Annotated in this window: 90 protein-coding genes and 1 tRNA gene (2 of these 91 cut by a window edge); 53 read left to right on the top strand and 38 right to left on the bottom strand. The window is 66.6% G+C overall.

The window, feature by feature from the left end:
- From CFB24_RS02845 to rfaE1, 3 genes are all read right to left on the bottom strand, one after another.
- Positions 1–366 carry the start of an AGE family epimerase/isomerase gene (locus CFB24_RS02845; protein WP_088519036.1) on the bottom strand. 771 nt of this gene lie to the left of the window's left edge, so only the first 366 of its 1,137 coding nucleotides appear in the window; it begins with the start codon at positions 364–366; its stop codon lies off the left edge, out of view.
- Positions 367–393: 27 nt separating this feature from the next.
- Entirely contained in the window at positions 394–1,380 is a 987-nt protein-coding gene (gene rfaD, locus CFB24_RS02840; RefSeq protein ID WP_088519035.1) for an ADP-glyceromanno-heptose 6-epimerase, read from the bottom strand.
- Positions 1,381–1,480: 100 nt separating this feature from the next.
- Positions 1,481–2,935, bottom strand: a complete 1,455-nt coding sequence (gene rfaE1 / locus CFB24_RS02835; RefSeq protein WP_088519034.1) for a D-glycero-beta-D-manno-heptose-7-phosphate kinase — start codon at positions 2,933–2,935, stop codon at positions 1,481–1,483.
- Between the two features lie 354 nt (positions 2,936–3,289).
- Between rfaE1 and CFB24_RS02830 the strand changes: the two genes are divergently transcribed.
- The 6 genes from CFB24_RS02830 (at position 3,290) to CFB24_RS02805 (ending at position 18,613) form a co-directional block, all read left to right on the top strand.
- Complete coding sequence (locus CFB24_RS02830) at positions 3,290–6,790, top strand: glycosyltransferase (RefSeq protein ID WP_141098325.1); 3,501 nt, start codon at positions 3,290–3,292, stop codon at positions 6,788–6,790.
- A gap of 191 nt (positions 6,791–6,981) precedes the next feature.
- Positions 6,982–9,471 carry a tetratricopeptide repeat protein gene (locus tag CFB24_RS02825; RefSeq protein WP_088519032.1) on the top strand — a complete coding sequence of 830 codons (2,490 nt, stop codon included), beginning with the start codon at positions 6,982–6,984 and terminating at the stop codon, positions 9,469–9,471.
- A 259-nt stretch (positions 9,472–9,730) separates the two neighbouring features.
- Positions 9,731–14,518, top strand: a complete 4,788-nt coding sequence (locus CFB24_RS02820) for a tetratricopeptide repeat protein (protein WP_141098324.1) — start codon at positions 9,731–9,733, stop codon at positions 14,516–14,518.
- A 16-nt stretch (positions 14,519–14,534) separates the two neighbouring features.
- On the top strand, positions 14,535–16,808 hold the full coding sequence (locus tag CFB24_RS02815; RefSeq protein ID WP_158255147.1) for a tetratricopeptide repeat protein: 2,274 nt from the start codon (positions 14,535–14,537) through the stop codon (positions 16,806–16,808).
- Between the two features lie 19 nt (positions 16,809–16,827).
- Positions 16,828–17,505, top strand: coding sequence for a GDSL-type esterase/lipase family protein (locus CFB24_RS02810; RefSeq protein ID WP_088519029.1), 678 nt, complete (start codon positions 16,828–16,830; stop codon positions 17,503–17,505).
- The gene (locus CFB24_RS02805) at positions 17,489–18,613 is read left to right on the top strand and encodes a hypothetical protein (protein WP_141098323.1); all 1,125 of its coding nucleotides are present in this window, start codon (positions 17,489–17,491) and stop codon (positions 18,611–18,613) included. Before CFB24_RS02810 ends, CFB24_RS02805 begins: the two co-directional genes overlap by 17 nt.
- Before the next feature lie 20 nt (positions 18,614–18,633).
- Here CFB24_RS02805 and CFB24_RS02800 read toward each other — a convergent pair whose 3' ends face one another.
- Positions 18,634–20,454, bottom strand: coding sequence for a hypothetical protein (locus CFB24_RS02800; RefSeq protein WP_141098322.1), 1,821 nt, complete (start codon positions 20,452–20,454; stop codon positions 18,634–18,636).
- 420 nt (positions 20,455–20,874) lie between these two features.
- On the opposite strand from CFB24_RS02800, the gene CFB24_RS02795 reads away from it, so the two are divergent.
- The 21 genes from CFB24_RS02795 (at position 20,875) to CFB24_RS02690 (ending at position 40,885) form a co-directional block, all read left to right on the top strand.
- On the top strand, positions 20,875–21,237 hold the full coding sequence (locus CFB24_RS02795) for an NADH-quinone oxidoreductase subunit A (RefSeq protein WP_088519026.1): 363 nt from the start codon (positions 20,875–20,877) through the stop codon (positions 21,235–21,237).
- Positions 21,228–21,836 carry a NuoB/complex I 20 kDa subunit family protein gene (locus CFB24_RS02790; RefSeq protein WP_170068143.1) on the top strand — a complete coding sequence of 203 codons (609 nt, stop codon included), beginning with the start codon at positions 21,228–21,230 and terminating at the stop codon, positions 21,834–21,836. The genes CFB24_RS02795 and CFB24_RS02790 overlap by 10 nt, the downstream gene beginning before the upstream one ends.
- A gap of 43 nt (positions 21,837–21,879) precedes the next feature.
- Positions 21,880–22,515: an NADH-quinone oxidoreductase subunit C gene (locus CFB24_RS02785; protein ID WP_088519024.1), complete on the top strand. Its 636-nt coding sequence runs from the start codon at positions 21,880–21,882 to the stop codon at positions 22,513–22,515.
- Positions 22,516–22,706: 191 nt separating this feature from the next.
- Positions 22,707–23,897, top strand: coding sequence for an NADH-quinone oxidoreductase subunit D (locus CFB24_RS02775; RefSeq protein WP_088519022.1), 1,191 nt, complete (start codon positions 22,707–22,709; stop codon positions 23,895–23,897).
- Entirely contained in the window at positions 23,894–24,103 is a 210-nt protein-coding gene (locus tag CFB24_RS02770; protein WP_088519021.1) for a hypothetical protein, read from the top strand. The genes CFB24_RS02775 and CFB24_RS02770 overlap by 4 nt, the downstream gene beginning before the upstream one ends.
- Complete coding sequence (gene nuoE, locus CFB24_RS02765; RefSeq protein ID WP_088519020.1) at positions 24,100–24,756, top strand: NADH-quinone oxidoreductase subunit NuoE; 657 nt, start codon at positions 24,100–24,102, stop codon at positions 24,754–24,756. The genes CFB24_RS02770 and nuoE overlap by 4 nt, the downstream gene beginning before the upstream one ends.
- A gap of 9 nt (positions 24,757–24,765) precedes the next feature.
- Positions 24,766–26,067: an NADH-quinone oxidoreductase subunit NuoF gene (nuoF, locus tag CFB24_RS02760; RefSeq protein ID WP_088519019.1), complete on the top strand. Its 1,302-nt coding sequence runs from the start codon at positions 24,766–24,768 to the stop codon at positions 26,065–26,067.
- Positions 26,068–26,182: 115 nt separating this feature from the next.
- The gene (gene nuoG, locus CFB24_RS02755) at positions 26,183–28,240 is read left to right on the top strand and encodes an NADH-quinone oxidoreductase subunit NuoG (RefSeq protein WP_088519501.1); all 2,058 of its coding nucleotides are present in this window, start codon (positions 26,183–26,185) and stop codon (positions 28,238–28,240) included.
- A 10-nt stretch (positions 28,241–28,250) separates the two neighbouring features.
- Positions 28,251–29,261: an NADH-quinone oxidoreductase subunit NuoH gene (nuoH, locus tag CFB24_RS02750; protein WP_088519018.1), complete on the top strand. Its 1,011-nt coding sequence runs from the start codon at positions 28,251–28,253 to the stop codon at positions 29,259–29,261.
- Between the two features lie 8 nt (positions 29,262–29,269).
- Entirely contained in the window at positions 29,270–29,758 is a 489-nt protein-coding gene (nuoI, locus tag CFB24_RS02745) for an NADH-quinone oxidoreductase subunit NuoI (RefSeq protein ID WP_088519017.1), read from the top strand.
- 94 nt (positions 29,759–29,852) lie between these two features.
- A complete protein-coding gene (locus tag CFB24_RS02740) occupies positions 29,853–30,464 on the top strand; it encodes an NADH-quinone oxidoreductase subunit J (RefSeq protein ID WP_088519016.1) in 612 nt (203 codons plus the stop codon).
- 10 nt (positions 30,465–30,474) lie between these two features.
- Complete coding sequence (nuoK, locus tag CFB24_RS02735; protein WP_088519015.1) at positions 30,475–30,783, top strand: NADH-quinone oxidoreductase subunit NuoK; 309 nt, start codon at positions 30,475–30,477, stop codon at positions 30,781–30,783.
- Positions 30,784–30,789: 6 nt separating this feature from the next.
- Complete coding sequence (nuoL, locus tag CFB24_RS02730) at positions 30,790–32,826, top strand: NADH-quinone oxidoreductase subunit L (RefSeq protein ID WP_088519014.1); 2,037 nt, start codon at positions 30,790–30,792, stop codon at positions 32,824–32,826.
- Complete coding sequence (locus tag CFB24_RS02725) at positions 32,827–34,335, top strand: NADH-quinone oxidoreductase subunit M (RefSeq protein WP_088519013.1); 1,509 nt, start codon at positions 32,827–32,829, stop codon at positions 34,333–34,335.
- Between the two features lie 8 nt (positions 34,336–34,343).
- Positions 34,344–35,777 carry an NADH-quinone oxidoreductase subunit NuoN gene (gene nuoN / locus CFB24_RS02720; protein WP_088519012.1) on the top strand — a complete coding sequence of 478 codons (1,434 nt, stop codon included), beginning with the start codon at positions 34,344–34,346 and terminating at the stop codon, positions 35,775–35,777.
- Between the two features lie 2 nt (positions 35,778–35,779).
- Positions 35,780–36,547 (top strand): biotin--[acetyl-CoA-carboxylase] ligase, encoded by a 768-nt coding sequence (locus CFB24_RS02715; RefSeq protein WP_088519011.1) that lies wholly within the window; start codon positions 35,780–35,782, stop codon positions 36,545–36,547.
- Positions 36,548–36,558: 11 nt separating this feature from the next.
- Positions 36,559–38,226, top strand: a complete 1,668-nt coding sequence (locus CFB24_RS02710) for a ribonuclease J (RefSeq protein WP_088519010.1) — start codon at positions 36,559–36,561, stop codon at positions 38,224–38,226.
- Between the two features lie 12 nt (positions 38,227–38,238).
- The gene (gene mce / locus CFB24_RS02705) at positions 38,239–38,643 is read left to right on the top strand and encodes a methylmalonyl-CoA epimerase (RefSeq protein WP_088519009.1); all 405 of its coding nucleotides are present in this window, start codon (positions 38,239–38,241) and stop codon (positions 38,641–38,643) included.
- A 17-nt stretch (positions 38,644–38,660) separates the two neighbouring features.
- The gene (locus tag CFB24_RS02700) at positions 38,661–39,092 is read left to right on the top strand and encodes an acyl-CoA thioesterase (protein ID WP_088519008.1); all 432 of its coding nucleotides are present in this window, start codon (positions 38,661–38,663) and stop codon (positions 39,090–39,092) included.
- A 15-nt stretch (positions 39,093–39,107) separates the two neighbouring features.
- The gene (locus CFB24_RS02695) at positions 39,108–39,758 is read left to right on the top strand and encodes a class I SAM-dependent methyltransferase (protein WP_088519007.1); all 651 of its coding nucleotides are present in this window, start codon (positions 39,108–39,110) and stop codon (positions 39,756–39,758) included.
- Between the two features lie 74 nt (positions 39,759–39,832).
- Complete coding sequence (locus tag CFB24_RS02690; RefSeq protein ID WP_088519006.1) at positions 39,833–40,885, top strand: potassium channel family protein; 1,053 nt, start codon at positions 39,833–39,835, stop codon at positions 40,883–40,885.
- A gap of 4 nt (positions 40,886–40,889) precedes the next feature.
- Here the strand turns inward: CFB24_RS02690 and CFB24_RS02685 are convergent, their stop codons facing one another.
- Together CFB24_RS02685 and CFB24_RS02680 are read right to left on the bottom strand one after the other, a co-directional pair.
- Positions 40,890–41,927, bottom strand: a complete 1,038-nt coding sequence (locus CFB24_RS02685) for a COX15/CtaA family protein (protein ID WP_088519005.1) — start codon at positions 41,925–41,927, stop codon at positions 40,890–40,892.
- A 158-nt stretch (positions 41,928–42,085) separates the two neighbouring features.
- On the bottom strand, positions 42,086–42,610 hold the full coding sequence (locus tag CFB24_RS02680) for a Spy/CpxP family protein refolding chaperone (protein WP_158255148.1): 525 nt from the start codon (positions 42,608–42,610) through the stop codon (positions 42,086–42,088).
- Positions 42,611–42,747: 137 nt separating this feature from the next.
- Between CFB24_RS02680 and CFB24_RS02675 the strand changes: the two genes are divergently transcribed.
- Positions 42,748–42,954, top strand: a complete 207-nt coding sequence (locus tag CFB24_RS02675; RefSeq protein ID WP_088519003.1) for a DUF2842 domain-containing protein — start codon at positions 42,748–42,750, stop codon at positions 42,952–42,954.
- On the opposite strand, the gene CFB24_RS02670 is transcribed toward CFB24_RS02675, so the two are convergent.
- The gene (locus tag CFB24_RS02670; RefSeq protein WP_158255149.1) at positions 42,951–43,988 is read right to left on the bottom strand and encodes a polysaccharide deacetylase family protein; all 1,038 of its coding nucleotides are present in this window, start codon (positions 43,986–43,988) and stop codon (positions 42,951–42,953) included. The two genes, CFB24_RS02675 and CFB24_RS02670, sit on opposite strands and share 4 nt — an antisense overlap.
- A gap of 51 nt (positions 43,989–44,039) precedes the next feature.
- Here CFB24_RS02670 and CFB24_RS02665 point away from each other — a divergent pair, with 51 nt between their 5' ends.
- The 3 genes from CFB24_RS02665 (at position 44,040) to CFB24_RS02655 (ending at position 48,152) form a co-directional block, all read left to right on the top strand.
- Positions 44,040–45,164 carry a GNAT family N-acetyltransferase gene (locus CFB24_RS02665; protein WP_158255150.1) on the top strand — a complete coding sequence of 375 codons (1,125 nt, stop codon included), beginning with the start codon at positions 44,040–44,042 and terminating at the stop codon, positions 45,162–45,164.
- 45 nt (positions 45,165–45,209) lie between these two features.
- A tRNA-Lys gene (locus CFB24_RS02660) sits at positions 45,210–45,285 on the top strand.
- A gap of 1,169 nt (positions 45,286–46,454) precedes the next feature.
- Positions 46,455–48,152 carry a methyl-accepting chemotaxis protein gene (locus tag CFB24_RS02655; protein ID WP_088519001.1) on the top strand — a complete coding sequence of 566 codons (1,698 nt, stop codon included), beginning with the start codon at positions 46,455–46,457 and terminating at the stop codon, positions 48,150–48,152.
- A gap of 87 nt (positions 48,153–48,239) precedes the next feature.
- Here CFB24_RS02655 and CFB24_RS02650 read toward each other — a convergent pair whose 3' ends face one another.
- The 8 genes from CFB24_RS02650 to CFB24_RS02615 all read right to left on the bottom strand — a co-directional run bounded on the left by CFB24_RS02650 (position 48,240) and on the right by CFB24_RS02615 (position 59,891).
- Positions 48,240–48,728 carry a BLUF domain-containing protein gene (locus CFB24_RS02650; protein ID WP_244593118.1) on the bottom strand — a complete coding sequence of 163 codons (489 nt, stop codon included), beginning with the start codon at positions 48,726–48,728 and terminating at the stop codon, positions 48,240–48,242.
- Between the two features lie 234 nt (positions 48,729–48,962).
- On the bottom strand, positions 48,963–49,445 hold the full coding sequence (locus CFB24_RS02645; protein WP_088519000.1) for a NifB/NifX family molybdenum-iron cluster-binding protein: 483 nt from the start codon (positions 49,443–49,445) through the stop codon (positions 48,963–48,965).
- Between the two features lie 4 nt (positions 49,446–49,449).
- The gene (gene nifN, locus CFB24_RS02640) at positions 49,450–50,799 is read right to left on the bottom strand and encodes a nitrogenase iron-molybdenum cofactor biosynthesis protein NifN (RefSeq protein ID WP_088518999.1); all 1,350 of its coding nucleotides are present in this window, start codon (positions 50,797–50,799) and stop codon (positions 49,450–49,452) included.
- A gap of 11 nt (positions 50,800–50,810) precedes the next feature.
- The gene (nifE, locus tag CFB24_RS02635; protein WP_244593119.1) at positions 50,811–52,349 is read right to left on the bottom strand and encodes a nitrogenase iron-molybdenum cofactor biosynthesis protein NifE; all 1,539 of its coding nucleotides are present in this window, start codon (positions 52,347–52,349) and stop codon (positions 50,811–50,813) included.
- Between the two features lie 39 nt (positions 52,350–52,388).
- On the bottom strand, positions 52,389–54,101 hold the full coding sequence (locus CFB24_RS02630; RefSeq protein WP_088518998.1) for a hypothetical protein: 1,713 nt from the start codon (positions 54,099–54,101) through the stop codon (positions 52,389–52,391).
- Positions 54,102–54,162: 61 nt separating this feature from the next.
- Entirely contained in the window at positions 54,163–57,864 is a 3,702-nt protein-coding gene (gene metH, locus CFB24_RS02625; protein ID WP_088518997.1) for a methionine synthase, read from the bottom strand.
- 172 nt (positions 57,865–58,036) lie between these two features.
- Positions 58,037–58,918: a methylenetetrahydrofolate reductase [NAD(P)H] gene (metF, locus tag CFB24_RS02620; protein ID WP_088518996.1), complete on the bottom strand. Its 882-nt coding sequence runs from the start codon at positions 58,916–58,918 to the stop codon at positions 58,037–58,039.
- A gap of 10 nt (positions 58,919–58,928) precedes the next feature.
- Entirely contained in the window at positions 58,929–59,891 is a 963-nt protein-coding gene (locus CFB24_RS02615; RefSeq protein ID WP_088518995.1) for an ArsR/SmtB family transcription factor, read from the bottom strand.
- Between the two features lie 89 nt (positions 59,892–59,980).
- On the opposite strand from CFB24_RS02615, the gene mobA reads away from it, so the two are divergent.
- From mobA to CFB24_RS02600, 3 genes are read left to right on the top strand one after another with little or no spacing between them, the layout of a single operon-like run.
- Entirely contained in the window at positions 59,981–60,598 is a 618-nt protein-coding gene (gene mobA, locus CFB24_RS02610) for a molybdenum cofactor guanylyltransferase MobA (protein WP_088518994.1), read from the top strand.
- Positions 60,595–60,819: a sulfurtransferase TusA family protein gene (locus CFB24_RS02605; protein WP_088518993.1), complete on the top strand. Its 225-nt coding sequence runs from the start codon at positions 60,595–60,597 to the stop codon at positions 60,817–60,819. Before mobA ends, CFB24_RS02605 begins: the two co-directional genes overlap by 4 nt.
- Positions 60,816–61,334: a DUF2478 domain-containing protein gene (locus CFB24_RS02600; protein ID WP_088518992.1), complete on the top strand. Its 519-nt coding sequence runs from the start codon at positions 60,816–60,818 to the stop codon at positions 61,332–61,334. Before CFB24_RS02605 ends, CFB24_RS02600 begins: the two co-directional genes overlap by 4 nt.
- Before the next feature lie 13 nt (positions 61,335–61,347).
- Here CFB24_RS02600 and CFB24_RS02595 read toward each other — a convergent pair whose 3' ends face one another.
- The 6 genes from CFB24_RS02595 to ettA form a co-directional block, all read right to left on the bottom strand.
- Positions 61,348–62,154 carry an SGNH/GDSL hydrolase family protein gene (locus tag CFB24_RS02595; protein WP_088518991.1) on the bottom strand — a complete coding sequence of 269 codons (807 nt, stop codon included), beginning with the start codon at positions 62,152–62,154 and terminating at the stop codon, positions 61,348–61,350.
- 198 nt (positions 62,155–62,352) lie between these two features.
- Complete coding sequence (gene trhA, locus CFB24_RS02590) at positions 62,353–63,024, bottom strand: PAQR family membrane homeostasis protein TrhA (RefSeq protein ID WP_088518990.1); 672 nt, start codon at positions 63,022–63,024, stop codon at positions 62,353–62,355.
- 109 nt (positions 63,025–63,133) lie between these two features.
- Positions 63,134–64,078 (bottom strand): cytochrome-c peroxidase, encoded by a 945-nt coding sequence (locus CFB24_RS02585; protein ID WP_206605443.1) that lies wholly within the window; start codon positions 64,076–64,078, stop codon positions 63,134–63,136.
- A complete protein-coding gene (locus CFB24_RS02580; protein ID WP_088518989.1) occupies positions 64,075–64,455 on the bottom strand; it encodes a homogentisate 1,2-dioxygenase in 381 nt (126 codons plus the stop codon). The genes CFB24_RS02585 and CFB24_RS02580 overlap by 4 nt, the downstream gene beginning before the upstream one ends.
- Positions 64,456–64,698: 243 nt before the next feature.
- On the bottom strand, positions 64,699–65,370 hold the full coding sequence (trhA, locus tag CFB24_RS02575) for a PAQR family membrane homeostasis protein TrhA (RefSeq protein ID WP_088518988.1): 672 nt from the start codon (positions 65,368–65,370) through the stop codon (positions 64,699–64,701).
- Positions 65,371–65,455: 85 nt separating this feature from the next.
- The gene (gene ettA / locus CFB24_RS02570) at positions 65,456–67,108 is read right to left on the bottom strand and encodes an energy-dependent translational throttle protein EttA (RefSeq protein WP_088518987.1); all 1,653 of its coding nucleotides are present in this window, start codon (positions 67,106–67,108) and stop codon (positions 65,456–65,458) included.
- Positions 67,109–67,288: 180 nt separating this feature from the next.
- On the opposite strand from ettA, the gene CFB24_RS02565 reads away from it, so the two are divergent.
- Positions 67,289–69,082, top strand: coding sequence for a hypothetical protein (locus CFB24_RS02565; RefSeq protein WP_088518986.1), 1,794 nt, complete (start codon positions 67,289–67,291; stop codon positions 69,080–69,082).
- 51 nt (positions 69,083–69,133) lie between these two features.
- Here CFB24_RS02565 and CFB24_RS02560 read toward each other — a convergent pair whose 3' ends face one another.
- Entirely contained in the window at positions 69,134–69,844 is a 711-nt protein-coding gene (locus tag CFB24_RS02560; protein ID WP_088518985.1) for a CBS domain-containing protein, read from the bottom strand.
- A 138-nt stretch (positions 69,845–69,982) separates the two neighbouring features.
- Between CFB24_RS02560 and CFB24_RS02555 the strand changes: the two genes are divergently transcribed.
- From CFB24_RS02555 to CFB24_RS02540, 4 genes are all read left to right on the top strand, one after another.
- Positions 69,983–70,606, top strand: a complete 624-nt coding sequence (locus tag CFB24_RS02555; RefSeq protein WP_088518984.1) for a TetR/AcrR family transcriptional regulator — start codon at positions 69,983–69,985, stop codon at positions 70,604–70,606.
- A gap of 166 nt (positions 70,607–70,772) precedes the next feature.
- Complete coding sequence (locus tag CFB24_RS02550; RefSeq protein WP_088518983.1) at positions 70,773–71,087, top strand: hypothetical protein; 315 nt, start codon at positions 70,773–70,775, stop codon at positions 71,085–71,087.
- A 39-nt stretch (positions 71,088–71,126) separates the two neighbouring features.
- Positions 71,127–72,581, top strand: coding sequence for a methyl-accepting chemotaxis protein (locus tag CFB24_RS02545; RefSeq protein WP_088518982.1), 1,455 nt, complete (start codon positions 71,127–71,129; stop codon positions 72,579–72,581).
- 35 nt (positions 72,582–72,616) lie between these two features.
- Positions 72,617–76,333 (top strand): EAL domain-containing protein, encoded by a 3,717-nt coding sequence (locus CFB24_RS02540; RefSeq protein ID WP_088518981.1) that lies wholly within the window; start codon positions 72,617–72,619, stop codon positions 76,331–76,333.
- A gap of 185 nt (positions 76,334–76,518) precedes the next feature.
- On the opposite strand, the gene CFB24_RS02535 is transcribed toward CFB24_RS02540, so the two are convergent.
- Positions 76,519–77,085 carry a sugar O-acetyltransferase gene (locus CFB24_RS02535; protein WP_276328281.1) on the bottom strand — a complete coding sequence of 189 codons (567 nt, stop codon included), beginning with the start codon at positions 77,083–77,085 and terminating at the stop codon, positions 76,519–76,521.
- 574 nt (positions 77,086–77,659) lie between these two features.
- Here CFB24_RS02535 and CFB24_RS02530 point away from each other — a divergent pair.
- Positions 77,660–79,597 (top strand): PAS domain-containing hybrid sensor histidine kinase/response regulator, encoded by a 1,938-nt coding sequence (locus CFB24_RS02530; RefSeq protein WP_088518979.1) that lies wholly within the window; start codon positions 77,660–77,662, stop codon positions 79,595–79,597.
- Positions 79,598–79,816: 219 nt separating this feature from the next.
- Here the strand turns inward: CFB24_RS02530 and CFB24_RS02525 are convergent, their stop codons facing one another.
- Entirely contained in the window at positions 79,817–81,478 is a 1,662-nt protein-coding gene (locus CFB24_RS02525; protein WP_158255151.1) for a methyl-accepting chemotaxis protein, read from the bottom strand.
- A gap of 383 nt (positions 81,479–81,861) precedes the next feature.
- On the opposite strand from CFB24_RS02525, the gene CFB24_RS02520 reads away from it, so the two are divergent.
- From CFB24_RS02520 to CFB24_RS02505, 4 genes are all read left to right on the top strand, one after another.
- Entirely contained in the window at positions 81,862–82,569 is a 708-nt protein-coding gene (locus CFB24_RS02520) for a response regulator (protein WP_088518977.1), read from the top strand.
- Entirely contained in the window at positions 82,569–83,993 is a 1,425-nt protein-coding gene (locus CFB24_RS02515; RefSeq protein ID WP_104469634.1) for an ATP-binding protein, read from the top strand. The genes CFB24_RS02520 and CFB24_RS02515 overlap by 1 nt, the downstream gene beginning before the upstream one ends.
- Before the next feature lie 338 nt (positions 83,994–84,331).
- Positions 84,332–85,552 carry a hypothetical protein gene (locus CFB24_RS02510; RefSeq protein ID WP_088518975.1) on the top strand — a complete coding sequence of 407 codons (1,221 nt, stop codon included), beginning with the start codon at positions 84,332–84,334 and terminating at the stop codon, positions 85,550–85,552.
- Between the two features lie 67 nt (positions 85,553–85,619).
- Complete coding sequence (locus CFB24_RS02505) at positions 85,620–86,399, top strand: hypothetical protein (RefSeq protein ID WP_088518974.1); 780 nt, start codon at positions 85,620–85,622, stop codon at positions 86,397–86,399.
- A 154-nt stretch (positions 86,400–86,553) separates the two neighbouring features.
- Here the strand turns inward: CFB24_RS02505 and ntrC are convergent, their stop codons facing one another.
- The 3 genes from ntrC to dusB all read right to left on the bottom strand — a co-directional run bounded on the left by ntrC (position 86,554) and on the right by dusB (position 90,233).
- Positions 86,554–88,032, bottom strand: coding sequence for a nitrogen regulation protein NR(I) (gene ntrC / locus CFB24_RS02500; RefSeq protein ID WP_088518973.1), 1,479 nt, complete (start codon positions 88,030–88,032; stop codon positions 86,554–86,556).
- A gap of 21 nt (positions 88,033–88,053) precedes the next feature.
- Positions 88,054–89,127, bottom strand: coding sequence for a two-component system sensor histidine kinase NtrB (locus tag CFB24_RS02495; protein ID WP_244593121.1), 1,074 nt, complete (start codon positions 89,125–89,127; stop codon positions 88,054–88,056).
- An 80-nt stretch (positions 89,128–89,207) separates the two neighbouring features.
- Complete coding sequence (dusB, locus tag CFB24_RS02490; protein ID WP_088518971.1) at positions 89,208–90,233, bottom strand: tRNA dihydrouridine synthase DusB; 1,026 nt, start codon at positions 90,231–90,233, stop codon at positions 89,208–89,210.
- A 108-nt stretch (positions 90,234–90,341) separates the two neighbouring features.
- Here dusB and CFB24_RS02485 point away from each other — a divergent pair, with 108 nt between their 5' ends.
- Positions 90,342–91,529 (top strand): bifunctional 2-C-methyl-D-erythritol 4-phosphate cytidylyltransferase/2-C-methyl-D-erythritol 2,4-cyclodiphosphate synthase, encoded by a 1,188-nt coding sequence (locus CFB24_RS02485; protein WP_088518970.1) that lies wholly within the window; start codon positions 90,342–90,344, stop codon positions 91,527–91,529.
- A gap of 15 nt (positions 91,530–91,544) precedes the next feature.
- The gene (locus CFB24_RS02480) at positions 91,545–92,051 is read left to right on the top strand and encodes a CinA family protein (RefSeq protein WP_088518969.1); all 507 of its coding nucleotides are present in this window, start codon (positions 91,545–91,547) and stop codon (positions 92,049–92,051) included.
- Between the two features lie 10 nt (positions 92,052–92,061).
- On the opposite strand, the gene CFB24_RS02475 is transcribed toward CFB24_RS02480, so the two are convergent.
- Positions 92,062–92,778 carry an NUDIX hydrolase gene (locus CFB24_RS02475; RefSeq protein ID WP_141098321.1) on the bottom strand — a complete coding sequence of 239 codons (717 nt, stop codon included), beginning with the start codon at positions 92,776–92,778 and terminating at the stop codon, positions 92,062–92,064.
- A 127-nt stretch (positions 92,779–92,905) separates the two neighbouring features.
- On the opposite strand from CFB24_RS02475, the gene CFB24_RS02470 reads away from it, so the two are divergent.
- Entirely contained in the window at positions 92,906–94,675 is a 1,770-nt protein-coding gene (locus tag CFB24_RS02470) for a cation:proton antiporter domain-containing protein (RefSeq protein ID WP_088518967.1), read from the top strand.
- Here CFB24_RS02470 and CFB24_RS02465 read toward each other — a convergent pair.
- From CFB24_RS02465 to CFB24_RS02450, 4 genes are all read right to left on the bottom strand, one after another.
- Positions 94,672–95,343 carry a DUF3142 domain-containing protein gene (locus CFB24_RS02465; RefSeq protein WP_088519496.1) on the bottom strand — a complete coding sequence of 224 codons (672 nt, stop codon included), beginning with the start codon at positions 95,341–95,343 and terminating at the stop codon, positions 94,672–94,674. The genes CFB24_RS02470 and CFB24_RS02465 overlap by 4 nt on opposite strands.
- Positions 95,344–95,381: 38 nt before the next feature.
- A complete protein-coding gene (locus CFB24_RS02460) occupies positions 95,382–97,436 on the bottom strand; it encodes a PA5441 family protein (RefSeq protein WP_088518966.1) in 2,055 nt (684 codons plus the stop codon).
- 83 nt (positions 97,437–97,519) lie between these two features.
- Positions 97,520–101,041 carry a transcription-repair coupling factor gene (gene mfd / locus CFB24_RS02455; protein WP_425332111.1) on the bottom strand — a complete coding sequence of 1,174 codons (3,522 nt, stop codon included), beginning with the start codon at positions 101,039–101,041 and terminating at the stop codon, positions 97,520–97,522.
- Positions 101,042–101,145: 104 nt separating this feature from the next.
- On the bottom strand, positions 101,146–101,442 hold the full coding sequence (locus CFB24_RS02450; protein WP_088519495.1) for an FAD assembly factor SdhE: 297 nt from the start codon (positions 101,440–101,442) through the stop codon (positions 101,146–101,148).
- Between the two features lie 254 nt (positions 101,443–101,696).
- Between CFB24_RS02450 and CFB24_RS02445 the strand changes: the two genes are divergently transcribed.
- Positions 101,697–102,209 carry an Hsp20/alpha crystallin family protein gene (locus CFB24_RS02445; RefSeq protein WP_088518964.1) on the top strand — a complete coding sequence of 171 codons (513 nt, stop codon included), beginning with the start codon at positions 101,697–101,699 and terminating at the stop codon, positions 102,207–102,209.
- A gap of 54 nt (positions 102,210–102,263) precedes the next feature.
- On the opposite strand, the gene recG is transcribed toward CFB24_RS02445, so the two are convergent.
- Positions 102,264–104,357: an ATP-dependent DNA helicase RecG gene (gene recG / locus CFB24_RS02440; RefSeq protein WP_088518963.1), complete on the bottom strand. Its 2,094-nt coding sequence runs from the start codon at positions 104,355–104,357 to the stop codon at positions 102,264–102,266.
- Between the two features lie 172 nt (positions 104,358–104,529).
- On the opposite strand from recG, the gene CFB24_RS02435 reads away from it, so the two are divergent.
- The 5 genes from CFB24_RS02435 to CFB24_RS02415 all read left to right on the top strand — a co-directional run bounded on the left by CFB24_RS02435 (position 104,530) and on the right by CFB24_RS02415 (position 109,839).
- Positions 104,530–105,435, top strand: coding sequence for a hypothetical protein (locus CFB24_RS02435; RefSeq protein ID WP_088518962.1), 906 nt, complete (start codon positions 104,530–104,532; stop codon positions 105,433–105,435).
- Positions 105,436–105,500: 65 nt separating this feature from the next.
- The gene (locus tag CFB24_RS02430; protein WP_244593122.1) at positions 105,501–106,499 is read left to right on the top strand and encodes an ABC transporter substrate-binding protein; all 999 of its coding nucleotides are present in this window, start codon (positions 105,501–105,503) and stop codon (positions 106,497–106,499) included.
- A 14-nt stretch (positions 106,500–106,513) separates the two neighbouring features.
- The gene (locus tag CFB24_RS02425) at positions 106,514–107,260 is read left to right on the top strand and encodes an ABC transporter ATP-binding protein (RefSeq protein WP_088518960.1); all 747 of its coding nucleotides are present in this window, start codon (positions 106,514–106,516) and stop codon (positions 107,258–107,260) included.
- A complete protein-coding gene (locus CFB24_RS02420) occupies positions 107,257–108,018 on the top strand; it encodes an ABC transporter permease (protein WP_088518959.1) in 762 nt (253 codons plus the stop codon). Before CFB24_RS02425 ends, CFB24_RS02420 begins: the two co-directional genes overlap by 4 nt.
- A gap of 513 nt (positions 108,019–108,531) precedes the next feature.
- Complete coding sequence (locus CFB24_RS02415; RefSeq protein WP_244593123.1) at positions 108,532–109,839, top strand: tlde1 domain-containing protein; 1,308 nt, start codon at positions 108,532–108,534, stop codon at positions 109,837–109,839.
- Between the two features lie 11 nt (positions 109,840–109,850).
- On the opposite strand, the gene CFB24_RS02410 is transcribed toward CFB24_RS02415, so the two are convergent.
- From CFB24_RS02410 to CFB24_RS02390, 5 genes are all read right to left on the bottom strand, one after another.
- On the bottom strand, positions 109,851–110,282 hold the full coding sequence (locus CFB24_RS02410) for an iron-sulfur cluster assembly scaffold protein (protein WP_088518958.1): 432 nt from the start codon (positions 110,280–110,282) through the stop codon (positions 109,851–109,853).
- Positions 110,283–110,323: 41 nt separating this feature from the next.
- On the bottom strand, positions 110,324–112,408 hold the full coding sequence (ligA, locus tag CFB24_RS02405; RefSeq protein WP_088518957.1) for an NAD-dependent DNA ligase LigA: 2,085 nt from the start codon (positions 112,406–112,408) through the stop codon (positions 110,324–110,326).
- 49 nt (positions 112,409–112,457) lie between these two features.
- Complete coding sequence (locus CFB24_RS02400) at positions 112,458–113,522, bottom strand: AbrB family transcriptional regulator (protein ID WP_088518956.1); 1,065 nt, start codon at positions 113,520–113,522, stop codon at positions 112,458–112,460.
- Between the two features lie 94 nt (positions 113,523–113,616).
- Entirely contained in the window at positions 113,617–114,894 is a 1,278-nt protein-coding gene (locus CFB24_RS02395; RefSeq protein ID WP_088518955.1) for a glycerate kinase type-2 family protein, read from the bottom strand.
- 75 nt (positions 114,895–114,969) lie between these two features.
- On the bottom strand, positions 114,970–115,343 hold the 3' portion of the coding sequence (locus CFB24_RS02390; RefSeq protein ID WP_088518954.1) for a DsbA family protein. The gene runs 244 nt beyond the window's last position; the window shows 374 of its 618 coding nt (coding positions 245–618); its start codon lies off the right edge, out of view; the stop codon is at positions 114,970–114,972.

The raw sequence follows: 115,343 nt of genomic DNA, 5'->3' as shown, positions 1-115,343 counted from the left end.
CAGCACGAAGGCGTGGTCGTAAAGATCGCGGCGCGGCTCGATCACCGCGCCGCGCAGATCGAATTTCTGGGCGTAGCCGCCGTCCGGCTGCAGGGCGCGCCGGCGCAGAAACTCGACGCCAAGCTCCACCGCCTCGTCGGCGCGGGCGACGCCGGCGCGGTGGGCCTGCGCAAACACATAGACCTGGCGCGCGACCACCCGCAGCCGGCGAAAGTCGGCGGGCGAGGTCAGCGTGTCCAGGTCCAGGCTTTCGCAAAAGCCGCGCGCGTCCCAATCGACGCCATGCTCCAGCCACACCGGCCAGGCCGAGCCGCGCAGCCAGTCGACATGACCGGCGGGGCCGGATCGCAGGGGTTCGCAAATCATGACGTCATTCCCTCATTCCGCGCCGGATCAGCGGAAGCGCAGCGCGTCGCCGGCCAGATAGGACACGACGTAATCGCGCACGCCATCCTCCAGCGAGGTCGGCGCGCCATTATAGCCGGCGCCTCGCAACTTGCCGAGATCGGCCTCGGTCCAATACTGATACCGTCCCTTGAGCTGGTCGGGCATCGGAATGAACTCGATATTGGGCGCGACGCCGAGCGCGGCGTAGACGGCGCGGGCCATGTCGGCGAAGCTGCGCGCCCCGCCCGTGCCGGCGTTGTAAAGGCCCGAGGGCGCCGTGCCGCGCAGCAGCCACAGCATGATCGCGCAGACGTCGTTGACATGCACGAAATCGCGCGACTGGCCGCCGTCGGGAATGTCGGGCCGGTCGGAGGCGAACAGCCGGGCCGGGGCGCCGCTCTCGATCGCCTTGGTGATGTTATAGACCGGGCTGCGCATATGGGCCTTGTGATGCTCGTTCGGCCCATAGACGTTGAAGAACTTCACGCCGTACCAGCGCGGCGGCGCCGCCTCGCCGCGCTCGATGGTCCGCGCGATGCGGCGGTCGAACACATGCTTGCTCCAGCCGTAGAGGTTGAGCGGCGTGAGTTTGGCGAGATGGTCGGAATCGTCGGCGTCGAGAAAGCCCTGCGCGCCGTCGCCGTAAGTGGCGGCGGAGGAGGCGTAGACGAAGGGGATGCGGCGCCTGGCGCAAAAATTCCACAGGCTCAGCGAGGCGTTGAAATTCAACCGCATGATCTCGTCGCCGTCGGTCGCCGTCGTGCTCGAATTGGCGCCGAGATGCACCACGCCCGACACGGGCTTGCCCGATTCGAGCCAGGCCGGCAATTCGGCGATCGGAATGAACTCGGCGAACTCGCGGCCCCGCAAGTTCAGCCATTTCCCTTCGGAGCCGAGATCGTCGCAAATGGCGATATTGGTGACGCCGTTTTCGTTCAAATCGGCCAGAAGGTTGGAGCCGATAAAGCCGGCGGCTCCGGTCAACAGTAACATATGCGCTCCTGATCGTGCATGCGCGCCGCGTGCGCGGCGCGGAAGGTTTTGGGGGGCCGCTTTGGCGGCTTTCAAGGGGCGCGGGCGGCGCGCCTCCGACTTATTCGGCGGGCAGCAACTGGCTGCTGCGCTTGATGATGTCCGTCGTGGAGCGGCCCGGCACGAGGTCGATCAGTTTGACCTCGCCGCCATAGCCGAGAACGATGTCGGCGCCGACGACGGTCTCCACCGTATAATCCGAGCCCTTGAACAGCACGTCGGGGCGAAGCTGCTCGATCAGCGCCAGCGGGGTGTCGTCGTCGAAGCTCACCACCAGGTCGCTCGACTGCAGCGCGGCGATCACGGCGGCGCGGTCGGGCAGCTTGTTGATCGGCCGGGTCTTGCCCTTGAGCCGGCGAATGCTGTCGTCGCCGTTCAGGGCGATGACGAGGCGGTCGCAGGCGGCGCGCGCGGCCTGCAGCATGGTGACGTGGCCGCGATGCAGAATGTCGAAACAGCCATTGGCGAAGCCGACCTTCAGGCCGCGCCGCCGCCACAGTTCGACGGTGGCCGTCGCCTGCGACAGGTTGGCGTATTTCTCGCTGATGCGCTCGACGCCGCGATCGTTGGCCTCGAACGCGTCGCGCAATTCGTCGATGTCCAGCGTCGCCGTGCCGAGCTTGCCGACCACCACGCCGGCCGCCGCATTGGCGAGCTGCACCGAACGTTCGAGCGGATAGCCGGCGGCGATCGACAGCGCGGCGGTGGCGATCACCGTGTCGCCCGCGCCGGAGACGTCGAACACTTCCTGCGCCTTGGCGCCGATCGAGAACACCGAATCCGGCCCGACCAGCATCATGCCCTTTTCCGACCGCGTCACCAGCATGGCGCCGGCCTGCGCGTCGGCGATCAGCCGCCGCGCCGCCGCGGCGATCTGGTCCTCGGTGTCGACGGGGCCGCGCGCGGCGGCGCGCAATTCCGACAGATTGGGCGTGATCAAAGTCGCGCCGCGATAGAACGCGAAGTCGTTGCGCTTGGGATCGACCAGCACCGGCACGGCGTGGTCGCGCGCGGTCTTGATCGCATGGGCCACCACCTCCTGCCGCAGCGCGCCCTTGGCGTAGTCGGACAGGATGATCGCGTCGCATTGCGGCGCCCAGTGCGAGATCCGCTCCATCATCGTGGCGAGATCCTCGTCATGGATCGCGGCGCTGTTTTCCTCGTCGACGCGCACGATGTGCTGGTGATTGCCGAGAATGCGGATCTTGTTGATCGTCGGGCGGCGGCGCGACACCACGCAGGCGTCGGTGAGGCCGGTCATCCCGTCGATCATTTTCGAGGTTTCGCGGCCGTTCAAATCGTCGCCCAGCACCGCCACCAGCACGGCCTCGCCGCCCAGCGAGGCGATGTTGCGCGCGACGTTGCCGACGCCGCCGAGCATCGCCTTGGTTTCCGTCAACAACACCACGGGCACGGGCGCTTCCGGCGACACGCGCGACACGTTCCCATAGTAGAAATTGTCGATCATGATGTCGCCGATACAGAGAATACGGCTTTTCCTAAAGTCCAGGTTCATCAAGGCCTCCGAATTCCCCCGCCGACGCCCTTGACGCCTCCAGCCGCGCACGGCTGGAGGCGGCGGCTTGGCGCGCCAGCTACCGTAAGTGCATTATCCGCATGACGTTATTGAGAACGTGTCGAGATTGTCATTGTTAACATTCTCTTGTCAAATCGAAATGTTGTGCAGCAGCCATTTCCAAAAAAAAATCTGTAATCAGGCGAACACGTTTCATGATTAACATCTCAACATGAGGGAATGTCAGTATGGACGCTTGGTAAAGGATTGAGATTCAAAATATCTTGCGCTATTGTGTCTGTTGTATCGCAAGATCAATCCGATCGAGGCCGCGTTCGCCTGTGTTGAGGAGCCGTGAGAGGCAGACTGGAATCCGTTTCGGGGGCTTGCGTCGGCGGCTGGGTCTGGAATGAGGCTGCTCCGGGCGAGCGCGTCGTCTTCGCCTTGCGGGTCAACGGCCATCAGGTTCATGTCGGCGTCGCCGACCGCCCGCGCGGCGATCTGCTGAAACACGGCATCGGCGATGGCGGCCACGCATTTTCGACGCCCTGCGATCCCGCCTGGTGGAGCGCCCAACGCAATCTCGTCACGCTTCATGCGCCGCCCGACGCGGCGCCGCTTGGCGACGCCATTTCTTTCGCGCCGCCGCCGCCCGCCTCCGTCCTCGAGACGCTCGCCGCGCGCTATTGGATGCCGGCGGACAGGCTGGCCGCGCTGCTCCGGGATGCAAGCGATTTGGCGTCGCCCTCCGCCGCCGAGGGGAGTTTGGCGCCGATCCGCGCCGCCGCGCCGCCACTGCCCGGTCTGGTCGGCGCCGAGGCGGCGGCGCTGCTGGCGAACAGCCTGTTCGGCGCCCGCGACTGGGACGAAGACGCGCTGGCTCGAGCGGTCGAGCCGCTGGTGCGGGCGCGGTCATGGCAGGCGGTGGAGCTGGCCTGCGCGAGCTTTCCCAAGGACGCGCCGCTCTCGCCGCGCATGCTGGGCTGGCGCGGCCGCGCCTTGCTCGCTTTGGGGCGGGTCGAGGAAGCTATTTCCACGCTGACGCAGCTCAAGGCGTTGGCGCCGGAGCGGCATGGCGATTTGTTTTATCTCGGCCTCGCCCTGGCGCGGCGCGGCCTGTGGGCCGAGGCGCTGGAGGAGTTCGAGCTTTGCGTCGCGCGCGATCCGGCGCGCAGCCGCTATCTGCACGAGGCGGGGCGGGCGATGATGCAGCTCGCCTTCGGCTGCTATGGCGTGCGCGCGCCGCAACCGCGCTATCTCGAACCCGCGCTCGCCGCCCTGCGGCGGGCCTTGGCGGCGGAAGACGCGGAATGGCGCGTGGGGTTCGATCTGGCGGCGCTGCTGGCGTCGAAGGGAGAGTCCGACGAAGCCGCCGCGATCGTCGAAACCAGCGTGCGGCGCTGGCCGACGCGCGCGCCCGCTCTGGTGGAGGCCACGCGGCTGGCGCTGCGTCTGGGCGATTTTCCGCGCGCGCTGGATTATGCCGAACGCGCCGCCGCGCTCGATGGCGCCCATGACGCGATCCGCTTCAATCTGCGCCTCGTCCGTCACCTTCAGGAGCTGGACGTTCCCGCGCCGGGCGACTGCGCGCGGGCCGATCCCGACGCGCCGTGCGACAGCTTGCGCGCCGGTTCGTCGCAATGGCTGGCGGCCGACGCGCTCGATCCCGCCGAGGCGCGCCGCCTGATCGCGCGGCGCGGGTTCGGCTGGGCCGCCTGCATCGCCGAGGACGGCGCGGACAGCCCCACGCTGTGGCGCCGCGCCTTTCTGCTGGCGCTGCTCGACGCCGGGCTGGCGCGGCCGGACGATCCTGTGCGCGCCGTGCTGCAACTCGCGCAGACCTTGGGGCGCCGCGTCCCGGCGCCGGCCGCCGCGCCCGAACCCGATTCGCCGCGTATTCTGCTGCTGTCGCGCCATGGCGCGCATCGTTTCGGCGGCGGCGAGCATTTTCTCGCCAGCATGGCCACGCTCTACCGCGACATGGGTTTTGACGTGCTGATCGCGGGGCAGGGCGGCCGCAACGCCGTTCATCCCGACGCGGCGGAGGGCGTGGTTCACGCGACCGTCTCGGCCGATCCCGCCGCCTTGCTGCGCTTCGTGGTCGAACAGCGCATCGGCTGGGTTCACGTGATTTCCGGCATGGCGCTGGAAGTGGTCGCCGCGCTGCGCTGGCTCGACGTCCGCATCGTCCACGGCGTTCATTTCTGGCGCGACATGCTGACGCCGCCGACGCCCTCGCCCGGCTTCTACCCCGAGGTGGACCGGCTGCCGCCGCGCCGGGAATTCGCCCTGGTGGCGCAGGACGCGGACGTTCTCTACGCCAACTCGCCCTACACCCGCGACATGATCGAGGCCCGCTTCGGCCTGCGCGCGCCGGTGCTGGAATCGCGCCCGCCGGACGTTGAGGGCGCGGCGCCGGCGCGCGGCGGCGACGAGGTTCTGCTGGTCAACAGCCGTGCGGAAAAGGGTTTTGATTTCCTCCTGAAGGTGGCGAAGTTGCTGCCCGACATCGCGTTTCGCGCCGTCGCCAGCCAGTCGGACCGCGCGGCGGCTGAGGCCGAAGTCGCGCAGGCGGGGCTGGACAATGTCGCGATCCAGGATGCCGTCGCGGACATGGCCGATCTCTATGCCAACGCCCGCGTCGTCTGCGCGCCGAGCTTCCATTTCATCGAGACGTTCAGCCGCGTCGTGCTGGAGGCGCAGCGTTTCGGCATTCCCGTGATTGGCGCCGACAAGGGCAATATTCCGCATCTGCTGGCGCGCAGCGGCGTCGCGCTGCCCGAGGCGTCCGAACTGTGGGCGCGGGAAATCCGCCGCCTGTTCGACGACCCCGGCTATTGGCGCAAACGTTCGGCGGCGGCCCGCGCCGCGTCGGAGGAGCGCCCGTTTTCGGCCCAGGCGCCGCGCCTGCGGCGGCTGATCGCGGCGGCGCGCGCGCCGTTTCTGCTCGGCGTCGGCTCGGGCCTCGGCAACATCATCCACGCGACGCCGCTGATCGGCTTTCTCGCCCGCAAGCTGGGCCGCCCCATCGACGTGCTGGTGGCCGGCGACCACGACGGCATGACGTTCATTCCCGCCCATCCCGACTACGCCAACCACGTTTTCTCCACCCGCGCCGCCTTCGCCGGCCGGCGCTACGACACGGTGCTGCTCACCCACAGTTTCGGCCAGATGGTCCCGCCCTTCGCCTGCGAGACCGTGCTGCAGTCGCGCGCCGTCGATGCGTTCACGCCGGGCCATGCGCTGCACGAGGCCGAGTTCAACCTGGCGACGGCGTGCCGCCTGCTGGGCCTGACCTACCGCCCGGAGGAGGCGCGCGATTATTTTATCGGCGGCTACCGCTACGAGCCGCCGCCGGAGCCGCTGATCGGCCTGCACGCCGGCTCGAAAGCCGGCCTGTGGGCCTCGAAACGCTGGCCGCATTATCGCGAATTGGCGCGGATGCTGCGCCTGCGCGGCTTCCGCGTCGCCTCGTTCGGCACGCCGGACGAATATGTCGAGGGGACGATCGACCTCACCGGCGGCTCCATCGAGGAGATGACGCGCCGTATGCTCGCTTGCAGCCATTTCGTCGCCAACGACAGCGGGGTGATGAACATCGCCAACGCGCTGGGCATCCCGCTGGCGGCGCTGTTCGCGCCCACCAACCCGCGCACGCGCGGACCGCTGCGCCCGACCTCGCGGGTGGTGGCGGTGCGCTCGGCCTGCTCCCCTTGCGAAATCGTCGAGCCTTATCGCAGCGCCAAATTCAAGACCGGCGAATGTCGCTGCATGGCCGAAATTCCGGTCGAGGCGGTGATGGCGGCGCTCGATCTGCCCCATTCTTGCGCAGTCGAACTGGGGGTTGCGCAATGACGGGAAAGAAAAGACAGGCCGCTTCGTGGCTTACAAGCGCGCCTGACCTAGAGACGACAATCGGTTCACAATCTCGACTGTCTAGGTTATGCTCGCTTGAGTTGAAATTTTCGATTGCAGTTCTGGAGGTATAGCCAAATGATCGTGGCAGCCGCTCGCATCCTTACGCAACAGGCCGAATTTTGACCGCCATGCGTCCTCTTCCAGCAGGGCCGGCGGCGGCGCCTGAGATCGTTTACGAAAACGCCGATGTGCGCGTCGTGGTTTTCGATGTCGGCGGCGACGATCTCGTGCTGTCCTTCAGCAACATGCTGTTCAAGGCCAACGGAAACGACTTTTGGGGACGGCAATTCTACCAGAAGAACGGCTATTCCGCCGTCGGTTTCGTGGCCAAAGGCCCCAACTGGTTTCCGGCCGCCTCCATGGCACCGGCGATCGCAGCGGTTCGGCGGATAATCGGAAAATTCAAGACGCGCATCGCCTATGGCAATTCCATGGGCGGCTATGCGGCGTTGAAATTCTCGCATCAGCTCGGCGCCGACGTGGCCATCGCCTTCAGCCCGCAATATTCCATCGACCCCGCCGTCGTCGGCGCGTTCGAAAAGCGCTTCACCACCTGTTTCGACCCGTCGCGCCATGCCGAAATGGCCATCCGGCCGGAAGACTGCACGGCGCGCGCCTATATTTTCTTCGATCCGTTCGAGGAGCCGGACAAACGCCATGTCGAGCTGATCTCGGCCGCGCGGCCGGAGGTTCGGCGGCTCGGCGTGCCGATGACCGGTCATCACAGCATCACGGTCTTCGCCGGCTCCGCCAGCGGCAATCTGCTGCTCGATTGCTGCAAGCAGGACGATTGCGAGCGGCTGCGCGGCTTCATCGCCCAGGCCCGCCGCCGCAATCCCACGCGCGCCAGCTATATCGCGGAGCGGCTGGTGTTTCGCCATCCCGCCTGGGTCGGCGGCGTGCTCGCCAAGGCGGAAACCGCCGCGCCCGCGCATGATCTGGCGCGCTGTTACATCCACATCGCCCAAATCCACCGCGACGCCAAGCGTCTGCCGGAGATGAACGCCTGCGCCGACAAGGCGGCGCAGGTGGTCCAGACCCTGTCGCTGGAGGATCGCGCGTTCCACCGGCTCAACGGCGTGCTGCACGCCGCCGCCGGCCTGCTCGCCCACGGCCGCGATTTCGAGGCCGCCGCGCGGGCCAGCCGGGCGTCGGTCATCGGCGCGCCAGGCAACACCGGCTGCCTGCGCCGGCTGATGCGGCTCGAACTCGTCCTCGGCCACATGCGCGAGGCCATCGAGATCGTGAGCCATCTGCTGCATCTCGACCCCGCCCTGCTGGAAACGCTGCAAAAGGATCTGCAGAACCGGCACGGGCAAACCATCCTCGACCTGCTGCCGACCATCGCCGAGGCCGTTCGCGCGGGCAAGGCGAGCACGCCCGGGCCGTGGCTGGCGGGCCTGCTGAACCAGGGCGGCGCCGGCGACCCGCGCGCGGCGGACGTGTTGAAGAAAGCGCGCGCCCTGTTCCAGGACGGCGAGGACGAGGCCGCCGAACGCCTGCTGGCCGAGGCCGCCAAAACCTTCCCGGACGACGCCGACATCCGGCGCGCCCTGCTGGCGCATTACAAAAATCACAACAGATTCGCCGACATCGTCGAGGCCCTCGCGCCCTATCCCCGCGAGAGCCTGCAGCCGGACGCGTTGCGTCTGCTCGCCCGCGCCCTGATCAGGACCGGCCGCGACGACAAGGCTGTCGAGGCGCTGACGGTCCGGCCGACCGAAACCGCCGGCGACGCCGCGCTGCTCGCCTCCGCTTTGTTCAACCTGAAGCGTTACGACGAAGCGGCGGCCGCCGCCGCGACCGCGCTGGCGCGCGACCCCGACAACGCCGACGTCGTGCGGCTGTGGGCGCGCGCGCTGCGCGCCTTGAAGCGTTACGACGAAGCCTTGCCGCTGTTTGAACGGGCGCGCGATCTTCGCCCGGCTCTGGCGCGGTCCCATTTCGAACTTGGTTTGGCCTTGCTGGATTTGGGGCTGTGCGAGGCGGCGTGCGACGCGCTGGAGCGGGCGCGGGCGCTCGACGCGTCGAACCCGCCGCTGCTGATCGAACTGGCGCGCGCCCGGATTCGGCTGGGCGAACGCGGCGCCGCGATGGACCTGCTGCTGCAGGCGCTGCGGCGCGATCCCGGCGACATCAGGGCCGGCGTGGAGCTGGCGCGCTGCGCCGGCGCCCTCCGCCGGTTCGAGGAGATCGCGCCGGCGATGCAGGCGCTGCTGGAGCGTCATCCCGACAATCCCGACGTCCTCTACGAAGTTGGCCGCGTCTGCGCCGACCCCGGCCGGGCGCGCGACTTGTTCCAGAAGGCGTTGGCGATCAAGCCGGATTTTCATCAGTGCCATCACCGGCTCGCCCGGCTGGCGCACGACCAGGGCGGCCTCGATGAGGCCCTCCGGCATTATTCCGCCGCCATCGACCAGGCTTTGCATCTGGCCGGCTACCGGCTGGATCGCGCAACCGCCCATCTCGACCGCGGCGACGCGGACGCCGCCCGGCGCGATCTGGCGCGGGCGCTGGAGATCGAACCCAACAATGCGAAGGCGGGCCAGCTCGCCCAACGCGCGCGCGAGATGAAGCCGCAGACCGCGGCGGAAACGACGCGTCTGGCGGAGTCGTGAGCGAGGCCTCCGCCTTGCTCACGACGCATGTGTGACTGGCGCGCCGATCGCTGACGCCGAACTGGCCGCAGCGTCGCTGCGTCAAGCAGGCCGCAGGCCGTCGCGAAATCACCGGATGCGATCCGGCGCGGCCGGCGCGCCGGAATTGACGAAGCGGCGTCTCATTTGAGGTTGAAGTGGAATGGAAGTCGTCATCTGCGGAACATCCAACTCACTGATCCGAGACGGATATGTGTGGGGAATCCGGGAGCATCCGGCCGTGTCCCGGCTGTGCAACTACGCCACCGGCGGCAGCACGTCCGTCTTGCTGCCGCGCGTCGGCGCGGAATGCGACACCGAAAACTTCGACTTCGTCGTGTTCGATTTCTCGCCGAACGAAGATTTCTTCCATTTGCGGAATCTGTCGTCGCCGGCCGAGATCGAGCGCCGGCTGCTGGACTTCCTGTCCCGGCATATGTCCGCCAAGACCATTCCCGTCATGGTCGTCATGCCCATGGTCATCGGCTTCGCCGAAGACCGCAAGATGCATCTGGGCCTGCTGGAGATCTGCAGGAAAAACGGAATCATCGTCTTTGACGGCTACAAGTTCATCAAGAAGGCGTGCCGGCTGACCGGCAGCAATCACCGCATCTATTTCTCGGACCGCGACCATCTGAAGCGCGAGGTCGCCCATTTCTTCGGCGAGCAGGTCGCCGATGTTCTGAGCCGGATCGACCGTTCGAAGATCGCGCGCCGCGAGACGGCGATCGAGGTTCCCGCCTACCAGTTCGTCAGCCTTGTCGCGCCGGACTCGGAGGCCGCGATCGCCCGGCGAACCTCGGTGTGCGGGTCGCATTTCGTGGCGGTCGGGCAGGGCGAGGGTCCGAAAATCACCCTGGACGCGCCGGCGACCCTGATCGGCGCTGGCGTCAATGTCGCGCAATCCTCCGGCCAGCTCGTCGCGCTGTCAGGGCCGAACCGGACCTCGATTCCCGTCACCCACGCCCATCTTTATCGTCCCGACCAACGGGACAACATCAAGTCGCTGGTCTACATGGTCCGGCCGACGCCGGAGCTTGAAGGCGAAACATTCGAGTTCCGCGCCGGCCGCCGCGAGGGCGAAGACGGCCTGATCGAAATGTCCGGCGCCGTGTTTCGCGGGCCGGCGACGGCGCGGACCTATTTCGCGCCCGTGCTGCCGGACGAGCTGCGCGACATCGATCTGGAAATCAGCGACGCCTTCGTCGCGCATATCGAGAGCGTTCTGAAAAAGACGCTGGCGGCGACGGTGGCGATCGACGCCGCGCCGCCGGACGCCTCGACCGAGGAAATCGAACGGCGCTGCGTGCTGGCGACCGGCCACATCAAGGCGGGCGACCTGTTCGAGGCGGAGAAAGCCTTGGCCGGGCTGTCGCCGGACGGCGGCGACATTCCGAACCTGTCGCACGTTTTCGCCACGCTTCACATGGCGCGCCGCGATTTCAAGCGCGCCGAAGCGATCCTGTCGGAGGCGCTGGCGACCAATCCCGGCCATCTCGGGCTGATGCGCACGCTGTTCCGCCTGCATGTGTCGCAAGCGAAATTCGCCGAGGCGCTGGCCTGCGTCAAGGACGCCGACTGGAGCGAACTGACCTCGGACGAATTGCACTCGCTGGGGCGCAGCGCGCTGAAATGCAAGCAGAACGCCCTGGCGGTCGCCGCCATGGAGGCCTGCATCGCGCGCGGTTCGCCCTCCGCCAACAATTACGCGCTCCTCTCCACCGCGTTTTACGCGATGAAGGATTTCGAGCGCGTGCTTTCGACCTGCGAAAAGCTGTTCGAGCTTGAACCCAACCGGGCCAATTCCATCCGCGAATATGCCCGCGTGCTCAAATATATGGGCCGGTTCGAGGAGGCGCTGCCCCATTTCGTCAAATTGCGCGACTTGAGTCCGGCGGACAGCCGCTCGCACATCGAACTGGGCTGGGCCTACATGGACCTGCGCCGGCTGGAGGAGGCGCGGGACGCCTTCGAGGGCGGGCTGGCGCAGCATCCCGACAACACGGATTTGCTGTTCGAACTGGGGCGCGCGCAGGCGCGCCTGGGCGACCGCCGCGCCGCGTTCGAGAATTTCGAGCGCGCATTGAAGCGTGATCCCGGCCATCTCAAGGCGGGCCTCGAATATGTCCGTCAGGCCATGACGATGCGCAAGTTCGAGATCGCCAAGTCGGCGGCGGAAAATCTCATCGCCGTCCATCCCGCACATCCCGACGTGCTGTTCGAATTCGGCCGCATGAGCCTTGAGACCGCCGCGCCGGAACGCGCGCGCGAGTGCTTTCTCAAGGCGCTGGCGCTCAAGCCGAAATTCCACCAGTCGCATTACCGGCTGGCGCAACTGGCCCTGCGCGAGCGCAACATCGACGAAGCCGTCGAGCGTTATTCCGCCGCCATCGCCATCGAGCCGGACCGCATCAGCTATCGCATCGACCGCGCCCGCGCGCTGCTCGCGCTCGACCGGTTGGAAGACGCGGCCAAGGACGCCCGGCATGCGCTGCGCTTCGAGCCGAGAAACCCCAAGGCGCTGCAGATCGTCAAACTGGTCGACGGGCTGTTCGGCGAAAACAACGATCCCTCGGTCGCCGTCGCATTTTTCCAGCCCGGCGCCGAGGCGGCGGCGTTCGGCGCGCGCCTGAGCCAGGTTGCGGCGCCGCATCGCGCCTTCGCGCCCGGCGCGGGCGAAAACCGGCTGGCCGAGCCGGCCTCCGAGGCGCTGGCCGCCCTGTTCTCCGTCAGCGACGCCGGCTGGCTCGGCCTGATCGAAGACGCCGACCGGGCCGAGGCGGCGCTGCGGCTGCTGGCCGACGGCAAGACGCTGTCGGCCCAGCTCAAGCATGTCGGCCCGTCGGTCGGCCTCGTCGAGATCGGCCCGTCGGACGCGCCCGGCGTCGTCCTCTACCGGCGCGAATTCCTGCACTTCGTTTTTGACGCGGCGCCGCTCCTCAACAGCCCTTATATGGACCTGCTGAAGGCGCACCACGACAAGATCCGCGCGGTCCAGATCGACCCGACCGGCAAACTGACGCGGCGGCGGCCCGAGGCCAAGGCGAAGGAGCCGCGCGAGGTTTTCCTGATCTCCCGCCACGGCATCGAGCTTTACGGCGGCGGCGAGCAGTTCCTGCGCGGCATGTCCAAGGTCTATCGCGGCCTCGGCTATGCGCCGCTCATCGTCGGCATGCGCAACGACGTGCCGCAGGTGATCTATGGCGAGCGCGACGGCGAGCGCTTCGCCGAAATCCAGCCCATGCCCGCCGATGTGTTCGCGCTGGCGCTGGTCCACGAGCCGGCGGTGGTCCATGTCCTCAGCGGCCTCGGCTACGAGGTGGTTACGCCGCTGAAATATCTGCATCTCCACACCGTCTATGGCACGCATTTCTGGCGCGACATGTATGAGGAGATCGGCGGCTATCTCGATATCGACCGCCACGCCGTGCCGAAGCGCGAATATCACGCGCTGATCGAGAACGCCTCGGTCATCTATTCGAATTCGCATTTCACGGCGGAGATGAAGCGCAAGCATTTCGGCTTCTCCACGCCGATCGTCTATTCGCTCACCGACGACGTGGCGACGGAGCCTTCGCCGCCCGGCGATTACGCCCTGCTGGTCAACGCCCGCCCCGAAAAGGGCTTCGATCTGATCCTGGAAGTCGCCAAGCGCGCGCCAAAAGCGCGGTTCCTGGTGATCGCCAGCCAGAGTCCGGTGGCGCAGGCCGAGGAAATGGTCGCCGCCGCCGGCGTGACCAACATCAAGGTCATCGGCCGCACCTCGAAAATGGAGGAGACCTATCGCGGCGCGCGCGTCGTGCTGGTGCCGAGCTACGCGTTTATCGAAACCTTCTCGCGCGTGGTGATCGAGGCGCATCGCCTCGGCGTGCCCGTGGTCGGCTCGGATCGCGGCAACGTGCCGTATCTGCTGACCGAATCCGGCGTCGCTCTGCCGGAGGACGCCGACGCCTGGGCCAAGGAATTGACCCGGCTGTTCACCGACGACGGCTATCACGCGGCGCGGCGGCGGATGGCGCTGGAAAACTCGCAACGCTACGCCTTCGCGCGGCAGCCCGAGCGCATCCGCCGCATCCTCGGCTATTGCAACAACCGCATCCTCGTCGCCGTCGGCGCGGGCCTCGGCAATATCGTGCAGACCAGCCCGCTGCTGCGCCGGATGTCCGAACATTTCGGCCATTCCATCGACGTCGTGGTCAAAGAGGATTTCAAGGGCTGCAGCTATCTCGCGGCGGGCGCCCCCTGGGTCAACATGGTGTTTCCGCTCGGGCGCAACGTGCTGCAGCGCGAATACGATCTCGTTTACGTCACGCACTCGTTCGGCGACCTCATCCCGTCGTTCAACAGCAACAAGACCATCGCCGCGCGCCGGCATTATCCGTTCGGCATGACCCAGAACATGCACGAATCGGAATTCAACCTGTTCTGCGCCGAAAAGCTGCTGGGCATTCCCTACGAGAAGGGCGACGCCGCGAAATATTTCGTCGCCTCGGCGGAAAAATCGCAATTGCCCAATGGCGTGATCGCGCTGCACTCGGGCGGCAAGGGCGGCGAATGGGTCGGCGGCTGGCTCAACAAGCGCTGGCCCTATTACCGCGATCTGGTGGTCGAACTACAGCGGCGCGGCTTCAAGGTCGCCTCCTTCGGCGTCAAGGACGAATATGTCGAGGGCACCATCGACATGACCGGCACGTCGCTGCCGGTCACGATCCAGAATCTCAGCCGCTGCAGCTATTTCATCGGCAACGACAGCGGCGTGATGCACATCGCCGACGGCCTCGGCGTTCCCCTCACCACGATTTTCGGACCGACCTCGGTGGTCAAGAACGGTCCGCTGGCGCCGACCAGCTCCGTGCTTGAACTCAAGAAGGAATGCGCGCCCTGCCAGTTTGACGAAAAACGCTTCTCCACCTGCACCTGCATTTCCGAAATCACGCTGGAGCGTTACCTCGAACATATCCTCGCCCATATGGCCGAGATCGGGGTTCTCGCGGAATTGCAGGCCGAGCCGGCCGATGCGGCCGAATGATCAGCCCGAGGACGACATGACCGAAACGAAACAGTTGAGCGCGTCCGATTGCAAGGACGATCGCGCCGCGCTCGCAGCGGCGCGCGCGTTGCTGCAAGCCGGCGAGTCCGAGGCGGCCGCGCGGGTGTTGGACGAGGCGTTCCGGCGTTGGCCCGAGAGCGGCCGGATCGCCCTGCAACGGGCCGAACTGGCGCGCCGGAGCCGGGATTTGCGCGGCGCGCTGGAGGTTTACCGGGCGATGCTGGCGCAATCGCTCGACCCGAAGCTTCAGGCGCTGGTTTGCGCGCGGCTCGCCACCGTCAGCCTGCAAGTCGGCGATTATCGCCAGGCGGAGGAGGCCGCGAATTTGCTGCTGGCGCGCGCGCCGGGGCATGTCGTCGGTTTTCGCACGCTGGCGACGGTCGCGCTGGCGCGCGGCGATTTCGACGCGGCGTTGCAAAACGCCCGCCGCGTGGCGGAAAGCCAGCCGGAGCGATCGGACAATCTGGTGTTCCTCACCCAGTTTCTCGTGCTGACCGGCCGGGTCGCCGAGGCGGCGGCGGCGGTCGAAGCCGGATTGTCGCGCCACCCCGACGATGACGCGCTGCAGCGCAAAATGGTCGAGTTCCGGCTGCGGCGCGGAGAAATCCAGCAGGGCCGCGACATCGCGCGCGCCTTGTGGGACCGCGATCCCGATCATCCCGCCAATGCGCTGTTCATGAGCCGCGCCGAGGCCGCCACCGGCGACGCCGACGCGGCCACGGCCGTTCTTGAAACGGCGTTGCGGCGCCATCCCGATCATCTCGGCCTGCTCTGCCAATATTCGGACCGCCTGCGCGTCAACGGCGATCTCGCCCGCGCCATCGAGGTCGCCGAGCGCGCCGTCGCCCTCGATCCGGCCAACGCCGCCGGCCCGTTGCAACTGGCGCGCTGCCACGGCCATCAGGGACGCGCCGACCTGGAGGAGCAGGCGATCCGCTCCGTCCTGTCGCTCAATCCCACGGCCACCGTCGCGCTGCGTCGGCTGGCCGAACTCCAGCTCCGGCAGGGGCGGCGCGATGAGGCGATGGCGCTGGCGCGGCGGGCGGAGGAGATCGATCCGTCGGATTCGCGCACCCACGAGCTGCTGTCGCGCCTCTATCTCGCCGCCGGCCAGAACGACGAAGCCCGGCAGGCCGGCCGGCGCGCGACGGAACTGGCGCCGGTGCTGCCCGACCATTTTCGTCGCTATGGCGACATTCTTGTCCGACTTGGCGAGGTCGAGGCCGGACAAAGTTGGCGGCTGCGCGCCGCCGACGCCGCCGTCGCCAATGCGCCGCATGACATCGGCCCGCTGTTGCGCCGCGCCAGAACCCTGCTCGGCGCCGGGCGCGTGGAGGACGCCGTGGCCGACGCCCGCCGCGCCATGGATCTGGCGCCGGCCTCCGGCCAGCCGGCGTCGCTTCTCGCCGAGATCGCCGTGCTCCAGCGAAATCCGACTGAGGCCGAATCCTGGTGGCGCCGCGCCATCGCGATCGAGCCGCGTTTCGCGCCGCCGCATCTCCGCCTGATCCGCGCCCTGCTGGGCCGCAGGGATCTCGCCGGGGCGGAGGCCGCCAGCGCCGACGCCTTGCGCGTTTCTCCCGCCGATCCCGCGCTGCATCGGGCGCGCGCCGACGTCCTGCTGGCGCTCGGCCGCGCCGATGAGGCGCTGCAGGCGGGGCGGGCCGCCGTCGATCTTGCGCCGGCCCTTCCCGCCAATCACGACACGCTGGCGCGCCTGCATCTGGCGCGCGGCGAGATCGCAGAGGCGCGGGCGGCGGCCGAACGCGCGGTGGAGCTGCCGCCGCCCCATCCCAGCCATATCAAGCGGCTCGCCGCCATCCTGCTGCGCCAGGGCGGCGAGGAGCCGCGCGCCCGCAGCCTGTCGATGCAGGCCGCCGATCTGGCGCTGGAGCTGTCGCCCAACCGGAGCGGGCCGCTGCGCGAAAAAGCCCAGCTGCTGATCGAGGAGGGCGCGCTGGACGAGGCCGAGCCTCTGCTGCTGCGCGCCGTCGAAGCGTCGCCGTCCGAGACCGGCGCGCTCGCCCGCCTGCTGATGGCTGTGGCGATGCAGCGCGGCCGCGCCGGCGAGGCGTATGGATGGATGAAAAAGATCGCGCCCTTGCGCAAGGAGGACGTCAATCCGCTGGGACAGCTCGGCATGCTGCTGGCCCAGGCCGGCGACACGGCCTCGGCCATTGACGCGACGCGGCGGGCGCTGGCGCTGCGGCCGGACCTCACGCGTCTCGGCTATCAGCTGAACGCGCTGGAGAGTCAGGTCTTCGCTTGAGAAAAGAGGGCGGCGATTGATGTCGATGCTTGCGGATCGCGCCGCCAACGGCGCCCCGGCGGCGCCCCGCTGCCCCGCCAGCGAGCGCCTGCTGCTGTCGACGCCGGCGCCGCCGCCGACCGCCGCGAAATGGCAGATTTATGTCGATCTGCAACAGGCTCCGCTCGAAGGCGCGCGCACCCTGCTGTTCGGCGATTCGCTGGCGCGCCGCTGGCCGGCGGCGTTGATCTCCGCCCTGTTTCCCGGCCCGGCCTTCAACCTTTCCGTCAGCGCCGATCACATCCAGCATACGCTGTGGTGGATGAAGCTGCCGAGGGTGCGGGCGCTCCAGCCGGAAACCGTGGTGATCTTCGCCGGCGCCAACAATCTGCGCGCGGGCGTCTGCGCCGCCGCCATCGCCCTGGGACAGCGCGCGCTCGTCGCCCAGGCGCGCAGCCAATGGCCGCGCGCCCGCCTCGTCATGCTGGCCGTGCCGGCGAGGGGCGAGGGGTTCGACTTCCGCGACGCCGACCGGCGCGCCCTCAACGCCTTGACCCGCGCCATGCTGGCGGGGATCGACAGGTCCGTCTGGGTCGATCTCGACGAGGCCGGCCCGCCAAACCCGGAACATTACCTCCCCGACCTGACGCATTTCAGTCCGGCCGGCTACGAAGACCTCAACAGATTGATGGAAAGCAAGCTTGAAGATGGTCGATAATATCCTGATCATGGGCACCTCCAACTCGCTTCTGAAACGCGGTTGGGTCGAGGGCTTGCGCAAGGCTCTGCCGAACGCGAACATCGTCAATATTTCCATCGGCGGCTCGCCCGGCACGCAATATTGCTGCGCCATTCCCCAATATGACTTCTCGAAGTTCGATTACGTCGTGTTCGACTCGGTGCCCAATGACGAGTTGGGCGAGGACTTCATCGGCGATCCCATGTTTCTCAACCGGGTGACGTTCGAGATCGTCAGCACGATCGCGGCGCAGACCAAAGTGATCGTGCTGGGGTTCTGCATGGCGCGCCATGCGGTCAAGCCCAGCGACATCTATCTGGAGCGGCGCAGAATCGCCGCGATCTGCGGGGCGCAATTCATCAGCATGCGCGAATTCGCCATGCGCTACGGGCACAGCATTCTCGGCGGCTCCGACGATCTGATTTTCGAGACCTACGCCCATCCGCGCCAGGCGATCCAGAATCGCGTCGGTTTCGAACTCGGCGCGTTGCTGGCGCAGGGCGCCTTCCCCGAGTCCGGCATCCGCGCCGAATCCTTCGCGCATCATTTTTCGACGTTCGATCCGGCGGCGGCGGACTCGACGGTGGGAGCCGTGGTCAACAAGAAGAACAGCCTGATGGACGTGAACTTCCGCGTCTTCGACGGCGATTACACCTATCCGGTGCCGGTCGACCTTCCCTGCGTCGGGTTCTACATGGATATCCTCAACACCCGCTGCTACGTGAAATTGGCCGGCCCCAAGGGGGCGCGCGTCAAGGAATATATGTTCAACATTCAGCCGGAAAAATTCGAGGTCCGGTTCATTCCGATCCTGAACGGCTTCAGTGTGAGCGAAATGACGGTGGCCGGGCGTTTCCTGCCGTTCGAGCGCTCCGCCTTTTCGACGCTGGCGAACTGGCCCAACAAGCTGCGGCCCGCGCAGCTTACGCTCGGCAAAATGGGGTTCTGGGGCGGCGCCGCCTACGCCGCATCGCCGCGCCGGGAGTCCGACGCGTTGGTGCTGCACCGCGCCATCGAGGCGAAAATTTCAGCGCAGTACGCGGCGCGCCCGGAACAGCATTGGCAAACGCCCACCGGCTTCGAATGAGCGGGCGGGGCCGCGTAAACCTATTGCGCGCGCTCAAAACCCCGGGGCCATCCCTGGTAGAGCACATCGGCATAGTCCACGCCATTGGCGCTCAACACCCCGCCGGCGCCGCGGCCGGGCGCGTCGATCAGCATCGCGCGTCCGCGGGGGGCGGCGTTGCGGACGATCCGCATCGGCGCATTGCCGGGCGCCTGCGCCGCGAGGCTCATTTGGGCGCCGTCGCTGCGGTTCGCCAGCGGCGCCGTCTCAAGCTGGGCGATCCATTCCGCCGCCCCCAGCCCGCCGCAGGAGGCGGCATGGGCGAGGAACGACAGTTGCAAATGGTCGCGATCGGTTCGCCACAGCACGCGCATCGCTTCCTGCGCCTGTTGCGGGGCGTCGTCGCGCACCTCCGCCGGCTGGCTGGCGTCGGCCGCGAGAATGCGGATCGCGGCGCATGACCGGCCAACGCGCACGAAGATCGTGCGCACGTCGTCGTTCAGGCGGCGGTCGGCGGCCAAAGGCGCGCCGTTGACGCGAATCTCGTTGGCGTAGCGCGGCAGGATCAGGCTGAGCGAGATCGGCTGGGCGTCGGGATCGCCGCTTTTCGAGACCGAGAAACTGCCGAGCGCCCAGTCCTTCGATTGCGCGATCACCGGGTTCAGGCCGATGGCGCCGGAATGGCGGCGGCCCCGCCCCATGGGCACGGTCTGGCCATAGCCGAGATCGCGCTCCGAGGCGATGAAGCTGATGGTGACCTGCGGACCGTCGTCGCGCAGCAGGTCGATGGCGAAAACCTTGGACGTCGATGACAGATTGCCTTGCGCGGTCGCGCCCATGGCGGCGCCGCCGTCGACATAGAGCGAGCGCACCGCGGCGGGATCGGCGCTCCAGCGGGCGAGGATCCAGCGCGGGTTGACCCGGTTTAGCGCCTCGATGCCCGGCGGCGCGCGGTAGCCGCCCGGCAGCGCGTTGAGATAGGGGTAGATTTTCTCGATGATCTGATCGACGGGCAGGGCGCATTTGCCGCAGCCGAGATTGCCGAGGAACAGGCTGATGTAGCCGGCGCCGTGGATCGGATCGTAGTCGCGGCTGTGGGCGCCGACCAGCTTGCCATTGACCAGCGACAGCGAAAGATCGACCCAGAAAAAATCGAGGATGTTGCGAATCGTGGTCCGGTCGCGCTCGTCGCGGGCGTAGCGGTAGGCGACGGTCAGCGAGTTCAGGTCGGTCGAATAATAGGTCGGGCTGGCGAATTCCGCGACGCCATGGTCATGAACGGCGCTCCTCCACGCGTCGAGCAAAGCCCGGCCGCGCGCCAACGCCTGCGCGTCGCCGAGCGCCTGGCCGATCAGCAGCGTATCCACGGCGTTCATCAGATAAATGTTGGTGTAATTGACGTCGACGGAACGGCCGAGCGCCCGCAGCGCCAGCCGCGCATGGGCCTCCAGCTCGCGCTGCGCCGCCGGGGACAGCCGGTCGCGGAAGCCGATCAGAATCGGCCCCCAGCTCTGCACGCCAAATTCATTGGCGTTGTCGTCCTTGACCTCGCCGCCGCGCAGCAGCCAGGGCAGAGCGCCCGTCTCCGGGTCTTGCGCCGCGAACACCTGGCGCAGCAGCGCCTCGGCCACGCCGGGATCGCCGCCCAGCGCGAGCTGGGCCAGCGCGGCGTTGCTGGCGTCGCGCGCCGAGAGGATTCCATCCGGCGCGGCCAAGCGGTTTTCGATGTCGGCGATGCGCTGCCGGAACAGCGGCGGCAGTTCGGCCTGCAGGTCGTGAGCCCAGGCCGGCGCTTGCGCCAGAGCGAGGAAAAGGACCAGGGCGGCGGCCCGCCGCAAGACGAGAAAACGCCGGTTCCGCATGAGGCGCGCATCCAATAGGGACTCGATGCGGCGCAGCCTATCGGGTCGATGCGGCGCGAGCAACCAACCGGCGGCGGGCGCCGCGCGCATTGCGCGCGAATCGCCGTTCGGCCTCTGGCGCGTCGCGCCCGCGGCCCCATATACAGGCCGTCCGCCGATCCGAGGCGAAACGTCGCGCGCCGCAGGCGCAATCCGCCGGTTTCCCGAGCGTCACAGGCGCCCGCCACCCCCCACCCTTAGTCCTACACGCGCGTTTCGACCTTGCGCGTATTGTCGCACTAAGCTACGGAACGAACAAATCCGGCTGCGGTGGCAAGGGTTTTGCACCTGACCCAGCGTTGTCGGACGCCTCCCTCCCAAGACCGCAAAGCTTGGGGCGGAGCGCAAAAACCAGAGCCAGATCAGGAGACAAGGCAAAGCATGTCGGTTCTCAACGCCTATCTGCCGCTGGTGATTTTCATCGCCATTGCGACAGTCTTGTCGGGGGCGCTGTTGGTTGCGCCCTTCCTGCTCGCCCCCAAGGCGCCCGACGCCGAAAAACTTTCGGCCTACGAATGCGGCTTCAACGCCTTCGACGACGCCCGGATGAAGTTCGATGTCCGCTTCTATCTGGTCTCGCTGCTGTTCATCATCTTCGACCTCGAGGTCGCTTTCCTGTTTCCCTGGGCGGTCGCCTTCCGTACGATAGGCGTGTTCGGCTTCTGGTCGATGATGCTCTTCCTTGGGGTGCTGACCGTCGGCTTCGTCTACGAATGGAAAAAGGGAGCCCTGGAATGGGATTGACGCCCGAAACGTCTTCGGCCTCGGGTGATGCGGCGACGAGAACTCTGATCGCGCCGACGCCGCGCGGCATTCTCGATCCGCGCACCGGCAAGCCGATCGGCGCCGACGATCCGACCTTCCTGGCCATCAACGACGAGCTTGCCGACAAAGGTTTTATCGTCACCGCCACCGACGATCTGATCAACTGGGCGCGCACCGGCTCGCTGATGTGGATGACTTTCGGTCTGGCGTGCTGCGCCGTCGAGATGATGCAGGTGGCGATGCCGCGCTACGACGTGGAGCGGTTCGGCTTCGCGCCGCGCGCCTCGCCGCGCCAGTCCGACGTGATGATCGTCGCTGGCACGCTCACCAACAAGATGGCCCCGGCTCTGCGCAAGGTCTACGACCAGATGCCGGAGCCGCGCTATGTGATTTCGATGGGCTCCTGCGCCAACGGCGGCGGCTACTACCACTATTCCTATTCGGTGGTGCGCGGCTGCGACCGCGTCGTGCCGGTCGACATCTACGTTCCCGGCTGTCCGCCCTCGGCGGAGGCCCTGCTTTACGGCATCATGCTGCTCCAGCGCAAAATCCGCCGCACGGGCGCGATCGAACGCTGAACGGACAAGAAAATGCGCGCCTTGAGCGCGAGGGGGAGTCGAGATGACGGACGCCACAGCTGTGCTGGAACACGCCCAGAGTCTGCGGGATCGCTTGCAGGCGCTGTCGGAAAAGATTGAAGCCGGCCTGGGCGCGGCGGTGGTCTCCGCGACCATCGCCTATGACGAACTGACCGTCGTGTTCGATCCGGCGCGCTGGATCGAATCCCTCACCTTCCTGCGCGATAACGGCTTCATCAGCTTCATCGACCTGACGGCGGTGGACTGGCCGGCGCGGGAGAAGCGGTTCGACGTGGTCGTCCATCTGCTCGACCCCGCCGCCAACCTGCGCATTCGCGTGAAAACCGACGCGGACGACATGAACCCGCTGCCGTCGGCGGTCGGAATCTGGCCCGCCGCCAACTGGTTCGAGCGCGAAGCCTACGACATGTATGGCGTGCTGTTCTCGGACCACCCGGACCTGCGCCGCATGCTCACCGATTACGGCTTCGACGGCCATCCGCTGCGCAAGGACTTTCCGCTGACCGGCTATGTCGAAGTGCGCTACGACGACGCGCAGAAGCGCGTGGTTTACGAGCCGGTCAAGCTCAGCCAAGAATTCCGCACCTTCGATTTCCTGTCGCCCTGGGAGGCGGCGAAATACGACCTGCCCGGCGACGAAAAGGCGACCAAGGGTTGATGCGGCGTTTCGTTCCCCTGTCTCCGGTTTCGAACGCGGCGCCGCGGCGCGCTGCGGCGGCCGGGGATTTCAGGGATCTCCGCGCGGAAGGGCCTGGGCGCGCCGCGCCGGGCGACGACATGACCCCGCGCGCTGTGCGGGATGAGACGCCGGAAACCGGCGTCGACATGACAATCTGAGGCGACACCCAGATGACCGAACAGAACATGCGCAACTTCTCGATCAATTTTGGCCCGCAGCATCCGGCGGCCCATGGCGTGTTGCGCCTGGTGCTGGAGCTGGACGGCGAAGTGGTCGAGCGCGTCGATCCCCATATCGGCCTGCTGCATCGCGGCACCGAAAAGCTGATGGAATCGCGCACCTATCTGCAGAACGTGCCGTACTTCGACCGGCTCGACTATTGCGCGCCGATGAACCAGGAGCACGCTTTCTGTCTGGCCGTGGAAAAGCTGCTCGGCGTCGAAGTGCCGCGCCGCGCGCAATTGATCCGGGTGCTCTACGCCGAAATGAGCCGCCTGCTGTCGCACATGCTCAACGTCACGACGCAGGCGATGGACGTGGGCGCGCTGACCCCGCCGGTCTGGGGGTTTGAGGAACGCGAAAAAATGATGGTGTTCTATGAGCGCGCCTCCGGCGCGCGCATGCACGCCAATTATTTCCGTCCCGGCGGCGTCGCCAAGGACCTGCCGCCGCAACTGATCGCCGACATCGGCGCCTGGCTCGATCCGTTCCTCAAATTGATGGACGATCTCGAATCTTTGTTCGTCGAGAACCGCATTTTCAAGCAGCGCAACGCCGACATCGGCGTGCTCACCGCCGAGGAATGCTGGAAATGGGGCTTCTCCGGCCCGGTGCTGCGCGGCTCCGGCGTCGCCTGGGATCTGCGCCGCGCGCAGCCCTATGAATGCTACGAGGAAATGGAATTCGACATTCCCGTCGGCAAGCATGGCGATTGCTATGACCGTCAGGTGGTCCGGCTCGAAGAAATGCGACAATCCGTGCGCATTATGCGCCAATGTGTCGAAAAACTTTCATTGGCCGCCAATGAAGGCCCGGTGCTGACGCCCGACCACAAGATCACCCCGCCGCGCCGCCCCCAGATGAAGCGGTCGATGGAAAGCCTGATCCATCATTTCAAACTGTTCACCGAAGGCTTCCGCACGCCGGAAGGCGAAGTCTACGTCGGCACCGAGGCGCCCAAGGGCGAGTTCGGCGTCTATCTCGTCTCCGACGGCACCGACAAGCCGTACAAGTGCAAGATCCGCGCGCCGGGCTTCGCGCATCTGCAGGGCATGGACCTGCTGTGCCGCAACCACATGCTCGCCGATGTCTCGGCCATTCTCGGCGCGCAGGACATCGTGTTCGGCGAGGTCGACCGGTGACCGTCATCGAATCGCTGCGCAAGAACGCGCGGTTTCTGGGCAGCGGAATTTTCTCCGCTGTCGCCCTCCTGCTCGTCTGGCGCGCCGTCAACGGCGCGCCGCTGATCCAGCCGCAATCCGATTTCGGCATCGTCCTCGGCGCGCTCGCCGTCACGGCCTATGTCGTCATCCAGGATCTGCGCGAATCCAATGGAAAGTCGTCATGAGCGCCCGCCGCCTCGCCGAACAGCAGCCCGACAGTTTCGAGTTCACGCCGGAAAACCAGGCGTGGCTTGAGCGGCAGATCGCCAAATATCCGGCGGGCCGCCAGGCGTCCGCCGTGATCCCCGCTCTTTGGAAGGCGCAGAAGCAGCACGATTACTGGCTGCCGCAGAAGGCGATCGAAAAGGTCGCCGACATTCTCGGCATGCCGTATATCCGCGTGCTCGAAGTCGCGACCTTCTACACCATGTTCAACCTCGAGCCGGTCGGCAAATTCTTCGTGCAGGTCTGCGGCACCACGCCGTGCATGTTGCGCGGCTCCGACGCGATCATCGAGGTTTGCCAGAAGCGCATCGGCGATCCGCGCAAGGTCACGCCTGACGGCCTGTTCTCCTGGCTTGAGGTCGAGTGCCTCGGCGCCTGCTGCAACGCGCCGATGGTGCAGATCAACGACGATTATTACGAAGATCTGACCGCCGAAACCTTCGCCAAGCTGCTCGACGATCTCGCGGCGGGACGCCCGACCCGGATCGGCCCGCAGAACGGCCGGCGCCGCTCCGAGCCGCTCGGCGGCCTGACCGCGTTGACTGAGTTTTATGGCGCCGACGGCGAGAGCGGTCCGCTCAGCGCCGCTCAGCCCGCCCATCCGGCCGAATAGGAGACGACGATGCTTCAAGACAAGGATCGCATCTTCCAGAATCTTTACGGCTACGGCGACTGGACCCTGGACGGCGCGAAAAAGCGCGGCGCCTGGGACAACACCAAGGGCCTGCTGGAAAAAGGCAAGGACTGGATCATTTCGGAAATGAAGGCGTCGGGCCTGCGCGGCCGCGGCGGCGCCGGCTTCCCGACCGGCCTGAAATGGTCGTTCATGCCCAAGCCGGACCCGAACCGGCCGTCCTATCTCGTGATCAACGCCGACGAGTCCGAGCCGGGCACCTGCAAGGACCGCGAGATCCTGCGCAACGACCCGCATCTGCTGGTCGAGGGCGCGCTGGTCGCCGGTTTCGCCATGGGCGCCTCGGCCGCCTACATCTATGTGCGCGGCGAATTCATTTTCGAGCGCGAGCGCCTGCAGGGTGCGGTGGATCAGGCCTATGCGGCCAATCTGATCGGCGCGAAAAACATCCACGGCTATCCGTTCGAGGTGATCGTCCATCACGGCGCCGGCGCCTATATCTGCGGCGAGGAAACCGCGCTGCTGGAATCGCTTGAGGGCAAGAAGGGCATGCCCCGGCTCAAGCCGCCGTTCCCGGCCAATATGGGCCTTTACGGCTGCCCAACCACGGTCAACAATGTCGAGTCGATCGCGGTGGCCCCGACCATCCTGCGCCGCAGCGCGGCCTGGTTCGCGAGCTTCGGCGCCAAGAACAACGCGGGAACCAAGCTGTTCTCGATTTCCGGCCATGTGAACAAGCCGTGCAATGTCGAGGAGGCCATGTCGATCCCGTTCCGCGAGTTGATCGAGAAACATGCGGGCGGCGTGCGCGGCGGCTGGGACAATCTGCTGGCGGTGATCCCCGGCGGCTCGTCGGTGCGCTGCGTGCCGGCGGCGCAGATCATCGACACGCCGATGGATTTCGACTCGCTGTCGGCGCTGAAGTCCGGCCTGGGCACGGCGGCTGTCATCGTGATGGACAAGAGCACGGATATCATCCGCGCCATCGCTCGGCTTTCGCATTTCTACAAGCACGAGAGCTGCGGCCAGTGTACGCCCTGCCGCGAAGGCACGGGATGGATGTACCGGATCATGCAGCGCATGGTCGAGGGCCGCGCCCAGAAGAAGGAGATCGACCTGCTGTTCGACGTGTCGAAGCAGATCGAGGGCCACACCATCTGCGCGCTTGGCGACGCGGCGGCGTGGCCGATCCAGGGGCTGATCAATCATTTCCGCCCCGTCATCGAGGCGCGGATCGAGTCTTACACCGCCCGCGCCGATGCGGACGCGGTCAAGGTGGCGGCGCAGTAAAGGCGCCGGAAAGTCGGGGTTCTTGCATCGGCGTCGCCGGTGCTACGTGCATGAGCAAGCCGAGTCGACGAGCGGGGCCGCGCGCCTCGCCGGGCGCGGCGCAAAGGGAAGAAACATGGCGAAGATCATCGTCGATGGCATCGAAGTCGATGTCCCGCCGGAATATACCTTGCTGCAGGCCGCTGAGACGGCCGGCAAGGAGATTCCGCGCTTCTGTTTCCACGAGCGCCTCTCGGTCGCCGGCAATTGCCGCATGTGCCTGGTTGAGGTGAAGGGCGGTCCGCCCAAGCCCACGGCGTCCTGCGCCATGTCGGTGAAGGACCTGCGTCCCGGCCCGAACGGCGAACCGCCGGTGATGTTCACCAATTCGCCGATGGTGAAGAAGGCGCGCGAAGGCGTGATGGAATTCCTTCTGATCAACCATCCGCTCGACTGCCCGATCTGCGACCAGGGCGGCGAATGCGACCTGCAGGATCAGGCCCTCGCTTTCGGCCGCGACCGCTCGCGCTACACCGAAAACAAGAACGCGGTCGAAAACAAATATATCGGCCCGTTGGTGAAAACTGAGATGACCCGCTGCATCCAATGCACGCGCTGCGTCCGCTTCACCGCCGAAATCTGCGGCACGTCCGACATGGGCAACATCAACCGCGGCGAAGAGTCCGAGATCACCACCTATCTGCAATCGGCGATGCGCTCGGAATTGCAGGGCAATGTCACAGACCTCTGCCCAGTCGGCGCGCTGCTGCCGCGCCCGCAAAATTTTCGCGCCCGCCCGTGGGAATATAGCAAGACGCCCGGCGTGGACATTTCCGACGCGCTCGGCGCCAACATCCGCATCGACACGCGCGGCCGCGAAGTCGTCCGCATCCTGCCGCGCCTCAACGAAGCGGTGAACGAGGAATGGATTTCCGACAAGGCCCGCCAGAGCGTGGACGGTCTGAAGTTGCAGCGCCTCGACCGCCCCTATCTGCGCGAAAACGGCAAGCTGCGCCCCGCCAGCTGGGCCGAAGCGTTTGACGCCATCGCCGCCAAGGCCAAGACGGCCGCGCCGGAGAAGATCGGCTTTATCGGCGGCGATCTGTCATCGGTCGAAGACCTGTTCGCGGCCAAGGTTTTGGCGGAAAAGCTCGGCGCGAAAAACCTCGACGCCCGCCAGGACGGTTTCAAGCTCGATCCGAGCCATGGCCGCGCCGCTTACCTGTTCAACGCCACGGTCGAGGGCATCGACCAGGCCGACGCCTTGCTGATCATCGGCTCGAACCCGCGTTGGGAATCGCCGGTGCTCAACGCCCGCATCCGCCGCCGCTGGCGGGCAGGGGACTTCCCCATCGCCGTCATTGGCGAGAAGCATGATCTCACCTATCCCACTGAGCACCTTGGCTTCGACCCCGCCGCGCTGCAGGCCGTCGCCAGGGGCGAAGGGTTTGGCGCGGTTCTGGCCAAGGCCGAGCGCCCGCTGATCCTGATCGGCGCCGGCGCGCTGGCCCGCGAGGATGGCGTCGCGCTGGCCGCACTGGCGGCCAAGCTTGCGGTCAAGGGCGACTGGAACGGCTTTGCGGTGCTGCACAACGCCGCCTCGCGCGTCGGCGCGCTCGATCTCGGCTTCGTGCCGGGTGAGGGCGGTTTGACCGCCGAAGCCATGACGAAAGCCGGCGCCCTCGACCTCGCCTTCCTGGTCGGCGCCGACGAGCTTACGGTGCAGCCGGGCGCTTTCGTGGTCTATATCGGCACCCACGGCGACCGTGGCGCGCATCGCGCCGACGTGATCCTGCCCGGCGCGGCGTATACGGAAAAATCCGGCCTCTATGTCAACACGGAAGGCCGCGTGCAGATGACCGACCGCGCCGGCTTCCCGCCCGGCGACGCCCGCGAGGACTGGGCGATCTTCCGCGCCCTCTCGGCTGTGCTCGGCAAGACGCTGCCGTTCGACTCGCTCGCCCAATTGCGCGCGCTGCTGTTCAAGGCGGTTCCGCATTTCGCCCGGATCGACCAGATCGAAAAGGCCGACGCCGGCGCGCTGTCAAAGCTGCCGGCGGGCGAGATCGGCGGCGCGGCCTTCGTCTCGCCGATCAGCGACTTCTATCTCACCAACCCAATCGCGCGCGCGTCGAAAGTCATGGCGGAATGTTCCGCTCTGGCCAAGGGCGCGCTGAAGCAAGCGGCGGAATGAGGACGACACGATGGACCTGCTGCTCACGCTTCTCCTGATCGTCGGCAAGAGCCTGCTGCTGATCACACTCGGCCTCACCGCCATCGCCTATTACCTGCTGGCCGACCGCAAAATCTGGGCGGCGGTGATGCTGCGCAAGGGGCCGAACGTGGTCGGCCCCTGGGGCATCTGGCAAAGCTTCGCCGACATGATCAAGTTCATGGTCAAGGAGCCGATCATCCCCGACGGCGCCAACAAGGGCGTGTTCATGATCGCGCCGCTGGTCACGGCGGCGCTGGCGCTGTCGGCCTGGGCGGTGGTGCCGGTCAACGACGGCTGGGCGATCGCCGACATTAATGTCGGCATTCTCTACATTTTCGCCATTTCGTCGCTCGGCGTGTACGGCATCATCATGGGCGGCTGGGCGTCGAACTCGAAATACCCGTTCCTGTCGGCCTTGCGCTCGGCGGCGCAGATGGTGTCCTACGAAGTCTCCATCGGCTTCGTCATCATCACCGTGCTGCTCTGCGCGGGATCGCTGAACCTCACCGAAATCGTCCGCGCCCAGGACACCGATTACGGCATTCTCGGCTGGTACTGGCTGCCGCTGTTCCCGATGTTCGTGATCTTCTTCATCTCGGCCTTGGCGGAAACCAACCGCCCGCCGTTCGATCTGGTGGAGGCGGAATCCGAACTGGTCGCCGGCTTCATGGTCGAATATTCGTCCGCGCCCTACCTGCTGTTCATGCTCGGCGAATATGTGGCGATCATCACCATGTGCGCGCTGCTGGTGATCCTGTTCTGCGGCGGCTGGCTGCCGCCGGTGAAGATGGAGCCGTTCACTCAGGTGCCCGGCGTGATCTGGTTCGTGTTAAAACTGACCTGGTTCTTCTTCCTGTTCGCCATGGTGAAGGCTTTCGTGCCGCGCTACCGCTACGACCAGCTGATGCGGCTGGGCTGGAAGGTCTTCCTGCCGATGTCGCTCGTCGCCGTGATCGTGGTCGCGGGTGTTCTGGAGTTCGCCGGCGTCGCCGCGAAGTGAGGTCTTAAATGCCTATCGCCGCCGCAATCAAAAGCTTGTTCCTGAAGGAGTTCTTCGGAGCTTTCTTCCTGGCTTTCCGCTACATGCTGAAGCCCAAGCCGACGATCAACTATCCGCACGAGAAGAACCCGCAATCGCCGAGGTATCGCGGCGAACACGCCCTTCGCCGTTACCCCAACGGCGAGGAGCGCTGCATCGCCTGCAAGCTGTGCGAGGCGATCTGCCCGGCCCAGGCCATCACCATCGAGGCGGAGCCGCGCGGCAACGACGGCACGCGCCGCACCACGCGTTACGACATCGACATGACCAAGTGCATCTATTGCGGCTTCTGCCAGGAAGCCTGCCCGGTGGACGCCATTGTCGAGGGGCCGAACGCCGAATTCGCGACGGAAACGCGCGAAGAGCTGTTCTACGACAAGCAGCGCCTGCTCGATAATGGCGCGATCTGGGAGCGCGAAATCGCGCGCAACCTCGCGGCCGACGCGCCGTATCGCTGATTTTTCCGCGCATTTTTTGCGCGCGAAGTCTTGAATATCCGCCGCATGAAGGCGGCGACCGAAACCGGCCCGTCATCGGGCGCACAGGTGGACCATGAGCGTAGCCACGGCCTTCTTCTATCTGTTTTCCTTCGTCACCATCGCCTCGTCGGCGATGGTGATCACCGGGCGCAACCCCGTCCATTCCGTGCTGTTCCTGATCGTCGCCTTCGTCAGTTCAGCCGGCCTGTTCCTGCTGGCGGGGGCTGAGTTTTTGGCCATGCTGCTGGTCGTCGTCTATGTCGGCGCGGTGATGGTGCTGTTCCTGTTCGTCGTGATGATGCTCGACGTGGACTTCGCCGAATTGCAGAAAAGCGCGAAACGCTACCTGCCGCTGGGCGGCCTGGTCGCCCTCGTGGTGCTGGCGGAGCTGGCGCTGGTGGTCGGATCCTGGACCGTCGCGCCGCAGGCGGTGCTCTCGACGCCCACGCCCGGCAATCTCAGCAACACCGCCGCGCTCGGCCAGGTGCTCTACACCCAGTACGTTTACCTGTTCCAGGCGGCGGGCTTCGTGCTGCTGACGGCGATGATCGGGGCCATCGTGCTGACCCTGCACCATCGCCCGAACGTCAAGCGCCAGGATATTTCCGCTCAGAACGCCCGCACCCGCGCGAGCGCCATCGAAAACAAGCAAGTCCCGTCGCGCACGGGCGTGCCGGTCCCGTAAGGAGGCGATCATGGTCATCGGACTCGAACATTACCTGATCGTCGGCGCCATCGTGTTCACGCTGGGCATGGCGGGCATCATCCTCAACCGCAAGAACGTCATCATCATCATGATGTCGATCGAGTTGATCCTGCTGGCGGTCAACATCAACCTCGTCGCCTTTTCGGCGCAGTTGCACGACCTCACCGGCCAGATTTTCGGCCTGTTCATCCTCACCGTCGCGGCGGCGGAAGCGGCCATCGGCCTCGCCATTCTCGTCACCTACTTCCGCAATCGCCGCACCATTGCGGTGGAAGACATCAATATGATGAAGGGCTGAGCGAACATGTATTCGGCAATCGTCTTCCTCCCGCTTCTCGGTTTCCTGATCGCGGGCCTGCTCGGCAAGAAGATCGGCGACCGCGCTTCGGAAATCGTCACGACGGCGCTGCTGTTCGTCTCCTGCGCCCTGTCCTGGATCACCTTTTTCGACGTCGGCCTGCACGACGGCCACTTTTCCGCGCCGGTGATCGCCAATTGGCTGACCTCGGGCGATCTGAAGATCGACTGGGCCTTGCGCGTCGATACGCTGACCAGCGTGATGCTGATCGTCGTCACCACGGTCTCGGCGCTCGTGCATTTGTACTCGATCGGCTACATGCACGAGGACAAGTCGCGGCCGCGCTTTTTCGCCTATCTGTCGCTGTTCACCTTCGCCATGCTGATGCTGGTGACGTCAGACAATCTGGCGCAAATGTTCTTCGGCTGGGAAGGCGTCGGCCTCGCCTCTTATCTGCTGATCGGCTTCTGGTTCGAAAAGCCCTCGGCCAACGCCGCCGCCATCAAGGCGTTCGTCGTCAACCGCGTCGGCGATTTCGGCTTTTCCCTCGGCATGTTCCTGGTGTTCATGCTGACGGGTTCCATCAGCTTCGACGTCATTTTCGCCGCCGCGCCCGACCTTGCGAGCAAGAGCGTCCACGCGTTCGGCCTCGACTGGAACGCGATGACGCTGGCCTGCCTGCTGCTGTTCATGGGCGCCATGGGCAAGTCGGCGCAGTTCCTGCTGCACACCTGGCTGCCGGACGCGATGGAAGGCCCGACTCCGGTCTCCGCGCTCATCCATGCCGCGACCATGGTCACGGCCGGCGTGTTCATGGTGGCGCGGCTGTCGCCGCTGTTCGAACAGTCGGCCACGGCGCTGACCGTGGTCACGCTGGTCGGCGGAATCACCGCCTTCTTCGCCGCCACCGTCGGTCTCGTGCAGAACGACATCAAGCGCGTGATCGCCTATTCGACCTGCTCGCAGCTCGGCTACATGTTCGTCGGCCTGGGCTGCGGCGGTTATGCGCTGGGCATTTTCCACCTGTTCACCCACGCCTTCTTCAAGGCGCTGCTGTTCTTGGGCGCCGGCTCGGTGATCCACGCCATGCACCACGAGCAGGACATGCGCCAGATGGGCGGGCTGTGGAGCAAAATCCCCGTCACCTTCGCCTGCATGACCATCGGCACGCTGGCGCTCACCGGCTTCCCGCTCACCGCCGGCTATTTCTCCAAGGATGCGATCATCGAAGGCGCCTTCGCCGCCGGCGCGCACAGCTTCGCGGCGAGCTTCGCCTTCGTGCTGCTGGTGGTCGCGGCGGGCATGACCTCGTTCTACTCCTGGCGCCTTGTGTTCATGACCTTCTTCGGCGAGCGCCGCTGGTCGGAGCAATACAAGCTGCTGCATCCCGCGCCGCAGGCCGCGCATGGGCATGGGCATGGCGACGACGGGCATGGCGCGCATGACGATCCTCACGGCCATCACATCGGCGAGCCCCACGAATCCCCTGCGACCATGATGGTTCCGCTGTTCGTGCTGTCGGCGGGCGCATTGGCCGCCGGCTACGCCTTCAAGGACCAGTTCATCGGCCATGAAGCCGGCGAATTCTGGCGCACGTCGCTGTTCACCGGCGCCAACAACCACATTCTGCACGAGATGCACGAAATCCCGGCATGGGTGGGCTATGCGCCCTTCGCCATGATGGTCGGCGGCTTCGTCGTCGCGCTGGCGATGTATGTGATCGCGCCGAAGGTTCCGGCGGCGCTGGCGGAGAAATTCCCGCGGCTCTACCTGTTCCTGCTGAACAAGTGGTATTTCGACGAGCTTTACGACAAGATCTTCGTCAAGCCGGCCTTCGCGCTGGGCCGGCTGTTCTGGAAGGGCGGCGACGGCGCCATCATCGACCGGTTCGGCCCGGACGGCGTGGCGGCGCGCGTGCTCGACGGCGCCGGGGTCGCCTCGCGGCTGCAAACCGGCTTCATCTACAATTACGCATTCGCCATGCTGCTCGGCGTGGCGGCGCTCATCACCTACGGACTGTTCGCGCTCGGCGGGGGACAATAAATGTTCGGCTTTGGCATTCTCTCAGGGCTGACCTTCCTTCCCCTGGTCGGCGCCGCGCTGATCCTGTTCGTCAAGGACGGCGAAGGCTCGAAAAACACGGTGCGCTGGATCGCGCTGTGGACCACGCTGGTCACGCTGGCGCTGTCCTTCTACGCCTGGTCGCAATTCATCCCCGGCGTGGCGGACTTCCAGTTCGTCGAGCAGCGCAGCTGGTTCGGTTCAGGCCTGACTTACAAAATGGGCGTGGACGGCATTTCCTTCCCGTTCGTGGTGCTCACCGCCTTCCTGACGCCGTTCTGCATCGTGGCCTCGTGGAAGTCGATCGAGGTCCGCGTCCGTGAATATTTCATCGCCTTCCTGGTGCTGGAAACGCTGATGATCGGCGTGTTCTGCGCGCTCGACCTGGTGCTGTTCTACCTGTTCTTCGAGGGCGTCCTGATCCCGATGTTCATCATCATCGGCGTCTGGGGCGGCAAGCGGCGCATCTACGCCAGCTTCAAGTTCTTCCTGTACACGCTGGTCGGCTCGCTGCTGATGCTGGTCGCCATTATGGCGATGTATGCGCAGACCCACACCACCGACATCACCACGCTGCTGACCACCCATTTCGATCCGGCCTTGCAGAAGTGGCTGTGGCTGGCCTTCTTCGCCTCGTTCGCGGTGAAGATGCCGATGTGGCCGGTCCACACCTGGCTGCCCGACGCCCACGTCGAGGCGCCCACGGCCGGCTCGGTGATCCTGGCGGGCATCCTCTTGAAGATGGGCGGCTACGGCTTCATCCGGTTCTCGCTGCCGATGTTCCCGGACGCCTCCCACTACTTTGCGCCGCTGGTGTTCGCCCTGTCGGTGATCGCCATCATCTACACCTCGCTGGTGGCGCTGGTGCAGGAGGACATCAAAAAGCTGATCGCCTATTCCTCGGTGGCGCATATGGGCTTCGTCACCATGGGCCTGTTCGCGATGAACCAGCAGGCGGTCGAAGGCGCGGTGTTCCAGATGGTGTCGCACGGCCTCGTCTCCGGCGCGCTGTTCCTCTGCGTCGGCGTGGTCTATGACCGGCTGCACACCCGCGAGATCGCCGCTTACGGCGGCATTGTCGAGAAGATGCCGGTTTACGCCGTCATTTTCATGGTGTTCACCATGGCGAATATCGGCCTGCCCGGCACGTCCGGCTTCGTCGGCGAATTCCTGACGCTGATCGGCGCGTTCAAGGCCAACACCTGGGTCGCCCTGTTCGCCACCACCGGCGTCATTCTGTCGTCGGCCTATGCGCTTTACCTCTATCGCCGCGTGTTGTTCGGCAAGCTGGTCAAGCCGAGCCTGCAAGGCCTCACCGACCTGTCCGCACGCGAATTCGCGGTGCTGGCCCCGCTGGTGCTGCTGACGATCTGGTATGGCGTCCAGCCCAACCAGATCATCCACGCCTGTTCCGGCGCGGTCGCCCAGCTCATCAAGAATTATGACGCGGCCCTCGCCGTGACCCGCACGGCCGCCCTTTCGCTGTACTGAGAGCTTTCATGGAAACGCTGCACATCGCTCTTACCCACGCGCTGCCGGAAACGATCCTGGCGGTCGGCGTGATCCTCATGGTGCTGATCGGCGCGTTCCGCGGCAAGGCGGATGACGGGCCGATGAGCGAAATCGCCGTGGTCGTGCTCGGCGCGGCTTTGGTCGCCATCATCCTCAAAACGACGGGGAGCGGAATTGTCTTCGACAACGCCTTCATCGACGACCGCTTCGGCGATTTCATGAAGGCGTTGTCGCTCGGCGGCTCCATCGTCACGCTGCTGATGGCCGGCGATTTCTTTCGGGGGCAGGGGATCAACAAGTTCGAGTTCCCGATCCTGATCGTGCTGGCGACGCTCGGCATGTTGATGCTGATCTCGGCCAACGGCCTGATCGCGCTCTATCTCGGGCTCGAACTGATGTCGCTGGCGCTCTATGTCACGGCGGCGCTGTCGCGCGACGACGCCCGCGCCTCCGAAGCCGGCCTGAAATATTTCGTGCTCGGCGCTTTGTCCTCGGGCATGCTGCTCTATGGCGCCTCGCTTCTCTACGGCTTTTCGGGCGCGGTGTCCTTCGCGGGCATCGCCGGCGCCATTGGCGGCCATCCCAACATGGGCGTGATCTTCGGCATGGTGTTCCTGGTTGCGGGGCTCGCGTTCAAAATGTCGGTGGTGCCGTTCCACATGTGGACGCCCGACGTCTATGAGGGCGCGCCGACCCCGGTCACCGCCTTCTTCGCCTCGGCGCCGAAAGTGGCGGCGGTGGCCATCGCCACCCGCGTCATCTACACCGCCTTCCCCGGCGCGACGCTGCAATGGCAGCAGCTCGTCATCTTCATGTCGATCGCCTCGATGGCGCTCGGCTCGTTCGCCGCGATCCGGCAGGACAACATCAAGCGCCTGATGGCGTATTCCTCGATCGGCCACATGGGCTTCGCCCTGGTCGGCCTTGCGGCCGGCACGGCGGAGGGCGTGCAGGGCGTGCTAATCTATATGGCGATCTACATCGTCATGACGCTCGGAACCTTCGCCGCCATCCTGTCGATGCGCGTCGCCGGCCATCCCGTCGAAAAGATCTCCGACCTGTCGGGCCTCGCCAAGACCAACGGAACCATGGCGTTCTTCCTGGCCATGCTGATGGTGTCGCTGTCGGGCGTGCCGCCGCTCGCGGGCTTCTTCGCCAAATGGTACGTCTTCCTGGCGGCGGTCGAGGCCAAGCTGTTCGGCCTCGCGGTGATCGGCGTGCTGTTGTCCACGGTGGCGGCGTTCTACTACTGGCGCATCATCAAGGTGATGTATTTCGACGAGGCGGCCCCGGCCTTCGACCGTCCCAATCTCACCTTGCGCGCCGTTCTGGCGGTTTCGACCGTGTCGATGCTGCTGTACTGGGTCTATCCGGCGCCGCTGGTCCAGGCGGCCGAAGGCGCGGCCAAGTCCCTGTTCTGATCTTGGAACTCGGGGTTGGCGCCGCCCGGTCGGGTTATCGGCTGGAACATTTCGAAGATCTGGGATCAACCAATGACGAGGCGGCCGCACGGGTCGCCTCCGGCGATCCCGGCCGGTTGTGGATCGTCGCGGACAGGCAAAGCCGGGGCCGGGGGCGGCTCGGCCGCGTCTGGACCTCGTCGACGGGCAACCTGTTCGCCAGCCTGATGCTGATCGAACCATGCGCCCGCCCGGCGGCGCCGCAGCTCGGTTTCGTCGCCGGCGTGGCGCTGGCCGACTGTTTGCGCAATCTGCTCGGCGGCGACCGCAGGCTTGCGCTGAAATGGCCCAACGACGCGCTTTATGACGGCGCCAAGCTGTCGGGCCTGCTGCTGGAAAGTCTGGGCGCCAAGACGTTTGGCTGCGTCATCGGCTTCGGCGTCAATTGCGTCAGCCATCCCGACGACACGCCCTATCCCGCCACCAGCCTGCGCGCCATCGGCGCCGCCGTCAGCCGCGCCGCCGTGTTCGCGGCTTTGTCGGATTCGTTGGCGCAATGGCTCGACGTCTGGGCGCGCGGCGACAATTTCGCCACGATCCGCCGCGCCTGGCTCGACGTCGCCGGCGGACTCGACGCGCCGGCGCGGGTCCAACGCAACGGAAATGTCATGGAAGGGACCTTTCGTGGCATTGACGCGCACGGACGTATGCTATTGGAAAGTCATGACGGAAAAATGGATACGATAGAGGCGGGGGATCTGAGTTTCGCGGCCCCGCTCGTTGTGAGATGAAGGACATATAAATGCCTTCCGCACAGGAAGAATTGGTCTTCGCCCCGCTCGGCGGTTTGGGCGAGATCGGCATGAACGCCGCACTTTATGGTTTCGGGGCGCCCGGCAAGCGTAAATATATTCTGGTCGATTGCGGCGTAGCCTTCGCCCATGCCGATATGCCCGGCGTCGACCTGATCCTGCCCGATCCCGCCTTCATCGAGAAGAACCGCAAGGATCTGCTCGGCCTGATCGTCACCCACGCGCATGAAGATCATGTCGGCGCCATCGGCGCGCTATGGCCGCGCCTGCTTTGCCCGGTTTACGCCACCCCCTTCGCCGCCGGCCTGCTGCAAACCCGCCGCCTCGCCGAGCCGGGCGCGCCGGACGTGCCGCTGAAAACCGTGCAGCAGGGCGAGCGCCTGAAACTCGGGCCGTTCGAGGTCGAATTCGTCGCCATGTCGCATTCGATCCCCGAAGCCTGCCTGCTGGCGATCCGCACGCCGGTCGGAACGATCGTTCATTCCGGCGACTGGAAGCTCGACGAAACGCCCGGCCTCGGGCGGCCGACCGACATCGCTCGCCTCAAGGAGATCGGCGAGGAGGGCGTGCTGGCCCTCATCAGCGATTCCACCAATATTTTACGCGAAGGGGAGAGCCCCTCGGAGGCGCAGGTCGCCGAAATCCTGCGCGAAAAGATCGGTGCCGCGCAGGGCCGGGTGCTGGTCACCACCTTCGCCTCTAATATCGCGCGCCTGAAAGCGGTCTGCCTCGCCGCGCAGGAGGCGGGGCGCCAGGTGGTGCTGGCGGGCCGCGCCATGGAGCGGTCGCTGGCGGTGGCGCGCGACTGCGGCTATCTCGACGGCATGCCGGAGACGCTGCCGCTCGACGCCTTCGCCCGCCTGCCCGCGAAAAAGGTGCTGGTTCTGGCCACCGGCAGCCAGGGCGAGGCCCGCGCCGCCATGTCGCGCATCATTCGCGGCGAACATGCGGTCAAGCTCAGCCCCAACGATCTCGCCATTTTCTCGTCACGCACCATTCCGGGCAACGAGCGCGAGGTCGGCGCCATCGTCAACGCCCTGATTCTTGAAGGCGTGGACGTCATCACCAGCCAGGACGCGCTGGTGCATTGCTCCGGTCATCCGCGCCGGGGCGAGGTCGAGCAGCTCTATCAATGGCTGCGCCCGCGCATCGCCATTCCCGCCCACGGCGAGGCGCTGCATCTGCGGGTTCACGCCGCCTTCGCCCGCCAGATCGGCGTCAAGCACGTCCTCACCGCGCGGAACGGCGACATGATCGCGCTCGGTCCCGACGAGCCGGGCCACCTGCCGGGGATCGCCCATGGCAAGCTCTACCGCGATGGCGAGGTCATCCTCAGCGAGGCCGACGAGTGCTTCCGCCAGCGCCATCGGCTCGCCGCGGCGGGAATCGTCAGCATCGCCTTCGCGCTGAGCGCCAAGGGCGACGTGGTCGGCACGCCGGACGTCGTCTCCTTCGGTTTGCCGCAAAAGGGCGTCGATGGCCGCCCCCTCGACGAAGTGATCGACCGCGCCCTGTTCGACACGCTTGACTCTCTCCCCAAGGCGAAGAAAAGGGATCCGGACGTGACCTGCAACGCGGTGGAGAAATCCGTGCGCGCGGCGGTCGCGGCCGTCTGGGGCAAAAAACCGCACGTGCATGTGCTCGCGATCGAAGTGTGAAGGGGAGAGATCATGATCGGACGTTTGAACCATGTCGCCATCGCGGTGAAGGACATCGCGGCCGCATCGAAAAACTATCGCGATACGCTCGGCGCCAAGGTGTCCGACCCGATCGCCCAGCCCGACCACGGCGTCACCGTGGCGTTTATCGAGCTGCCCAACACCAAGATCGAGCTGCTGGAGCCGCTCGGCGCGAACAGCCCGATCGCCAAGTTCCTGGAAAAGAACCCCGACGGCGGCATGCACCACGTCTGCTACGAGGTCGAGGACATCCTCGCCGCCCGCGACCGGCTCAAGGCGGCGGGCGCGCGCGTGATCGGCGACGGCAATCCGAAAACCGGCGCCCATGGCAAGCCCGTGCTGTTCCTGCACCCGAAGGATTTTAACGGCGCGCTGGTCGAGATCGAGCAGGTCTGACGCTGGAAGGGGCGGGAATGAGCGAGAAACCGATCCTCCCGGTCCTGGCCGAGTTCCCGTTCCGCACCCGCGACAAATTGCGCTACGGCGACACCGACCGCCAGGGCCATGTCAACAACGCGGTGTTCGCCACCTTTTTCGAAACCGCCCGCGTCGACATGCTGATGGCGGGCGGCGTCGATCTGATGGGCGAAGGCGGCGCCTTCGTCCTGGCGCGGCTTGTCATTGACTTCGTGCAGGAAATCAACTGGCCGGGCGAGGTCGAGATCGGCACGCGGATCACATCGGTCGGCCGCTCGTCGCTGCGGCTCGATCACGCCGTGTTCGACCAGGGCGTTTGCGCCGCGCGCGGCGAGAGCGTGGTGGTGCTCACCGACACGGCCACGCGCAAGTCAAAACCGTTCTCCGATTGGGCGCGCGCCTGGCTGGAAGCGCGCCTCCGGGCATGATGTTGGGGAAGTGATATGGTTGCGGATGACCTCGCCCGGCAAAAGGCCGCCGCCCTGCGCGCGGACTGGACCACGGACGATCAATATTACGACAACGCCGATTCCTGGGTCGGGTCGTTCTGGGCCGACCAGACGCCGTTTCGCCAGATGTTCAACCGGCTCGACCCCCACGTGATCGTCGAGCTGGCCTGCGGCCGCGGCCGCCACAGCTGGCAGATGAAGGATTGGTCCAACCGCAAAATCCTGATCGACGTTGTGCCGGAAAACATCGAATTCTGCCGGCGCCGCTTTACCGGCGTCGCCAATGTCGAATGTCTGGCCAACAATGGCGTCGATCTCGCGGGCGTCGAGACCGCTTCGGCCACCGCGCTGTTCTGCTACGACGCCATGGTGCATTTCGATCATGTGATCGTGCTGCAATATTTGCTGGAAACCGCGCGCATCCTCAAGCCCGGCGGCCAGGCGCTGCTGCATCATTCCAACTATCCCGGCAATCCCGGCGGCGATTACAAGACAAACCCGCATTGGCGCGCCTTCATGCCGGGCGGCCTGTTCGTCGATTACTGCCGCAAGGCGGGGCTGGACGTCATCGAGCAGCGCCTGATCGGCTGGGGCGGCGAACCGGCGCTCGATTGCGTCAGCCTGATCGGCAAGCCCGCCGCCTGATCGTCGCAGGCGGCGGATTTTGCTGGATCGCGGCCATTTCCTCCTGCATATAGCAGGCAACACAATGGCCTCCGATGTCCTCCGGTTTCCTCTCCTCACCGCTTCGCAACGTCATCGGCGGCATCCTGTTCGTGATGGTCGTCGCGGTCGTCGCCGTGTTCGCCTATATGGGGCAGGGCTGGAGCCTCGGCGACGCCGTCTATATGGTGGCGATGACCGTCTATACGGTCGGCTATGGCGAGGTTCATCCCGTCACCACCCCGCAATTGCGCGCCATCACCATCGCGCTGATGGTGGTGGGCTGCACCGGCATGGTGTTCACCACCGGTTCGCTGATCCAACTCATCACCGCCGCCCAGTTCCAGCAGGTTTTCGGGACACGCCGCATGCAGAAGGAAATCGACGGCCTCACCGGCCATGTGGTGGTCTGCGGCTTCGGCCGCATCGGCCAACAGCTCTGCCATGAGCTCAAGGCGGCGCGCATGTCGTTTGTGGTGATCGACCACGACACCGAGCGCATGGAATCGGCGCGCGCCGCCGGCCATTGTTTCCTGGAGGCCGACGCCACCGACGAGGAGACGCTGAAGCGCGCCGGCATCACCCGCGCCAAGGCGCTGGCCACCGTCCTGCCCGAGGACGCCGCCAACGTCTTCATCACTCTTAGCGCGCGAGCGTTGAAGCCGGATATTTTCATCATTGCGCGCGGCGAACTGCCGTCCACCGAGCGCAAGCTGGTGCAGGCCGGCGCCAATCGCGTGGTGCTGCCGGCGCGCATCGGCGCGGAGCGGGTGGCCGAGTTGCTGCTGTTCGACGATATCAACAGCATCGTCGCCCGGATGCGGGCCGGCGGCAACGACCGCCTCGCCGCCGACCTGCGCCTGCTCGGGCTCGACATGGAGGTGGTCGCGGTCGAAAACGGCAGCGCCTGCGACAAGCGCACCATTGGCGAGATCGAAAAACTCGGCGCCGGCGCCTTCCTGATCGTGGCGCTGGAAAAGCGCATGGGCGGCGCGCTGATCCAGCCGGAACAGGGCACTTATGTTGAGGCCGGCGACGGCCTGTGCATCGTGCGGCGGCCGGAAAAGGCGCAAATGCTGGAAGACCTGTTCGCCGCCGGCGGCGCCTGAGCGATCATCCGAGCTTGCGCAGGTGGACCGTCGCCAGCGCCAGCACGACAATGGCCAGCGCCTGATGCGCCAGGGCGGCGCCTAGCGGAACCGCGTAAACCACCACGGCCACGCCCAGCCCCGCCTGCGCCAACAGCAGCAAGGCCAGCGCCAGCGCCCGCCGCACCGCGCGTCGCGCCAGCCGCTCGCGCGCGATATGGAAGGCGTGGAACAGGGCGAACAGCGCCAGCGCATAGGCGGTCATGCGGTGCTGGAACTGCACCGTGAGCAGATTGTCGAGGAAATTGGCCCAGAACGGCGTCAGCCGGAACAGATCCGACGCCGCCGGAATGAAGCGGCCGTCGATCAGCGGCCAGGTGTCATAGGCGACGCCGGCGCGCGCGCCCGCCACCAGGGCGCCGAGGCCGATTTGCGCAAACGCCAGCGCCAGAATCAGGCCCGCCTGGAACCGGAAGCCGCGCCCATCCTTGCCGAGCGGGTCGCGGTAGGCCGGCTGCAACCCCACCGCGGTCCATAGAACGGCGGCGAAGGTGAAGCAGGCGAGCAGCAGATGCAGCGCCAGCCGCTCCTGCGCCACTTCGGTGCGGCCGGCGAGGCCGGAGGCCACCATCCACCAGCCGACGAACCCTTGCAGCGCGCCCAGCGCCAGAATGAACAGCAGGCGCGGGGCGAGCGCGCGGGAAATGCGGCCTTTCAGCCAGAAAAACGCCAGCGGCAGCGCGAAGGCCAGCCCGATCAGCCGTCCTAGCAGCCGATGCGCCCATTCCCAGAGAAAGATCGTCTGGAAGCGCGCCAGATCCATGTCGGGAAACATTTGCGCATATTGCGGAATGCGCTTGTATTTCTCGAACGCCTCGCGCCACTCGCCTTCAGAGAGCGGCGGCAGGATTCCGCTGATCGGGCGCCATTCGGTGATGGACAGGCCGGATTCGGTGAGCCGCGTCGCGCCGCCCACCAGCACCATCAGCGCGATCAGGCCAGCGATGGAGAACAGCCAGCGCCGCACGGCGCGATCGGACGACGGGGTGGGGGGCTGCAACATGGTGAGGTCCGGCAATGAGAGTCGCAATCACCTCTTATAACGCAATGGACAAAGAAAAACCGCGCCGAGGGGGCGTCGGCGCGGTTTCCCTTGGTTCGGGCCCAAGTCGGGGAGGGGCATGGACCCGGGCCCGAAGCTCAAATCAGTCGGCGTGCAAATCAGTCGTCGTGACGGTCGCGGGGTCCGTCCTCGCCCCAGCCATGATGGCCCATGAAGCCGCCGTGATGGCGAAAGCCCTCATGCCGGGTCATTTCGTCGTACTGGCCCTTCTGGCGCTCATCGAGGCTGTTGTAGAAGGCCAGCAGTTTCGGCGTTTCCGCCTTCATCGCGTCGAGCCGCGCCTGCAGCCGCGACTGGCGGAATTCCAGCCGCTTGTCGAACGTCATTTCGCCCGGCTTGGCGGCGCACATTGCGGTGCGACCGTCGAGCATGGCCTTGGCGCGCACGTCCTGCGCATCCTTGAGCGCGGCCTTTTGCGCATCGGTCAGCTTCAGCCGCTGGGCGAGACGATCCGCCCGCGTCTTCTGGATTTCGGCGAATTTCTCGCCGAATTTCTCGTCCGAACAAAAGCCGTCGTGATGAGCCTTGGGATCGTCCTGTCCCCAGGCCGCCTGCGCCGGAGGCAGCGAATAAGCAGCGGCGCCGCAGGCCAGAGCAAGAGAAGCAATTCTTACAAGACGCATTTTGGTCTCCAATCGGGTCCGCCTTCGCTTCACCCTTGAGCGCCTTTTTAGGCTTCCCAGCCTGAATTCCGCATGAACGACTTGAGGTGAAATTGTGATCGCGGGATAAAGCGCCATCGAATCCTGGTGGAGCCTTCATGACCAGCCGTACACGCAAACTGATCGGAGCCGTGATCATGCTCACCTTCGTGGTGATCTACGCTCTGTTCGCCATGGTGCTGGCGCAGCATACGGCGATGAAGGTGGAGAGCGGCGCGCTGCGCTTCGTCATCTTCGCCGCGCTCGGCCTCGGCTGGGCGCTGCCGATGATGCCGCTGATTAAATGGATGGAAAAGCGGGACTAACCCACGTTCACCCGCCGGCCCCGGTTCCACAGCGCGAAAGGCGCGCCCGACAGCAGAATGTCGAGCGCGTCGAGGCTCTGCCATAGCCCGTTGACGGACACGCGGGGCAGGGCGTGCAGATGCGCGGCGTGATCGGGGAAAATCATGCCGGGCCGGGTGGTGACGGCGCTGGCGAAGCCGAGTTCCGCCGCCAGGGCGAATTCGCGCGGCCCCGCCGAGGTCGGGTCGCCGACCGGATAGGCGAAATGCGGACAGGGCCGGTTGAGCTTCGCTTCCAGCGCGTCGCGGCTGTCGGCCATTTCCGCCCGCGCAAACGCCTCGGGGATTTGCCGCAGCCGGGGATGGGTCATCGAATGCGCCCCGAAAGAAACGAGGTCGCAGCCGGCCAGCGTTTTCAGCCCCTCCCAGTCCAGGCAAAGCTGTTCCACCAGCGCGGGAGAATCGATTCCCGCGCGGTCGCGTAAAACCGCCACGCCGTCGCGCAACGCCTGTTCGCCCTGCGCGCGAAGAGTGCAATAGACCGTGTCGAAAGCCGCCGCCTTTTCGCGCGCGTCGCGCGCCGGCAGGTCGAGGGCGCCGAGCCGGATGCGGTCGAGCCGGCGCACGGCTTGCTCCAGCTCCACCCACCACAGCCGCGCCCGCCGCTCCGCCAGTCCCGGCGCGATATACATCATGAAGGGCGCGCGATGCCGCCGCAGCGCCGGCAAAGCGTATTGGGCGACGTCGCGGAACCCGTCGTCGAAGGTCAAAACGACGAAAGGCGCGCCGGCGCCCGTAACGAGCCGCCGCAAGGCTTCGTCCAGCGTCACGATCTCCAGGCCGCTCTGGCGCAGGCGGGTGAGAGCGGAGTCGAAAAATTCCGGCGTGATCTCCAGCAGCGCATTGGGGGCGAAAGCCTCGCCCGACGCGGGCCGCACGCGATGGAAGGTGAGAATCAGGCCGCGCCCGCGAAACGCGTCGCCGGCGAGCCGGTGCAGGCGGGCGGCGCCGAACAGCGAAAAACCGGCGGAAATCAGACGGCGCTTGAAGCTCATGCGGGCAGCGTAGCAAGGGGGCGTTGACCCTTTGTTGCTAGAATGCGGCGCATGGGCGAAGCGGCGTGCGACATCGAGATTTTCCGCGACCCGCTGGCGGCGCGGGCCGTGTGGCGCGACCTCGCGCCGGAGCGGCGCGCCTCGTTCTATCAATCCGAAGCTTTCCTGCTGAACTGGCTGGAGATTTACGGCGACACGACCGAGCCGTGGTTCATCGCGGCGCGCGATGCGGCGGGCGCGTCGGCGCTGTTGCCGCTGGGGATTTTCCGCTTTGGCCCGCTGCGCGTGGCGCAATTTCTCGGCGGCAAGGACTCCAACTACAATCTCGGCCTGTTCCGCGACCCCGACGCCTGGAGCGCCGAACAAGTGGCGGCGCTGCTGCGCGCGGCGGCGCGCCAGCCCGGCGGGCCGCATCTCTATCGCCTGCTTAACCTGCCGCAACGCTGGAATGGCATGGACAACCCGCTGCTGCGCCTGCCGCATCAGCCCAGCCCGAGTCCGGCCTATTGCACGGCGCTGGCCGAGGACGGCGAAAATCTGCTGGCGGGCAAGCTTTCGGCCGATACGCGCAAGAAAATGCGCAAGAAGGAAAGGCGGCTGACGCAGATGGGCGCGCTGACCTGTTTCCGGGCGGCGCCGGGCCAGGCCAACGCGCTCCTCGACGCATACTTTCGGCAGAAAGAACAGGCGTATGCGCTGGGCGACGCCGCGCATGTCGCGCGCGCGCGAAAATTTTATCGGGCCTTGGCGGGGCGGGGTCTGGAACTGCACGCGCTGGCGCTGGACGGACGGCCGATCGCGATTCTGGCGGCGGCGGCGAATGGTTCGCGGCTGCACGGCCTGTTCAATTCGTTCGATCCCGATCCGGAGATCGCCAAGTCCAGCCCCGGCGACCTGCTGCTGGCGCGCGTGCTGCGCGACGCCTGCGCGCGCGGGCTGAAGACGTTCGATCTTGGCGTGGGCGAGGCGCGTTACAAGCGGATGTTTTGCGGCGAGCGCGAGGCGATGGGAGACGTGCTGTTCGCCGGCCGCGCGGCGGGCGCGTTGGCGCGGCCGATTCTCGCGGCGGCGTTGCGCGCGAAGGCGGCGATCAAGAACGACGCGCGACTCTGGGGCGCGATCCAGCGCCAGCGCCGCCGTCTGGCGCGCCGCGCAGGCGGGGAGGGAGCGGATTAGGCCTTGACCGCCCGCCTCAGGCCCTGTAACTCCCACAAACCCTTTGAGCGCGTAGCTCAGCCGGTAGAGCATCTGACTTTTAATCAGAGGGTCCTGGGTTCGAGTCCCAGCGCGCTCACCATTGAAATTCAATGGTATAGGTGGCAAAAGCCCGGCCTTTGCGCCGGGCTTTTTCGTTTCGGGCCACCGGCCGGGCGACTTTTCACCGGGCGCCGGCAATGCGGCGAAGATCAGCGCGCGGGCGAGCGGACATAAAAAACCCCGCGATCGGCTTTCACCGTCCGGGGCCTGTATTGCTGGAAAGCAACCATAACGCCGCTACGAGCGAATGATCACCCCATCCAGTTCTGAACCATCTGCCAGGGCACCAGCGGCGCAAGCATGAACGCCGCGGCAAGTGCTGCGGCGGCGCGCTCCTTCCCCGTCATGTTGCGAAGAACCTGCCCGACAGTTGTCGGTCGCTCACCGCCGCCTATTCCCAAGCTTTGTGCAGTCATGTCTCTGCCGTTAGAACGCATAACTTAGCTCCTGTGCGCGCCTTTCATCTTAACTGCCTGGCGAGTCGAAGGGTCCACAAAACAGGGTCACGCCTACGTTACCTGATCGGAGCGTCATCCTTGTGTTCGGCTTCGTTAATGTCGGCCTCGCCGTCGAGGGCGTTGGCGATCGGCCCGCGCCCGGCAGGCGGATCCGCGTCTCATGCCAATGCCGTCAGGCCGCCGAAGCGCCAATGAAAAACCCCGTCAAAAAATGACGGGGCTCGTCGACTGCGCGCGTCCGGTCGAGGCGCAGGGCTTTTTCGTTTCGGTCATTTGATGGGGGCGACGTTTCGCTGCGGGCGCGCGTCCGCCGTCGAAGCGGCCGGAAAAGAAAAACCCCGCATCCGGCGTTTCACCGTGCGGGGCGTCCATCCTTGGCGTCTGTACATCCGAGCTCGCCTTGGAATGATCGTAATATCCCCCCTAAGTGTGACGATTGTATGACGGCGCCAAAACACCCCCGGGAAAAAAGCGCCCCCCGGACAACAGGGCGTTCCTCGCCGGCGCTTCGCCAGGCTGGCGGCGTTGCTTGTCGGCATGACCATTGGGAAAGTATCATGAAGCGGAAAAACTGAAAATCGTCCTGTTGCGTCGTAATTTCCGGTGCGCTTTAAGAATTTGCTAACCGTAAATTAATTAAGTAATGGCGTAGTTTGGCTGTAAATTACTAGCCTAATACGTGGGCCTGCTTGATATGGGCTGATCTGTCACGGCGCTGGATATTTCCGTCGAGCGAGCGAGGAAAACGCATATGTCGTACCGGAATTTGCCCATCGTCTGGAAAGTCGTGATCCTGCTGGTCGCGCTCGGCTGCACCAGTCTGGGCGGCGCCTATTACGCTACGTCGCAGTTTTCTGCGATCGACGCCGCCGACACCGCGATCATCGACGGGCCGGCGACGGCCACGGTTTATTCGGCCCGCTCGGTGCGCTTCATCGCTCTGGCGCAGTCGGCGATCTATCAGGCCATCCTGGCGACTGGCGAGGACAGCGGCGGCGCCTCCATCCGTGAGCGAGAAAGCGCGCTTCGCGGCTTCGACGAGCAAATCGCCGCCGAACGCAAGCTCGCGCCGAGTCTCGCGGACCAGTTCGACGCCGCTTCGCGTCAGTTCCACGGGGCCTTGTCCGGCCCGTGCGCCGAGACCATCCGCATCGCGGACCAGGACAACAGCGCCGAAGGCGTCGTCCGGGCGACGGCTTTGATGGAAACAAGCTGCAAACCCGCTTTATCGGAGGCGATCAAGAATGTGGCCGGCATCACCGACACTCTCGGCAGCCTTCGCAACCGGATGAGCGATGATGTCACCGCCCAGGCGGAGTCGAGCGCCCGCCTGACCCTCGGCGGCATTTCCGCCGGCATTCTGCTGATCATCGGTCTGGCGGTCTATCTCGCGCGCGCCACCATTGTCGCGCCGATCCAGGCGACCATGGCGGGAATGGTCGCGCTTGGCCAGGGCCGGTTGGACATAGAGGTGACCGGCGCGGAGCGCGGCGATGAAACCGGCGCGATGGCCAGGACCCTCCAAGTGTTGCGCGAACAGCTCCAGATTGCGGAGAAGGCGCGTCAGGCCGCCGCCGCCCGCGAACGGGAGGAACGCACGCTGCTAGCGCGCCGGGAGAAATTGGCTCAGGATTTCATCGCCCGCATGCAGGGGCTGGCGGGCGGCTTCGCCAAATCCTCCAAGGAGGTCGCGGAATCCTCCCAGAGCCTTTCCGCCGCCGCGGAAGAAACCTCGCGTCAGGCTGAGGCCGTCTCCGGCGCGGCCCACCAGGCCGCCGCCAATGTCCAGACCGTCGCTTCCGCGTCTGAGCAATTGACCGCCTCGGTGCGCGAAATCACCCTGCAGGTCAACCAGTCGGCCAAGGTCGCCGACACCGCCTTCCATGAGGCGCAAGCCTCCAACGCTCGCATCGCCGCGCTGGCCGAGGCGGCTTCGACCATTGGCGACGTCATTAATCTGATCAGGGGCATCGCCGACCAGACCAATCTGCTCTCGCTCAACGCGACCATCGAGGCGGCGCGCGCCGGCGAGGCCGGCAAGGGCTTCGCCGTGGTCGCCACGGAGGTGAAGATGTTGGCGAGCGAGACGGCGAAGGCGACCGCCGACATCGCCGCCAGGGTTTCCGAGATCCAGTCGGCGACCAATGACACGGTGAAGTCGATGAACGAGATCGGCGCGGTCATCACCAACATCAAGGAAACCACCACGGCCATCGCCACCGCCGTCGAACAGCAGGGGGCCGCAACGCTCGAAATTTCGCGCAATTGTCAGGAGGCGGCGGCGGGAACCGTCCAGGTCACCGACAATATCGCCGGCGTGGGACAGGCGGCGGAGATGACCGGCTCCGCCTCCATCCAGCTGATGTCGCTGTCCTCCGGCCTGTCCAATCAGGCGGGCGATCTTCGGCAGGTCGTCGAAGGGTTCGTCAAGGACTTCGCCGCCGCGTAGTGGCGGGCGGCGACGCAATCGCTTCGTCCTTCCGGGAGGTCGGATGCGCGGGCTGATCGCCGCGCATCCGCGCCGCGCGAAAGCTGTTCAGCAGCTCTGGCGCAGCTCCTGGTCCTGCGCCAGCACCATCTTGTGCAGGAAATCCAGCGTCGCTTCCCCGCTCATTCGCGTCGGATCGAACCCGCTTTCCGCCGCGAAGGCTTCGAGCCGGCCGTCGGCCGCGCGCGCGCCGACAAACGCCATCGACCATTCGCCGAAGGCCCGCTCGGGGATGGGGGAGAACGCCAGCACCGCGAGGGATTTGTGGCGTTTATCCAAATGAAAACGCTGTAAAAGCTGTTCCACCGCCGCGCGCGGCCCTTCCAGCACTTGCACGAAGCAATTGGCGTTGAACATCAGGGCGCCCGTGATGTTCAGCTTCGGATTATTGCGCCGCGACGTTTCCAGAATGTCGCGCAGCATATGGTCGATATCGTCGGCGGACCCTTCGATGGCGTTGACGCTGTAATACACCAGCCGGCGCAGCTCTTCCTGCATGACATTGCCCTCCAGTTTGGCGGCCGCCCATGCGGACAATCCATGGATTCGTCGCACGCGGCGCTCTGTCCGAACCGGCCGCGCGCGACCACGTTGGCGCGGCTCTCGCCGGCGATCCGGACAGGTGCGCAACCTAGGATTGTAGTTGTTAAAAAGTCTCCCGAGGGCGCAACGCCAGGCGTCCGACTCGGCCGGAAGATCGCGCCAGGGGCGAGAGCGGCGCGCGAGGGCGGCTCAGGCGCCGGTCAGGCCTGGCGCGCCCTCGGGGCCGCGTCACTCCAGTTCGTCGACCGAGGCGATGAGTTTGCGGCTGTCGGCGCTGTCGGACGGGGGCGGCGGCGCCTCCGCCGGCGTCGCCTCGGCTTTCTTCCGGGCCTTGTCCACCCAGGGCAGGCCGCCATAGACCAGCGCCAGACTGACCTCGTTGAGCAGATCGACGATGTCGTGGCCCTCGTCCACGATCACCGGCTGAATGCCCGCCTTCATCAGCCGGCGCACCGAATTGGAGCCGATCGAGGCGGCGTAGACGGCGGCGCAGCCCTCGACGAATTCCAGCTTGGGGATCACCTTGTCGTGCGCCGTGCCGGTCATCCCGGCGCGGCCGGACTCGCCGACCTGCTCGGCCTTGAGGAAACGCATCACCCCGACGAGATCGGCGCGGCCTGGCGAGACGTCGTAGATGACGAGGCTTTCGGCGCCGCCGAAATGCAGGTCCACCTTCTGCTGATCGGTGGAGGCGAAGGCGATTTTCAGCATGGCTTCACTCCGCCGCCTGCTTGTAGCGCGAAATATAGGGCCGCAGCTCCTGATAATGAGCCGCCAGCAGGTTGGCGGCGGCGAAGATCAGCCGGCGCGTTCCGCCATAGCCGATCCACGCATCCGCATGCGCGCCATGGCGATCGTAGATCGGAAAGCCCGCGCGCAAAAGCGTGGCGCCGAGGCGCCGCGCCGCCTCCACGCCATGCGAATTGGCGACGATCAGGTCGGCCCCGCGCGCGCGCGCCAGCGTCTCGAAATCTTCGAGATCGCCGATCGCCACGTCCTCGATGGGCAGGTCGGCCAGCCGGGGCGAGCGCGCCGAGGCCACGGCGGCTACGACATTCGCGCCCATGCCGTGAAAGAACTCCACCAGAGCCGACAGCAGGTCGCTGTCGCCGGACACGCCGATTTTGGCCCCGCCGAACTGGAACTGGCAATCGACCATGGCGTCGGTCAGTTGCGCGCGCTTGCGGCCGAAAATGGCGGGAACGGGACGGCCGGAGAGCTCGGCCAGCGCCTCGGTGAAGGCGTCGGACGCCTGCAGCCCGATCAACTGATCGAACCGCACATCCGGCGCGCCGGTGCGCGCCTGCAGCGCGTCGGCGGCGCGGCTCATCGAGCGGCCGATCACCAAAGTGGCGGCCGAGTCCGCCATGCGCTCGATCTCCTCGCGGGTCACGCCGCCATAGGTCAGGGTCGAAAACCCCTGGTCGATCAAATGGCCGTCGAGCGAGCTTCCGACATCGGGCAGCAGAATGGGCGTGAGGCCGAACGCCTCGATCCACGCCCGCAGTTCCTCGAGATCGCCGGGCGTGAGGCTGGCCGAGGCCAGCACATTGACCTGATCGCGGTTCTTCCAGCCGGAGGGGCGGCGCGGAACCAGCGTCTCGATCATCGCCTCGACGGCGGCGGCGAAGCCGGTTTCCAGACAGCCCAGCGTGTCGCTGGCGCTGACCGGAACCACGGCGACATGGGCGAATTCCGGGTGTTGCGTGCGAAAAGCCTTCACGGTGCGCGGCACGTCGGCGCCCTGCATTTCCGAGAGGCCGGTGGTGACGAGACCGATCACCTTCGGCGCGTTTTTGGCGCAGATGGTGGCGAGCGCCTCCACCACATTGTCGTCGGCGCCGAGCACGGTGGTGGTCTGGTCCATCGCCGTGGTCTGCAAGGCGATCGGCTCGTTGAAATGGCGCATGAAATAGAGCTTGTTGAACGAGGTGCAGCCGCGCGCGCCATGTTCGAGCGGCATGCAGTCGGCGACGCCGAGAAAGGCCAGCGACGCGCCGATGGGCTGGCTCGCCTTGAGCGGATTGACGCTGAGCGGCTTGGCGGGGGTGAGTATTTCGGCCATGGCTCTCCCTCTCACGCCACCGCGCGCGGGCGGCGGCGCATTGTCGCGGCGGCCCAGGCCGGCTCGGAGCGCACCTGCGCCCACACCGGCGAATGCACGGCCTGATCGAGATTGCGCGCCAGTTCGATCAAGCCGTCATAGCCGGCGTAGCCGATGCGGCGGACGTGATCGACGTCGAGGAACGGAATGCGCGACTTTAACGTCGGATAGATGTAGCGGTCGCCGGCGATGAGAATGTCGGCCTTGGTTTCGTGGAACACGTCGATCAGCGCGATCTGGTCGTTGTCGGAGATCATCCGCGCCTCCGGCCCCATCAATTGCTTGATGCGCGCCTTGTCCTCCTCGGTGGATTTCTCGGTGCCGGTGGCGACCACGATCATGCCGAGATCCTGCATGGCCGACACCACCGACCAGCTCTTGTAGCCGCCAGTGAAGATCAGCACGCGCTTGCCGCGCAGCTTTTCCCGCAAGGGGGCGAGAGCCGCCTCGACCCGCGCTTCCTCGCGCGCCACGACCTGCTCGACGCGCGCCGTCAGCTCGGGATCGTCCAGCAGCCGCGCAAAGCCGCGCAACGCCTCGGAGGTGTCGCGCATGCCGTAGAACGAGCCCTCGAACCACGGGATTTTGTAATCGTCCTCCAGCTTGCGCGCCACCGCCAGCATGGCCTTGGAGCAGACCACCATATTGGCTTCGGCGCGATGCATGGTCTGGACTTCGGCGAAACGGCTGTCGCCGGAAAAGCTGCACAACACCCGCAGGCCCAGCTCGTCGAACAGCGGCGCCACATTCCAGAATTCGCCGCCGACATTCCACTCGCCGATCAGATTGACGTCGTGGCGCCGCACGCCGGGAATCTCGAACGGGGGCGGCTCCGGCTCGCGCGTGCCGATCACATATTTGTAGGCGGCGTCGCCGGCGATGCGATTGCCGAGATTTTTGTTGCCGTAAAAGCCGGCGCAATCGACGGGAATGACCGGCGTCCCGAACTTCTCCTGCGCCGCCTTGGCCACCGCCGCGATGTCGTCGCCCTGCAGCGCGGGCACGCAGGTGTTATAGACGAACACGGCGGCCGGCTTGTGCGTCTCGACCGCCTGCCGGATCGACTGGTACAGCCGCTTCTCGCCGCGCCCCATGATCACGTCCATGTCGGTGAGATCGGTGGTCATGCCGATGCGATAGGTGTCGGGGCCGGACGAGCGCGTGCCGCGATTGTCCCACGACGAGCCGGCGCAGCCGATCGGGCCGTGGACGATATGGGCGGCGTCGGCGATGGGCAGCAGCGCGTTGCGCGCGCCGTCGAAACAGCAGCCGCCTTGCGTCGCCCCCGGCGCGGGCTTGGCGCAGCCGGACTTGCTTTTCTTGTTGTGCGCGCAGGCCGGCTCGTTCAGCAGCGCCGCGATTTCTTCCGGCTTCATGCGATCCTCCGCGACATCGGGACGCTTCTTGTTCAGCAAGCGCCGGGCCAGTCGCGCCCGCAGGCGAATCCCCTGCGTTTTCAGCGCAACACGCGCGCGGAGGGCGACGCAGCGGTACGAATGGCGGCCGAGCACGCGGGCAATCGTACCGCGATGTAAAAACGCGAGGAGAGCTTAGCGGGGACGCGGGAACGGCAGGATCGCGCGCGTCGCCGCGATCGCCGCCTCGACCGAGCGGGGTTCGCGCCCCGCTTGCGCGAAGGCGCGGCGCTCCTCGGCTTCTTCGCGGGCGCACCAGTCGTTGAGGCGGCGCAGCCCGTCCGCGTCGAGCGGAACGGCGACGATGCGCGGCGTCTCCGCGCGCAAAAACGCCTTGAACTTCGCCAGCAGGCCCGGCGCGGCGTCCTCGGACGCGACCGCGCCGCTGCGCAGCCAGACGGTCCGGCTCGGCGCGAGCGCATCGAGGCAGGGCAGCGCGAGGCTTTCAAACCGGGCGCGGTCGAGCAGATGCGCTTCCGGCACAAACGGTTGATGGATGCGGATATGGGCGATGCGCGCGTCGCCGCGCGAAAAGATCTCGGCGATGTCAGCGCAAGCCGCCAGTCCTTCGCGCAGCGGCGCCGGCGCGAAGCCGGCTTGCGTCAGCTGTTGATGCGTCGCGCGATCGACGCTCCAGTCGTCGGTCGCCAGCGCCAGCGTCCCGCCCCGCGCGCTTGCAATGGTCTGGTCGAGCACGGCGACATCGGCCCGCACGCCCGCTTGCCAGTCCGCCCAGCGCCACGGGCTGTAGAGCCATCCAAATAGCGCGCGCGGCCCCTCGTCGAGCGCGGCCTTTTGCGGCGCCAGCATCGTCAGCGCCACCAGCGCGATCATGCAGGACCGCAGCAGCCGCGACGGAGCCTGAACGACGCTGTTAAGCCCCAAGGCGACCAGCGTGGCGATGAACGGCGCCAGCGTCAGCAATTGGCGCGATTGCCACAGCCGGTCCCCGATCACCAGCGCCACGGCCAGCAGCGGCGCGACCAGCATGGCGAGACGCAAATCGAGCTGGCGTCGATGCGCCTCGACGACGCCGACGCCCGCGAGGAACAGGCCGGGCAATCCGAAAAACAACAGAGCCTGCTGCACATCGAACTGCGCAGGCCGCGCCCACAGCGCGACGGCGTGGCGGCCGACGCGCAAGACGTCGAAAATGCTGGCGCCGAACAGCGCGAGTCCGCCGCACCATGTCGCCGCGCCGCCCAGCGCCGCCGCCATCAGCAGCCCGAGGCAGCGCCGCGCGTCGCGCGTCTGTTCGTAAAACAGCAAGGGCGCCGCGGCGGCCAGCAGAATCGTGTCGCTGCGCGTCAGCGCCGCCAGCCCGAGCAGGGCGCCGCCCAGCACGGCCCGGACCGGCGATAGCGCGCCGCTCCAGCACAGAAAGGCGAAAGCCGCCAACGCCGCCGCCGGCGGATTGTCGCTGAGAAAAAAGCTGTTTTCGAACAGGCCGGGAATGAGCAGCAGCGCGACGGCGATCGTCAGCGGCGGCGCGCCCGACCAGCGCCGCGCCAGCAGCGCGGTCGCCGCCAGCAGCGCGATCTCGCTGACCATCACGACAAGAGTCAGCGCGGCGGCGCCGTCGAGTCCGAATACGCGGCAGAGCAGGGCGACGTCGAGCACGGCGCCGAATTTCGACAGCGCGAAAAACTCGACATTGAACGGATGCAGTTGGTCATAGCGGGCGAGATCGCCCTGGGCGAGACGCTCGCCGAGGCCGGCGATGGCGGCGCTGAACCCCTCGACATTGACCGGATGCAGCAGCGGGGACAGCGCCCAGACAAACACCGCCGCCACAAGCAGCCAGGGCAGGGCGGCGGTCCGGGCGAAAGAAACGGGCGCGTCGCTCATGCAATCCTCATAGCGAGTTTTGCATGAGCGTAGCCGCGCCACGTTAAGAAAGTGACGCGCCTCAGCCGCGCTGATAGTTCAGCACCGGCGCCAGCCAATGCTCGACTTCGGCCACAGCCATGCCCTTGCGTCGCGCGTAATCCTCGACCTGATCGCGCTCGACCTTCACCACGCCGAAATAATGCGCCTGGGGATGCGAGAGGTACAAGCCGCTGACCGAAGACGTCGGCGTCATCGCGTAATTTTCGGTGAGGGAAACGCCGAGGTTTTTGGTCGCGCCGAGCAGGTCGAAAATCGTCTGCTTCTCGCTATGGTCGGGCTGGGCCGGATAGCCCGGCGCCGGGCGGATGCCGCGATAGGCGTTGTGGATCAGATCCTCCGCGCTCAGCATTTCGCCGGGCGCATAGCCCCACAACTCGCGGCGGACGCGGGCGTGGAGATATTCCGCCCCGGCTTCGGCGATGCGGTCGGCCAGCGCCTTCACCAGGATCGAATCGTAATCGTCGTTCCTCTGCGCGAATTTTTCCGCGATGCGCTTGTCCTCGGGGCCGGCGGTGACGACGAAGGCGCCGACATAATCGGCCACGCCCTCGGGCGCGACGAAATCCGCCAGCGCGATATTGGCCTTGCCATCCGTGCGCGAAAGCTGCTGGCGCAGGGTGAAAAAGGTCGCCAGTTTTTCCGTGCGCGACTCCCCGGTGTAGAGCGCGATATCGTCGCCGCAGCGATTGGCCGGCCAGAAGCCGATCATGGCCTTGGGCGTGAACCAGCGTTCATCGACGATGCGCCACAGCATCTTCTGCGCGTCCTGGAACAGCGAGCGCGCGACCTCGCCCTGTTTCTCGTCTTCGAGAATGGCGGGATAACGCCCCTTCAGCTCCCAGGAATGGAAGAACGGCGTCCAGTCGATATAGGGGATCAGCTCCTTCACATCGATCAGCGACAGAATGCGCGTGCCGGTGAAGATCGGCTTGGGCGGGACATAGGACGTCCAGTCCAGCTTCTCCGCGTTTTTCCGCGCGGCTTCGAGCGTGACGCGCCGCTTGGCGCTTTCCGCCTTGGCGTGCGCCTCCGCGACATGCGCGTATTCGGCGCGAATTTTCTCAACCCGCGCCGCCTTGTCGGAGCCGAGCAGTCCTTGCACCACGCCGACCGCGCGGCTGGCGTCATTGACATGCACGGCGACGCCGGCCGGATAGTTCGGCGCGATTTTCACGGCGGTGTGGACGCGCGAGGTGGTGGCGCCGCCGATCAGCAGCGGCACGTCAAACCCCTGGCGCTGCATCTCGGCCGCGACAAACGCCATTTCGTCGAGCGACGGCGTGATCAGGCCGGACAGGCCAATGGCGTCGACCTGATGCTTTTTCGCTTCTTCGAGAATCTTGGCCGCCGGGATCATCACGCCAATGTCGATGATTTCATAATTGTTGCAGGCCAACACCACGCCGACAATGTTCTTGCCGATGTCGTGGACGTCGCCCTTGACGGTGGCGAGCAGAATCTTGCCCGCGCTCTGGCGCCCGCCCTCCTTGCCGGACTCGATATAGGGCAGCAGATACGCCACCGCCGCCTTCATCACGCGCGCCGATTTCACCACCTGCGGCAGGAACATTTTGCCGGCGCCGAACAGGTCGCCGACATGGTTCATGCCGGCCATCAGCGGCCCCTCGATGACGTCCAAGGCGCGCGAAGACTTCTGCCGGGCTTCCTCGACATCGGCGTCGATGAATTCGGTGACGCCGTTGACCAGCGCATATTCGAGCCGCGCCTCCACCGGCTCCTCGCGCCACGCCAGATCCTTGGCGCTCTTTTCGCCGCCCTTGCCCTTGTGTTTTTCGGCCAGCGCCAGCAGCCGCTCGGTGGAATCGGTGCGGCGGTTCAGCACCACATCTTCGCAGGCGTCGCGCAGCTCCGCGTCGATCTTCTCATAGACCGCGAGCTGGCCCGCATTGACGATGCCCATGTCCATGCCGACCTGGATGGCGTGATAGAGGAACACGCTGTGCATGGCCTCGCGCACCGGCTCGTTGCCGCGGAACGAGAACGACAGGTTGGACACGCCGCCCGACACATGCGCCAGCGGCATGCGCTTGCGGATTTCGCGCGTCGCCTCGATGAAATCGACGCCGTAATTGTCGTGCTCCTCGATGCCCGTGGCCACCGCGAAGACGTTGGGATCGAAGATGATGTCCTCGGCGGGGAAGCCGACTTGCTCCGTCAGGATCTTGTAGGCGCGGCCGCAGATTTCGATCTTGCGCGCCTGGGTGTCGGCCTGGCCCTGTTCGTCGAACGCCATCACCACGGCGGCGGCGCCATGGCGGCGCACGATTTTCGCCTGGGCGATGAATTTCTCCTCGCCTTCCTTCAGCGAAATCGAATTCACCACCGGCTTGCCCTGAATACATTTCAGGCCGGCTTCGATCACCTCGAATTTCGAGGAATCCACCATTACCGGCACGCGCGCGATATCCGGCTCGGCGGCGACGAGATTCAAAAACTCGACCATGACCTTCTGCGAATCCAGCAGGCCCTCGTCCATGTTGACGTCGATGATCTGGGCGCCATTGGCGACCTGCTCGCGCGCCACATCGAGCGCGGCGGCGTAATCGCCGGCCTGGATCAGTTTGCGGAATTTCGCGGAGCCGGTGACGTTGGAACGCTCGCCGACATTGACGAACTTGATGTCCGGCGTGAGCGCGAACGGCTCCAGCCCGGACAGCCGCAATTGTGGCGCGATCTCGGGAATTGTTCTTGGCGCGACGCCGGTGACGCGCTTGGCGATGGCGGCGATATGATCCGGCGAGGTGCCGCAACAGCCGCCAACCACATTGACCAGACCGCTGTCGGCGAACTCGCCCACCAGCTCCGCCATGGCCTCGGGGCTTTCGTCGTAAAGCCCGAATTCGTTGGGCAGACCGGCGTTGGGATAGGCGCAGATCCGTGTGTCGGCGATGCGCGACAGCTCGGCGATATGGCCGCGCATTTCGCGGGCGCCGAGCGCGCAGTTCAGGCCGATGGAAAACGGTTTGGCGTGGCGCAGCGAGTTCCAGAACGCGCCCGTGGTCTGGCCCGACAGCGTGCGGCCCGACAGGTCGGTGATCGTGCCGGAAATCATGATCGGCAGGGTGACGCCGGCCTCCTCGAACGCCTCGTCAATGCCGAACAGGGCGGCCTTGGCGTTGAGCGTATCGAAGATGGTTTCGACCAGCAGAATGTCGGCGCCGCCCTCGATCAGGCCGCTGGCGGCTTCCTTGTAGGCGATGCGCAAATCATCGAACGTCACCGCGCGATAGCCGGGATTGGACACGTCCGGCGAGATCGAGGCGGTGCGGTTGGTCGGCCCCAAAGCGCCCGCCACGAACCGCTTGCGCCCGTCCTTCTTCTCGGCCTCGATCGCCGCTTCCACGGCGAGCCGCGCCCCTTCCACGTTCAATTCGCGCGCCAAAGCCTCCATGCCGTAATCGGCTTGGGCGATGGTGGTGCAGGAGAACGTGTTGGTCTCGACGATGTCGGCGCCGGCGTCGAAATAGGCGAGATGGATGGCGCGGATGGCGTCGGGCTGGGTCAGCGTCAGCAGGTCGTTGTTGCCGCGCAGATCCTTGTTCCAGTCCTTGAACCGCTCGCCACGAAAATCCTCTTCGGTGAATTTGTGGCGCTGGATCATCGTGCCCATGGCGCCGTCGAGCACGAGAATTTTTTCGCGCGCCGCGTCGCTGAGAGCCTCGAAGGAAGTCTTGCCGCCGAAGCGATTTTGCGTGGTCATCGTATCATCCCGTCATCACGAATCTGACTCCCTCTCCCCGCTTGCGGGGAGAGGGTGGGGGTGAGGGGGAGCCGGGCGTTAGCCTCGTTGCGCGTTCAAACCACGGGGCTTGCCCCTCACCCTAACCCTCTCCCCGCTGAAGCGGGGCGAGGGGACTGTTCCGTCGCTTGAATCAGCCGGCGCGCACGCCCAGCAGGTGACAAACCGCAAACACCAGGTCCGCGCGGTTCATCGTATAGAAGTGGAACTGCTCCACGCCGCGGTCGAGCAGATCGAACACCTGTTCCGCCGCCACCGCCGCCGCGATCAGGCGGCGCGTCGCCGGGTCGTCGTCGAGGCCCTCGAAACGCTCGGCCAGCCAGTCCGGCACGCTCGCCCCGGCCTTTTTGGCGAAATTGGCGGTCTGCTTGAAATTCTGCACGGCGGTCACGCCGGGCACGATGGGAATGTCGATCCCCGCCTTGCGCGCCTTGTCGAGAAAGCGGAAGTAGATGTCATTGTCGAAGAAGAATTGCGTGATCGCCCGCGTCGCCCCGGCGTCGATCTTGCGCTTGAGCACGTCGAGATCCTGGTCGTAGCTGGCGCTCTCCGGGTGCTTTTCGCAATAAGCCGAAACCGTGATCTCGAAATCGTGCAGATTCTTCAGCCCCGCCACCAGATCGGTCGAATGGGCGTAGCCGCCCGGCGTGGCGTGATAGGCGCCGCCGACGCCGCCCTGCGGGTCGCCGCGCAGCGCCACGATATGGCGGACGCCGGCCTCCCAATAGGCGTGCGCGACCTCATCGACTTCCTCGCGCGTGGCGCCGACGCAGGTGAGATGCGCCGCCGGCGCGATGCTGGTCTCGCGCACGATGCGGGCCACGGTGGCGTGGGTGCGCTCGCGCGTCGAGCCGCCCGCGCCATAGGTCACGGAAACGAATTTGGGCTTGAGCGGCGCCAGCCGTCCGATCGCTTCCCAGAGACTCGCTTCCATTTCGTCGGTTTTCGGCGGGAAGAACTCGAAGGAAATCTCGCAGGGCTTGTGCCGTTCGCGGCTGGGTCGAGTGGTGTCCATGAGCGAATCCTTATGCAGTTTTTTTGGCCAGCCAAAGGGAAACGGTTAGCTTTTCAGCGCCGGCGCTTTCCGGCGCAAGATCGCGATGCGCCAGCGGTTCAAGCCCGGCGCCGACGAGATAATCCTCGACCTCGCGGCGCGAAAACCCGAGCCGGCGATGCTCGTGGCGCTCGCGCAGGATTTCGTTCTGATGCGGCGCGAAATCCACCACGATGAGGCGGCCTTGCGGCGCCAGCGCGCGGGCGGCTTCGCGCAAGGCGCGCGCGGGCGTGTCGAGATAGTGCAGCACCTGATGCACCACGGCGAGATCGAAGGCGCCGGCCTCGACCGGCAGCGCGTAAATGTCGCCCTGGCGCAGTTGAATGTTGCGCAAACCCGCCTGTTCGATCTGCGCCCGCGCCACGCCAAGCATGGCCGGCGACAGATCGACGCCCACGGCGGTTTCCGCGCGGGGCGCCAACAATTCGAGCATGCGCCCGGCGCCGCAGCCGATGTCGAGCAGGCGAGAGAAATGATGGTCCGCCGCCTTGACGATGGCCGCCTCGACCTCAGCCTCGGGCGCGTGCAGGCGGCGCGTTTCCGACCACACGGGCGCCTGCGCCGCGAAATATTTCTCCGCCCGCGCCGCCCGGGCCGAACGCACCTCGTCGAGCCGCACGCGGTCGGCGGCGAGGCGGGGATCGTTGGCGTCCACGCTGGCTAAAACGGTGCGCGCCAGCGCGGCGCCGGCCCCCTGCGTCGACAGGTGAAAAAACGCCCACGCGCCCTCGCGGTGGCGCTCCACCAGCCCGGCCTCCAGCAGCAGTTTCAAATGCCGCGACACGCGCGGCTGCGACTGCCCGAGAATGGCCACCAGCTCCGACACCGCCAGCTCGGCCTCGCCCAGCAACGCGCACAGGCGCAGCCGCGTCTCCTCGCCAATGGCGGCGAGGGCGGCGAGCGTTGCGGACAAAGGGGCTTTGGCGTGGATCATGGCTCTGACTGAAGGATATAAAGATATCTTTATGCGTGATTTGCACTGGTGTCCATCGCCAATGTCGCGCTTTTGGCTATTATTGCTTCATGCAAGGGCAGCCCCGCATCCTCGTGGTGATTCTCGCCGGCGGCCTCGCCCGCCGCATGGAGGGCGCGCGCAAGCCGCTGACGATGCTGGGCGGCCGCCGCCTGATCGACCGCGTGGTTTTCTTTAGCGCACGCGAGTTGGATATTGCGCTTAATGTTCATGACGCTGGCGAGGCGGCGGCGCTGAACCTCGGCCTGCCCGTGATCGTCGACGCGCTGCCCGGCCACGCCGGTCCGCTGGCGGGCGTGCTGGCGGCGCTGGATCATGCGGCGCGCGAAAACTATGACGCCGTGCTGAGCCTGCCCTGCGACTGCCCGTTTCTGCCCGACGATCTCGCACCGCGTCTGGTCGCGGCGGCGGCCGCGACCCGCGACGGCCTCGCCTGCGCCGCCTCCGGCGGCCGCGCGCATCCGGTGGTCGCGCTCTGGCCCGTGGCGTTGCGCGGCGCCTTGCGTCACGCGCTGGTGGAGGAGGGCGCGCGCGCCATCGGCGCCTTCCAGCGCCGCTTCGATTGCGCTTTGGCCGAATGGCCGGTTGAACCGCGCGATCCCTTCTATAACGTCAATACGCCGGCCGATCTGGCCGAGGCGGAAAGGATTCTGGGACAAAATCAGTGAAGACGCTCGACCTGCGCGGCCTCAAATGTCCGCTGCCCGTGCTGAAGACGCGCAAATTCCTGGCGAATCTGGCGCCGGGCGACCGGGTTCAGGTGTCCTGCACCGATCCGATGAGCCTGGTCGATCTGCCGCATCTACTGCGCGAAACCGGCGACACGCTGGAAACGCAAAGCCGCGGCGATGGCGTGGCGGTTTTCGTCATCCGCCGGGAGCAACGATGACCCAGCCGCCGCAACAGGAAATCCCGCAGCTCGCCGCCGTGGTCTATGACGAGGGCGAGCCGATCGACGCCCTGTTCGCGCAGGTGCGCGCAATTCTGGAGGCGCGCGGCCAAAGGGTCGGCGGCGTGGTGCAGACGCCCTGCGCCGAGACGATCTACGCCATTCACATCGACAGCGGCCGCAGCTTCGATCTCATGCAGGATCTCGGCGCCTGCGCGAGCGGCTGCCGGCTCGACAGCGGCGCGCTGGCGGAAGCCGCCGGACTGCTGGCCCAGAGCCTCGCCGCGCGGCCCGATCTGCTGCTGGTCAGCCGGTTTGGCCGGGCCGAGGCCGAAGGCGGCGGTTTTCTGGCGGAAATCGGCGCGGCGGCGGCCGCGGGCCAGCCGACGCTGATCGGCGTCGCCCGCAAGCGATGGGACGACTGGCGCGCCTTCGCCGGCGATTGCGCCGCCTGTCTGTCCTGCGACGCGGCGGCGGTGCTGGCGTGGCGCGACAGCCTGAGCGCGCCGGCGTGACCCGCCGAAGCGGTCAGGGCGTTTGCAACGGATTGGCCGCGGTCGAAAATTTCCCCGGGCTGGCCCGCGACAGGGTGGCGGCGACCTGCTCGGCGAGGCAACGGTAGCCGCGATCGTTCATGTGCAGCTGGTCCGGCCCGATCAGGTCCTCGCGGCCGCTGGCGTCGGCGAGGCGGCGCATGGCGTCGAAGCGCGACACCAGCGTGACGCCTTCCTCGGCGGCCACGCGGGCGGTGGCGTCGCGCACCGCGAGATAGTGCGGATTGGCGGCGAATTTGCGCGTCCACTGCATGCCCACCAGCAGCACGTCGTCGCCGCGCGCCTTGAGGAAGCCGAGCGCCGCGCGCAGGGCGCGTTCGTAATCGTCCAGCGCAATCCCGCGCAGGGCGTCGTTGGTGCCCACCTGCCAGATCACAAGATCGGGGTCATGAGCGGCGACGGCGGTTTTGAGCCGTGCGGCGGTCGTCGCCGCCACCTCGCCGCCGACGCCGAGATTGAACACCTCGAAATCCTTGGCGGGCAGCGCCAGTTCGAGCAGCGCCCGCAACTGTGCCGGATAGGACCGATTCGGCGCGGAGGCGCCGACGCCCTCGGTCGAGGACGACCCGATGGCGACGATGCGCACGGGGCGCCCTGTCACCAGGGCATGAAAAAATTTCGGCAGGCCCGCCACCCGCGTGGGTAAAGCCTCGGTCACGGCGCAGGCCGCCTCCGGCGCGACGCGCAGCACGCGTTCATGGGTTTCGCCCGGCGCGACCACAGGAAATCCCGCGAGCGCGGCGAAAATCATCATCACAGATAAACGCAACCGAATATTCATGCGCGATCCCAAAAGCAGCCTGAACCCTGCCGCTTAAGCGCGCCCTCGTCAATCCGGGCGCGCCCAAAAGCGCGCTCGACTTTTCGCTACACTTTCCACATCGTGAAATTTTCGAGCGCGCGGCCGTCTGTTAACGCATGGTCATGACCAAATCATGATCATGTCCCCGTTTTAATCATCAGTTAACCTGGCGGCGCGTCATGTCGATGATGCGACGGCCTGGGCGATTCCGGCATATTGGCAGCCGGCGGCCAGCGCGACGAAGCCATGCCAGATGGCGTTCTGGAATTTCAGATTGTGCCAGCGGTAAAAGATCACGCCGACGGAATAGAGCAGGCCGCCGGCCAGCGTGAGCGCCAGCGTCGCCGTCGGCAGGTGATCGTAGATCGGCTTGGCGGCGATCACGCCGACCCAGCCGAGCGCGAGATAGACGAACAGCGAGGCGCGGTCGTAGCGGCCGGGCAGGAACACCTTGACCGCCGCGCCGCCGAGCGCCACCACCCAGACGAAGATCGCCAGCGACCAGGCAAAAATCCCCTGCGGCAGTTGCGACAGCAGGGCGGTGTAGGTTCCGGCGATCATCAGATAGATCGAGGCGTGGTCGAACCGCCGCAACATCCATTTGAGATTGGACGGCGGCGTCATGTTATAGGCGCAGGAAAAGCCGAACAGCAGGAAGAAGCCGGCGGCGTAGGCGCCGAAGGCGAAGGCGTCGGAAACGGCGCCGCGCGCCACCGCATGATTGATCAGCACGCCGAACGCGATCAGCCCGGCGACAATGGCCAGCGCATGGACGAACCCGTCGGCGACCAGTTCGTCGGCGCCATAGAGGCGCTTCTTCAAACGGGGATGATCTTCGGGCAGCGACATAAAAGCCTCCGGCTCAGCAAGTTTAGAGTTAAACTAAGGCTTGCGGCAGGATGATGGCAAGAGCCTCCTCCGTCCGTCGAAAGACCGTCCGGGCGACGGCGGCCGGATCTTATAACGGGCAGGCCGCGTCGGGTAGCGAGAAACGCGGGTCGGCCAAAAAGGATCGGTCGGTCAAGCTCTCCAGGAAGGCGGCGAGGGCGCCGGTCTCCGCCTCCGAAAGCGCAAGGCCGTGGCGGCGGAGCGCCTCGGCCAGTGTCGGCGCCTTGCCGTCATGAAAATAGGGCGCGGTCAGCGCCACATTGCGCAGGCCAGGCGTGCGGAACAGCCCGGAATCCTCGGCGCGGCCGGTTTCGTCGGCAAGCCCCCGGTCGCCCGCCGCCGCCGGCTCCAGCGCATGAAACGCGTCGTCGGTGAAATTGTCGCCGGAATGGCAGACGCGGCAGCCGCCCTTGCCGTCGAAAATCGCCCGTCCCGCCTCCGCCTCGGCCGAAAGCGGCGCGCCGCCGCGTTTGGCCTGATCGTAGGGCGCTTCGTAGGAAACCAGCGTGCGCTCGAAACTCGCCAGCGCCTGCGTCGCCGTGGTCAGGCTGATTTCGCCGTTCTTTTCGGGAAAAGCGGCGGCGAACATTTTGGTATAGCAGGCGCTGGCCTTAAGACGCGGCGCCAGCACAGCCTCGGTCATGCCCATTTCGATCGGGCGCTGGCCGAGCAGCGGCGTTTCGGCCTGATGTTCGAGATCCGTCGTCGCCCGGCTGGCCCAGGTGAAATGGTGAAGTTGGGCGACATTCTGCAACCCCGGTACATTTCGCTTGCCGGGATGATCGAGCGCGCCGGGATGGGTGCGGTTGCCGTCGGCAAACCCTCGATGCTGTTCGTGGCAGGTGGCGCAGGCCATCGTGCCGTTGATCGACAGGTCGGCGTCGTAAAACAGCCGCCGCCCCAATTCGATCGTGATCGGCGAGGCCGGAGCGTCGGCGGCCGACGCGACGCCTTGCGCCGCAGCCGTCAGCGCGGCGCCAAGCAAGGCCCAGCGGGCCAGACCCGCCGCGATCACGGCAGCTTGACCACGAGCACGCCGGTTTGCGCGTCGGCGCCCGCCGACAGCTGGACCACGTAATCGCCGGCCTGCATGGGGTAATCCACCATCTTGCGCACGCCGGAGCAGGCGGGGCCGCCGCCATGGGCGGAGGATTCGATCTTGCCGCCGTCCTTGATCACATCGACCCAGGAGGCGTTGCCGAGCGCCACCCTATACGTTCCCGGCTCGGCGATGGCGATGTGGAACAGGCCGCCATAAGCCACGCCGCCGCCCGGTTTGGTGGGGCGCGCCAGATAATTCACCTCGGGCGTGTGCGCCAGCGCGGCCTTGACGGCGACGCCGGGCTTGAGTTCGGCCCGGCTCAATTCCTCGGGCCGGGTGGCGGCGGTCATGGGGTTTGGCGCGGTCCAGGCCGATAGTTCCGCAGGTAGAGGCGCTGCGTCTTGCGGACATTGGGGCGCCTGCGTCTCTTGAGCCGGGGCCGGTTGGGCGAGGGCCGGCGAGGCCAGACAGACAAGTACGACGAAACCAAAGGGAAAACGAAGCATTGCGGCGAATCCATATTTCAATAGGAGTTTTGAGTATATTTCATAAGGCAATCAAGAGCAAAATAGCGGCAGTCGCCGCCGCGGCCGTCAGCCGCCGTGGCCGACGGCCTTGGCCACTCCGGCGAGCTGGCAGGCGGCGGCGACGGTGACAAAGCCGTGCCAGATGGCGTTCTGGTATTTCAGGCTGTTCCACAGGTGGAACGGCACGCCGAGCGAATAGACCACGCCGCCGGCGAGCATAAGGTAAAGCACGTCTGCGGGCAGGGTGGCCATCAGGCGCGGCGCGCCGATCATCGCCGCCCAGCCCAGCGTGAGGTAAAGCGCCAGCAGCACGCGGTCGAACCGGCCGGGCGTGGCGAGCAGGGCGATGGCGGCGCCTCCGATCGAGGCGACCCAGACGCAGGCCATCATGGCGGCGATGCGCGCGTCGGGCAAGGCCTGCGACAGCAATGCGGTATAAGTGCCGGAAATCATCAAGAAAATTCCGGCGTGATCCAGCCGCCGCAGCAGCCATTTGACGCGGCAGGGCGGACTCAGATTATAGGCGCAGGAAAAGCCGAACAGCAGGAAGAAGGCGACCGCATAGACGCCGATCGCGGCGGCGTTGGCCGCATCGCCTTTTTCACCGAGCCGAAAGAACAGCGCGGCGAATCCCACCAGCCCGGCGACGATGGCGATGCCATGCACCAGGGCGTCGGCGACCAATTCGGCGGGCGTGTAATGGCGTTTGAAATAGGGGGGCAATGGCTCAAGCGACATGAGCGCCTAACGCCAGCGGCCCGGTTTGGTTTCAACCCGCCCGGGCCGATCGAAAAGGCCGGGCGTTTCGGCCCGGCCTCAAAAATCAGCGCGAAAACTTCTTGTATTTCAGCCGGTGCGGGATGACGCTGTCGAGGCCGAGCCGGCGCTTCTTGTCTTCCTCGTAATCGGCGAAATTGCCCTCGAACCATTCGACATGGCTGTCGCCCTCGAACGCCAGCATGTGCGTGGCGATGCGGTCGAGGAAGAAGCGGTCATGCGAGATGATCACGGCGCAGCCCGCGTATTCCTCCAGCGCCTCTTCCAAAGCGCGCAAGGTATCGACGTCGAGATCGTTGGTCGGTTCGTCGAGCAGCAGGACGTTGGCGCCCTTTTTCAGCATTTTGGCCAAATGCACGCGGTTGCGTTCGCCGCCCGAGAGCATCCCGACCTTCTTCTGCTGGTCGGCGCCTTTAAAGTTGAAGGTCGAGCAATAGCCGCGCGAATTGATCTCGCGCTTGCCGAGATAGATCACGTCGTTGCCGCCGGAAATCTCCTCCCACACGGTCTTCTTGTCGTCGAGCGCGTCGCGCGACTGGTCGACATAGCCGAGCTCCACGCTTTCGCCGATCTCGATCTCGCCGCCGTCCGGCTTGTCCTGGCCGGTGATCATGCGGAACAGGGTGGTCTTGCCGGCGCCGTTCGGTCCGATCACGCCGACGATGCCGCCGGGGGGGAGCTTGAACGACAGGTCGTCGATCAACAGCTTGTCGCCGAACCCCTTGTTGAGGCTCTTGAACTCGATGACGTTCTGGCCGAGGCGCTCGGCCACGGGGATGATGATTTCGGCGGTGGAGGGCGCCTTGTCGCTCTGCTTGGCGACCAGTTCGTCGTAACGCTGGATACGCGCCTTGGACTTGGCCTGACGCGCCTTGGGGCTGGACGAGATCCAGGAGCTTTCCGCCTCGATGGCGCGCTGGCGCGCTTCGTCCTCGCGGCCTTCCTGGGCGAGGCGCTTCTGCTTCTGCACCAGCCAGGACGAATAATTGCCCTCGTAGGGAATACCCCGGCCGCGATCCAGCTCGAGAATCCAGCTGGTGACATTGTCGAGGAAGTAGCGGTCGTGGGTGACGATCAGGATCGCGCCCGGGTACTCGCGCAAATGGCCTTCCAGCCAGTTCACCGTCTCGGCGTCGAGATGGTTGGTCGGCTCATCCAGCAGCAGCAGTTCCGGCTGCTCCAGCAGCAGCTTGCACAGCGCCACGCGGCGCCTCTCGCCGCCCGAGAGCTTTTCCACGGCCCAGTCGTCCGGCGGGCAGCCCAGGGCCTCCATCGCCTGATCGACCTGGCTGTCGAGATCCCAGAGGTTCTTCGCCTCGATCTCGTCTTGCAGCCGGGTCATCTCGTCCGCCGTCTCGTCCGAATAATTCATGGCGAGTTCGTTGTAGCGGTCGAGAATGTCCTTCTTTTCCTTGACGCCGAGCATCACATTGCCGCGCACGTCGAGGGTCTCGTCGAGCTTGGGCTCCTGCGGCAGGTAGCCGACGCGCGCGCCCTCGGCGACGAAACCTTCGCCGTTGAAATCCTTGTCGATGCCGGCCATGATCTTGAGCAGCGTCGATTTACCCGCGCCGTTGACGCCGAGCACGCCGATCTTGGCGTCGGGATAGAAAGAAAGATGGACGTTTTCCAACACCTTCTTGCCGCCCGGCCAGGTCTTGGTGAGTCCCTGCATGTGATAAATGAATTGACGCGCCATGTTCGATCCCTGTGGCCGGTTGTCCCGGTATAAGCTTTCGCGATCTTGTAGCGGCGGCTCCAGCCCGACGCAAATGCGGAATTCGCCGCCGTCGCTTTTGGATATCCCCGATCGGCGCCTTATTTCGCGCCGCGCTTTGCGTTAAGGAGAACACATAAAGCTCGCCAGCCGGAGCCTGACGTGACCGATTTCGAGAGAGATTTCCTTTCCGACCCGCCCATTTCGCGCTTTCCCGCGCCCAAACCCGCTCCGGCTGCGCCCGCGGCGCCCGCGCCGGCGCCCGCCGTGGCCGTCTCCACCGCCTTCGTGAGCGATTCGCCCCTGCCGCCGGAGGCCTACGCGCCGCCGCAGCCGGCGCTGCTGGCCCGTTTCGCCGATCTCGCCCAGGTCGCGCCCACGCCGTTCGCGCTCGCCCTGGCGGCGCCGGCGGGGGGCGGCAAGAGCAGCGCCCTCGGCTGGATCGCGGCGCGGCTGGGATCGGGCGCGGTGGCGCGGTTCGAGGCGGCCGATCTCGCGGTGGAGCCGGAGCGCGCGCTGGCGGCCGGGCTTTACCGGGCTTTGGCGCCGACGCAGGGAGAACTGGTCGGCGCGGCGGCGCGCGAGGCGGATTCCGCCGCCGACGCCGGCGCGGCGGCGCGCGAGTCGCAGGATCGGCTCGATCTGATGCGCAAGAAGCTGCTGACCGAGCGGCAGGCGCTGTCCGACCTGCAAGCGCGGCGCGCCGCTCTGTCGGAGACCCTGCTTTACGAATCGCCCGGCTCGCGCGTCGATCATTTCGCCCGGAGGATGCGCGGCGGCTTCGCGGAGCGGATGCGCGGCTTCGGCCTTACTGGCGATCCCCTGCTGACCTTCAAGGATCTGACCCGCGACCTCGCGGCCCATTCCGGCGCGTCGCGCTGGTTCGCCGGCTGGCGCGCGGTTTACGCCTATCGCGGCCAGAGCCGGCTGCTGGTCTATGCGGCGCTGCTCTATTTCCTCTCCCAGGGGCTCGACTGGGCGTCGCGCCACCGGGCCGAATGGCTCGACTGGCTGTCGCACGCGCATGAGGCGGGGGCGCAAACCGCCGACATTCTGCGCAGCCGGCTCGGCGCGCTCGACAGCGGCGCCACGCTCGCCCTGCTGCTGGCGCTGGTCTGCGTCGGCCTCAACCTCTGGCGCGCCTACAGCTTTTTCGCGCCGCTGCTGCGCGCCGCGCGGCTGCTCGACGAGGAAGTCGCCGCGCGGGCGCGCGAGGCCGACGAAGCCGTGGTCGAGCAGGGGAGCGTGGTCGAGCGGCTGACGGCGCGCGTCGCGGTCGAGGCGCAGGCGGCGCGCGACGCCGAGCGCCGCGCCGAAGGCGCCGGCGCCCTCAAGAATCCGGCCGGCTTCCTGGCGGCGGACGCCCAGCGCCAGCGGCGTGACCAGGCGCTCGGCTTTCTCGACGCGCTTTCGGCCGCGCTCAAGGCGAAGAACGCCCGCCTCACGGTGATGGTCGACGGCGTCGAGACCGACGCGGCGCTGGAGAGCATCGCCGCCTTGCTGGCGCGGCCGGGCTTTGTGGCGCTGTTTGCGGTCGATCCCTCGCTCTGCGGCGGGCGGGCGCAGCTGCGGTTGCTGCAAGTGCCGATGCGGCTGGATTTCGCCGGCGAGACGCCGGCGCTCGCGACGCTCGACGCGCCGCTGTCGGCGGCGGAGTCGCGTCTGCTCGACGCGCTGACGCCGGTGGCCGGCGACACGCCGCGCGCGAAAAAGCGGCTGCGCAACTTCTATCTGTTCCTGCGGCCCGCGCCGGGCGGGGAGGCCGATCTCGGTCCGGCGCTGGCGCTATGCCTGGCGCAAAAGATTGGCGGCCATCACGAGGCGCTGCATGCGGCGTCGCAGGGCCTTGGGCCGCATCGCGCCGAAACCTTCGCCATGGCTCAGCAGATCGCGGGGCCGATCAGTTCGGCCGCGTTGAAGCGCGCGGCGGCTCTGGCGGGCGCGCTGGCCGGCTGAGGCCCTCGCAACGGCGACGCCCTCTTTCCGTTCGGAAAGAGGGGCGGCCCCTCAAATCATGCCGGTCTTGTCGAGCGTCATGCCGGAAAACGGTTCGATCCACACGAGATGGTCGATCACCTTGGTGACGCCGGGAATGTTCTCCGCCGCCACGGTCAGGGCCGGGCGCTGGCGTTCGTCGAAAATCTCGCCGGTCAGCGTCACCACGCCGCGATCCACGGTGACGTCGAGCGCGCGCGGCGAGGCGAAGCCCTGCGCGTTCAGTTCCGCCATCAGCCGGTCGAGAATGGCCTGGTCGTCGAGCGGCGCGGGCGCGCTCGGACGCGCGGCGGTGAAGGCGCGCAACACGTCGGAGCGGGTGACGAGCCCGACCAGTTCGTCGCCGGTCACGACGGGAACGCGCTTGACCTTGCGCTTCTCCATCACGGCGACGATCTCGTTGAGCGAGGCGTTGGCGGCCACGGTGACCACGTCGCGGGTCATGACGTCGCCGACCTTGCGGCTGTGGCTCATCACATAGGCTTCGGCGACCTCGCCGGGGCCGAGCAGGAATTCGATCAGGCGGGGGCGGCGCTTGGCGGTGCCGATCTCGACGCGGTGCAGGAAATCCGTCTCGCTGACGATTCCGACCAGACGGCCATTGTCGTCCACCACCGGAAGTCCGGAGGCCCGGATCGACAGCAGCAGGTTCACCGCCTCCTCGATCGTCGCGTCGGGGGTCACTGTCTTGACGTCCCGGGTCATGATGTCCGACGCTTTCATGCCTGCCTCCCCGCAGCGGCGCGAGATCCACCTGTCAATAGAGTATACATCTTTTCTGGCGAATCGTTGACGCGGATCAAGGCTTGCATTTCGCATCGGAATGATAAATGACCTTTCGGTCATTTTTTCGGGGGTCGCATGGGCAAGCAGGCGCGCACGCCGCAGGCGCGGGAAGACCGCGTCAAGGCCATTCTGGCGGCCGCGCTCGACCAGTTCTCGCAGGCCGGCTTCGACGCCGCGCGGCTGGACGATATCGCGGCGCAGGCGGGGGTCGCCAAAGGCACGATCTATCTCTATTTCGAGTCTAAGGAGCGCCTGCTCGAAGCGCTGGTCGCCTCGACCATCAGCGCGCCGCTCGAGGCGCTTGAAAAACGCGTCGCCGCCTCGCCCGCCTCGGCCAGCGACCTGCTGCGCGACTTCGGCGCGTTCATGACGCAGGCGGCGGCCGACCCCGACCGCCGCCGCGTGATGCACCTGGTGTTTTCCGAAGGCGCCCGCTTTCCCGCGCTCGCCCGCTTCCATCACCGCGAGGTGATTTCGCGCGGCTCGGCCCTGATCCGCGCCATTATCGCCAAGGGCCGCGCCTCCGGCGAATTCGTCCACGACGAGCCCGAGCGTTTTCCGCAGCTGGCCTTCGCGCCGGCGCTGGTCGCCGCGGTCTGGCTGCATGTGTTCGATCCGATCGAAAAACTCGACGCCTCCGGTCTGATCGAGGCGCATATCGCCATGCTGCTGCGCGCCCTCACGCGGGAAGTCTTGTGAGCGTTGCGTCAAGTAATGACGTGCGTAAAGATGTAAGCTTCTCTTACAAAAATCTTGCAAACGATTGTATTTATAGAGCAGTGACAGCTTGTTAATGCCGTTCGGCTATGAAAAGCGAAGTGAATTCGCATGAGGCCCGCCGCCGCGCACTGACGGGAGATCGCCGATGCATAGCCTGCCGCAGGCGAGGCAGAACCGGGTCGGGCTGCTGCTCGGCTTCAACCTGATCCTGATGGGTTTGGTTTTGTTCGGTCTTGCGTTTTTGCCGCCGCCGGGCGCGCGGTCGGTCATCGTGGTTCCGCGTCCTTTTGGCTTGAGCGTGGCGGTCATCGTCGCGCAAGCTCAAGGTGTTGTCCTGCGTGAGGGAATAGCGGGCGCCATGCTCGCGCGCGGCGAGGCGCCGGATTTCGTGGTCCGGCTCTACGCGCATGGCGCCCTTCTGGTGCTGGACGGCAAGGCCTTGCAAGGCTGCGCCTCCTGAAGTTCGGAATCCCGCCGAAAGGCGAATTGAGGGGACGTCATGAATAATATTGATCGCCTGCGTCATGGCTTGGCGCCGGCCATTGTCGGCGTGATCGCGCTGTTGGCGGCGCTGGTCGCGATCGTCGGGCTGACGCGGCTGGACGGCGGCTGGCTGCTGGCGCTCGCCGCCGTCGCCGTCGCGGGCGGGGCGGGCGCCATGGCGCTGGCCGACCGGATCGGCCCGGCGACCCGCATCGTGACCTCCGCCGCGCTGGCGGTCGAGGTGGCCATGCTGGTTTACGCCACCTCCGGCCACGCCTTCCAGATCGACATGCACATGATGTTCTTCGCCGCCCTCGCCCTCACCGCCGGCTGGGTGGACGAACGGGCGATGATCGCCAACGCGACCGTGGTGGCGCTGCATCATGTCATCCTGAACTTCGCGCTGCCCTGGGCGGCGTTTCCCGAAACCGGCTCGGATCTGCCGCGCGTGCTGATTCACGCGGTCATTCTGGTGGCCCAAACCGTCGCTTTGTGCTGGCTGGCGGGGCGCCTGCGCGCGGCCTTCGCGGACGCCGACGCGCTGCGGACGAGGGCGGAGGACGAGGGCCGCTCCGCCGAGGACCGCGCCGCGGCCGAGGGGCGGCGCGCGGAGGGGGAAAGCCGCCGCCGCGGCGAACTCCAGCGCTCCGTCGCCGCCTTTCAGTCCGAGGTCGGCCGGCTGATCGAGGGCTTGCGCGCCCAGTCCCGGCAGATGACCCAGACCAGCCAGTCGCTGACGTCGGTGGCGGCCTCGGCCTCGCGCGACGCCGAACAGGCGGCCGAGTCCTCGTCGCAATCCTCCGGCGCGGTCGGCGCCGTGGCGGCGGCGAGCGAGCAATTGTCGCATTCGGTGGCGGAAATTCAGAGCCAGATCGGCGGCATGAAGTCGATCATCGACAAGGTCAACGGCGCCGCCGCCAACGCCCAGGGCGACGTCGAGAAATTGACCGATCAGGCCAACCGCATTTCCGAAGTGGTGGCGATCATTCAGAGCATCGCCGGCCAGACCAACCTGCTGGCCTTGAACGCCACCATCGAGGCGGCGCGCGCCGGTGAGATGGGCAAGGGCTTCGCCGTCGTCGCCAACGAGGTCAAGGTGCTCGCCGACCAGACCGGCAAGGCCACCGAGGACATCGCCCAGCGCATCGCCGCCATCAACGCCTCGACGCGCTCGACCGTCGGCGCCATGGAGGACATCGCCCGCCGCATCGACGAGGCCAGCCAGTGCGCCGGCGGCATCGTCACGTCGATCGAGCAGCAGCGCGTCGCGACCAACGAGATCGCCGCCAACATCTCCCACGTCGCCAGCGCCACGCGTCACGTCTCGGATCTGTCGCGCCGCGCCAGCGAGCAGACGCGCTCGGCCGATCACAGCACGCGCAGCGTGGTCGAGACGGCGGTTCAGGCCGAGAAGGCGACCGACGGTCTCGCCCGATCGGTCGATTCCTTCCTGCGCCAGTTGGCCGGTTGATTTCGGAAGGGCCCTGAATCCGTGGGAGAGGCCAATTGCGCGTCGCCGGTCCTGACGATCACGACACCAGCGGGCGGGCGTCGCGCATGACCGGCGGTCTCGCGCTCAAGGCCAGCCTGATCTACGCCGGGGGCGGCGTGGTTTACAAAGTGCTGTCCGACCGCTTCCTGGCTTCTGTCGTCGATCACGACACGTTCGTCGATCTGCAAAGCGCCAAGGGCTTCGCCTTCATCGCGGTGACGGCGGTCCTGCTGTTCGTTCTGCTGCAACGGCTGGAGCGGCGGGAGACGCGGGCGGCGGCGGGTGCGCGAGGGCCGCGCGCGACCGCCCTGGCGCTCACCGTCGCGTCCGTCCTGTCGCTGGGGATCGCCGGCGCGGGCTGGCTGGTGTTCGAGAACATGATTCACGCCATGGAGGCGAGGGGGCTGGACCAGGTCCGGGCCATCGCGCAGTTGAAGGCGGGCGATCTCGGCCGGTGGTTGCGGGCGCAGGAGGCCAATGCGGTGGCTTTGGCGGCGAGCGTCGTCTCTCATGGCGATCTTGTCGACCTGGACATGCGCGGCCTCGACATGGCGGCGCTCCAGAAGACGCTGTCGCGGCGCGGCGCGGACTTCAATTTCGTCGCGGTCGAAATCGTCGACGCCGCCGGCCAATCCTATTTCGACCCGAGCGACGAGCCGCACGGCGACATTGTCGCCGCCGTTGAAAAAGTCTTCGTCAATTCCACGCCGGCCCTGGTCGATCTGCATCAGGATTCCGGCGTGGTGGGGCCGCGCTTCGGTTTCATCGCGCCCCTGCCGCCGGGGGCCTCGACGGGATCGCGGCGTCTGGCGCTTTACGCCGAACTGGCGGCGAGCGACCATCTATTTCCCATCGTGCAGGCGTGGCCGCTGCCGAGCGCGACCGGCTCCGCCTTTCTGGCGCGGCGCGACGGCGGCGACGTGCTGTTCCTCAGCGGCCTGCCGCGCCAGCCCGACGCGGCGCTGCGCCTGCGCCTCGACGCGGCCGCGTCCGAGGCGCCAGTTGCGCATTTCATGCGCGGCGAGGCCGAGGCCATGCGCGGCGTCGATCCCATGGGAACGCCGGTGTTCGCCGCCGGCGCCCGCACGCCGGGCGCCGGCTGGGAGCTGGTCGCGAGCCTCGACGAAAGCGAGGTTCTGGCGGATAAAAGCCATTATGCGCGCGTCGTCGGCCTGTCGGCGACGCTGGCCGTCGTCGCCGTCTGGGTCATCGCCGGCTTCGCGCTGCAAGGCCAGCAGCTCTCCCGCGCCCGCGCCGAGCGCCAGATGCAGCGACGCTTCCAGGTCACGTTCGAACAGGCCGCCGTCGGCTTGATCCACGGCGCTCTCGATGGCGGCATCGTCCGCATCAACCAGCGCGCCGCGGAGATCTTCGGTTATCCCAGGGACGAGTTGCTCGCCTACAACATACGGTCGCTGGCGGCGCCGGAGTGCCAGGCCGAACTGCGCGACAATCTCGCCGCCTTGCGCAGCGGCGCGCAGCGCGAATATTTCGCCGAGCGCCGCTACCGCCGCAAGGACGGCTCCTGGTTCGACGCGGCGGTCTCGGCCAGCCTCGCGCCCGGCGACGACGGCGAGCCCGATTACCTCATGATCGTCATCAAGGACATCACGCAGCGCAAGGCGATGCAGGTCGCCCTCGCCCAGAGCGAGGAGCGGTTCCGCATGGCGCTGGAAAGCGCGCGCGAGGGTGTTTGGGAATGGCGCCCGGACACGGACAAAGCCTATTTTTCCCCCGGCTGGAAGGCGATGCTCGGCTATGCCGACGACGAGATCGAATCCAGCGCGACCGCCTGGCGCCGCGTAGTCGAGGACAAGGGGCTGGAGCTGTTCCGCCTGCAGTTTCGCGAGATCCTGTCGGGCGAGCGAAAGTCGTTCGAATTCGAGACGCGCATGCGCCACCGCGACGGGCGCTGGATCGACATCCTGTCGCGCGGCCTGCCGGCTTTCGACGCGTCCGGCCGGCTGGAGCGCGTGGTCGGCGCCGATACCGACATCACCCAGCGCAGGGAGCATGAGGCCGACGCCCGGCTGGCGCGCGCGGTTTTCGTCAGCACGCACGAGGGCGTCGTCGTCACCGACGCCGCGCGCAACATCATCATGGTCAATCCGGCCTTTGAGGAAATCACCGGCTACAGCGAGGCGGAGGTGCGCGGCCAGAACCCGCGCAAGCTGAAGTCTGATCGTCATGACGCCGAATTTTACCGCAGCGTCTGGCGGGCCATCGACGAGACCGGCGTCTGGCGCGGCGAGATCTGGAACCGGCGCAAGGACGGGACGGACTATCCGGAATGGCTGACGATCTCCGTCGTGCGCGACGCCGCCGGCGCGATCACCCATTACGTCGGGCTGTTCACCGATATTTCCCGGATCAAGGAATCCGAGGAGCGGCTGAAATTCCTGGCGCATCACGATCCGCTGACCACGCTGCCCAACCGCACGCTGCTCAGCCTGCGGCTGGCGCAGGCGGTCGCGCGGGCGCGGCGGCGGGCCGGGCGGGAGGCCGCGATGGGCGCCGTGCTGGTGCTCGATCTCGACCGCTTCAAGACGGTCAACGACAGTCTCGGCCATCTGGCCGGCGATCGCCTGCTGACGCTGATCGCCGACCGCTTGAAGCGACAGCTGCGGCCGCAGGACACGCTGGCGCGGCTCGGCGGCGACGAATTCGTGGCCGTGCTGGAGGATCTGCGGGACGCGGGCGAGGCGGCGGCCATCGGCCAGCGCCTGATCGCGGCGACGGCGGCGCCCTTCGCCCTCGGCCAGGAGCGCGAAGCCTGCGTGGGCCTGAGCGTCGGCGTGGCGCTGTTCCCCGGCGACGCGCAGGACGATCCGGGCGCCGAGGCGGACGAGTTGATCCAGCGGGCGGATTCCGCGCTTTATCTGGTCAAGCGGAGCGGCGGCGGCGCCCTGTGTTTCTATTCCGAGGCCGTCACCGTGCAGGCCAGCGCCCGGCTCGATATGGAGGCCGGGCTGCGGCGCGGACTGGAGCGCGGCGAATTCGTGCTGCAATATCAGCCGCTGGTTTCGCTGAAGGACCGCGCCATCGTCGGCGTGGAGGCGCTGGTGCGCTGGCGCTCGCCGCAGGGCCTCATCCCGCCGGACCAGTTCATTCCGCTGGCGGAGCAAACCGGCTTGATCGTGCCTCTGGGCGAATGGGTGTTGCGCGAGGCCTGCGGCCGGATGAAAAGCTGGCTGGACGCGGGGGCGGATCTTCGCCTGCTGGCGGTCAATCTCTCGCCGGTGCAGCTCAGCAGGGTCAACATGCAGGAGCGCCTCGCGGCGATTCTCGCGGAAACCGGCTTGCCGCCGCAAAAGCTCGAAGTCGAGATCACCGAAAGCGCCCTGGCCGATCCGCATGGCGAGATCGAGGCGAAATTGCGCGCGTTGAAGGAACTCGGCGTGCGGTTGGCCATTGACGACTTCGGCGCGGGCCATTCCTCGCTGTTCCACCTGAAACGGTTCCCGATCGACAAGCTCAAGCTCGACCGGGCCTTTGTCGAGGACATCCCGCGCGATCCCGCCAGCATGGAAATCTCGGTCGCGATCATCCGGCTGGCGCATTCGTTGAAGGTGACGGCGCTGGCGGAAGGCGTGGAAACGGAGGAACAGGCGGATTTCCTCGCCGCGAGCGGCTGCGCGCTGGCCCAGGGCTATCTGTTCGCAAAACCGCTGTGGGAGGCGGAGTTGCTGGAGCGGTTGGGGCTTGGGGACGAAGTCCGGGCGGCGGGGTAGGGCGTCTTCCGGCTTTCGCCGCAGCGGTTCGGGGCTTTGGGCGCGCCGCCGGGCTTCGCGTTTCTCGGCCGGTAAGGATTTTGGGACAGGCGGTCGCCCGATGAGACCGATTGCCGCTCGGATGAGACCTTCCCGTGCTCGCTCCGAACGTTTCATGCCGAGACATAAGCGGTCATCGAGCGCGGCTACGCCGTCTTGAAGCCCGTGCGATCCGCTTCCGTAATCGGGCGGATCACACGTGCTGGAACCCCTCCAGCAACCACGTTGGCCGGGACGCTTTTGGTCACGACTGAACCAGCTCCCACGATCGCGCCGTTTCCAATGGTGACGCCACCCATGATTTGAACCCCGCCCCCAATCCAACAGCGATCACCTATGGCAACGGGCCTTGCGATGCATCCGCCTGCGGCCCGTTCCCCTGGATCAATGGCGTGGTTCGCCGTATAAATGCCCACGCGCGGCCCAAAGAGCACGAAGTCGCCAATGGTCACCTCGGCCGCGTCGAGAATGACGCAGTCGAAGTTGGCGAAAAAGTTGCGCCCGATGGTGATGTTCTCTCCAAACTCCACACGCAGCACCGGCTCGAACGTCGAACCGGTTCCGACGCTCCGCACGAGATGCCTCAGGGCGTCGTCGCGCACCTCCTGAGGCTGCCCCCAAGTGGCGTTGAAAGCGTTCGACAGGTGAACCGCCTGAGCCCGCGCTTCGACCAACTCAAGGGTCAAATCATCGTACATTGCTCCTGAGAGCATCAGAGCCCGGGTTTCCGTGGAAATTCTCATGCGCTTCCTTACGCTGCCAATCTCCCTGAGCCTTTTTTAAGCTTACGAGCGATAGCTTTCACCCTGAACGGAGTCATTTTCGAACGCTACGTTCGCCGGGAACGACCACTTTACCGCCAGTGTTCGCCATTAGCGATACCGCCTATGTACTTCCGCTTCCCGCCGAACGTGTGGGCAACGCCTTGAGCCTGGCTGAATTTCCGCAGCGTTCGCGGCGTTTCGGCGCTGACCGGCTGAAATCCCGACGTTCCCGTCTTTCGCGACCGTCCCGCATTGTCCCGATGGAGAGACATCCGCCGACGCTCCCGGCCGGGCGTACTTGCTCCTTGGATTGATGTCGATCAGCCCAATGATCGTGCTTCGTCAATGAAAGCGGAAGAAAGCGCGGTCAATCACAGCCTATGGCGGCGACATGAACCGCCGATGGACGTCGGGCGCAAACAGATCCTTTGCGTGAGGCCAAATGTTGGATAACGTCGAGCAGTGCAACGTTTCTGGCTAAAGCTTGGCTATAGCCGAAGCAATACTCGGAAGCGCGACGATTATGCAGAACAGGAATGCGTCGTTTTTTCGATTGCTGGCGGACAATAGCCCGTCGTTCATCAGCATGCGCGACATCAATTTCATACCGTTCTATGTGAACGCCGCCGGGCGCAGCCTGATCGGCATCGACGATTTCCAGCAGTTCAGCAAGACGCCGGTGCAGGCGTTCTTCTTCCCGGAAGACCAGGATTTCATCCTGAACGATTTCTTGCCACGGGTGCTCAGGGAAGGGCGGGCGGAAACCGAAATCCGCTTCCGCCATTTCAAGACTGGCGAAGCCATCTGGATGAACTACGATGTCTTTGTTCTGGTGGATGCCGACGGGGAGACGGTCGGCCTGGCCACGGAGAGCCGCGACATCAGCGAACGCAAATGCGCCGAACGCCGCGAACGGCTGCGCGCGGCGGAATTGCAGGCGATCCTGGATACGGCGCCGCTCGGCGTTTCCATCGCGCTCGATCCGACGGGCGCCCATATCGAGGGCAATCGCGCGCTGGAGGAGATGTTCGGGGTTTCGTCGAAGGGCGAGTTTTCCAAGGCGGCCCAAAGGCCCGCCGCCTATCGGCTGTTTCGTGGCGAGCGCGAGCTGCCCGCGCGCGAACTGCCGATGCAGCGGGCGCTGCGTGGGGAAACCGTCGACGGTCAGATCCTGGATGTGCGGCGCGCGGACGGCGCAAGGCTCACGGCCTTCGCCAGGGCCACGCCTCTGCTCAACGACCGTGGCGAGGTTTCCGGCGCCGTCGGCGCGTTCCTCGACATCACCCGGTTGAAACGGGCCGAGGAGGCGCTTGACCTCGCCAAGGCCGAGGCCGAGCGCGCCAATGTCGCCAAGTCGAAATTCCTCGCCGCCGCCAGCCACGATCTGCGCCAGCCGGTGCAGTCGCTGACCTTGCTGCTCAGCCTCATCAAAGGGCAGGTCAAGGACAAGCCGAAGACCGCCGACGCCGTCGATATGGCCAAATCGGCCGTGGACAGCCTCAACAGCCTGCTGACCGGCATCCTCGACATTTCAAAACTCGACGCCGGCGTGGTGGCGCCGGACATCGCGAGCGTGAACCTCGGCGAAATCATCGAGCGACTGGCGAAGGAATATGCGCCCCGCGCAATGGCGCAAGGCCTGTCATTGCGCCACGTTACGTCGGCGCTATGGGCGCGGACCGATGCAAATTTGATGGACCGGATCTTACGCAACCTCATCGAGAACGCGCTGCGCTACACGGAAAAAGGCGGAATTCTGATCGGGCTGCGCCGGCGTGGCGACAAGGCGCGGCTCGACCTGATCGACACCGGCATCGGCATTCCCGCCGACAAGCAGGCGGAAATATTCGAGGAGTTCCGCCAGCTCCATAATCCCGCGCGCGACGCCAGCCGCGGCCTGGGGCTGGGCCTCGCCATCGTCTCGCGCCTTGCCCACCTCCTCGGCGCTCCGGTGGAAGTGGCGTCGAGGCTCGGTCACGGCACGCGCTTTTCGCTGATGCTGCCGCTTGACGGGACGGCGGCGCCAGCCGAGGCGGCGACGCCGGCGTTGGAAGCCGCCGCCGGCCGTATTCTGGTCATCGAGGACAACACCTTGATTCGCAAGGCTTATGAGATGATGCTGGAGGATGGGGGCTACGAGACGCTCAGCGCCGCCAGCGGCGAGGAAGCCCTCGAAGGCGCCGCGCAGGCGCATTGGAGGTTCGACGCCATCATCGCCGACCATCGCCTTGGCTCCGGCATGACCGGCAACGCCACCGCAACGGAAATCGCGCGCCGGGCCGGACGTTCATTTCCCACCGTGCTGGTCACCGGCGACACGGCGAAAGAGCGCCTCGCGGAAATCTCCGCCAGCGGCTTCATTACGCTGCACAAGCCGGTCGAAGCCGACGATCTCCTCCATACCGTCCAGTCATTGCTGGAGGGCGATCGCCGCTCCGAGTCGGACGGCGCGGCGCGATGACATGCGCCGCCCCGCTCGGCCGATAGGTCCTGCACGACGAGATCTTCCGCGAAAACGCCGCAGGGACGATGCCGTAAGACCAGATGACGGTCACCGCCGGGATCGCAGGGCGCGCCCTTGGACGGCTCAAATTTGGCGCCGGCTCTCCGATCCCGACATGCCCCGCCGGCTGTTTGCCAAACCCCGGACAGGACCGATGGCGTCCCGGTTCGCTCTCCGTTACGCGGCGGCGAAGTCCTTGACGAACCCTTCGACGGCCTGGCGGAGATCGACGGCCTGATTGGACAGGCCATTGGACAGCGTCATGAGTTGAACCGAGGCGGAGCCGGTCATCTCCGCCGCCTGTCCCACGCCGGCGATATTGTCGGTGACCTGGACGGTTCCCGTCGCCGCCTCTTGGCAATTGCGCGAAATTTCGATGGTGGCGGCCCCCTGCTGTTCGACGGCGGTGGCGATGGCTGTGGTGGTTTCCTTGATGTTGGTGATGACCGCGCTGATCTCGTTCATCGACTTCACCGTGTCATTGGTCGCCGACTGGATCTCGGAAACCCTGGCGGCGATGTCGGCGGTCGCCTTCGCCGTTTCGCTCGCCAACATCTTCACCTCCGTGGCGACCACGGCGAAGCCCTTGCCGGCCTCGCCGGCGCGGGCCGCCTCGATGGTCGCGTTGAGCGAGAGCAGATTGGTCTGGTCGGCGATGCCCCTGATCAGATTGATGACGTCGCCAATGGTCGAAGCCGCGTCGGCCAGCGCGGCGATGCGGACGTTGGAGGCTTGCGCCTCATGGAAGGCGGTGTCGGCGACCTTGGCCGACTGGTTGACCTGCAGGGTGATTTCGCGCACCGAGGCGGTCAGTTCCTCCGACGCCGAAGCGACGGTCTGGACATTGGCGGCGGCTTGTTGGGCCGCGCCGGAGACCGCCTCGGCCTGACGCGAGGTTTCTTCCGCCGCCGCCGAAAGGCTATGGGCCGATTCCGCGACCTCGCCGGAGGATTTGGCGAAGCCGCCGGCGATCCCCTGCATGCGGCCGATGAAATCCTGTGACAGTTTCGCGCGACGGGCCAGCAGCGCGCGTTCCGCCTGTTCGCGGCCGACGATCGCCAGACGTGTGTTCTCCGCCGTTTGAAGCTGTGCGCGCAGCACTTCGAGCTGTCGCGCCATTGCGCCGATTTCGTCGCCGCGATCTCCGCCCGTCACCGCTATGCCCAATTGTCCCTGGCCGAGCGCGGTCATTCCCGCCATGGTCGCCTGGATCGGCGCGACAATGGCGTTGCGCGCCAGGTAAACCGCCAGGGCGATGACAAGGACGATCGCCCCGGCGATGCTGCCAAGCGTCAGCCGGGCGCTGGACGACACAATGGCGTCCGCTTCCGCGGATCTCCGCTCGGTTTCGCTGATGATCCCCTTGTTGACGACGACCAGGTCTTTCAGCACCTCGTTGAAGCCGGGCTTGCACGCCTTCTCCATCATCGCCGCGGCCTTGGCTATGGCTGCGGGGCCGGCGTCGGCCTTGGCGATGCGGAGGGTCGCGGCGCACGGCCCGTCGAGCGCCGCATGAAACTTGCGCACGCCGGCGTCAATGGCGTCGGTGAAAGCGGGTACGCGCTGGCGCTGGGCTGCGGTTTCTTCGTCGAAGCCGACGACCGCCTCCTTGAGCAGGGCGGCGGCCTGCCGGCTCCCCTCATCCGTCGTCGACAGAATGTCCTGATAGATCGCCGTCTCGGCGGTGAGGATGAAGCGCCCGGTGCGTGCGCCATGGGTGCTCCCCGCCGCCGGTCCGTTGATGATTGCGGTGACGGCGGCGTCGATCGCCGAGAACTGCGACGTCGCGTAATAGGCGGCGCCGAGGCTGACGCCGCCGAGGATGAGGAGGAGGCTCACAACCTTCCAGACAATTGGCCAATTCGTGTATGACATACCCGTTTCCTCGTTCATCAGCGGCGAGTTCGCTCGATAGAGAATTGGCCCATGCAGCGCCATTTCGCGCCTTGCGATTGTAGCGCCATAATAAAGCACGCTAAGGTTGTATTCGGCAGATCGTTAATATTATGGCTTTGTAATCCAGCGCTAAATTCGCGGCGATTCCGCCCGCCCGATCCGTAGCGGTCCGATCGCGAAAATTCCAAGGGATCGGCGACGCGGACAAGGTTCGCGCAGACGGCCGTCGGCGCCGCATCGCTGCTCCCGCCGCCTTAACCAGCCGCGCATGTTTGACATAGGCCTCGCGGGCGAAGAAGCTGGCTTGGGCATTCCTTCGTGTCGCCATGGCGCAGACTCACGTTCTCATCGTCGAAGACGATAAATTGATCCGTCGCGGCCTCGCCCGCCTGTTGAGCGAGAACGACATGCGCGTCAGCGAGGCCGTCAATGGCTCGGAGATGAGGCGCGTTCTCGATACCGCGCGCGTCGATCTCATCTTGCTTGACGTCATGCTTCCCGGCGACAATGGCTATGTGCTGTGCCAGAGCCTGCCTGAGGCGGGTCCTCCGGTCATCCTTCTGACCGCCCGCGACGCGGCGGCCGACAAGCTGGCGGGATTTTCCGCGGGCGCGGACGATTATGTGGTGAAACCCTTCGATCCGGCGGAGCTTCTGGCGCGAATCAAGGCGGTGCTGCGCCGGGCGCGCGCCTTGCCTTCGCAGGCGCGTCCCGCGGAGATCTACGGTTTCGAAGGCTGGCGTTTTGACTGCCTTCGCCGCGAGTTATGGACGCCGAACCGGGTGCGCGTGGAGCTGAGCACGGCGGAGTTCGACATTTTGCAGGTGTTCGTCGAACATCCGCAGACGGTTCTCCAGCGAGAGCATTTGCTGCAGGCGCGCGGGCGCGTCGCCGCGCCGTTCAACCGGGGCGTCGACGTGCTGATTTCTCGGATCCGGCGAAAAATCGAAAGCGATCCGCTGGCGCCGCGCTTCATCAAAACGGTGCGCGGCGACGGCTACATGTTCGCGGCGCCGACGGAGGTTCTTGTCTGATGCTGGTCCCTCCCTGGCGGCGCATGGGCTTTCGCATCGCTGTCACCATCATCCTGGCCTTGCTGGCGATTCAGAGCCTGAACCTGCTCGCCTTCCGTTTCGCGCCGCGGCCCGGCCCGCGCCCGTACAGCGCGCGCGTGATCGCCAAAATCCTCGCCGCCGAGGCGCCGCGCGCCTTTGCGGCCCCGCCCGGCCCGGTGGCGGTCGCCGATCCGGGGGCGGCGCGGCTGATCACGCTTCGCCGCGTCGAGCGGTTCGACGGCGGGCGCGCCATCGACGGCCGCGCGCCCGACGACCTCAGGGCGCTCGCGGCGACGCTGAAGGCGCGGGCGCCGGAGATCGTCGAAATCCGGGACGCCGCCGACGTTCCGTTTCCTTTCGGCTGGTTCGCCCTGTTCGGCCTGGGGCCGCCGGGGCCGCCGCCCGGATTCGCCAGCCCGGAGGGCGCCGCGCTCGACGAGACCAGCCCGGACGTCGGCTATTTCGGCCCGCTCGAATTCGCGCTGCGGGAAAGCTCGGGCGCGTGGCTCATTGTTGGCGACGCCCGCGAACCCGGATTCGTCCGCGCCTTTCCGCTCATGTCGCTGCTGGCGAGCCTTCTGGCCGTTTTCGTCCTCGCCCAGATTTTCGCCGGGCGCGAGACGCGGCCCTTGCGCGCGCTTGCCGAAACGGCGGAGCTGATCGGGCGAGATCGCGGCCATGTGCGCGCCCCGCTCGGCGGCAGCCATGAAGTGACGGCCGTTGGCGAAGCGCTCAATCGCATGCAGGATCGGATCGCGGCTTTTCTGGACGAGCGCCGGCTCATGCTGGCGGCGCTGTCGCATGATTTGCGCACGCCGCTGACCCGCATGAGGCTCGCGGCCCGCGAGATCCCGGACCCGGCCCAGCGCCGCGAACTGATCGCTGAAATCGAGGAAATGCGCCAACTCGTCGAAGCCACGCTGCGCTTCGCTCGCGAGGACGCCGACGACGAGCCGAGGCGCGCCACGGACATCGCCGTGCTCGCGCAAAGCCTGTGCGACGACATCGCCGACCACGGCGGCCACGCCGTCTATCATGGCCCCGACCATTGCATTCTCGACGCGCAGTCCCTCGCCCTCAAGCGGGCTTTGGCCAATGTGATCGAGAACGCCTGCAAATTCGGCGAACAAGCCGAAGTGACCCTTGCGGATCTCGGCGACGCCGCGCGGATCGAGATCGCCGATCGCGGTCCGGGCGTCCCGGCGGACCTGCGCGAGGAGGTTTTCGCTCCGTTCCGTCGGCTGGAGACGGGAGAAACCCATTCCGGCTCCGGCCTCGGCCTGACCATCGCCCGCGACGCCGTGCTCGCGCAGGGCGGGTCAATCCGGCTGGGCGACGGCGATTCGGGAGGCCTGCGGGTGACGATTCTGCTGCCCCGGCGCGGGTCGGCGCCGACAAGGTAACATTCCGTTACAATTTTTCTCGAAAGACTAATGAGGCCGGCGCGCCCGCGCGCAACGCGCGCCGCACGGCCTGAAAAGCGGGAACGTTTGGTCGCGGCGCGCGCGCATGTCTGTTTTTAGATTATGCGCGGCGGCGAAATATGAAAAACACGCCGCGCCTCAAAAGATGATCTTTGCATTAGCAAGCAATACTTAGATATATTGTTATTAAAAATCCATAAAAAGCCGTAATAAACCAGTAAAATACCATTACGTCCAAGCTGTTTTCTGAAAAGTCCAGTTTCGCTCCAGCCTCGGCGCGCCTCATCCCGGAGTTGATCTTTCACAGGGAGCTGACCATGTCGGTTTCAAGCCTCGACTCCACCACATCGAATCTGATCGCGCTTCTGCAACAGCAGCGTTCACATCGCTCCAGCGACGCGGACGTATCGCAATCCAGCGCGGATGACGCGGGATTCTCCGCTTTCGTCGCGCAAGCCCCCATCGCTTCCGCCGCGATCTCCTACGACACGTCGGACGATGACGACGCCAACGACGGAAACGCCTCGTTCGGCGGCTATGGCTGGCGGCCGACGGCGGAGGCGAGCGGCGCCAGCTCGACCTCGTCGTCATCGTCCTCGGGTTTCGGGTCGGACGTCCAGAGCCTGCTGAAGGCGGTCGCCAACGGCGATACGTCCACCGCCCAAAGCCTCGCCGCCAGCCTGCAAACCCGACTGGATTCGATCGCCTCCTCCTCATCCGGCGGGACGGAGTCGTCCAGTTCGTCCAGTTCGAGCGATCCCTTCCTCACCGATCTCGCCGATCTGATTTCCGACGTGCAGTCCGGCGACGCCAGCAGCGCGCAAACCCTGGCCGGCTCCATGCGGCGCAAGCTCGAAAATGGGCCGCCCCCGCCGCCGCCTCAGGACAATTCCAGTTCGTCGTCCGCTTCGTCCACGTCGACGTCATCGTCTTCCTCGACCTCGTCGAGCTTCGCCTCACAGGTTCAGAGCCTGCTGAAGGCGGTCGCCAGCGGCGATACCTCCACCGCCCAAAGCCTCGCCGCCAGCCTGCAAACCCGACTGGATTCGATCGCCTCCTCCTCATCCGGCGGGACGGAGTCGTCCACTTCGTCCAATTCGAGCGATCCCTTCCTCACCGACCTCGCCGATCTGATTTCCGACGTGCAGTCCGGCGACGCCAGCAGCGCGCAAACCCTGGCCAGCTCCATGCGGCGCAAGCTCGAAAATGGGCCGCCCCCGCCGCCGCCCTCCGGAAATTCCCAGCAGTCCGACTCGGACTCCAGCGTCGCCGGCGATCTCGCCAGCCTGTTGACCTCCGTGGCCGATGGCGATTCCTCGACGGCCAAGAGCGCCGCGACTTCGCTCGCCCGCGAATTGTCCGGCCTCACGTCATCGACGGCGTCCGCCGCCGCTTCGACGTCCTCGGACGCGACCTCGCAGTCGAAAGTGATGAGCGACCTGGAGGCGCTGATTTTGGCGGCGCGGTCCGGCGCCGCGTCATCGACGCAGCAGAGCGCGGCGAGCACGCTTTACGCCGATCTCGCCGCGCTTGGCTGAACGCAACCCTGACCCCATCCCGATTTCGGGCCGTCGCCGCGGCGGCGGCCTTCGCAGGAGAAATTTGATGTTTCCATATGGACTTCGCTTGTTCGTGGCGACCCCCTGCTATGGCGGCCTTGTCACTCAACGCTTCATGCATTCAATGATGGGGCTGGTCCAGCGCGGCGCCATTGCGGGCTTGAGCGTGCAAGTCGATCTTCTCGGCTATGAGTCGATGATCACGCGCGGCCGCAACACGCTCGTCAGCCGCTTCCTTGACGAGGCCTCCGCGACGCATCTGCTGTTCGTCGACGCCGACATCGGGTTCGATCCCGATCAGGTTTTCCGTATGCTGGCGTTCGATGCGGATGTCGTGGCGGGCATGTATCCGTTGAAACTCGTCGATTGGGAAAGCGGGTTGAGCCGCGCCCATGCCGGCGAAGCCGTGGAGACGGCGGCGCTGCGCTATGTCGGCACGCCCTGCCGGGGCGCGGAGGCGAAGACACGCGACGGGTTCGTGACCGCCGATTACGCCGGGACCGGCTTCATGATGATCCGCCGCGCGGTGTTTCAAAGCATGGCCGAAGCTTACCCGCATCTGCGGTACGCCAGTTGCCACAATTCCCACAAGCCGAGCCTCAGTCCCAACCAATATGCGTTTTTTGACGGTATGATCGAACCGGCCACCGGCAATTACCTGAGCGAGGACTACACGTTCTGCCGGCGCTGGCGGGATCTCGGCGGCCAAATCTGGCTGGACACGCAGGGCTGCCTGATTCATGTGGGGCCGCATGAATTCGTTGGCGCGCCGGGCTGGCGCTTTACGCCTGAGCCCACAGCCGCCGGGCAAAACATCGCGGCTTGATTTTCGCGCGCGGTCGCCGCTTTCCGAATGGAGCGCGGCGACGTCATTTTGGATTCGTGTTTTTGGTTTTTGGCCGCGCAGCGCAGTCGGCGACAGCCGACTGCGCTGCGGGGAGCGGGGACGCATGGCGTCCGGCCTGGACCGTTTCGACGGGTTAACGCGAGGTCCGCATCAGCCGCACGTCCAAATCCCGCACTTTCTTGCGCAGCGTGTTGCGGTTCAAACCCAACAGCTCCGCCGCCTTGATCTGGTTGCCGCGCGTCGCCGCCAGCGCGATGGAGATCAGCGGATATTCGATCTCGCGCAGGATGCGGTGGTAGAGGCCGGGCGGCGGCAGGCCGTCGCCATGGGCCTTGAACAATTCGGTGAGATGCCGCTCCACCGACATGCCCAGGGATTCATCCGAAGCCGCCGGCTGCGCCGACAGCGAGGCCGAGCCGCTGGGCGGCGTCGGGCGCGGCGCGCCGCTGGTGAGGTCGAGGCCCAGTTCGGCCACCACGATCTGCTCGGAAATGGCGTCCTGCGGATAGAGCGCCGCGAGGCGCCGGACGAGGTTCTCCAGCTCGCGGATATTGCCCGGCCATTTGTAGCGCTTCATCCGGTCGAGCGCGCCGGGCTCCAGGGACTTGAGCGGCAGGCCCTCGTTGGCCGCCTGCGCGAAGAAATGCCTTGCGAGGTCGCCGATGTCCTCGGACCGCTCGCGCAACGGCGGCAGCCGCAGCGGCACGACATTGAGCCGGAAGAACAGGTCTTCGCGGAACAATCCCTGCTGGATCAGCACGCGCAGATCCTTGTTGGTGGCGGCGACGATGCGGACGTTGGTCTTGATCGGCGTGCGCCCGCCGACAGTTGTATACTCGCCTTGCTGGAGGACGCGTAAAAGGCGGGTCTGCGCGTCCATCGGCATGTCGCCGATCTCGTCGAGAAACAGCGTGCCGCCTTCGGCCTGCTCGAACCGCCCGATCGAGCGCGAGTTGGCGCCGGTGAACGCGCCTTTCTCATGACCGAACAGTTCGGATTCGATCAGGTCGCGCGGAATGGCCGCGACATTGATCGGCACGAACGGCCCCTTCTTGCGCTTGCCGTAATCGTGCAGCGCGCGGGCCACCAGTTCCTTGCCGGTGCCGGATTCGCCGGTGATCATCACCGTGAGGTCGGACTGCATCAGACGCGCCAGCGCGCGATAAATGTCCTGCATGGCCGGCGAGCGCCCGACCAGCGGCATGGAATCCATGTCCTCCGGCTCGGGAACGCGCAGCTTGTTTTTCGGCTCGCTCATGGCGCGGCCGACGATGGCCAGCAGTTCCTTCAAATCGAACGGCTTGGGCAGATATTCATAGGCGCCGCGCTCGGAGGCCTTGATCGCCGTCATGAACGTGTTCTGCGCGCTCATCACGATCACCGGCAGGTCCGGCCGCGCCTTTTTCACGCGCGGAAGAAGCTCGAAGGCGTTCTCGTCGGGCATGACCACGTCGGTGATCACCAGATCGCCCTCGCCGGCCTCGATCCAGCGCCAGAGCGTGGTGGCCGCGCCGGTGGTGCGCACGTCATAGCCCGCTCGCGTCAGCGCCTGGCCGACCACGGTGCGGATGGCTGCGTCATCATCGGCGACGAGAATATTGCCGCTTGGCATTCAATAAACCTCCAGAGAATTTCAGACGTCGCGGCGGGAATAGACCGGCATCAGCATTCGGAACACGGTCTTGCGCGGGTGCGACTCGCATTCGATGACTCCGCCGTGATCGCCAATAATCTTGGCCACCAATGCAAGTCCGAGGCCAGAGCCGGACGTTTTGGTGGTCACGAACGGGTCGAACAGATGCGGGACGAGATCTTCCGGCACGCCCGGCCCGTTGTCCCGCACGCAGAACTCCAGCGGCAGGCTCACCGGCGCCGCCTTGCCGGAAGCGCGGATGCGCACGCCGGGCCGGTAGGCGGTGGTCAGCTCGATCTCGCCGTGCAGCGCGTCCGGGCCGATCGCCTCCGCCGCATTTTTCACGAGATTGAGGAAGACCTGGATCAGCTGGTCGCGGTTGGCGAGAACCGGCGGCAGCGAGGGATCGTAGGATTCCACGAATTGGATGTGACGGGCGAAGCCGGCCTGCGCCACCTTGCGCACATGCTCCAGCACCTCGTGAATATTGATGGCGCGGCGCTCCACCGGCCGTCCGTCGGCGAACGCCTCCATGCGCTCGACCAGATGCACGATCCGGTCGGTCTCGTCGCAGATCAGCCGGCACAGGGCGCGGTCCTCGTCGCCGAGCGCGGTCTCCAGCAATTGCGCGGCGCCGCGAATGCCCGACAGCGGATTCTTGATCTCATGCGCCATCATCGCGCCCATGGCCGACAGCGAGCGCGCCGCGCCGCGATGGGTGAGCTGGCGGTCCATCTTGTCGGCGATGGTGCGCTCCTGCAGCATCACCACCACGCCGTCAGCGAGCTGGGGCAGGGGCGCCATGTGAATGTCCACGTAGCGTTCGACGCCGATGCGCGGCGTGCCCAGATCGACGCGATATTCGTTGATCGGCGCCCGGCGCGCGCGCACCTGCTCGATGGCGCCGATCAGCGGCGATCCGAACGGCAGCAGATCCTGGAAGTGTATTTTCTTCAGGGCGTTGCGCGACATGGCGAAGAACAGCTCCGCCGCCGGATTGGCGTCGTGGATCGTTCCGTCGCCGCCGATCGACAGCAGCGGATGCGGCAAGGCGTTGAGCAGATGCGTCGCCATGCAGGCGTCCATCTCACATTCTGCGTCATTTTTAGGCAAAACGCCGAAAGGCGCGCCAACGCCTTGGAGACTTTTGGCTTTCATGCCGCTTCCTTCCGGGGCGTGTCGTAAAGGCTGTGCAACAAGGCCTCCACTTCGTGCGGATCGTCGCTCTCCACCAGCCGCCGCCGCGCCGGGGCGGCGACGAAAAATCCGTCGCCCGCCGCGACATCGGCATAGGCCGCGAGATGTTTGCGGGCGTGGCGCAGCCCATGGGCCGCGCCGAACAGGTCGAGGAGGGTTTGAAAATGCTCAAGCGCGGCGGCGCGGCGGACGTCCGGCGCCGGCTTGGCGCGCGGCGCGCCCACGGCCAGTTCATGCGCGACCTCGCCGACCAGCCAGGGCTGGCCCAGCGCCGCCCGGCCGATCATCACGGCTTTCGCGCCGGACAGCCGCAGCATTGTTCGCGCATCCGCCGCGCACAGGCAATCGCCATTGGCCACGACCGGGATCGTCACCGCGTCCACGGTGGCGCGGATCGCCGCCCAATCGGCCTCGCCCTTGTAAAACTGGTTGCGGGTGCGGCCATGCACCGTAACCATGACGGCGCCTTCGGCCTCCGCCCGCCGCGCCAGCTCCGGCGCGTTGAGCGCGCAAAAATCCCAGCCGAGCCGCATCTTCACGCTCACCGGAATTTCGGTCGCGCGCACGGTCGCCGCGATCAGCGCCTGCGCCAGATCGAGATCGCGCATCAGCGCCGAGCCAGCGGCGCCGCCGGTCACGCGCCGCGCCGGGCAGCCCATGTTGATGTCGATCAGATCGGCGCCGGCCTGTTCCGCCCGCCGCGCCGCCTCGGCCATGGAGTCGGGATCGCAGCCGGCGATCTGCACGGCGTGCGGCGTCACGCCCTCGCCCTGGATGCGCAGCAGCGATTCGCGACGGTCACGGCCGCGCTCGTCGCTGGCGACCATCTCCGAAAAAGCCAAAGCCGCGCCAAAGCGCCGGGCCAGCCGCCGCATGGCGAGATCGGTGATCCCCGCCATGGGCGCAAGCAGCGCACGCCCGTCCAGCGTCAGCCCGCCGACGCGCCAGAGGTCGTTGCATGTTTGTTGGGCACAAACTTTCATGCTTTCATTTTAGCCAGATTCTTCCGCTCTGCAAAGAAAAACGGCAGCAGCTTGACAAGAACGGCAACGCCCGGCCTTGTGCCGGCGTTGACGATTTTTGAGGCTGACATGGCGGAAGGGTGCGTTTTTCTCGTTGTCGCGGCGGGGCGCGGGTCGCGCGCCGGCGCCGGGGGGCCGAAGCAATATCGCGATCTCGGCGGCAAGCAGGTGCTCACCCGCACGCTCGAAGCCCTGCTGTCGGCCGCGCCGGACTCGCAGGCCAAGGTCGTCATCCACGCCGACGATTTCGATCTCTATGAACTGGCTGTCGAGCCGCTGGCGGACGATTTTCGCGCGCGCCTGCTGGCGCCGGCGGTGGGCGGGGCGACTCGGCAGGAGAGCGTCTGCAACGGCCTCGACGCGCTCGCCGAAGTTTGCGACGCGGCCGATTACGTGCTGATCCACGACGCGGCGCGGCCCTTTGTCTCGCCCGCGCTGATCGAACGCGCCCTCGACGCGGCGCGCGAAAAGGGCGCGGCCATTCCGGGCCTCGCCGTCACCGACACGATCAAGCAGATCGCCGCGGATTCGCGCATCGTCGCCACGCCGGAGCGCGCCAGCCTGCGCGCGGTGCAGACGCCGCAGGCGTTTCGTTTCGGCCTGATTCACAAGGCGCATCTGGCCGCGCGCAAGGATGGCGCGGCGGAACTGACCGACGACGCCGCCGTCGCCGAATGGGCCGGTCATTGCGTTTTCATCTTTCCTGGCGACACGGAAAACGGCAAACTCACCACGATGGAGGATTTCTTGCGCGCGGAAGCCAAGCTTTACGACCTGCCCGACATTCGCACCGGCATGGGGTTCGACGTTCATGCGCTGGGCGCTGGCGATCACGTCTGGCTCGGCGGCGTCAAGATCCCGCATGACCAGGGCCTGATCGGTCATTCCGACGCCGACGTGCTGCTGCACGCCATCACCGACGCGGTGCTGGGCGCCATTGCGGATGGGGATATCGGCGCGCATTTCCCGCCGAGCGACGAAAAATGGCGCGGCGCTTCGTCGGATCAGTTTCTCGCCCACGCCGTTTCCTTAGTGGCGGCCAAGGGCGGCCGCATCGCCCATGTCGACGCCACCCTGATGTGCGAGCGTCCAAAAGTCGGCCCGCATCGCGACGCCATACGCGCGCGCATCGCGGAGATCATGGGGTTGCCGCTCGACCGCGTGGCGGTCAAGGCGACCACGACCGAAAAACTCGGATTTACCGGACGGCAGGAGGGCATCGCCGCACAGGCCGTGGCGACGGTGCGCCTTCCCTAATCACGGGAGAGAGGCATGAACCGGCAAGTTCTGGAGCAGTCCGAAAAACTGCTGGCGGCGGCGCGCGCGCGCAAAATCAAGCTCGCGAGCGCCGAGAGTTGCACCGGCGGCCTGATCGCCGCCGCGCTGACCGAAATTCCCGGCTCGTCCGACGTGTTCGAACGCGGCTTCGTCACCTACTCCAACGAGGCCAAGACTGACCTGCTCGGCGTCGCCAAGGAGCTGATCGCCAAGCATGGCGCGGTGTCCGAACAGACCGTCGAGGCGATGGCGCTGGGCGCGCTGGAGCATTCCCGCGCCCATCTCGCGCTGTCGGTTTCGGGCGTCGCCGGACCGGGCGGCGGCACGGCGGACAAGCCGGTCGGCACGGTGTTTTTCGCCGTGGCCCAGGACGACCGCCCCGTGAGAATCGTCCGCAAGGCTTTCGACGCCGCTCTCAGCCGGGGGGAAATCCGTGAGCAGGCCACAGCTTTCGGCTTGAACCTGCTGCTGGAGGCGGTCGAGCCGAGCCTGCTGGCTTAGAGCGCGCCATTCACCCCAGCGCGACGAACGCGTCGCGCAGATAGGTCACGATAAAACTCGGCATCAGCGCGGCGTCGAGGTCGGCCTCGCCGCGCACCGCCACGAGACGCGCCAGTTCCGGGTCGGGGTCGCGCGCCAGGAACGCGGCGACCCGCGCCACCGCCTCATCCGCCGTCAGCCCAAGGCGACGCTCCTGAATGCAGGCGATCTTCTGGGCCTCCACCACAAGGCGGAAGCCCGGCGCCGGCGGCGCCTCCTCCGGCGCAAATCCGGTCTCCTCGGTCAATTCGCGGGCGACGCTGCCGGCGAGATCGACGCGATCCCCGACAATGTCGCTGCGGTCGGGCGTGCCGGCGGCGAAGTAGATTCGGCCGCCATTGGCGGTGTGGCCGCCCATTTCCCCCAGCAGCCACGCGCCGTCGCGCGCGCGCAGCGCCGCCATCGAGAAGCAATTGTAAACGCCGGCGTCGGGATAGCCGAAATCGCGCCAGGCCATGAAATTGCGGAACTGGGTCAGGAAGAAATTTCCGCGTAAAACCCCGCCGCCTCCCTCCAAAAATTCGGGATCGCGCAACAGCAGCACCTGTCCGTCGAACAGTCTTGGCTTTTCCGCCAGCCGCGCCCGCCAATGCGCGTCGATGCGCGCCGCCTCGTGTTCGGCCCAGGGCCAGGGCGCCGGGACAAACCGGGTGTCCAGCCGCGCCGCCTCGAAAATTCCTTTGCGCATGTCCATCCTGGCGTGATGCTTGCTGACACCTGCGTTTTCAAGCGGCGCCCGCTTCGCTCGAAAACGCCCGCGGCGCGATTGGCGCCGCCGGCGAATTCTATATCCTGATCGGGAGAGGAAAAAGTCTTTGACCACGCATTTCGACCTCGCGCCCTATCAGGCCCCGCTGCTGTTCCTGGTCGCGGCGGGGGTGGTGGTTCCGCTGTTCAAGAAGCTGCGGCTGTCGCCGGTGCTCGGCTTTCTGCTCGCGGGCGCGCTGGTGGGCCCGCACGGGCTGGGGCGTCTGCATGCGATCCTGCCCGTCGAAATCCCGTTTCTCGCAAAAACCGGGCAGATCGCGACGCTGGCCGAATTCGGCGTGGTGTTCCTCATGTTCAACATGGGGCTGGAGTTGTCGCTGGAGCGCCTTGTGCTGCTGCGCCGCTATGTGTTCGGCCTGGGCGCGGCGCAGGCGGCGGCGTGCGGTTTGGCCCTGATGGCCTGCGCGCTGCTGCTCGGCCAGGGCTGGGCGGCCGCCGCCACGCTCGCCATCGCGCTGGCGCTGTCCTCCACCGCCATCGTCATGCCGGTGCTGGCCGAGAAGAAGCGGCTCAACAGCTATTCAGGCCGTGCGATCTTTTCGGTCCTGCTGTTCCAGGATCTGCTGGTGGCGCCGCTGCTGCTGGTGCTGTCGATGACCAATGAGGGCGGCGGCGCCGATCTGTTATGGGCCTTCGCCTGGGCTTTGGCCGCGTTGGCTCTCATCGCCGGCCTCGGCCGGATCGCCTTGCGGCCGTTTTTCCGGCTGGTGGCGGAGGCCAATTCCAACGATCTGTTCATCGCCGCCTGCCTGCTGGTGGTCATGGCCACGGCGGTCACGGCGGCTTACGCCGGCCTGTCCATGGCGCTCGGCGCCTTCATCGCCGGCCTGCTGCTGGCGGAAACCGAATTCCGCCGCTCCGTCGAGCTGACCATCGAGCCATTCAAGGGCTTGTTGCTGGGCCTGTTCTTCGTCACGGTCGGCGCCGACCTCGATCCCGCGCGGGTGCTGGCCCAGCCGCTGACCACGCTCGGCCTGGCGCTGGGGCTGACGCTGCTCAAGGCGCCCATCGTGTTCGCGCTGGCGCGGGCGTTTGGCGCCAAGCCGCAAAAAGCGCGCGAAATCGGGCTGCTGCTGGCGCCGGGAGGCGAATTCGCCTTCCTCATCCTCACCGCCGCCGCAACGGCGGGCCTGCTGCCGAGGGAGCTAGCCAACGACGCCATGATCGGCGTCACCCTGTCGATGGCCTTCATCCCGCCGCTGGCCAGCTTCGCCACCCGCGCGCCGAAAAGCGCCCGGGTCGTGGTGGAGAGCACGGCGCCCGATCTCGCCGCCGCCGAGCGCGTGCTGATTATCGGCTATGGCCGCGTCGGCCAGATCGTGACGGAGTTGATGCGCGCGCACAAGCTCGACTATCTCTGCATCGACGCCGATCCCGGCGTCGCCGCGCGCGAAAAGGAGCGAGGCGAGCCGGTTTATTGGGGCGACGCCACCCGCCCGGATTTTCTTGAAAGTTGCGGCCTCGCCACGGCGCGGGCGGTGATTGTCACCATGCACACGCCGAGCGCGGTGGACGAGGTGGTGCGCATCGCCCGCGCCGCCCGCCCGGACATCACCATTGTGGCGCGCGCCCGCGACGCTGGCCACGCCCGCCACCTATATGCGCTCGGCGCCACCGACGCCGTGCCCGAGACGACGGAAGCCAGCCTGCAATTGTCGGAAGCGGCGCTGGTGGATATCGGCGTGCCCATGGGGCTGGTGATCGCCTCGATCCACGAAAAGCGCGACATCTACCGCAAGGCGCTGATCGCCGAAGGCGATGTGGCGGCGAGCGCGCCCCGCCGGTTTTCGGGGCGACGGAAGAAGCGGTCGGGTTAGGGGGCTCCGTTGCGCAGGAAAACCACATAGCCGTGAAAATGGGGGGCGCTCGCCAGTCCGTTCGGCGCCGTCCATTGCGCGCCTTCCGCCAGTCCAAGGCGATACGGAATGGTCAGCCGTCCCAACCGCGCCAGATAGGCGTCGATATTCTCCACCGTCGCCCGGCCGCGATAGGTCTGGAAGATGATTTCGTCGACCATTCCCGAGAGAGCCGACAGATCTTCGGGCGCGCCTTGCGAGGCCCAGTCCATCAGGCCGGTGACGCTCAGGCCGCAATCCCTCGGCAGCGCGGCTCGCAGGTCGCGCAGAAAGCTCGCGTAACGCGCCAGCCCATGTGTCGCCGCGTCGAAGTCGATCTGCACGCCCGCGACTTCGCCGGGTTGGGCGCGCCACAGCGCCAGCTTGCGCAACACGCCCGCGCGAACCTCCGGGGTCCAGTCGAGGCTGCGCACGCGAAAGGCGAGCCAGAGTTTGGCCGCATGCGGGCCGGGCTGGGCCGCGCCCTGCGCTTTCAGCCTGTTGGCGCCGTCGGCGCCGGGTCCGACCTCGCCGACCAGCAAATAGAGCGTGCGGGCGTGGGCGACATCGGGGCGCGCCCTCACGCCCGCCCAGAGCCAATAGGCGTCGTAATCGGCGGCGCGCACTTCCGCAGCGGCAGGACAACACATCCCGCCGCATAAAAGGAGGGCGAGCGCGGCGCGCAAAATCACCAGTAAAAGCGCAGGCTTTGCGCCCAGGGCGTCGCGCCGTAGCGTCCCTTCAACTCGTCGTACCACGCCTTGCGCTGCGCCTTGCCGACCTCCTGACCGCCGCAATCGTTCTTGCCGCTCGGCGCGTAACATTGGACCGCGCGAAACAACGCATAGGCGCGGTCCGCCGCCGGCGTTTTGGCGCGCGCGATCAGCTTCTTGTAGATGTCGCCGCGCGAAAAAATCTCGCCGGGGAAGATCGGCTTGCCGCCGCCGAGTTCGTCCTTGCCGGGCGCGCCGCCTTCGACATCGTCAAGGCTCTGCGTCCGGGTCATTTCGCCGAGGCACAGCAGCGAATGGGAATCTTCCGGGTCGCGCGCCAGCGCCGCCACGGTCTGCCGGAAGGCCGGACAGGCGTAGCCGTCGCGCGATCCCAGCCAGGCGAAGGCGGCGGCGCGCGCCCAGCTCATTTTGGGCGCCTCGGCCTCGTCCTTTGCGATCGCTTCGGGCGCGTAGTCGCGCAGGAAATTGGCGTATTGGCCGCGCGTCGCCTCCTTGTAGAGCAGGACGAATCGGGCCAGACGCCGCTCCTCCGGCGTCGACAGCGGGTTGGCGACCGCCTCGCGCAGCAGGATCGGCCCGGCGGCATAGGTGAGAACCTGGGCGCGGAGGCGAGGCGACGCAATCCGCGTCTCCGGCAAGAACACCTGGTTGAGGGTTCCTGCGCGCTCAAAACTCATGGCGAGGCCCAGCTCCACCGCCTCCTTGCGCCAGGGTTTTTCCGCGCGCGGGAGGAGTTGGCGCCAATGATCGGCGGCGGCGGCGAAATCGCCCGACGCCATCAGCGCCTGCCCGCGCAAAACCTCGCGGCTGAACGAGAGATAGCTGCGCCCGTCCTCGGGCGGCCCCAGCGTCTGCAGCGCGGCCTTGGCGTCGCCGTCGGCGTAATACGCCCGCGCCGCCTTGAGAAAACCGAACAACGCGCCGCGTCCGGCAAAATCCGCAGCCTGCGCGTCGAGATCGGCGGCGGCGAAATGCGGCCGGTTGTTCGTGTCGCCGCGCAGCCGGATCAGGTCGGCGACGGCGAGCAGATCGGGGTTATGGCTGAGGGCGCCGTCGGGCCGCAAGAATTTCCAGTCGATCTCCTCGGCGAGGCTGGCGCTGGCTGGGCCCGCTTCGGGCAGGGCGCGGCCATATTCGGCGGCGAGGCGGGGCTTGTCGCCCGCGAGCCAGAAAATCCGCCGCGTCAGCCCGCGCGCGGAGGCGACGTAGCGTCCCGATGGATAGTCGGTCAAATACGCGGAAAAAGCCTTCTCGGCGTCGGTGAGCGCGTTGGTGTCGCTCACCACCGGCTGTCCCGTCTGGTCATAGGCGGAGAAGGCCCCGACCTGCGCCTTGTTGAGCGCCGCGCGTCCGAGCATGTAGCGCGCGGTTTCCTTCAGCCAGGGATTTTTCGCCTCGCGCAGGCTGGCGAACGCGGCCAGCGCCGCGTCGAACGCGCCATCGTAAAACACCTGGGCGCCGGTGAGATAGGCGGCGAACTCCCGCGCCGTCGCCGAGGGCTGGGGCAGGGCGGCGAGAAAATCGGGCGGCGTCGCTTGCGCCTTGTCGCCGCAGGCCGAACTCATGCCCTCGCGCGCGGCGATCAGCGCGGCGCGTTCGGCCTCGCTCAGGTCGGCGGCGGCTTGCGCGGCCTGCTTGAACGCCTGCGCGCCGGAGTCGAGCGAACGGCAGCGGCTGCCTTCGCCGTCGGCGAAACCGGAGTTGGACGGCTCGCTCGCCGGGGCGCCGAAGGCGGCGTCGAACTCGGCGCGGTCGAACAGGATTTCGGCGTTCTGCAACTCCTTGGCCTCGCCCGGCGGCTTCTCCGGCCAGGGCTTGGCGTCCATCATCAGCATTTGCAGATTGATGCGGCTGTCATTGCCGGGGCTGAGAAACGGCAGGCCGATGTCGCCGGTAAATTTCATGTGGTCGAGCGTCCACGGGGCGCTCTGCGGCAGGTCGGAGCAGGCGAGCGCGCCGCCCGCGCACATACAGGTTGCCGAAACAACGCCGGCCAGCAAACGTCTCATGGGGCGCTCCGCGATTTGGACCCGTCGAGCTTACGGCCAAATCGCGTTTTGCACAGTCGGCATTTCGTCGCGAACCGCGCGCCTCAGACCTTCTCCGCGATCTGCACGAGATCGCGCATGATTTTCCGGGCCTCCTTGAGCCGATCCTCCGCCCGCGCGTAATCGCCGCCGGTGAATACGATCTTCATGTCGGGCCGCACCTTGGCGTCCGGCCCCTGCTTGGAGATGTAGCGCACGAGGCCGGTGGGGTTGGCGAAGGAATTGTGGCGGAAGCCGACGATGATGCCCTTCGGCCCGGCCTCGACCTTCTCGACATGGGCGTGGCGGCACAAAGCCTTGACGCTCACCAGTTGCATCAATTGCTTCACCTCGTCGGGCATCGGCCCGAAGCGGTCGATGATCTCGGCGGCGAAGGCCTCGATCTCCTGCTCGTCGTCGAGCAGCGCCAGGCGGCGGTAGAGGTTGAGCCGCAGATCGAGATCCTCGACATAATGTTCGGGAATCGTCACCGGCGTGCCCAGCGTGATCAGCGGCGACCACGCCTCCTCCTCCTCCTTGCCGCCGCCGGCCTTGAGCGCGGCGATGGTCTCGTTCAGCATCTGCTGGTACAGCTCGTAGCCGACTTCCTTGATATGGCCGGACTGCTCGTCGCCGAGCAGGTTGCCGGCGCCGCGCAGGTCGAGATCGTGGCTGGCGAGCTGGAAGCCGGCGCCGAGCGTGTCGAGCGTTTGCAGCACTTCCAGACGCTTTTCGGCCTGCGGCGTGATGGTGCGGTTGGCCGGCGTGGTGAACAGGGCGTAGGCGCGCGTCTTCGAGCGCCCGACGCGTCCGCGCAACTGGTAAAGCTGGGCGAGGCCAAACATGTCGGCGCGCCACACGATCAGCGTGTTGGCGGTGGGAATGTCGAGGCCGGATTCGACGATATTGGTCGAGAGCAGAATATCGTATTTGCCGTCATAGAAGGCGCCGATGCGCTCCTCGAGTTCGGTGGCGGCGAGCTGGCCGTGGGCGATGGTGAATTTCGCCTCGGGCGCGTTCTGGCGCAGCCAGGCCGAGGCCTCGTCCAGATCTTCCAGGCGCGGGCAGACGAAGAAGCTTTGCCCGCCACGGAAGCGTTCGCGCAACAGGGCCTCGCGCACGATCAGATCGTCGAACGGCGTGACATAGGTGCGCACCGCCAGACGATCGACCGGCGGCGTGGCGATGATCGAGAGTTCGCGCACGCCGGTGAGCGCGAGTTGCAGGGTGCGCGGGATCGGCGTGGCGGACAGCGTGAGCACATGCACTTCCGCGCGCAACTGCTTGAGGCGCTCCTTGTGGCCGACGCCGAAATGCTGCTCCTCGTCGATCACGACGAGGCCAAGATTCTTGAACGACACGGTCTTGCCGAGCACGGCGTGCGTGCCGACGACAATATCGACCGAGCCTTCGGCTATGCCCTTCTTGGCGTCGCGCTGCTCGGCGGCGGAAACCATGCGCGACATTTGCGCGACCCGCACCGGCAGGCCGGCGAAGCGTTGCGCGAAATTTTTATAGTGTTGACGCGCGAGAAGCGTGGTGGGCACGACCACCGCGACCTGCACGCCGTTCAACGCCGCCGCAAAGGCTGCGCGCAACGCCACTTCGGTCTTGCCGAAACCGACGTCGCCGCAGATGAGGCGGTCCATCGGCCGGCCCGACGCCATGTCGGTCAGCGTCGCCTCGATGGCGGACAGCTGGTCCTCGGTCTCGTCATAGGGGAAGCGCGCGCAGAACTCGTCGTAGAGGCCCTCGGCGGGCGACAGCTTGGGCGCCTCGTGCAGGAAGCGGGCGGCGGCGATCTTGATGAGGCCCTGCGCCATCTGGCGGATGCGCAGCTTCAACCGCGCCTTGCGCTCGCGCCAGGCGGTGTGGCCGAGCTTGTCGAGCGCGACTTCGGCGTCTTCCGAGCCGTAGCGCGACAGCAGTTCGATATTTTCCACCGGCACGAACAGCTTGTCGCCGCCGTGGTAATGGATTTCCAGACAATCGTGCGGCGCGCCGGCCGCCTCGATGTTCTTCAGGCCGATGAAGCGGCCGATGCCGTGATCGACATGGACGATGACATCGCCGGCGCCCAACGCCGACACTTCGGCAAGAAAGTTCTCCGCGCGCTTTTTGCGGCGGCGCTGCGGGGCGATGCGGTCGCCGAGAATATCCTGCTCGCCGACGACGGCGAGATCGCCGGCGACGAAGCCGGCCTCGACGCCGATCACCGCCAGCGCGACCTTGGCGTCGCGCAGTCCCTGCGCCTGCGACAGCGAGGAAACCGGTTCGAGTTTCTTCAGGCCATGTTCGGCCAGGACGGTGCCGAGGCGCTCGCGCGAACCGTCGGTCCAGCCCGCGACGATCACCTTCTTGCCCTCGCCCTGCAGGGCGCGGATGTGGCCGATGGCGGCCTCGAACACATTGGCGTTTTCGTCGGCGCGTTCGGGCGCGAAATTGCGGCCGGGAACGCCGCCGCAATCAATGACTTTCGGCCCGCCGTCGGGAACGGCGAAAGGGGTGAAGGCGCCGGTCGCGGCCTTGTCGAGCCGGGTCTTGAACTCCTCGGTCGTAAGGTAAAGTTCGTCCGGCGGCAGCGGCTTGTAATTGGCCGTCGCGGGATTTTGCGCGAAGGCGTCGCGTCGCGCGGCGTAGTAATCGGCGATCTGTGCGAAACGCTCATGGATCGCCGCGTCGGCCTGATGGTCGAGCAGGATCGGCGCGTCGTCGACATAGTCGAACAAGGTGTCCATCTGGCCGTAGAGCAGCGGCAGCCAATGTTCGAGGCCGCCGGGGCGACGGCCCTCGCTGATCGCGTCATAGAGGGCGTCGCCGCGCGTCTGCGCGCCGAAATGGGCGATATAGCTCTGCCGGAACCTTTTGATGGTTTCGGTGGTGATCGGCGCCTCGTTGACCGGCACCAGATCCAGCGCGCGCAATTGCGCGGTGGTGCGCTGGCTTTCGGGATCGAAGGCGCGGATGGTTTCGAGCACGTCGCCGAAAAAGTCGAGCCGGACGGGGCCGGGCAGGCTGGGCGGATAAAGATCGACAATACCGCCGCGCATCGCATATTCGCCGGAATCCCGCACTGTGGAGGCGCGCATAAAACCGTTGGCTTCGAGCCAGCCGCACAGTTCATGCAGATCGACGGCGGCGCCGGGCGCGGCGGAAAAGCTTTTCGCGGCGAGGTCGCGGCGCGGCGGCACGCGCTGCGCCAGCGCCGGGCCGCTGGTCAGCAGCAGGCGCGGCCGGTCGAGCGAGGAGCGGGTGCGCGCCAGCCGCGCCAAAGCCGTCATGCGCTGGGCGGCGACGGCTGAGGTCGGCGACACCCGGTCGTAGGGCTGGCAGTCCCAGGCCGGGAATTCGAGGATTTCGGCGTCCGGCGCGGCGAAGGCGAAGGCCTCGGCGAAGGCGCGCTGGCGTTGCGGGTCGCGCGCGACATGCACCAGCGCCGCCGCGCGGCCTTCGCCGGATTTGGCCAGAGCGCGAAGCAGGTCGGCGGCGACGAAGGCGTCGAAGCCCTCCGGCGCGCGCGAGAGAATCAGCGAGCGGCCTTTTTCGAGTTCGTCGCGGGCGCGGAGAAGATCGGTCATGTCTCTCATTCTGGTCGATGGCTCTCCCGTCCCCGCCTGCGGGCGGCGGGCAGGGGCGAGGGGCGCGATCCTCGAAGGCCTCGCCCCGCAAGCGGGACGAGCGAGCGGCGCCGTCAGACGTTGATCGGCCCGTTATGGGTGTGAAACGCCTTGATCGTCAGGAAAATCGGCCGGTCATAGGCGGGATCGACCGGCTTCGACCCCGCGAACCAGGAAAAGATGTCCACGTCCTGCGCGTCCATGAAATGTTCGAACTGGTCGAGTTCATCCTCGCTGAGCGCGTCGATGCGGGCGTCGGCGAACTGGCCCAGCAGCAGATCGACCTCGCGCATGCCGCGATGCCAGCAGCGGAACAGGATTCGGCGGCGGCGCGGGTCCAGCCCCTCGCTCGATCTGGTCGTGCCCGACATGCTTTTCGCCTCCAAAACAACGCAAAAAACGCCGGAACGGGTTCCGCCGGCGCGCGCCCCGTTATAAGGGCGCCGGCCGCGCTTGTCAGCGGCGAAAAACCGTCAATGACGGGGATCAATGCGCGTAATAGGAAAGTTATTATACTGTGAACCGTGGCGAGGGGCTTAAGCCGGTTCGCCTGATACCGGCGAAACCTCCGCCGACGCGCCGCGCGACCCCCGAAAGAGGGGTCCGCGGCCGACAGGAGGATGTCATGAAAACCATGCTGCCGGACCTGTGGTCCCGCGACTTCATGGCCGATCCCTTCCGTGCTCTTGAAAGGGATCTGTTCGGGCGCGAGCTTGCGAAAATGTTCGACATGCCGAGAGGCGTGGGGGGAGCCATGGCGCCGTCAATGGCGCCGGTTCCGGCGATGAACATCGCCGAGACGGAGAAGACGATTGAGGCGACGCTGGAAATTCCCGGCGTCGAGGAAAACGACATCAAGGTCCGCGTCGAGGGCGACCGGTTGATCGTCTCCGGCGAGAAAGCCATCGAGACCAAGCGGGACGAGAAGGATTGGCATGTGATGGAACGCCGCTTCGGCGCGTTCAATCGCTCGATCATGCTGCCGTTCGAACCCGCGCCCGACGCGATCGCCGCCCATTACGACAAGGGTGTGCTGCATCTGACGGTGCAGAAGCCGGCGGCGAAGGAAACTGCGGCCAAGACCATCCCGGTCATGACCGGCGCGCCCAAGACGCCGGACTCGCCCGTCTCGCATTGAGCGGCGCGTGAGCGGAGGCGCGGCCCAAGCCGCGCCTTTTTTGTCACGGCGCCCTCATCCCGCGCGCAAAAGTTTCAGCGCCGTCTCGCGCTCGAACAGGTAGAGCAGCAGCTTGATGCTGTCGCCGCGCTCGCCCCGCAGGTCGGGGTCGGCCGCCAGCAGCTTTTCCGCATCGTCGCGCGCGAAACGCAGGAGGTCGGCGTGAACCTCCAGCCGGGCGATGCGGAACCCCGGCGCGCCTGATTGGCGCACGCCGAGAATCTCGCCCTCGCCGCGCAGCTTCAAATCTTCTTCCGCGATGCGGAATCCGTCCTCGGTCTCGCGTAAAATTTCGAGCCGCGCCTTGGCGGTTTCCCCCAGCGGCCCTGCGTAAAGCAGGATGCACGACGATTTGCGGTCGCCGCGCCCGACCCGCCCGCGCAACTGGTGCAATTGCGCCAGTCCGAACCGCTCGGCGTGCTCGATCACCATCACGGTGGCTTCCGGCACGTTGACGCCGACCTCGATCACGGTTGTCGCCACCAGAATCTGTGTGGCGCCGGATGCGAACGCCTCCATGGCGGCGTCCTTGTCGCGGCCTTTCATCTGGCCGTGAACCAGCCCGACCTTGTCGCCGAAGAATTTCTGCAAATCCTCGGCGCGGCCTTGCGCGGCGGCGAGGTCGCTGTCTTCGCTCTCGGCCACCAGCGGGCAGACCCAATAGACCCGCGCGCCGCCTTTGAGCGCGCGACCGAGTCCCGCGACCACTTCGTCGATGCGCTCGGCGTTGATGGTCACGGTGGTGATCGGCTGGCGCCCCGGCGGTTTTTCACGCAAGGCGGACAGATCCATGTCGCCGAAATAGGCCAGGGCCAGGCTGCGCGGAATCGGCGTCGCCGTCATGGCCAGCACGTCCACGCCGGCGTTTTTCTCGCCCAGCGCCAGCCGCTGCTGCACGCCGAAGCGGTGCTGCTCGTCGATCACGGCGAGGCCGAGGTCGCGGAAGACGAAATCCTCCTGCACCAGGGCGTGGGTGCCGACCACGATGTTCAGCGCGCCCGAAGCCAGCGCGGCGAGGGTGGCGCGGCGCTCGGTCGCCTTGTCTCGCCCGGTGGCCAGCGCCACAGTCAGGCCGGCGGCCTCAGCCAGCGGCTTGATCGTCTCGAAATGCTGGCGCGCCAGAATTTCCGTCGGGGCCATCAGCGCGGCCTGCCGCCCGGCCTCGATGGCTTGCGCCATGGCGAGCAGGGCGACCACGGTCTTGCCTGAGCCGACATCGCCCTGCAGCAGCCGCAACATGCGCTTGTCCGAGGCGAGATCGGCGGCGATCTCCTTCAGCGCCTTGGTCTGGTCTCCCGTCAGCGCGAACGGCAGGGCCTTGATCAGCGTCGCCCGCAAAACACCGTCGCCCGGCTGGGGGCGGCCGCGCACAGCCTGCGCCTTGCTGCGCACCAGCCGCAGGGCGAGCTGGTGCGACAGCAGCTCGTCATAGGCGAGCCGGGCGAAGGTCTTGCTGTCGGGCTTGAGATCGGCCGGCGCCTGCGGCTCATGCGCGCGCCGTAGCGCCTCGGCGAACGTCGGCCAGCCGTTCGACCGCACGAACGCCGCGTCGAGCCATTCCGGCAGCGTGGGGAGACGCGCCAGCGCCCCCGCAGCCGCCTTGGTCATCACGCGGGGAAACAGTCCCTCGGTCAGGCCATAGACCGGCTCGACCGGCGGCAGGCTTTTCAGCCCCTCCTCGTCGAGAATGCGGTCGGGATGGACCATCTGCTTGTAATAGTCGAACATTTCGACCAGGCCCGACACCCAGCGCGTCGCCCCGACCGGCAGCGCCTTCTCGACCCAGCCGCCATTGGCGCGGAAGAACACCAGCGTGAGATCGCCGGTCTCGTCCTCCGCCAGCACGCGATACGGCCCCTTGGCCCGGGGCGGGCGATGCTCGACGACTCGAATCCGAATCGTGGACACCGCGCCCACGGGCGCCTGCGCAATCGTCGGCCGGTTGCGCCGATCCACGCCGTCATGGGGCAGGTGCATCAGCACGTCGAGCACGCGCGCGCCATGCTCCAGCCCGCCGAGCAGGCGGTCGAGCAATTGCGCGTTTTTCGGCCCGATCCCCGGCAGAGATGAGGCGCTGGCGAATAAGGGGTCGAGAAGCGGCGGCCGCATGGGTCCTATCTAGCGCATCCTGCCGAAAAGGCATGTGCAAAAACGCACGACCCTGCGTCATGCGCGCGCCGGTTTACCCTCCATGAACCACGTTCACGCGGCGCTGGGCGAATCACACCAGTCGTTCACCATTCAACCTTAGGATGTGACCGTGCGTCATGTGGAGTGTTGCGTGTTCGATGCTACGAAGAGAGAGTCGCGATCGGCCTCGTTCCTGACGGGGATCCGGCGGATTCTGCCCTTCGGCCGCGACGTCGCGGCCGGGGCGGAGCCAGAGCCTGAGGACAAGCCGGCTGAAAAACCGGCTGACAAGCCCGCGGGCAAGACCGCGCGCGAGCCGGCCGCCAAGCCCGCTTTGTCCGAGGCCGAGCTCGGCAAGGCGCGGGCGCTTGGGTTTTTCTGCGGCGCCTTGACGCGGGGCGACGATCTTTATGCCGACGCGGGCGCGGGCGCCGCCGTTTTCGCCCGCTGCGTCCATCCCGGGCGCGCCGATGTTCGCGCCGACCTGCGCGAGACGTTCGCCCAGGCGTGCATCGACGGCGGCCATGTCAAGCATGTGCGCGAACTCGACGCTTTCATCAATCATTCGCCCTTGGCGGACCGGGAATTGGCGCTGGAGCTGACTCACGCCCTGCGCGTGGTGCTGGCGCGGGAAAAGCGCGGCTCCGGCTTCGTCTACGAGAACGGCACCGACCGCAGCATCGCCATTTTCAAGCATCTGCTCAGTCTGGTGCGCCGCGCGCCCGACGTATTCGCCACGCTGGCGGCGCCCGAGGGCGGGCCGCTCGATGTTCGTTCGATCGAACATCGCCTGCTCGACGAGCGCCTCGATCACGCCGATCAGGTCAGGGCGGCGCCGCTGGCGCCGATGACCGTCAGCGAGATGACCGCCGAAATCGCCCGCCGGATCGGGCTGGATCAGCCCTATACCGCCGAATCCGTCCATGCGGCCCGGCGCGCCTTCGCCGCGCGCTGGCATCCCGACCGCGCCCCCGCGCACAAGCGCGAGCAGGCGACGCAGGCGCTGGCGGCGGTGAACGCCGCGCTGGACGAGATCGCGCAAAAGCTGGCGGGATAAACTCCAGGCTTGACCGTCGCGCGCGCATGAATTCCATTGCGGCATGGCCTCAACGGAGCGCGCCCTTGTTCCGATTCGCCCTTGCCGTCTTCCTGCTCGCGCAAGCCCTTGTTGCGCAATGCCTTCCTGCGTTTTCCGCCGACAAGGTGGTTCTCGCCGCCAACTGGCTGGCGGAAGCCGAGCATGGCGGCTTCTATCAGGCGCTCGCCGAGGGAACTTACGCGCGCTACGGCCTCGACGTCACGATTCTCCCGGGCGGGCCGCAGAAGAACAACCGCCTGCTGCTGGCGGCCGGCAAGGTCGATTTCTACATGGGCGACAATATCATCGGCCAGTTCTCGGCTCTGGCCGAGCATATTCCGATCGTGACTGTCGCCGCGCTGTTCCAGAAAGACCCGCTGGTGTTGATGTCGCATCCCGGCGCCGGCTTCGACCGGTTCGAGGATCTGCCGAAGGCCAAGGCTTTCGTCGGGCTGGCCACGCTGACGACGCTTTGGCCGTGGATGGAGAAGAAATGGGGCTTCCGGCGCGAGAACGCCGCGCCCTACAGTTTCAATTCCGCCCCGTTCATCGCCGATTCCCGCGCGATCCAGCAGGGCTACGTCACCTCCGAACCCTTCGACATCGCGCGCAACGGCGGGTTCACGCCCAATGTCTTCCTGCTCGCCGACCACGGCTTCGAGACCTATTCGACCACCATCGAGACGCGCCGCGACCTGCTGGACAAAAATCCCGATCTTGTCAGGCGTTTCGTCGAGGCCTCGATCCTCGGCTGGGCGCATTATCTGCACGGCGACAATTCCAAAGCCAACGCCGCGATCAAGGCGGGCAATCCCGATATCGACGACGCGCAGATCGCCTTTTCCATCGCGCAGATGAAAAAATTCGGCATTGTCGAATCCGGCGACGCCCTGACTCACGGCATTGGCGCCATGGACATGGCCCGCATCGCCCGGCACTATGCCGAAATGGCCGAGGCTGGAGCGGCGGCGAAAGGGCTGGATCTCGCCGGCGGCTTCGACCTGCGCTTCGTCAATCACGGCCTCGGCCTGGACGGAAAGTAGATGCGCGCCGCGTCATGACCGCCTCGCTGTTCCAGATCATCAACCTCTCGCTCACCTATCCGGGCCGCGCGGCGCCGGCGATCAGCGGCCTCGATCTGACTGTGCGGCGCGGCGAAACCCTCTGCCTGCTCGGCCCCTCCGGTTGCGGCAAGAGCACGCTGCTGCGGCTGGTGGCGGGGCTGGAGCGGCCCACCGCCGGCGCGATCAGCTGGGCCGGGGCCAAGCCGGGCGTCGGCTTCGTGTTTCAGGAGCCGAACCTGATGCCCTGGGCCGATGTGGCCGCCAATGTCGCCCTGCCGCTGCGGCTGGCGGGGATGAGCCGCGCCGAGGCTGCGCCTCTGGTCGCGGCGGCGCTGGCGCGGGTCGGCCTCAAGGGGCAGGAGCGGGCGCTGCCGCGCCAGCTTTCGGGCGGCATGAAGATGCGGGCGTCGCTGGCGCGCGCGCTGGTGGACGAGCCCGAGCTTTTGCTGCTGGACGAGCCCTTCGCCGCGCTGGACGAAATCACCCGCTGGGAATTGAACGACGCGCTACAAGATCTGCGCAGCGGCGTCACCATCCTGTTCGTCACCCATTCGGTGTTCGAGGCCGCCTATCTGGCCGACCGGGTTGCGCTGCTGCGCGCCAATCCCGGCGCGCTTCACGAGCTGGTCACGCTGGACAAGGCCCCGGCGCGCGGCGCGGCGTTGCGCGCCAGCCCGGCCTACGCGCAAACCTGCGCCGGTCTCAGCGAAAAGCTGCGCAAGGCGATGGAGGCGAAATGATCGCGCGACTGACGCCGCTGTGGGCGCTGGCGGCCCTGCTCGCCCTCTGGGAGCTGGCGGTGGCGCTGCTGAAAATCCCGGCCTCGCAGCTGCCGCCGCCCAGCCTGATCGTGGCGACGCTCTACGCCCAGGCGCCGCAATTGCTCGACGCCGCCGCCACAACGCTGGGCGAGGCGCTGCTGGCGCTGGCGCTGGCGGGGGCGGGCGGGGTGGCGCTGGCGCTGCTGTTCTCGCTGTCGCCGCTGCTCGAACGCGCCTTCCTGCCGGTCGCCGTCGCGCTGCAGGTCACGCCGCTGATCGCGGTCGCGCCGCTGCTGCTGATCTATCTGGAGCCGCGCGCCGCCGTGCTGGCCTGCGCCGCGCTGGTTGCGTTTTTCCCGGTTCTCTCCAACGCCGCCGCCGGCCTGAGAGGGGCCGACCGCGGCCTGGTGGAGCTGTTCCGGCTCAAGGGCGCTTCGCGCGCCGCCATCCTGTTTCGCCTGCGCCTGCCCTCGGCGCTGCCGTCGATCTTCACCGGGCTGCGAATCGGCGCGGGGCTGGCGCTGATCGGCGCCGTCGCGGCGGAATTGGCGGCGGGGGCGGCCGGGCAGGGCGAGGGGCTGGCCTTCCGCATCGTCGAGGCCGGCTATCGGCTGAAGGTCCCGACCATGTATGCGGCGGTGTTGCTTTTGTGTCTCTGCGGTGTGGCGCTTTACGGCGTCTTGGCCGGACTCGACCGGATTCTCTTGCGTCGGTGGCGTGACGAACCGGACGTTTGAGCGGACGGCGGGGCGTCGAAGCTTGCACGAAACTGCTGTGCTTTCTATGCAACTGTCAAATAACTTTGTCGTGATCCGCATTTTCGCCTTTTTTTACCGCTTTTCTGCTTGCGGCTTGGGCGCTGGCGAGTGGCGTCGCCGCGCCGGCTGGGAGAGGTTCGCGCCTTGTGAGAGGGGAGCGGACGCGCGTCATCCATGGGTCTGTTGATTATGCACCTGAAAAGCGGCGCTTTTCAGGACGGGAAGGTTTTGCGCTCGACCGCGCGCCCGCCGGTCATTCAAGGCGCAAGGGGAATCGTCCGGCGGGCGAAACAGGCGGGAAAATGAAACAAATCTTCGAAATATTTAACCGCATTTTAGGCATGTTTCGCTGTAATGCGCGAACGGGCGCCGTTCGAGTGAACTTTGGGAGCGGCTCCGGTTCCTGCCTCGCGCGCGGCCCCGGCCGCGCGGCGGCAAGCTCCGGCCAAAGCCCTGCGTCGTGTTTCGTTTTCGGTTTGTGAGAGTAGGCGGATGACCGACTGGAGTTTCGAATCCACCGAGCTGGACGCCATGGAAAAAGCCAGCCTCCCGCGCATTGTCTTCACCCGTGTCGCGCCCGTGCTCGCCACGATGACCTTCTCGGCCCTGGTCGCGCTGCGCTTCGCCGAGGGGCTGACGGGTTCCCCCGCCCCGATGGAGCGGCCCCAGGCGCCTCAGGCCGCTCATGTGGCGAAACCCGCCGCCGAAGCGATGGTTCCGGCGCCGGCCACGCCCTTGCGCGCCGCCGCCCAGGCTCAGGGCGCCGTCCCCGCTCCCGCGCAGGCCCCCGCTCAAGTCGCCCCCGCTCAGGTTGCTTCGGCGAAAGTCCGTTCGACCAGCCCCTACGGCGAATTGTTCGATCCGGATTACGCGGTGCTCGGCCTGGCCGATGCGCGCCCCGTCGGGCTTGATTCCTCGCTGTTTTCCGCCGATCCGATGTATAAACCCGCGCCAGAGGCGACCACGCAGGTCGCCCAGGCCGCGCCGCGAGTTGATAGCGCCGCGCCGCGAGTTGACAGCGCCGCGCCGCGAGTTGACAACGCCGCGCCGCTCGCTGCGCCGCAGAAAAGCGCCGCCGATCTGGGCCTGCGCGTGGCCGAGGAGGAGACCGTGGTCGCCCCGACGCCGCCGACCCGCCCCGCCGACCTGTCGCGTCTCGCCAAGGTCGAGGACGAGGCCGTGAAGCCCGGTCCCGCGCCCGAGCGCGCCAAGGACCAGCCGCAGCACATCGCCCCGCGCGTCGCCGCCCGCCGCCTTCGCGCCGATCCGCAGGCCCAGATCCAGGCCCAGAACGATCCGCGCGGCTTCTTCGAAAAACTGTTCGGCGCCGAGGATCAGCAAAAGGGGCCGCAACTGGCCTATGCCGCGCCCGAGGGCGGCGGCGCGCTCAAATTGTCGCGCGGCGTGTTCGCCGCGGCGCGGCCCGCCGAGGGCGTGGCCGTCTATAACATCCGGGCGCACACCGTCACCTTGCCGAGCGGAGAGCAGCTCGAAGCCCATTCCGGCCTCGGCCATCTGTTCGACAATCCCGAGGGCGTGCATGTGCGCATGCGCGGCGCGACCCCGCCGGCCACCTACAAGCTCTCGCTGCGCGAAAGCCTGTTCCACGGCGTGCAGGCGCTGCGCCTGACCCCGATCGACAGCAATGTCCACGGCCGCAACGGCCTGTTGGCCCACACGTTCATGCTTGGACCGCGCGGCGATTCCAACGGCTGCGTCTCGTTCCGCAACTACCGCGCCTTCCTGCAGGCCTACCAGAATGGCGAAATCCGCCATTTGCGGGTGGTGAGCGGCGGCTGACAGCCGCTCCCTCAGGCGCTGACCTGAATCTGGTCCAGCGCCTTCACCACCGCGTCGAAGATCAGCAGGATCGAGGCGTGACGCGCCTTGTAGTCGCGCGCCGCCTCCAGCACGGCGGCGTCGGCGAATTTGCCCTGCGGCGGCGGGCCGTTCTCTTTTAGCATCTTGCGCATGGTCTCGCGCAAGTCGCGCAATTCCTCGGGCGTCGCGCCGATAATGTGCCGGCCCATGGCGGCGCAAGAGGCCTGGCCGAGCGCACACGCCTTCACATCCTGCGCGAAGGCCGCCACCTTGCCGTCCTCAAGCGACAGATCGGCCGTCACGCTGGACCCGCACAGCCGCGAATGCGCGCTGGCCGTCGCCTGTGGCGCGGGCAGGCGGCCGAGATGCGGGATGTTGGCCGCAAGTTCGAGTATTTTGGTGGAATAGACGTCGCTGATCATTGTGAGCCTTCACATAGGAGCGCCGGCGGCGCCTGTCCACCTCAGACGTCGGGCGCCCCAGCGAGTCGCAGCCAGCCGTCCTCGTCGATGGTCTCGACCCCGAGGTCGCGCGCCTTGGCGAGTTTCGAGCCGGCGTCGGCCCCGGCGACCAGCAGGTCGGTCTTTTTCGAGATCGAGCCGGACACTTTGGCCCCCAATCGCTCCGCCAGCGCCTTGGCCTCGTCGCGCGTCATCTTCACCAGCGATCCCGTGAACACCACGGTCTTGCCCGCGACCGGCGAATCGCTCTTGACCGCCTGCATCGGAACCGGCGTCACTTGCGCCAGCAAGGCGTCGAGCGCCGCCTCATTGTGCGGCTCGATGAAGAAATCCGCCACCGCCTCGGCCACCACATCGCCGATCCCGTCGATGGCGTTGAGATGATCGCGCTCCGGCGTTCCCGGCGCCGCCCTGCGCGCCGTATCGCGGAACGCCGCGAACGATTCGAAGGCGCGGGCGAAGCGGATGGCGTTGGTCTCGCCGACATGGCGGATGCCTAGCGCGAAGATGAAACGGTTGAGAACCATCTGTTTTCGCGCCGCGATGGCGGCGAACAGTTTTCTGGTCGAGACTTTGCCGAAACCTTCGTAGTTCTCGATCTTCTTCAGATTGGATGGATCGCGGTCGCGCTCCTCCAAGGTGAAAATATCGGCCGGCGTCTGGATTAGGCCCTTTTCGAAGAAGAACGCGATCTGCTTGTCGCCGAGGCCCTCGATGTCGAACGCGTTGCGGGAGCAGAAATGCCGCAGCTTTTCAATCGCTTGGGCCGGGCAGGCGAGGCTGCCGGTGCAGCGCCGGACCGCGTCGGTCTCGCCGGTTTTCGGGTCGATCTCGCGCAGAGCCGCCGAGCCGCAGGCGGGGCAGGTTTCGCGCATGACATAAGGCTGCGACCCCTCCGCATGCGCCACCACTGAAACGATTTGCGGAATGACGTCGCCGGCGCGCTGCACTTTCACGGTGTCGCCGATGCGAATGTCCTTGCGCGCGATTTCATCCTCGTTGTGCAGGGTGGCGTTGGAGACCACCACGCCGCCGACCGTCACCGGCTTCAGTTTCGCCACCGGCGTCAGCGCGCCGGTGCGGCCGACCTGGATGTCGATGTCGAGCAGTTCCGTGGTCGCCTGTTCGGCCGGGAATTTGTGCGCCACCGCCCAGCGCGGCGCGCGCGCCACGAAGCCGAGACGCCCCTGCAGCCCGAGATCGTTGACCTTGTACACCACGCCGTCGATGTCATAGTCGAGCGTCGCGCGCTGCGCCTCAATAGTGCGGAAATGCGCCAGCATCTGTTCCGGCGTATTGCACAGCAGGGTGAGCGGATTGGTGGGAAAGCCGCGCGCGGCGAAAAAAGCGATCATGCCTTCCTGCGTCGCGGCGGGCAGCGCGGAGGCTTCGCCCCAGGCATAGGCGAAGAATTTTAACGGCCGCCGCGCGGTGATCGAGGAATCGAGCTGGCGCAGCGAACCGGCGGCGGCGTTGCGCGGATTGGCGAAAATCTTGTCGCCCGCCTCGGCCTGCCGGGCGTTGAGCGCGGAAAAATCCGCCTTGCTCATATAGACCTCGCCGCGCACGTCCAGCACGTCCGGGGCGCCGTCGAGGCGGTGCGGCACATCGGCGATGGTCAGGACATTGGCGGTGACGTCCTCGCCCACCGCGCCGTCGCCGCGCGTGGCGGCGCGCACCAGCTTGCCTTGTTCATAACGCAGCGAGCAGGACAGGCCGTCGATCTTCGGCTCGGCGGTGAAGGCGATGTCGGCGTCGGTTCCGAGAAACCGCTTCACCCGCGCCACGAATTCGAACAGGTCGGCGTCGGCGAAAATATTGCCGAGCGACAGCATGGGAACGGCGTGCGCGACCTTGGCGAATTTCTCCGCTGGCGCCGCGCCCACTTTCTGCGTCAGCGAATCCGCGCCGGATAGCTCGGGAAATTCCGTCTCCAGCGCTTCATAGCGCCGGCGCAGGGCGTCATATTCCGCGTCGGGGATTTTCGGCGCGTCGTCCTGATAATATGCGCTGTCGTAATCCGCCAGAGCCTCGCCCAGGCTTTTGTGCTCCGCGCGGGCGGCTTCGAGATCTTTCTTCCGGGTCATGGCGGGAAGCTAGCCAATTTCGCCTCAGAAGGCGAGATGGCAAGCGCCCTCAAGGCGCCCGCGAGCGCGTCGCCACGAACCGCGCCGCCGCTGGGCCGAGCAGCAGCACCGCGAACAGGCGCAGCGTCTGCATGGTGACGACGAACGAGCGGTCGACCGGACTGCCCGCGGCGATGATCGAAATCGAATCCGCGCCGCCGGGGCTGGTGGCGAGATAGGCCGTCAACGGATCCAGTCCGCAAAAGGCGACCAGCGCCTGTCCGAGTCCGGCGCAGAGCGCGATCAGCGCCAGCGTGGCGGCGAGCACGGCAGGCAGGCTGCGCAGCGCGTGCAGCAGCAGCGCGCGGGTAAAACGCAGGCCGATCCGCGCGCCGATCGCCGCATAGGCGCAGGCGAACAGCCAGGGCGGCAGGGCGATGGGCGCGCCAAAACCCTGCTTGAGCAGCGCGGCGGCGGCGAGCGCGAGCACGATGGGGCCGCCGACCAATCGCCGCATCCGCATCAGGCCGACCGCAAGCGCCACCACGGCGAGCGCGGGCAGGCAGGTCCAGAGATCGGGCGCGGCGGGCGCCGCCGCCTCCACAACCGGCGCCCCGGCCGCGCGCAAATGCGCGAAGGCGGCGGCGGAAAGGGTGATCACCAGCACGCGCGTATATTGCATGAAGGCGACGAGTTGGGCGTCGGCGCCGTGATGGTCGGCCAGCACGGTCATCACCGTGGCCCCGCCGGGGCTGAGGCCCCAGACCACGGTGGAATTGGGCAGGATGCGCAGCCGCATCAGCAGGAAGCCGAGCAGGCTGCTGGCCGCGAGCACGAACAGCACGCCCAGGCTGAACACGGGCCAGCGCTCCAGCAAGGCGCGGAAGAAATCGGCCGGCATGAAGCCGACGATCATGCAGCCGACCACGGCTTCGGCGACCGCCGAAACCGGCTTGGGCATGGCCAGCGTCAGGCCGCGCGACGCCAGCGCGATGGCGGCGATCATCGGGCCGATCAGAAAGGCGGCGGGGATGCCGAAATGGGCCAGCAGCGCGGTCAGGGCGACGGCGAGGCCGGCGAGCGCGCCCCATCGCTGTGCGAGGGCGAGCATCGGGGAGGCGGGGGGCGTGGTCATCTTGTTCCCAGCGGGAACAAGGGCGAGCGGCGGGGCATTTTTCGTTCCTGCCGGCCTGTTTGGAGTGTTCCGGCCGCCGCGTCAACCAATCGCGTCAGGCGCCATCCGGCGCGCCAATGAAAATGGCGCGGAAATCGTTGACATTGGTCAGCGTCGGCCCGGTGACCACGCTGTCGCCCAGCGCGGCGAAGAAGCCGTGGCCGTCATTGTCAGCCAGCGCCTGTTTCGGATTGATCCCGGCGCTCCAGGCGCGCGCGAGCGTGTCGGGCGTCAGGATCGCGCCGGCGATCTCCTCCACGCCATCGACGCCATCGGTGTCGCCGGCCAGCGCCCAGACCCGGTCGACGCCGTTGAGGGCGAGGCCGAGCGCCAGCAGGAATTCGACATTGCGCCCGCCGCGCCCCCGGCCGCGCACGGTCACGGTGGTCTCGCCGCCCGACAGCAGGATGCACGGCGCCTCGAACGGCTGGCCGCGCCGCGCCACCTGACGCGCGATTCCGGCCAGCGCCGCGCCGACGTCGCGCGCCTCGCCCTCCAGCGCGTCGCCAAGAATGTGAACCGGCAGGCCCGCGTCGCGGCCGACCGTTGCTGCGGCCTCCAGCGCCATTTGCGGCGTGGCGATCAGGTGGGTTTGGTTGGCGGCGAGACGGGGATCCCCAGGCTTGACGGATTCGCCGCGCCCGCTCTCCAGCAACTCCCACACGGCGGCGGGCGCCTCGACGCCATAGCGTTGGAGAATGTCGCGCGCATCGGCGCAGGTGGTGGCGTCGGCGACCGTCGGCCCCGAGGCGATGTCGCCGGGCGCGTCGCCGGGCACGTCGGAAATCAGCAGCGACACGACCTTGGCCGGAGACGCCATCGCCGCGAGGCGGCCGCCCTTGATGGCCGAGAGATGGCGCCGCACGCAATTGATCTCGGAAATGCTGGCGCCGCACGCCAGCAGGGCGCGGTTGACCGCCTGCTTGTCGTCCAGCGTCAGGCCCGGCGCGGGCAGGGCCATCAAGGCGGAGCCGCCGCCCGACAGCAGGCACAATACGACGTCTTCAGGACCGGCGGCGGCGGCGATCTCCGCGATGCGACGCGCGGCCGCGACGCCGGCCGCGTCGGGCACGGGATGCGCGGCTTCGACGATTTTTATGCGCGCGCAGGGGGCGGCGTAGCCGTAGCGCGTGACCACCAGGCCGGACAATTCGCCGGGCCAATGCGCCTCCACCGCCCGCGCCATTTCCGCCGAAGCCTTGCCCGCACCCAGCACGATCAGGCGGCCCTTCGGCGCTTCCGGCAGAAAGGGCGGCAGGCGCCGCATCGGCTGCGCGGCGGCGATGGCCGCGTCGAACATGCGTCGGAGAAGGGCGCGTGGGTCTGGGGTCATCGGCTCCGGGCTCGCCCTCAACTTGGGTCGGCGCGCCGAACTTGCCAGAGCGCGCCCGGCTTGACCAGACTCCCGCTAGCGCCGGGCGCCCGCGCGCACCTGCGCCACCACTTTGGCGAAGCCGTCGCGGTCGAGCGGCTGCGCGATCTTGTAGGGACCGACCAGGAACACCGGCGTTCCCTGCAGGCCGAGCGCCTCGGCCTGCTCGCCGTTGCGTTTCAGCAGAGCGGTGATCTCGGCGTCATGGGCGTCGAGATCGGCCTGCAGGCGCGTCATGTCCACGCCGGCGGCGGCGACCGCTTGCGTCATGTCGTCCTCGGCGCGGCGCCGGCCGGACATCGCCATCAGCGCCGCATGGGCCGCGCCGTAACGCCCCTGATAGCCCGCCGCCAGCGCCAGCTTGGCGCCATGGACGGAGGTCTGCGACAGAATCGGCCAATCCTTGTAAA

Source organism: Rhodoblastus acidophilus (assembly GCF_900187365.1).
Taxonomy (GTDB): domain Bacteria; phylum Pseudomonadota; class Alphaproteobacteria; order Rhizobiales; family Beijerinckiaceae; genus Rhodoblastus; species Rhodoblastus acidophilus.
Note: the sequence above shows the minus strand (reverse complement) of the source record. Positions and strands in the feature narration are given on the sequence as shown.

Coding starts and splice junctions, on each gene's coding strand:
- rfaD (WP_088519035.1), bottom strand. CDS start 1,380: ATGTTACTGTTGACCGGAGCCGCCGGCTTTATCGGCTCCAACCTTCTG.
- rfaE1 (WP_088519034.1), bottom strand. CDS start 2,935: ATGAACCTGGACTTTAGGAAAAGCCGTATTCTCTGTATCGGCGACATC.
- CFB24_RS02825 (WP_088519032.1), top strand. CDS start 6,982: ATGCGTCCTCTTCCAGCAGGGCCGGCGGCGGCGCCTGAGATCGTTTAC.
- CFB24_RS02815 (WP_158255147.1), top strand. CDS start 14,535: ATGACCGAAACGAAACAGTTGAGCGCGTCCGATTGCAAGGACGATCGC.
- CFB24_RS02810 (WP_088519029.1), top strand. CDS start 16,828: ATGTCGATGCTTGCGGATCGCGCCGCCAACGGCGCCCCGGCGGCGCCC.
- CFB24_RS02800 (WP_141098322.1), bottom strand. CDS start 20,454: ATGCGGAACCGGCGTTTTCTCGTCTTGCGGCGGGCCGCCGCCCTGGTC.
- CFB24_RS02795 (WP_088519026.1), top strand. CDS start 20,875: ATGTCGGTTCTCAACGCCTATCTGCCGCTGGTGATTTTCATCGCCATT.
- CFB24_RS02790 (WP_170068143.1), top strand. CDS start 21,228: ATGGGATTGACGCCCGAAACGTCTTCGGCCTCGGGTGATGCGGCGACG.
- CFB24_RS02785 (WP_088519024.1), top strand. CDS start 21,880: ATGACGGACGCCACAGCTGTGCTGGAACACGCCCAGAGTCTGCGGGAT.
- CFB24_RS02775 (WP_088519022.1), top strand. CDS start 22,707: ATGACCGAACAGAACATGCGCAACTTCTCGATCAATTTTGGCCCGCAG.
- nuoE (WP_088519020.1), top strand. CDS start 24,100: ATGAGCGCCCGCCGCCTCGCCGAACAGCAGCCCGACAGTTTCGAGTTC.
- nuoF (WP_088519019.1), top strand. CDS start 24,766: ATGCTTCAAGACAAGGATCGCATCTTCCAGAATCTTTACGGCTACGGC.
- nuoG (WP_088519501.1), top strand. CDS start 26,183: ATGGCGAAGATCATCGTCGATGGCATCGAAGTCGATGTCCCGCCGGAA.
- nuoH (WP_088519018.1), top strand. CDS start 28,251: ATGGACCTGCTGCTCACGCTTCTCCTGATCGTCGGCAAGAGCCTGCTG.
- nuoI (WP_088519017.1), top strand. CDS start 29,270: ATGCCTATCGCCGCCGCAATCAAAAGCTTGTTCCTGAAGGAGTTCTTC.
- CFB24_RS02740 (WP_088519016.1), top strand. CDS start 29,853: ATGAGCGTAGCCACGGCCTTCTTCTATCTGTTTTCCTTCGTCACCATC.
- nuoK (WP_088519015.1), top strand. CDS start 30,475: ATGGTCATCGGACTCGAACATTACCTGATCGTCGGCGCCATCGTGTTC.
- nuoL (WP_088519014.1), top strand. CDS start 30,790: ATGTATTCGGCAATCGTCTTCCTCCCGCTTCTCGGTTTCCTGATCGCG.
- CFB24_RS02725 (WP_088519013.1), top strand. CDS start 32,827: ATGTTCGGCTTTGGCATTCTCTCAGGGCTGACCTTCCTTCCCCTGGTC.
- nuoN (WP_088519012.1), top strand. CDS start 34,344: ATGGAAACGCTGCACATCGCTCTTACCCACGCGCTGCCGGAAACGATC.
- CFB24_RS02710 (WP_088519010.1), top strand. CDS start 36,559: ATGCCTTCCGCACAGGAAGAATTGGTCTTCGCCCCGCTCGGCGGTTTG.
- mce (WP_088519009.1), top strand. CDS start 38,239: ATGATCGGACGTTTGAACCATGTCGCCATCGCGGTGAAGGACATCGCG.
- CFB24_RS02700 (WP_088519008.1), top strand. CDS start 38,661: ATGAGCGAGAAACCGATCCTCCCGGTCCTGGCCGAGTTCCCGTTCCGC.
- CFB24_RS02695 (WP_088519007.1), top strand. CDS start 39,108: ATGGTTGCGGATGACCTCGCCCGGCAAAAGGCCGCCGCCCTGCGCGCG.
- CFB24_RS02690 (WP_088519006.1), top strand. CDS start 39,833: ATGTCCTCCGGTTTCCTCTCCTCACCGCTTCGCAACGTCATCGGCGGC.
- CFB24_RS02685 (WP_088519005.1), bottom strand. CDS start 41,927: ATGTTGCAGCCCCCCACCCCGTCGTCCGATCGCGCCGTGCGGCGCTGG.
- CFB24_RS02680 (WP_158255148.1), bottom strand. CDS start 42,610: ATGCGTCTTGTAAGAATTGCTTCTCTTGCTCTGGCCTGCGGCGCCGCT.
- CFB24_RS02675 (WP_088519003.1), top strand. CDS start 42,748: ATGACCAGCCGTACACGCAAACTGATCGGAGCCGTGATCATGCTCACC.
- CFB24_RS02670 (WP_158255149.1), bottom strand. CDS start 43,988: ATGAGCTTCAAGCGCCGTCTGATTTCCGCCGGTTTTTCGCTGTTCGGC.
- CFB24_RS02665 (WP_158255150.1), top strand. CDS start 44,040: ATGGGCGAAGCGGCGTGCGACATCGAGATTTTCCGCGACCCGCTGGCG.
- CFB24_RS02655 (WP_088519001.1), top strand. CDS start 46,455: ATGTCGTACCGGAATTTGCCCATCGTCTGGAAAGTCGTGATCCTGCTG.
- CFB24_RS02645 (WP_088519000.1), bottom strand. CDS start 49,445: ATGCTGAAAATCGCCTTCGCCTCCACCGATCAGCAGAAGGTGGACCTG.
- nifN (WP_088518999.1), bottom strand. CDS start 50,799: ATGGCCGAAATACTCACCCCCGCCAAGCCGCTCAGCGTCAATCCGCTC.
- CFB24_RS02630 (WP_088518998.1), bottom strand. CDS start 54,101: ATGAGCGACGCGCCCGTTTCTTTCGCCCGGACCGCCGCCCTGCCCTGG.
- metH (WP_088518997.1), bottom strand. CDS start 57,864: ATGACCACGCAAAATCGCTTCGGCGGCAAGACTTCCTTCGAGGCTCTC.
- metF (WP_088518996.1), bottom strand. CDS start 58,918: ATGGACACCACTCGACCCAGCCGCGAACGGCACAAGCCCTGCGAGATT.
- CFB24_RS02615 (WP_088518995.1), bottom strand. CDS start 59,891: ATGATCCACGCCAAAGCCCCTTTGTCCGCAACGCTCGCCGCCCTCGCC.
- mobA (WP_088518994.1), top strand. CDS start 59,981: ATGCAAGGGCAGCCCCGCATCCTCGTGGTGATTCTCGCCGGCGGCCTC.
- CFB24_RS02600 (WP_088518992.1), top strand. CDS start 60,816: ATGACCCAGCCGCCGCAACAGGAAATCCCGCAGCTCGCCGCCGTGGTC.
- CFB24_RS02595 (WP_088518991.1), bottom strand. CDS start 62,154: ATGAATATTCGGTTGCGTTTATCTGTGATGATGATTTTCGCCGCGCTC.
- trhA (WP_088518990.1), bottom strand. CDS start 63,024: ATGTCGCTGCCCGAAGATCATCCCCGTTTGAAGAAGCGCCTCTATGGC.
- CFB24_RS02580 (WP_088518989.1), bottom strand. CDS start 64,455: ATGACCGCCGCCACCCGGCCCGAGGAATTGAGCCGGGCCGAACTCAAG.
- trhA (WP_088518988.1), bottom strand. CDS start 65,370: ATGTCGCTTGAGCCATTGCCCCCCTATTTCAAACGCCATTACACGCCC.
- ettA (WP_088518987.1), bottom strand. CDS start 67,108: ATGGCGCGTCAATTCATTTATCACATGCAGGGACTCACCAAGACCTGG.
- CFB24_RS02560 (WP_088518985.1), bottom strand. CDS start 69,844: ATGAAAGCGTCGGACATCATGACCCGGGACGTCAAGACAGTGACCCCC.
- CFB24_RS02555 (WP_088518984.1), top strand. CDS start 69,983: ATGGGCAAGCAGGCGCGCACGCCGCAGGCGCGGGAAGACCGCGTCAAG.
- CFB24_RS02550 (WP_088518983.1), top strand. CDS start 70,773: ATGCATAGCCTGCCGCAGGCGAGGCAGAACCGGGTCGGGCTGCTGCTC.
- CFB24_RS02545 (WP_088518982.1), top strand. CDS start 71,127: ATGAATAATATTGATCGCCTGCGTCATGGCTTGGCGCCGGCCATTGTC.
- CFB24_RS02535 (WP_276328281.1), bottom strand. CDS start 77,085: ATGCTCTCAGGAGCAATGTACGATGATTTGACCCTTGAGTTGGTCGAA.
- CFB24_RS02530 (WP_088518979.1), top strand. CDS start 77,660: ATGCAGAACAGGAATGCGTCGTTTTTTCGATTGCTGGCGGACAATAGC.
- CFB24_RS02520 (WP_088518977.1), top strand. CDS start 81,862: ATGGCGCAGACTCACGTTCTCATCGTCGAAGACGATAAATTGATCCGT.
- CFB24_RS02515 (WP_104469634.1), top strand. CDS start 82,569: ATGCTGGTCCCTCCCTGGCGGCGCATGGGCTTTCGCATCGCTGTCACC.
- CFB24_RS02510 (WP_088518975.1), top strand. CDS start 84,332: ATGTCGGTTTCAAGCCTCGACTCCACCACATCGAATCTGATCGCGCTT.
- CFB24_RS02505 (WP_088518974.1), top strand. CDS start 85,620: ATGTTTCCATATGGACTTCGCTTGTTCGTGGCGACCCCCTGCTATGGC.
- ntrC (WP_088518973.1), bottom strand. CDS start 88,032: ATGCCAAGCGGCAATATTCTCGTCGCCGATGATGACGCAGCCATCCGC.
- CFB24_RS02495 (WP_244593121.1), bottom strand. CDS start 89,127: ATGGCGACGCATCTGCTCAACGCCTTGCCGCATCCGCTGCTGTCGATC.
- dusB (WP_088518971.1), bottom strand. CDS start 90,233: ATGAAAGTTTGTGCCCAACAAACATGCAACGACCTCTGGCGCGTCGGC.
- CFB24_RS02485 (WP_088518970.1), top strand. CDS start 90,342: ATGGCGGAAGGGTGCGTTTTTCTCGTTGTCGCGGCGGGGCGCGGGTCG.
- CFB24_RS02480 (WP_088518969.1), top strand. CDS start 91,545: ATGAACCGGCAAGTTCTGGAGCAGTCCGAAAAACTGCTGGCGGCGGCG.
- CFB24_RS02475 (WP_141098321.1), bottom strand. CDS start 92,778: ATGCGCAAAGGAATTTTCGAGGCGGCGCGGCTGGACACCCGGTTTGTC.
- CFB24_RS02465 (WP_088519496.1), bottom strand. CDS start 95,343: ATGTGTTGTCCTGCCGCTGCGGAAGTGCGCGCCGCCGATTACGACGCC.
- CFB24_RS02460 (WP_088518966.1), bottom strand. CDS start 97,436: ATGAGACGTTTGCTGGCCGGCGTTGTTTCGGCAACCTGTATGTGCGCG.
- mfd (WP_425332111.1), bottom strand. CDS start 101,041: ATGAGAGACATGACCGATCTTCTCCGCGCCCGCGACGAACTCGAAAAA.
- CFB24_RS02450 (WP_088519495.1), bottom strand. CDS start 101,442: ATGTCGGGCACGACCAGATCGAGCGAGGGGCTGGACCCGCGCCGCCGC.
- CFB24_RS02445 (WP_088518964.1), top strand. CDS start 101,697: ATGAAAACCATGCTGCCGGACCTGTGGTCCCGCGACTTCATGGCCGAT.
- recG (WP_088518963.1), bottom strand. CDS start 104,357: ATGCGGCCGCCGCTTCTCGACCCCTTATTCGCCAGCGCCTCATCTCTG.
- CFB24_RS02425 (WP_088518960.1), top strand. CDS start 106,514: ATGACCGCCTCGCTGTTCCAGATCATCAACCTCTCGCTCACCTATCCG.
- CFB24_RS02420 (WP_088518959.1), top strand. CDS start 107,257: ATGATCGCGCGACTGACGCCGCTGTGGGCGCTGGCGGCCCTGCTCGCC.
- CFB24_RS02415 (WP_244593123.1), top strand. CDS start 108,532: ATGACCGACTGGAGTTTCGAATCCACCGAGCTGGACGCCATGGAAAAA.
- CFB24_RS02410 (WP_088518958.1), bottom strand. CDS start 110,282: ATGATCAGCGACGTCTATTCCACCAAAATACTCGAACTTGCGGCCAAC.
- ligA (WP_088518957.1), bottom strand. CDS start 112,408: ATGACCCGGAAGAAAGATCTCGAAGCCGCCCGCGCGGAGCACAAAAGC.
- CFB24_RS02400 (WP_088518956.1), bottom strand. CDS start 113,522: ATGACCACGCCCCCCGCCTCCCCGATGCTCGCCCTCGCACAGCGATGG.
- CFB24_RS02395 (WP_088518955.1), bottom strand. CDS start 114,894: ATGACCCCAGACCCACGCGCCCTTCTCCGACGCATGTTCGACGCGGCC.